The 115343-nt window shown below is 37.1% G+C and carries 111 protein-coding genes and 1 pseudogene (2 of these 112 cut by a window edge); 82 read left to right on the forward strand and 30 right to left on the reverse strand.

Annotated features, from left to right (window positions below; genetic code table 11):
* From MKY46_RS06845 to MKY46_RS06855, 3 genes are all read left to right on the forward strand, one after another.
* A protein-coding gene (locus MKY46_RS06845; protein ID WP_036127110.1) for a FecCD family ABC transporter permease crosses the window boundary here: on the forward strand, window positions 1-486 show its 3' portion. 483 nt of this gene lie to the left of the window's left edge; only the last 486 of its 969 coding nucleotides appear in the window; the start codon falls outside the window, past its left edge; its stop codon occupies window positions 484-486.
* Between the two features lie 15 nt (window positions 487-501).
* Window positions 502-1272, forward strand: coding sequence for an ABC transporter ATP-binding protein (locus tag MKY46_RS06850; RefSeq protein ID WP_036127108.1), 771 nt, complete (start codon window positions 502-504; stop codon window positions 1270-1272).
* 380 nt (window positions 1273-1652) lie between these two features.
* Window positions 1653-4757, forward strand: a complete 3105-nt coding sequence (locus tag MKY46_RS06855) for an NEAT domain-containing protein (protein ID WP_036127106.1) — start codon at window positions 1653-1655, stop codon at window positions 4755-4757.
* A gap of 582 nt (window positions 4758-5339) precedes the next feature.
* Here MKY46_RS06855 and MKY46_RS06860 read toward each other — a convergent pair.
* Window positions 5340-5666: an antibiotic biosynthesis monooxygenase gene (locus tag MKY46_RS06860; RefSeq protein ID WP_036127104.1), complete on the reverse strand. Its 327-nt coding sequence runs from the start codon at window positions 5664-5666 to the stop codon at window positions 5340-5342.
* A 221-nt stretch (window positions 5667-5887) separates the two neighbouring features.
* Between MKY46_RS06860 and MKY46_RS06865 the strand changes: the two genes are divergently transcribed.
* The 7 genes from MKY46_RS06865 (at window position 5888) to MKY46_RS06895 (ending at window position 14760) form a co-directional block, all read left to right on the forward strand.
* The gene (locus MKY46_RS06865) at window positions 5888-6859 is read left to right on the forward strand and encodes an ABC transporter substrate-binding protein (protein WP_036127102.1); all 972 of its coding nucleotides are present in this window, start codon (window positions 5888-5890) and stop codon (window positions 6857-6859) included.
* A gap of 21 nt (window positions 6860-6880) precedes the next feature.
* Entirely contained in the window at window positions 6881-7909 is a 1029-nt protein-coding gene (locus MKY46_RS06870; RefSeq protein ID WP_036127100.1) for a FecCD family ABC transporter permease, read from the forward strand.
* A complete protein-coding gene (locus tag MKY46_RS06875) occupies window positions 7896-8684 on the forward strand; it encodes an ABC transporter ATP-binding protein (protein ID WP_036127098.1) in 789 nt (262 codons plus the stop codon). Before MKY46_RS06870 ends, MKY46_RS06875 begins: the two co-directional genes overlap by 14 nt.
* Before the next feature lie 118 nt (window positions 8685-8802).
* Window positions 8803-9708, forward strand: a complete 906-nt coding sequence (locus MKY46_RS06880; RefSeq protein ID WP_036127096.1) for a ferrochelatase — start codon at window positions 8803-8805, stop codon at window positions 9706-9708.
* Window positions 9709-10692: 984 nt separating this feature from the next.
* A complete protein-coding gene (locus MKY46_RS06885; RefSeq protein ID WP_036127095.1) occupies window positions 10693-13179 on the forward strand; it encodes an S-layer homology domain-containing protein in 2487 nt (828 codons plus the stop codon).
* A 235-nt stretch (window positions 13180-13414) separates the two neighbouring features.
* The gene (locus MKY46_RS06890; RefSeq protein WP_340833790.1) at window positions 13415-13921 is read left to right on the forward strand and encodes a helix-turn-helix domain-containing protein; all 507 of its coding nucleotides are present in this window, start codon (window positions 13415-13417) and stop codon (window positions 13919-13921) included.
* Complete coding sequence (locus tag MKY46_RS06895) at window positions 13918-14760, forward strand: IS3 family transposase (RefSeq protein ID WP_340833791.1); 843 nt, start codon at window positions 13918-13920, stop codon at window positions 14758-14760. Before MKY46_RS06890 ends, MKY46_RS06895 begins: the two co-directional genes overlap by 4 nt.
* Before the next feature lie 158 nt (window positions 14761-14918).
* Here the strand turns inward: MKY46_RS06895 and MKY46_RS06900 are convergent, their stop codons facing one another.
* Both MKY46_RS06900 and MKY46_RS06905 read right to left on the reverse strand, forming a co-directional pair.
* Window positions 14919-16046, reverse strand: coding sequence for an acyltransferase (locus tag MKY46_RS06900; protein WP_036127090.1), 1128 nt, complete (start codon window positions 16044-16046; stop codon window positions 14919-14921).
* A gap of 306 nt (window positions 16047-16352) precedes the next feature.
* Window positions 16353-17345, reverse strand: coding sequence for an NADPH:quinone oxidoreductase family protein (locus MKY46_RS06905; protein WP_036127088.1), 993 nt, complete (start codon window positions 17343-17345; stop codon window positions 16353-16355).
* A 343-nt stretch (window positions 17346-17688) separates the two neighbouring features.
* Here MKY46_RS06905 and MKY46_RS06910 point away from each other — a divergent pair, with 343 nt between their 5' ends.
* From MKY46_RS06910 to MKY46_RS06960, 11 genes are all read left to right on the forward strand, one after another.
* Entirely contained in the window at window positions 17689-18276 is a 588-nt protein-coding gene (locus MKY46_RS06910; RefSeq protein WP_036127086.1) for a TetR/AcrR family transcriptional regulator, read from the forward strand.
* A 374-nt stretch (window positions 18277-18650) separates the two neighbouring features.
* A complete protein-coding gene (rocF, locus tag MKY46_RS06915; RefSeq protein WP_271912690.1) occupies window positions 18651-19556 on the forward strand; it encodes an arginase in 906 nt (301 codons plus the stop codon).
* A 279-nt stretch (window positions 19557-19835) separates the two neighbouring features.
* A complete protein-coding gene (locus MKY46_RS06920; protein ID WP_340833870.1) occupies window positions 19836-21263 on the forward strand; it encodes an amino acid permease in 1428 nt (475 codons plus the stop codon).
* A gap of 200 nt (window positions 21264-21463) precedes the next feature.
* The gene (locus MKY46_RS06925; RefSeq protein ID WP_340833871.1) at window positions 21464-22237 is read left to right on the forward strand and encodes a DUF817 domain-containing protein; all 774 of its coding nucleotides are present in this window, start codon (window positions 21464-21466) and stop codon (window positions 22235-22237) included.
* Between the two features lie 130 nt (window positions 22238-22367).
* Entirely contained in the window at window positions 22368-22946 is a 579-nt protein-coding gene (locus MKY46_RS06930; protein ID WP_058843356.1) for a pyridoxamine 5'-phosphate oxidase family protein, read from the forward strand.
* 192 nt (window positions 22947-23138) lie between these two features.
* Complete coding sequence (vanR, locus tag MKY46_RS06935) at window positions 23139-23831, forward strand: VanR-ABDEGLN family response regulator transcription factor (RefSeq protein WP_197412989.1); 693 nt, start codon at window positions 23139-23141, stop codon at window positions 23829-23831.
* A gap of 22 nt (window positions 23832-23853) precedes the next feature.
* On the forward strand, window positions 23854-24948 hold the full coding sequence (locus MKY46_RS06940; RefSeq protein WP_340835641.1) for a sensor histidine kinase: 1095 nt from the start codon (window positions 23854-23856) through the stop codon (window positions 24946-24948).
* An 88-nt stretch (window positions 24949-25036) separates the two neighbouring features.
* Window positions 25037-25954, forward strand: coding sequence for a D-alanyl-D-alanine carboxypeptidase family protein (locus MKY46_RS06945; protein WP_058843359.1), 918 nt, complete (start codon window positions 25037-25039; stop codon window positions 25952-25954).
* Window positions 25955-26043: 89 nt separating this feature from the next.
* Window positions 26044-26439 carry a VOC family protein gene (locus tag MKY46_RS06950; protein ID WP_036127069.1) on the forward strand — a complete coding sequence of 132 codons (396 nt, stop codon included), beginning with the start codon at window positions 26044-26046 and terminating at the stop codon, window positions 26437-26439.
* Between the two features lie 365 nt (window positions 26440-26804).
* On the forward strand, window positions 26805-27938 hold the full coding sequence (locus MKY46_RS06955; RefSeq protein ID WP_340833872.1) for a CamS family sex pheromone protein: 1134 nt from the start codon (window positions 26805-26807) through the stop codon (window positions 27936-27938).
* Window positions 27939-28149: 211 nt separating this feature from the next.
* The gene (locus MKY46_RS06960; RefSeq protein WP_369802718.1) at window positions 28150-29436 is read left to right on the forward strand and encodes an NtaA/DmoA family FMN-dependent monooxygenase; all 1287 of its coding nucleotides are present in this window, start codon (window positions 28150-28152) and stop codon (window positions 29434-29436) included.
* 427 nt (window positions 29437-29863) lie between these two features.
* Here MKY46_RS06960 and MKY46_RS06965 read toward each other — a convergent pair whose 3' ends face one another.
* From MKY46_RS06965 to MKY46_RS06975, 3 genes are all read right to left on the reverse strand, one after another.
* Window positions 29864-30790, reverse strand: coding sequence for a TIGR03943 family putative permease subunit (locus MKY46_RS06965; RefSeq protein WP_036127048.1), 927 nt, complete (start codon window positions 30788-30790; stop codon window positions 29864-29866).
* 11 nt (window positions 30791-30801) lie between these two features.
* Window positions 30802-31800, reverse strand: coding sequence for a permease (locus MKY46_RS06970; protein WP_340833873.1), 999 nt, complete (start codon window positions 31798-31800; stop codon window positions 30802-30804).
* 120 nt (window positions 31801-31920) lie between these two features.
* Window positions 31921-33120 (reverse strand): helix-turn-helix domain-containing protein, encoded by a 1200-nt coding sequence (locus MKY46_RS06975; RefSeq protein ID WP_036127045.1) that lies wholly within the window; start codon window positions 33118-33120, stop codon window positions 31921-31923.
* A 165-nt stretch (window positions 33121-33285) separates the two neighbouring features.
* Here MKY46_RS06975 and MKY46_RS06980 point away from each other — a divergent pair, with 165 nt between their 5' ends.
* Window positions 33286-34044, forward strand: coding sequence for an SDR family NAD(P)-dependent oxidoreductase (locus tag MKY46_RS06980; RefSeq protein ID WP_036127043.1), 759 nt, complete (start codon window positions 33286-33288; stop codon window positions 34042-34044).
* Between the two features lie 588 nt (window positions 34045-34632).
* On the opposite strand, the gene MKY46_RS06985 is transcribed toward MKY46_RS06980, so the two are convergent.
* The 6 genes from MKY46_RS06985 to MKY46_RS07010 all read right to left on the reverse strand — a co-directional run bounded on the left by MKY46_RS06985 (window position 34633) and on the right by MKY46_RS07010 (window position 40673).
* Window positions 34633-36294, reverse strand: a complete 1662-nt coding sequence (locus MKY46_RS06985) for a methyl-accepting chemotaxis protein (RefSeq protein WP_036117349.1) — start codon at window positions 36292-36294, stop codon at window positions 34633-34635.
* Complete coding sequence (locus MKY46_RS06990) at window positions 36291-37277, reverse strand: BMP family lipoprotein (RefSeq protein WP_036117351.1); 987 nt, start codon at window positions 37275-37277, stop codon at window positions 36291-36293. Before MKY46_RS06990 ends, MKY46_RS06985 begins: the two co-directional genes overlap by 4 nt.
* A 790-nt stretch (window positions 37278-38067) precedes the next feature.
* A complete protein-coding gene (locus tag MKY46_RS06995) occupies window positions 38068-39336 on the reverse strand; it encodes a PTS ascorbate transporter subunit IIC (RefSeq protein WP_036127027.1) in 1269 nt (422 codons plus the stop codon).
* A gap of 33 nt (window positions 39337-39369) precedes the next feature.
* Entirely contained in the window at window positions 39370-39633 is a 264-nt protein-coding gene (locus MKY46_RS07000) for a PTS sugar transporter subunit IIB (RefSeq protein ID WP_036127024.1), read from the reverse strand.
* The gene (locus MKY46_RS07005; RefSeq protein WP_036127023.1) at window positions 39630-40088 is read right to left on the reverse strand and encodes a PTS sugar transporter subunit IIA; all 459 of its coding nucleotides are present in this window, start codon (window positions 40086-40088) and stop codon (window positions 39630-39632) included. The genes MKY46_RS07000 and MKY46_RS07005 overlap by 4 nt, the downstream gene beginning before the upstream one ends.
* A 387-nt stretch (window positions 40089-40475) precedes the next feature.
* On the reverse strand, window positions 40476-40673 hold the full coding sequence (locus MKY46_RS07010; protein WP_051891740.1) for a hypothetical protein: 198 nt from the start codon (window positions 40671-40673) through the stop codon (window positions 40476-40478).
* Between the two features lie 155 nt (window positions 40674-40828).
* On the opposite strand from MKY46_RS07010, the gene MKY46_RS07015 reads away from it, so the two are divergent.
* The 6 genes from MKY46_RS07015 to MKY46_RS07040 all read left to right on the forward strand — a co-directional run bounded on the left by MKY46_RS07015 (window position 40829) and on the right by MKY46_RS07040 (window position 45891).
* Complete coding sequence (locus tag MKY46_RS07015; RefSeq protein ID WP_340833875.1) at window positions 40829-42025, forward strand: hypothetical protein; 1197 nt, start codon at window positions 40829-40831, stop codon at window positions 42023-42025.
* A gap of 276 nt (window positions 42026-42301) precedes the next feature.
* Window positions 42302-42436: a hypothetical protein gene (locus MKY46_RS07020; protein WP_255358802.1), complete on the forward strand. Its 135-nt coding sequence runs from the start codon at window positions 42302-42304 to the stop codon at window positions 42434-42436.
* 191 nt (window positions 42437-42627) lie between these two features.
* Window positions 42628-43926 (forward strand): M48 family metallopeptidase, encoded by a 1299-nt coding sequence (locus tag MKY46_RS07025; RefSeq protein WP_340835642.1) that lies wholly within the window; start codon window positions 42628-42630, stop codon window positions 43924-43926.
* Window positions 43927-44013: 87 nt separating this feature from the next.
* Window positions 44014-44829: a YitT family protein gene (locus MKY46_RS07030; RefSeq protein WP_340833876.1), complete on the forward strand. Its 816-nt coding sequence runs from the start codon at window positions 44014-44016 to the stop codon at window positions 44827-44829.
* An 86-nt stretch (window positions 44830-44915) separates the two neighbouring features.
* The gene (locus tag MKY46_RS07035) at window positions 44916-45290 is read left to right on the forward strand and encodes an MmcQ/YjbR family DNA-binding protein (RefSeq protein WP_101966343.1); all 375 of its coding nucleotides are present in this window, start codon (window positions 44916-44918) and stop codon (window positions 45288-45290) included.
* A 58-nt stretch (window positions 45291-45348) separates the two neighbouring features.
* Window positions 45349-45891: a hypothetical protein gene (locus tag MKY46_RS07040; RefSeq protein WP_340833877.1), complete on the forward strand. Its 543-nt coding sequence runs from the start codon at window positions 45349-45351 to the stop codon at window positions 45889-45891.
* Window positions 45892-45956: 65 nt separating this feature from the next.
* Here MKY46_RS07040 and MKY46_RS07045 read toward each other — a convergent pair whose 3' ends face one another.
* From MKY46_RS07045 to MKY46_RS07070, 6 genes are all read right to left on the reverse strand, one after another.
* Entirely contained in the window at window positions 45957-46301 is a 345-nt protein-coding gene (locus MKY46_RS07045) for a GIY-YIG nuclease family protein (protein WP_340833878.1), read from the reverse strand.
* A gap of 17 nt (window positions 46302-46318) precedes the next feature.
* Entirely contained in the window at window positions 46319-47074 is a 756-nt protein-coding gene (locus MKY46_RS07050; RefSeq protein WP_340833879.1) for a DUF2087 domain-containing protein, read from the reverse strand.
* Between the two features lie 134 nt (window positions 47075-47208).
* Window positions 47209-48084 (reverse strand): ABC transporter permease, encoded by an 876-nt coding sequence (locus MKY46_RS07055; protein WP_340833880.1) that lies wholly within the window; start codon window positions 48082-48084, stop codon window positions 47209-47211.
* Window positions 48084-49004: an ABC transporter ATP-binding protein gene (locus MKY46_RS07060; protein ID WP_271912709.1), complete on the reverse strand. Its 921-nt coding sequence runs from the start codon at window positions 49002-49004 to the stop codon at window positions 48084-48086. Before MKY46_RS07060 ends, MKY46_RS07055 begins: the two co-directional genes overlap by 1 nt.
* 5 nt (window positions 49005-49009) lie before the next feature.
* Entirely contained in the window at window positions 49010-49414 is a 405-nt protein-coding gene (locus MKY46_RS07065) for a DUF3021 domain-containing protein (protein ID WP_340833881.1), read from the reverse strand.
* Window position 49415: 1 nt separating this feature from the next.
* Window positions 49416-49865: a LytTR family DNA-binding domain-containing protein gene (locus MKY46_RS07070; RefSeq protein ID WP_340833882.1), complete on the reverse strand. Its 450-nt coding sequence runs from the start codon at window positions 49863-49865 to the stop codon at window positions 49416-49418.
* 200 nt (window positions 49866-50065) lie between these two features.
* Between MKY46_RS07070 and MKY46_RS07075 the strand changes: the two genes are divergently transcribed.
* A complete protein-coding gene (locus MKY46_RS07075) occupies window positions 50066-51094 on the forward strand; it encodes an AbrB family transcriptional regulator (RefSeq protein ID WP_340833883.1) in 1029 nt (342 codons plus the stop codon).
* A gap of 39 nt (window positions 51095-51133) precedes the next feature.
* Here MKY46_RS07075 and MKY46_RS07080 read toward each other — a convergent pair whose 3' ends face one another.
* Window positions 51134-52828, reverse strand: coding sequence for a methyl-accepting chemotaxis protein (locus MKY46_RS07080; RefSeq protein ID WP_340833884.1), 1695 nt, complete (start codon window positions 52826-52828; stop codon window positions 51134-51136).
* Window positions 52829-53058: 230 nt separating this feature from the next.
* Between MKY46_RS07080 and MKY46_RS07085 the strand changes: the two genes are divergently transcribed.
* The 3 genes from MKY46_RS07085 (at window position 53059) to MKY46_RS07095 (ending at window position 55887) form a co-directional block, all read left to right on the forward strand.
* Window positions 53059-53199: an RAxF-45 family protein gene (locus MKY46_RS07085; protein WP_004232534.1), complete on the forward strand. Its 141-nt coding sequence runs from the start codon at window positions 53059-53061 to the stop codon at window positions 53197-53199.
* 104 nt (window positions 53200-53303) lie between these two features.
* Window positions 53304-55103 carry a ribosomal protection-like ABC-F family protein gene (gene abc-f / locus MKY46_RS07090; RefSeq protein ID WP_058844277.1) on the forward strand — a complete coding sequence of 600 codons (1800 nt, stop codon included), beginning with the start codon at window positions 53304-53306 and terminating at the stop codon, window positions 55101-55103.
* Window positions 55096-55887, forward strand: coding sequence for a GNAT family N-acetyltransferase (locus MKY46_RS07095; RefSeq protein ID WP_058844278.1), 792 nt, complete (start codon window positions 55096-55098; stop codon window positions 55885-55887). Before abc-f ends, MKY46_RS07095 begins: the two co-directional genes overlap by 8 nt.
* Before the next feature lie 61 nt (window positions 55888-55948).
* Here the strand turns inward: MKY46_RS07095 and MKY46_RS07100 are convergent, their stop codons facing one another.
* On the reverse strand, window positions 55949-57511 hold the full coding sequence (locus MKY46_RS07100) for a bifunctional metallophosphatase/5'-nucleotidase (protein ID WP_058844279.1): 1563 nt from the start codon (window positions 57509-57511) through the stop codon (window positions 55949-55951).
* A gap of 182 nt (window positions 57512-57693) precedes the next feature.
* Between MKY46_RS07100 and MKY46_RS07105 the strand changes: the two genes are divergently transcribed.
* From MKY46_RS07105 to MKY46_RS07125, 5 genes are all read left to right on the forward strand, one after another.
* The gene (locus tag MKY46_RS07105) at window positions 57694-58767 is read left to right on the forward strand and encodes a phosphate/phosphite/phosphonate ABC transporter substrate-binding protein (protein WP_340833885.1); all 1074 of its coding nucleotides are present in this window, start codon (window positions 57694-57696) and stop codon (window positions 58765-58767) included.
* 110 nt (window positions 58768-58877) lie between these two features.
* On the forward strand, window positions 58878-59681 hold the full coding sequence (gene phnC / locus MKY46_RS07110) for a phosphonate ABC transporter ATP-binding protein (RefSeq protein ID WP_058844280.1): 804 nt from the start codon (window positions 58878-58880) through the stop codon (window positions 59679-59681).
* Window positions 59638-60453: a phosphonate ABC transporter, permease protein PhnE gene (phnE, locus tag MKY46_RS07115; protein WP_340833886.1), complete on the forward strand. Its 816-nt coding sequence runs from the start codon at window positions 59638-59640 to the stop codon at window positions 60451-60453. The genes phnC and phnE (MKY46_RS07115) overlap by 44 nt, the downstream gene beginning before the upstream one ends.
* A gap of 10 nt (window positions 60454-60463) precedes the next feature.
* Window positions 60464-61270, forward strand: coding sequence for a phosphonate ABC transporter, permease protein PhnE (phnE, locus tag MKY46_RS07120; protein ID WP_330493519.1), 807 nt, complete (start codon window positions 60464-60466; stop codon window positions 61268-61270).
* A 172-nt stretch (window positions 61271-61442) separates the two neighbouring features.
* Window positions 61443-62177, forward strand: a complete 735-nt coding sequence (locus MKY46_RS07125; RefSeq protein WP_036126981.1) for a hypothetical protein — start codon at window positions 61443-61445, stop codon at window positions 62175-62177.
* A gap of 162 nt (window positions 62178-62339) precedes the next feature.
* Here MKY46_RS07125 and MKY46_RS07130 read toward each other — a convergent pair whose 3' ends face one another.
* Window positions 62340-62711 carry a hypothetical protein gene (locus MKY46_RS07130; protein ID WP_330493520.1) on the reverse strand — a complete coding sequence of 124 codons (372 nt, stop codon included), beginning with the start codon at window positions 62709-62711 and terminating at the stop codon, window positions 62340-62342.
* Between the two features lie 109 nt (window positions 62712-62820).
* The gene (locus tag MKY46_RS07135; RefSeq protein WP_058844283.1) at window positions 62821-63048 is read right to left on the reverse strand and encodes a hypothetical protein; all 228 of its coding nucleotides are present in this window, start codon (window positions 63046-63048) and stop codon (window positions 62821-62823) included.
* Window positions 63049-63259: 211 nt separating this feature from the next.
* On the opposite strand from MKY46_RS07135, the gene MKY46_RS07140 reads away from it, so the two are divergent.
* Both MKY46_RS07140 and MKY46_RS07145 read left to right on the forward strand, forming a co-directional pair.
* On the forward strand, window positions 63260-63790 hold the full coding sequence (locus MKY46_RS07140; RefSeq protein WP_082673732.1) for a hypothetical protein: 531 nt from the start codon (window positions 63260-63262) through the stop codon (window positions 63788-63790).
* A 15-nt stretch (window positions 63791-63805) separates the two neighbouring features.
* On the forward strand, window positions 63806-65359 hold the full coding sequence (locus MKY46_RS07145; protein ID WP_058844285.1) for a flotillin family protein: 1554 nt from the start codon (window positions 63806-63808) through the stop codon (window positions 65357-65359).
* A 501-nt stretch (window positions 65360-65860) separates the two neighbouring features.
* Here MKY46_RS07145 and MKY46_RS07150 read toward each other — a convergent pair.
* Window positions 65861-66742: a tyrosine-type recombinase/integrase gene (locus MKY46_RS07150; protein WP_271912728.1), complete on the reverse strand. Its 882-nt coding sequence runs from the start codon at window positions 66740-66742 to the stop codon at window positions 65861-65863.
* Between the two features lie 262 nt (window positions 66743-67004).
* On the opposite strand from MKY46_RS07150, the gene MKY46_RS07155 reads away from it, so the two are divergent.
* Window positions 67005-69776 (forward strand): S-layer homology domain-containing protein, encoded by a 2772-nt coding sequence (locus tag MKY46_RS07155; RefSeq protein ID WP_330493521.1) that lies wholly within the window; start codon window positions 67005-67007, stop codon window positions 69774-69776.
* A gap of 610 nt (window positions 69777-70386) precedes the next feature.
* Here the strand turns inward: MKY46_RS07155 and MKY46_RS07160 are convergent.
* Window positions 70387-70932: a GNAT family N-acetyltransferase gene (locus MKY46_RS07160; RefSeq protein ID WP_340833887.1), complete on the reverse strand. Its 546-nt coding sequence runs from the start codon at window positions 70930-70932 to the stop codon at window positions 70387-70389.
* Window positions 70933-70948: 16 nt separating this feature from the next.
* Complete coding sequence (locus tag MKY46_RS07165; RefSeq protein ID WP_036126881.1) at window positions 70949-71773, reverse strand: methyl-accepting chemotaxis protein; 825 nt, start codon at window positions 71771-71773, stop codon at window positions 70949-70951.
* Window positions 71774-72073: 300 nt separating this feature from the next.
* Here MKY46_RS07165 and MKY46_RS07170 point away from each other — a divergent pair, with 300 nt between their 5' ends.
* Complete coding sequence (locus MKY46_RS07170; protein ID WP_058844232.1) at window positions 72074-73279, forward strand: MFS transporter; 1206 nt, start codon at window positions 72074-72076, stop codon at window positions 73277-73279.
* 24 nt (window positions 73280-73303) lie between these two features.
* Window positions 73304-74032: a sulfite exporter TauE/SafE family protein gene (locus MKY46_RS07175; protein WP_058844233.1), complete on the forward strand. Its 729-nt coding sequence runs from the start codon at window positions 73304-73306 to the stop codon at window positions 74030-74032.
* A 179-nt stretch (window positions 74033-74211) separates the two neighbouring features.
* Here the strand turns inward: MKY46_RS07175 and MKY46_RS07180 are convergent, their stop codons facing one another.
* From MKY46_RS07180 to MKY46_RS07190, 3 genes are all read right to left on the reverse strand, one after another.
* Window positions 74212-74994, reverse strand: a complete 783-nt coding sequence (locus tag MKY46_RS07180) for an enoyl-ACP reductase FabI (RefSeq protein WP_082673729.1) — start codon at window positions 74992-74994, stop codon at window positions 74212-74214.
* A gap of 165 nt (window positions 74995-75159) precedes the next feature.
* Window positions 75160-75753, reverse strand: a complete 594-nt coding sequence (locus MKY46_RS07185) for a hypothetical protein (protein ID WP_058844234.1) — start codon at window positions 75751-75753, stop codon at window positions 75160-75162.
* 128 nt (window positions 75754-75881) lie between these two features.
* The gene (locus MKY46_RS07190; RefSeq protein WP_004232564.1) at window positions 75882-76130 is read right to left on the reverse strand and encodes a ferredoxin; all 249 of its coding nucleotides are present in this window, start codon (window positions 76128-76130) and stop codon (window positions 75882-75884) included.
* 106 nt (window positions 76131-76236) lie between these two features.
* Between MKY46_RS07190 and MKY46_RS07195 the strand changes: the two genes are divergently transcribed.
* The 7 genes from MKY46_RS07195 to MKY46_RS07225 all read left to right on the forward strand — a co-directional run bounded on the left by MKY46_RS07195 (window position 76237) and on the right by MKY46_RS07225 (window position 83673).
* Window positions 76237-77268, forward strand: coding sequence for a helix-turn-helix domain-containing protein (locus MKY46_RS07195; protein ID WP_058844235.1), 1032 nt, complete (start codon window positions 76237-76239; stop codon window positions 77266-77268).
* A complete protein-coding gene (locus MKY46_RS07200) occupies window positions 77269-78711 on the forward strand; it encodes a RecQ family ATP-dependent DNA helicase (protein WP_058844236.1) in 1443 nt (480 codons plus the stop codon). It abuts the gene before it with no gap.
* Between the two features lie 86 nt (window positions 78712-78797).
* Window positions 78798-79514 (forward strand): LysM peptidoglycan-binding domain-containing protein, encoded by a 717-nt coding sequence (locus MKY46_RS07205; protein WP_036126804.1) that lies wholly within the window; start codon window positions 78798-78800, stop codon window positions 79512-79514.
* A 144-nt stretch (window positions 79515-79658) separates the two neighbouring features.
* On the forward strand, window positions 79659-80414 hold the full coding sequence (locus tag MKY46_RS07210) for a metallophosphoesterase (RefSeq protein WP_036126801.1): 756 nt from the start codon (window positions 79659-79661) through the stop codon (window positions 80412-80414).
* Window positions 80415-80527: 113 nt separating this feature from the next.
* Complete coding sequence (locus MKY46_RS07215; protein WP_036126799.1) at window positions 80528-81493, forward strand: YpdA family putative bacillithiol disulfide reductase; 966 nt, start codon at window positions 80528-80530, stop codon at window positions 81491-81493.
* Between the two features lie 58 nt (window positions 81494-81551).
* On the forward strand, window positions 81552-82112 hold the full coding sequence (locus MKY46_RS07220; protein WP_058844237.1) for a glycerol-3-phosphate acyltransferase: 561 nt from the start codon (window positions 81552-81554) through the stop codon (window positions 82110-82112).
* A 4-nt stretch (window positions 82113-82116) separates the two neighbouring features.
* Window positions 82117-83673, forward strand: coding sequence for an aminotransferase class V-fold PLP-dependent enzyme (locus MKY46_RS07225; RefSeq protein ID WP_058844238.1), 1557 nt, complete (start codon window positions 82117-82119; stop codon window positions 83671-83673).
* A 13-nt stretch (window positions 83674-83686) separates the two neighbouring features.
* On the opposite strand, the gene MKY46_RS07230 is transcribed toward MKY46_RS07225, so the two are convergent.
* Entirely contained in the window at window positions 83687-84655 is a 969-nt protein-coding gene (locus tag MKY46_RS07230) for an asparaginase (RefSeq protein ID WP_101966335.1), read from the reverse strand.
* A gap of 85 nt (window positions 84656-84740) precedes the next feature.
* Between MKY46_RS07230 and prsW the strand changes: the two genes are divergently transcribed.
* The 25 genes from prsW (at window position 84741) to MKY46_RS07355 (ending at window position 106799) form a co-directional block, all read left to right on the forward strand.
* Entirely contained in the window at window positions 84741-85415 is a 675-nt protein-coding gene (prsW, locus tag MKY46_RS07235; protein WP_036126792.1) for a glutamic-type intramembrane protease PrsW, read from the forward strand.
* Window positions 85416-85512: 97 nt separating this feature from the next.
* Window positions 85513-86322 (forward strand): spore cortex-lytic enzyme, encoded by an 810-nt coding sequence (gene sleB, locus MKY46_RS07240; protein WP_036126789.1) that lies wholly within the window; start codon window positions 85513-85515, stop codon window positions 86320-86322.
* A gap of 15 nt (window positions 86323-86337) precedes the next feature.
* Complete coding sequence (locus MKY46_RS07245) at window positions 86338-87621, forward strand: PepSY1/2 domain-containing protein (RefSeq protein WP_036126787.1); 1284 nt, start codon at window positions 86338-86340, stop codon at window positions 87619-87621.
* Window positions 87622-87707: 86 nt separating this feature from the next.
* Window positions 87708-88367, forward strand: coding sequence for a flagellar brake protein (locus tag MKY46_RS07250; protein ID WP_058844239.1), 660 nt, complete (start codon window positions 87708-87710; stop codon window positions 88365-88367).
* 96 nt (window positions 88368-88463) lie between these two features.
* Entirely contained in the window at window positions 88464-89138 is a 675-nt protein-coding gene (cmk, locus tag MKY46_RS07255; RefSeq protein ID WP_036126782.1) for a (d)CMP kinase, read from the forward strand.
* A gap of 102 nt (window positions 89139-89240) precedes the next feature.
* Complete coding sequence (rpsA, locus tag MKY46_RS07260) at window positions 89241-90377, forward strand: 30S ribosomal protein S1 (protein WP_058844241.1); 1137 nt, start codon at window positions 89241-89243, stop codon at window positions 90375-90377.
* A 127-nt stretch (window positions 90378-90504) separates the two neighbouring features.
* Window positions 90505-90717, forward strand: coding sequence for a hypothetical protein (locus MKY46_RS07265; protein WP_058844242.1), 213 nt, complete (start codon window positions 90505-90507; stop codon window positions 90715-90717).
* A gap of 390 nt (window positions 90718-91107) precedes the next feature.
* Window positions 91108-92418, forward strand: coding sequence for a ribosome biogenesis GTPase Der (gene der, locus MKY46_RS07270; protein ID WP_036126778.1), 1311 nt, complete (start codon window positions 91108-91110; stop codon window positions 92416-92418).
* A 108-nt stretch (window positions 92419-92526) separates the two neighbouring features.
* The gene (locus tag MKY46_RS07275) at window positions 92527-93543 is read left to right on the forward strand and encodes an NAD(P)H-dependent glycerol-3-phosphate dehydrogenase (protein ID WP_058844243.1); all 1017 of its coding nucleotides are present in this window, start codon (window positions 92527-92529) and stop codon (window positions 93541-93543) included.
* Between the two features lie 224 nt (window positions 93544-93767).
* Window positions 93768-93980 (forward strand): DUF2768 domain-containing protein, encoded by a 213-nt coding sequence (locus tag MKY46_RS07280; RefSeq protein ID WP_008180416.1) that lies wholly within the window; start codon window positions 93768-93770, stop codon window positions 93978-93980.
* 24 nt (window positions 93981-94004) lie between these two features.
* A complete protein-coding gene (locus MKY46_RS07285; protein ID WP_058844244.1) occupies window positions 94005-94787 on the forward strand; it encodes a hypothetical protein in 783 nt (260 codons plus the stop codon).
* A 93-nt stretch (window positions 94788-94880) separates the two neighbouring features.
* Window positions 94881-96359, forward strand: a complete 1479-nt coding sequence (gene spoIVA, locus MKY46_RS07290; protein WP_036126772.1) for a stage IV sporulation protein A — start codon at window positions 94881-94883, stop codon at window positions 96357-96359.
* Window positions 96360-96558: 199 nt separating this feature from the next.
* Window positions 96559-96831 carry an HU family DNA-binding protein gene (locus tag MKY46_RS07295; RefSeq protein ID WP_004232618.1) on the forward strand — a complete coding sequence of 91 codons (273 nt, stop codon included), beginning with the start codon at window positions 96559-96561 and terminating at the stop codon, window positions 96829-96831.
* Window positions 96832-97054: 223 nt separating this feature from the next.
* Complete coding sequence (folE, locus tag MKY46_RS07300) at window positions 97055-97624, forward strand: GTP cyclohydrolase I FolE (RefSeq protein ID WP_036126769.1); 570 nt, start codon at window positions 97055-97057, stop codon at window positions 97622-97624.
* A 62-nt stretch (window positions 97625-97686) separates the two neighbouring features.
* Window positions 97687-97905, forward strand: coding sequence for a trp RNA-binding attenuation protein MtrB (gene mtrB / locus MKY46_RS07305; RefSeq protein WP_004232621.1), 219 nt, complete (start codon window positions 97687-97689; stop codon window positions 97903-97905).
* Window positions 97906-98165: 260 nt separating this feature from the next.
* Window positions 98166-98933 carry a heptaprenyl diphosphate synthase component 1 gene (locus MKY46_RS07310; protein WP_036126766.1) on the forward strand — a complete coding sequence of 256 codons (768 nt, stop codon included), beginning with the start codon at window positions 98166-98168 and terminating at the stop codon, window positions 98931-98933.
* A 15-nt stretch (window positions 98934-98948) separates the two neighbouring features.
* The gene (locus MKY46_RS07315; protein WP_036126763.1) at window positions 98949-99653 is read left to right on the forward strand and encodes a demethylmenaquinone methyltransferase; all 705 of its coding nucleotides are present in this window, start codon (window positions 98949-98951) and stop codon (window positions 99651-99653) included.
* 19 nt (window positions 99654-99672) lie between these two features.
* Window positions 99673-100647 (forward strand): heptaprenyl diphosphate synthase component II, encoded by a 975-nt coding sequence (gene hepT, locus MKY46_RS07320; RefSeq protein ID WP_036126761.1) that lies wholly within the window; start codon window positions 99673-99675, stop codon window positions 100645-100647.
* Between the two features lie 86 nt (window positions 100648-100733).
* Window positions 100734-101150: a nucleoside-diphosphate kinase gene (gene ndk, locus MKY46_RS07325; RefSeq protein ID WP_004232627.1), complete on the forward strand. Its 417-nt coding sequence runs from the start codon at window positions 100734-100736 to the stop codon at window positions 101148-101150.
* 115 nt (window positions 101151-101265) lie between these two features.
* On the forward strand, window positions 101266-102153 hold the full coding sequence (locus tag MKY46_RS07330; protein WP_230593742.1) for a tyrosine-type recombinase/integrase: 888 nt from the start codon (window positions 101266-101268) through the stop codon (window positions 102151-102153).
* A gap of 86 nt (window positions 102154-102239) precedes the next feature.
* On the forward strand, window positions 102240-102413 hold the full coding sequence (locus MKY46_RS07335; protein WP_155273168.1) for a hypothetical protein: 174 nt from the start codon (window positions 102240-102242) through the stop codon (window positions 102411-102413).
* Window positions 102414-102529: 116 nt separating this feature from the next.
* The gene (locus tag MKY46_RS07340) at window positions 102530-102697 is read left to right on the forward strand and encodes a hypothetical protein (RefSeq protein WP_155273169.1); all 168 of its coding nucleotides are present in this window, start codon (window positions 102530-102532) and stop codon (window positions 102695-102697) included.
* A gap of 239 nt (window positions 102698-102936) precedes the next feature.
* Window positions 102937-105141, forward strand: a complete 2205-nt coding sequence (locus tag MKY46_RS07345; RefSeq protein WP_051891563.1) for an nSTAND3 domain-containing NTPase — start codon at window positions 102937-102939, stop codon at window positions 105139-105141.
* A gap of 362 nt (window positions 105142-105503) precedes the next feature.
* Complete coding sequence (locus MKY46_RS07350) at window positions 105504-106085, forward strand: tyrosine-type recombinase/integrase (protein WP_340833889.1); 582 nt, start codon at window positions 105504-105506, stop codon at window positions 106083-106085.
* Between the two features lie 60 nt (window positions 106086-106145).
* Window positions 106146-106799 (forward strand): hypothetical protein, encoded by a 654-nt coding sequence (locus MKY46_RS07355; protein WP_036117249.1) that lies wholly within the window; start codon window positions 106146-106148, stop codon window positions 106797-106799.
* Window positions 106800-107381: 582 nt separating this feature from the next.
* Here the strand turns inward: MKY46_RS07355 and MKY46_RS07360 are convergent.
* Complete coding sequence (locus MKY46_RS07360) at window positions 107382-108047, reverse strand: hypothetical protein (protein ID WP_036117251.1); 666 nt, start codon at window positions 108045-108047, stop codon at window positions 107382-107384.
* Window positions 108048-108609: 562 nt separating this feature from the next.
* Here MKY46_RS07360 and MKY46_RS07365 point away from each other — a divergent pair.
* The 8 genes and pseudogenes from MKY46_RS07365 to MKY46_RS07400 all read left to right on the forward strand — a co-directional run.
* On the forward strand, window positions 108610-109035 hold the full coding sequence (locus MKY46_RS07365; RefSeq protein WP_036126546.1) for an IS3 family transposase: 426 nt from the start codon (window positions 108610-108612) through the stop codon (window positions 109033-109035).
* A complete protein-coding gene (locus MKY46_RS07370) occupies window positions 108978-109940 on the forward strand; it encodes an IS3 family transposase (protein ID WP_230593935.1) in 963 nt (320 codons plus the stop codon). The genes MKY46_RS07365 and MKY46_RS07370 overlap by 58 nt, the downstream gene beginning before the upstream one ends.
* A gap of 311 nt (window positions 109941-110251) precedes the next feature.
* Window positions 110252-110377: pseudogene (locus MKY46_RS07375) on the forward strand (nucleoside-diphosphate kinase); the annotation flags it as partial.
* 237 nt (window positions 110378-110614) lie between these two features.
* Window positions 110615-111763 (forward strand): thiolase family protein, encoded by a 1149-nt coding sequence (locus MKY46_RS07380; protein ID WP_036123230.1) that lies wholly within the window; start codon window positions 110615-110617, stop codon window positions 111761-111763.
* A 14-nt stretch (window positions 111764-111777) separates the two neighbouring features.
* Window positions 111778-112545, forward strand: coding sequence for a 3-hydroxyacyl-CoA dehydrogenase (locus MKY46_RS07385; protein WP_036123227.1), 768 nt, complete (start codon window positions 111778-111780; stop codon window positions 112543-112545).
* An 88-nt stretch (window positions 112546-112633) separates the two neighbouring features.
* Window positions 112634-114259: a long-chain fatty acid--CoA ligase gene (locus MKY46_RS07390; protein ID WP_036123224.1), complete on the forward strand. Its 1626-nt coding sequence runs from the start codon at window positions 112634-112636 to the stop codon at window positions 114257-114259.
* A gap of 191 nt (window positions 114260-114450) precedes the next feature.
* On the forward strand, window positions 114451-114681 hold the full coding sequence (locus tag MKY46_RS07395) for a hypothetical protein (protein WP_016994411.1): 231 nt from the start codon (window positions 114451-114453) through the stop codon (window positions 114679-114681).
* Between the two features lie 84 nt (window positions 114682-114765).
* Window positions 114766-115343, forward strand: partial view of a CheR family methyltransferase gene (locus MKY46_RS07400; protein WP_036123217.1) — the 5' portion only. 196 nt of this gene lie beyond the right edge of the window; 578 of the gene's 774 nt are visible here — the first part of the coding sequence; the start codon lies at window positions 114766-114768; its stop codon lies beyond the right edge, outside the window.

A 115343-nucleotide genomic window follows, 5' to 3' on the forward strand; every position in this document is an offset into this window, starting at 1 on the left:
ACGCTATGTAGCTATATGAATGTGATGGTTGGCGGTGTAGGTGGCTCTAATTTATCGATGCGAACTTGGAGTGATGTACGTTTAATTTCATTTTACGGTTTGATTGGTTTACTAGCTGCTCTTCTAATAGCCTCTTGGTGCAATTTATTGGCTTTACAAGATAAAACGGCCAAGAGTCTAGGCTTTAATGTAACACGTGCACGACTATTTATTGCAGCGATAGCGGTATTACTAGCGGCTATTTCAACTGCTACAGCTGGTGTTATTGCATTTGTCGGTTTATTAGTACCGCATATTTCAAGAAGGTTAGTAGGATCAGATCATAAATGGTTAATACCATTCTCGGCATTAGCTGGTGCCCTGCTAATTTTGACTGCCGATACATTAGGTAGAATATTAGTTGCGCCACTGGAAATACCAGCATCCACAATCATGGCGATAATCGGTGGACCATTTTTAATCTTCTTAATTCGAAAAGATAAATAAAGAGAGGTGAGTGTATTGAACGTTTCTCAAATTAAACTATCTTATGATCAGAAGCAAAATCATTTAGATGGGGTTACGACAACTATTGAAAAGGGAAAAATCACGACGATTATTGGCCCGAATGGTTGTGGAAAAACAACATTATTAAGTGTTATTTCACGTAATAATATGCCGCAACAAGGATCAGTAACGTTAGAACAGAAGGATATAATGACATACAAGGCCAAGGAATTTGCGAAAAAACTAGCCATTGTTTATCAGCAAAATTCAGTGCCGCAAGATATCACGATTGAAAAACTAGTTGCTTATGGACGGGTACCCCATCAACAATTAATGAAAAGAAATGTTGAAGAAGATGAGGCGGCAGTCAATTGGGCACTGGCAGCAACAAATTTAACACAGAAACGTACATGTAAATTGGATGCATTATCGGGTGGTGAACGTCAACGTGTTTGGATTGCCATGGCACTTGCTCAAAAATCATCCATTCTTTGTTTAGATGAGCCAACAACATATTTAGATATTTTTTATCAAATAGAATTAATGGAGTTAGTGAAGAAATTGAACAAAGAACATGCTCTAACAATTGTGATGGTGTTGCATGATATTAATCAAGCAATAAAATATAGCGATCATATTATTTTGATGAAAGACGGTAAAATATTATGCGAAGGTGCACCTATAGAAACCGTAACAGCAGAACGGATGAAAGAAGTGTATGGTGTAGAAGTGATTATTCAAACGCAAGAAAGTGTTGGTACATATATGATTCCATTAAGCATTTAGGAAAATTATATGAGGCAGATTAGCAGCTTCTTAGAGTTAATGAAGGTAAATTTTTAATCCTTTTAAATTTACAGTAAATATTTCAATGACAGTATGTTATTTAGCATTATTTACACAAAATAAAATAACAAAACATATTTTAACTTTCTTGACAATAATAGTTTGTGAGTTATAATTGGTGAGAATGAGAATCATAATCAATTAAAAAGGTAGATTTACTCACTAACATCCATGTAATTAATAGATGTTTTTCTTTTAATTTTAATTGAGAATGGTAATCATTTGGGTTTGTGGTAGTACTAGTTAAATTGTTTATACAAAAGGAGGTAATAACGCTTAGGATAGGTTGAAATAATTAAAAAACTCAGGAGGTTAGAATATTGAAGAAATTTTTACAATATGTAGCAATGATAGTGTTGATGTTAGGTGCAGTATTACCGAGCTTGGGAATGGAAGTAAAGGCGGAAGAGAATACCGGATCTAGCTGCGTAGTTGACTATTCGGCAAATATCAAAATGCTCAACGAACAGCAAACAGCAGATTCAATGATGAATAGCTATGTTCAAAAGGAAGCTACTGTTCAACAAAAAGATGGTCAATTTACAGTAGACATTACTGTGCCACAAGCATATACAGCGTGGTACCAGGATTTTAAAGTAGAATCTGGCGGAGAATTAAAAAAAGCTATTGAAAAAACAACAGACACTAATGGTAACGATATTTACACATTCGTAGTCGATCAATATGAGCAAACAATAAAGGCATGGGTTGATGTTTATATTCCAATGCTATCGTATGATCATGACTATATAGTGTATTTAAAAATTGCTGATGTTACGGAAGTTAATCGTGTATGTGATGAAGCAACAGAACAACCAGAAGATAACAAAGATGAAATTATTACAAAAAACGTTCCTTTTACATTTTTAACAAATAATAAAACATATGATACGTATTTTAAAAGTTATATTAATTATGCTGATTTAGCGACAATTGGTGAAGAAAAATATGCCTATATTAAACTAACAGGTCACACATATGCATTTACGACACTAAAAGTAGGCAGTGAAAACGGAGAAGACGTAAAAATCGTAAGCTCTGAAGGAGAAGGCAATTCATTAGTACGTGTTATAAAGGTAAAATTAGATGCTGATTTAAAGGCTACAGTGATTATGTCAGGTGACAAGTATCCAGCAACACCGTTTACGTTTGATTTTGCACCGATAAAAGAACAAATTGTATATTTACCTGAGCATTTCAACTCGAACAATCAAGTAATTGAGTTTGGACTGACACCTGTTAGCTCTGGTGCACCTGCTCATACAATAATCGCATCCCTTTTAGGACAAGCATATGCTACAAAAACAGCAGACAATAAAATTGCTGTAACAATTAATTTAGTTGTAAATGGTACAACGAAGGGCTTTTCTGTAAAACAAGGAAATAAAATGATTGCAGAATGGACAGCAGGGGACACGAAAAATGTCATTAAATTTACAGTAGATTCATTAGAAAATTTAGCATTCACGTCAACAACTGAGCGAAATGGGAATGCATCCACAATGAGTACGACAGTTGAAAAAGTACTATTAACGGGTGAGATTGCTAAGCAAGAGGAGAATAGTTCGGAAGGAAATACCAACGGCAGTGAATCAGGTTCTGGGGAGAACAATAATAATTCAAATACCGGTGGCAATAACAATTCTAACACTGAAAACAATGAACAATCAACTAATGGGCTGTATACAGTGAACTTTACGTTCTTAAATGAATCAGGTACGGGTAGCTCTATTATGAACACATATGTTGATAATCAAGCATATGTAGTGAAAAATGGCTCTTCCTATCAAGTTCAATTAACACTAAAAAATAGTTCATGGATTACTGGATTTACAGTGAATGGTGCAACACCTAGTACAATTAGCGATACAAATGATGTACGAGTAGTGCAATTTACAGTATCGAATTTAGCTACTCTTCAAAATGCGTGGGTAAAAGTCGATATTGCGGATCTTAACTATCATCATGACTATAATATTCTATTAAAATTTGAAGAAGCGTCACTTTCAAAGATTAATGATAGTACAACATTCCCAAGTACAGGTGGTTCAACTAATAGTGGTTCAACAAATGGTAGTTCAACTAATAGCGGAACAAATACAAGTACTACAGGGAACTTTAGTCAAGAGGGAGTAGTTAAATTTGAATTTGCAAACAATACAAAAGAGATAGCTGTCTTCCTACAAAAAGCAAAAACAGTATTTGAAAATAACAAATATAAAGTTATGCTTTCATTAAATATTGAAAATAACTTACAAAATTTTATTGTCAAACAAAACGGTAAAGAAATTGCAAAATGGTCGAATAAAGTAGCTTCATTAGTACCGATTGCAACTGCAAAAACAACAACACTTTCATTTGAAATTGCTACACTAGATAATCTTGTTTTTGAAGCAATAACGGCGGATAAGACGATTTCCACAAATGTATCAGCAACGACAACAAAGACAAATGAAAAGAATACTCGTCAGTCCATTACGTATAAAATGGTGGCTGATCCAAACGGTAATATGGCTGATTTTATTACAAACTATTTAGCACCATACTTCACGAAAGCTGAATTAGTAACACTTGACGGTAAACGTTATATTGAAATGACACTAATTGGTAAAGCTTATGGTTTTGAAACACTTGCTTATATTGATGAAAATGGTAAGCAACAAAAAATCGAAGTGATAAGTTCTACAGGCGAAAAAATGGATCAAGTACGTGTTGTACGTTTACCATTAATTCAAGATCGCAATGGCGTAACGAAAATATTTGTAGATTCAGGTAGTTTAGGTTATGGGGCGTACACATTATTCTTTACGTTTGATGTGCCAGCTTTAGAGGAAGAAACAACAAACTCTAATAATACAGAGAAAACGGATAATATTAAAAATCCTTTTACAGATATTGGTAATATATTCAGCAAAGATGAAATTTTAGCTTTATACGCTGCTGGAATTTCAACAGGTACAACAGCTACAACATTTAGTCCAAATAAAAATATAACTCGTGCACAATTTGCAGTAATGGTCGCTCGAGCTTTAAATATTCAATCTGCTAAAGCAACCGCGTTTAAAGATGTTAAAGGTCAGTGGTTTGAAAATGAAGTACAAGCACTTGCAGAGGTAGGTATTGTAACAGGTGTAAATGCCACAACATTTAACCCAACAGCAAATATTACACGTCAGCAAGCAGCGGCAATGATTTTACGCATGCTTGAATATAAAGGCTATAAAGTAACGGTTGATAAAAATGCCTTATCCTACAAAGATGCTAATCAAGTAGTTGACTACTCAAAGCAAGCCGTATCGGAATTACAGGCACTAGACATTATGACAGGGTCTAATGGCTATTTAAATCCAGAAAGTAATTTAACACGTGCTCAAATGGCGAAGGTTTTAAAACGATCACTAGAATTAGTCAATTTAATTGATTAATAATTAAAGCAAGATACTATTACTATCCCATAAACTCCTCTAACAGTTGGATGAGGTGACTATATCATGTGCTTCTATGAGGTTTTCAGCTTGAGCTATTGCCGAAGGGGGTCGCCTCATCCAATAAAAAAATGCAATTCAAGTAGAAATTGAATTGCATTTTTTAAACATTTATACATCCGATTTTTTTTGTTTGCCTAAAACAAGCGTTTACTTTTCTAGGCTAATCTTATAGTGAAGACATGCGAATGTTAAGGGAAGCGTTCTAAACATAAAATTTGGCCAATATTAACTGCAAAAGTAGAAATACGGTGATTTATTTTGAAAATAGTTCATAAAAACTGTTGTCTTAGAAGAGGGATCCACAATAAATTATTGTGGAGGTTTTATAAAATAATTTAAAAAACGTTCTTAAACGATGCGAGTTTGAAATGCCAGGCTGTAAACTCGATGAAAAACGTCTAAGAACGTATAGTTATTATTCTTGTATTTTTACTGATATGTGTAATGTTAATCTTACAGATGGAAGAGGGAGCTGGCACATCTTTATCCTTTTAAGAAATCCTTGTACAGAAATTGCTGCTACTTTACTAAAGTTGCAGCAATTTCTGAAATAACAACCCGGTTACCCATTATTGGGGAAGACTCATTGTTTTCTTTGTTACCAATCTCTTCACGACGGTGTAAATTTTTAAAGTCATCTGATTCGCGCCATGCTTTGAATTGCTCGACTGTATCCCAGAACATCATAACGTTCATTTCATCGTGATCTTCTGGTTCAGAGCAAACGTTCACTTCAACTTTATTAAACCCTTCCCAGTTCAATAAATTTTTATCAGATATAAATAATGGTGCCATTTTATGAGCAAAACCTTTTTTTACTAAAAAACGGTTAGTTACTGTAATCATCTATTATATTGACCCCTTTATGACATTTTTAATTGATATTGATTTTCATTATCAATTAAAACATACATTAATTGGCTATGCAATAAAAAATTTTAAAAAATAACATTAAAAACGTTTGTTGACAATTATTTTTATTTCAAATAGAATCATAAACAACTGTATGAGAATGATTATCAATTTCAATTTGGTTTTTTTAAATAAAGAAAGGGTTGGTAGTTACCATGAAGAAGTTTAAATTTCTATTAGTAGGTGCGTTAGCATTAGTATTAACAGCATGTGGAGAGGAAAGTAAACCAGCAGATGTGGGTGCTTCAACAGATAAAATAGAAATGGAACAACAAGTTGAAACAGGGGGGGCGGTAACATTAATAGATGACCTTGGAAATAAGCATGAATTTGAAGCAATACCGAGTTCAGTTGCTACATTAAATCCAGGAATGATGAATATTTTGCTTGCATTAGGTGCAAACGTTACTGGTCGACCAACGATTACATCCAATATGAAGGCAGAAGTAAAAGCTATTCAAGAGATAGGTAACCCACATGAACCATCATTTGAGCAAATTGCTGCATTGAATGCGGAAATACTTATTGTGCCACTTAGCTTCCAGCAGTTCGCTAAAACGGTAGAAGCTACAGGTACGAAAATTGTGTACTCAAATATGAATTCAGTAGATGATATAAAAAAGACGATTACAAAATATGGAGCATTATTTAATAACACAGCAAAAGCGGAGAAGTTAGTTGGACAAATTGATGAGGAAATTGCAAAAGGCTCAACAAAATCAACGTTAGATGCTCTCATTGTTTACGGTGCACCAGGTACATATTTAGCCGCGCTTGATAATTCACTATACGGAGATATTTTAAATAAGGCAGGTGGTAAAAATATAGCAGCTGATTTACCAGCGACAGATAAGTTTCCAACATACGCAACATTAAGTGTTGAGAAAATTGTTGAACGTAACCCAAAAATAATTATGCTAATTACGCACGCCAATCCAGCAACAGTAAAAGAAGGTTTTGAAAAACAATTGAAAGAAAATGCAGCGTGGAAAAACTTAGATGCAGTAAAGAATAAACAGATTATTATTTTACCAGCAGAATTGTTTGATAATCCTGGTACACAAGTTGTAGAAGCTATTGACTATATGCGCGGGCTTTTAAAGACAGCTGAAGAAGCAGTTAAATAATTTTATTGTGGGGAAATAACGATGATAGCAGAAGCGGAAAAATATGCACACCCACTTGCTAAAAAACGAAAAATAGCGCTAATTGTGTTACCTATACTATTAATCATTGTGAGTATTGGCAGCCTTATGATAGGACAAGTTTCGTTTTCAGTAAGTGAAGTGTTTAATGGAATTTTTAGTTCAGAAGATACTATGGCACGACGAATTGTTTGGGAAATCCGAATGCCCCGTATACTAACGGGTATGATTATTGGTGTTTGCTTGGCTATTGCGGGTTCGATTTTACAAGGAGTCATGCAAAATCCATTAGCCGATCCAGGAGTTATTGGAATTACTTCTGGCGCTGGAATGATGGCTGTAGCGGTTATGGTTGTATTTCCTGGCTATATTATTTACTTACCTATAGCAGCTTTTTTAGGTGCTTTTGTAGCGGCAATGATTGTGTATTCATTATCAGTGAAAAAAGGTGGCACATCCCCAATGCGAATTATTTTAGTTGGGGTAGCCATCAATGCACTTTGTGGTGCAGGAACAAATGCATTAATGATTCTTTATAGCGATCGTGTACAATCTGTATTGCCGTGGTTGTCAGGCGGTTTAACGGGTGTTGGTTGGATGCAATTAGAGATGATTGTCTACTATGTCCTTGTAGCTATTATATTATCAATTTATGCGATTAAACATATTCGTATAATGCGTCTAGGCGATGAAATGGCAAGTCTTTTAGGACACAATGTTGAACGCAGTCGATTCTTTTTAATTGTATTAAGTACGTTACTAGCAGGAATTGCAGTAAGTGTTGCTGGTTTAATTGGTTTTGTAGGTTTGGTAGTACCACATATTTTACGATTAATTATCGGTGGAGATCATAAGTATTTAATACCTACTTCAGCATTGGCTGGTGGCTTACTTGTTGTTTTCGCAGATACAATTGCGAGAACTGTATTTGATCCTATTGAATTTCCTGTTGGCATTTTACTAGCATTTATCGGAGGGCCATATTTCCTGTATTTAATTCATAGAAAGGGGAATTCCATTGCTACGAACTGAGCATATCAATTACCAACATGAGTTCACCAACTTCCAGTTAGATGATATTTCCTTGACAATCAATGAAGGAGAAGTTGTTAGTTTAATAGGACCAAATGGCTCGGGAAAATCAACTTTATTACGTGTAATTTCACGTCTTTTAAAGCCGAATAGTGGGGCAGTATATTTAGATGAGCGGAATATTCATGAAATGAAGTCTAAAGAAGTGGCTAAAACATTAACGATGCTCCCACAAATGAATAATCATCAATTAGATTTAACGGTGCGTGAGTTAGTTGAATTTGGGCGTCATCCGCATAGTGGAGGGAAAACGTCGCTGTCAAAAGAGGATATAAAAATTGTCGATTGGGCAATTGATGTAACTGGATTGAATCACATGCAAAATCGGGTACTACCTTCGATGTCTGGAGGAGAACGCCAACGTGCTTGGATTGCAATGACTGTAGCACAGCATCCCAAAGTTTTGCTATTAGATGAACCAACAACATATCTAGATATTGCTCATCAATTAGAAGTGATGGAGCTTGTAAAAGAGTTAAATCATAAATACAATATGACCGTTATCATGGTGTTGCATGATATTAACCAAGCTGCACAAAATAGCAAACGTCTAATTGTACTAAAAAATGGGAAAATTCATTATGATGATTCACCTCATTGTGTAATATGTAAAGAAATGTTTCAATCCATTTTTGAAATTGATGCTGAAATTTATATGCAGCATGGAAATCCTGTCTTTACCCCAGTAAAATTGTGTTCAAGTTCTTGTAAATGAACGTATTTTTTCTATGGTCACAAGATGCTTCTGTTAGAAATAGTAATTTGAAATTTATGAAGCATCTGTAGCACATATAAAATTAACTTATTCCATTGAAGTAAAGGAGTTTATAAAAATGATTGGTATAATTTATTACGCTTATGGCGCACCAAAATCTTTAGACGATGTTACACCTTATTTTTCACATATTATGAATGGTAAAACGCCACCACCTCATGTGATTGAAAATATTACAGCGCAATTTAAAAAATTAGGTGGTGTTGATCCGTTAGCAGCCAATACGAGCCGTATTGCTAAAGGGCTGGAACATGCTTTACAGCAACGCTTAGCCCAGCCTGTAAAAGTATATAATGCTTACAAACATACAGAACCTTACATTCCAGATGTTGTTAACACGATGCTTGAAGATGGTATCTCAACTTTTATTACGCTACCTGTAAATCCGATTATGTCTTCAGGTGCTGCTGCGTTTCATGATGAAGTAAGTGCATTGCTAGCTTCTCATGATGTTACTATTATAAGTGGTCAAAATTGGCATTTAAATACAGAATTACTTGCTGTTTATAAAGATCGTGTTCATCGTGCCTATGAATGGATTTCCACTGAAAAACGAACGCACACTCATGTTTTATATACCGTGCATAGTCAGCCAATTAATCCTGAACGTAATGAACTGTATGTACGCCAATTCTCCGAATTAGCAGAGGCCATCTCAAAAGCTGCTCAAATTGATAACTGGCATATTACCTATCGAAGTGGTCATGGCAAAGGTGACTGGCTTGCTCCAGATGTAAAGGAAAAGATTAAAACATTACATGCAGAAGGTGCTCAAGGTTTTATCACATGTGAACTCCTTTCACTTTCTGCGGATATTGAATCCTATTTTGAAATCGGAAGTGAATGTCAAAAAATTTGTGAAGAACTTCAAGTTGATTTTGCCCAAGCGGAATTTCCAGGTGACAGCTACGATACCATTCAAGCATTAGCTACCATTGTTGAATCATTTATTCTGGCACAATAACAAAGGCTCAATCATATACATCATCGAAGCGCTCCCACGGATGTAGTGGTTTAGCCAAGGCGACAACATACCTTAGTTTAATGGAGTTTCTTGTATTATAACGCTAAATTTTATGACTATGATGTAACTGACGATCAACTAAAAGACGCTTTAAATCCACCGTCTGAAGCAGCAAAATATTAGTGAAGATGAAGTTACTCACTGGAGCAAAATTGCTGGTCGTCAAACTGCTTTAAAGGATGAACATTGTGTAATAGTCGTTCGCCCTGTCATTATAAATAAGAAGATATAGCCATCTGATACCGATATTGAATTGGTGTCAGATGGCTTTATTGTTTTAAAATTAGAAAAGCAGCAGATACAGTTTAAGCACACTTCTATTACTGTTCCTTGCTCCGTTTTTAAATAATATTGCTAAAAAATGCGAGATAGTTAGTTGATGATAGAAAATAGCTTTTAAATATTTTTGTGAATAAAGTTTAGGGGACTGGGGTTAATATTCATTTAATCGATTTAGACAAAATAATTTTAGCAATCAACTAATTATTAACCTAGAATTTAACACTGATAGAGCTTTAATTTTGTTCAGCTATTATATTAAGAAAGTAATAAAACAAATGTAAATGAAAAAGAACTGATTACATATAATCCCTTTAAGTAGGTGAACTTTATGCCTATTCTATCTATTTTTCTATATTATAGAAATTTTCTATGAAAAGATTACCTATATAACCAATCTAGTAGTAAAATTACCTTATTTTTAGCGTTTATTTATTGGTAATCTAGTTATATTATTGTCTTGTAAAGCAAATTACAGTTTGATTGGGATATTTAATCTTGGTAAATTTAGAAGTTTGCTTTCCCTATAATTGGTTGTAATTATTATTTGCGAGAACAATTTATACATATTTTAACAATTGAATAGCGCGATAATATTGTTCTCACAGAATAATATAATTTATTAGAATTCTGGAGGAATATACTATGAAGAAACAAAACAAAGGTCGTAAATTTTTCGCAACTACTGCAACAGCAGCACTTGTAGCATCAGCAATCGTACCAGTAGCATCGGCTGCCGAATTTAATGATGCAGATAGCATTTCATCTTGGGCAAAAGAAGCTGTACAATTTTTAACTGACAAAGGCTACATCCAAGGTGATGAAAAAGGGAACTTCAACCCAGCTGGTACGCTTACTCGTGCAGAAGCTGCTGAAATTTTATCAAAAGCTTTAGATTTAAAAGCTACAGGAACAGAAGATTTTTCAGATGTTGATGAAAATGACTGGTTCTATAATGCAGTACTTGCAACTTCACCAGAATTATTTGATGGTATGGGTAATGGCAGATTTGAACCTAAAGCTCAATTAACAAGAGAACAAGCTGCGAAAGTTATCGTACAAGGCTACCAATTAACAGGTAAAGCAGACCTTAGCCAATTCGCAGATGCTTCGAAAGCTTCTAAATGGGCTGTATCTTACTTAGAAACGGCTGTTGACAACGGCGTAATCAATGGTAAAGGTTCATTATTAGCACCACAAGATAAAATCAGCCGTGAAGAATTCGCTACTATGGTAAAACGTACAATTGATGCAACTGTGAAAGAGGTAACACCAGCTGTAGCATCTGTAAAAGGGTTAAATGCAAAAGAGCTTGAAGTAAAATTCAACACAGCTGTTGATGCAAAAGATGCGGCAATCACAACGAAGTATGCTATTGAAGGCGTAGCTATCACAAGTGCAGTAGTGGCTGAAGACGGCATGTCTGTTACTTTAACGACTGATAAGGAGTTAAAATTAACTAACGGAAAAGTGACTGTAAAACCAGTCAAAACAAAAGCAGATGCTAAAGTTTTAACTGAAGAATTTAACAATTTATTAACTTTTGCAGATACAACACCTGTTAGTGTGAATACTGTAGAAGCAAAAGGTACTACAGCAGTGATCACTTTCGATGAGCTTGTACAAAATGAAGGAACAGTAAGCTTAAATGGTACTGAACTGTCAAAAGATCGCTATACTTTATCTGGTAAAAAATTAACAATTACTGGATTGACAGCTGAGCAAACTTATAAAGTAGATATTGTTGGTGCCACTGATTTCGCGAATAATATCGCGAATCCTATCGCTGTGAACTTCACAGTTGCTAAAGCAGATGTAGATAATTCAAAACCAACTGTTTCAACAGCTGTAAACGGTACAGAAATTACGTTTGATTTCTCAGAAGAATTAATGAAACAAAAATTTGTTGTAGATGCTGATGCTTCAGTTGAAGGGTATGCGAAAGTAACTGTAGGATCAACTGTTTTCTACTTAAAAGATGCTGATTTGAAAGATGTAGCTGATAAAACTGTATTCACGATTGATGCGAAAGCAGTGTTAGGTTCATCAACATTTATTAATACAAATATTAAAGTAGAAGGACAAAAAGATGTAGCTGGAAATGCTGGAGACGCATTTGAGTTCAATGCTATTCTAACTAAAGATACAACGCCTGCTACACTTGTCTCTGCTTCTACAAAAATGTTAGTAGCTGATGATGTGAAGGTAACTACAGATGTAGATGCTTTATACCTTACTTTTAGTGAGCCTGTCAAAGTAGATGGTATTTTAACAATTAAAACTCAGAACGGTATTGCTTACACTGCTGGAAAAGAAATAGCGGTAAAAGACGTTAAAGGTACTGGTTACGATGTAGATGGTAATGGCAAAATTGAGGGTGCAGAGAAAAACACAGTTAAAGTTGACATTGATTTAGATAGCAATTCAACATACACATTTGAATTATCTGCTGGAGCAGTGAAAGATTTATCTAAAAACGTGACTGCAGAGACGATTACATTTAATGTTACAACTGGAACGTTCGAAGCTACACCTGAAACGCCTACAGATTCATTAGTATTTGGAGCTACACCAGTTGTTGTAACAAATAACAATGTATTCACTGTTGAATATGCTACAGATGTGACTGCTACAGCAACAAATGCTGCTAACTACACACTTGGCGGAAAAGAGCTACCTGCTGGAACTCAACTTCAATTTGTAGATGGTACTAAAAAAGTACGATTCACTTTACCTGAAGGTTCTATTACTGCTAATGGTAATTATGTACTTGAAGCTAAAAATGTAGTTGACACAAAAGGAAATACACTTAAAAATGGGAAAGCTACAACTCAAGTAACACTGAAAGAAAATATTGTCCCTGTAGCTTCTCAAGTAACAGTAGTAGATAATAAAACATTTATCGTAGACTTCTCTGAAAGTATTGTAAATGAAGCTACACCAACAGGTTTAACAGTGAAAATTGCTGGCTCTACTGTGAAAATTACTGCTGCTGTTGTAGAAAACGGTAAACTTAAAGTGACAACTAAAGATCAATATGCTTTAACAGATAGCATTGTAGTAGAATTCAAATCAACTAACTTAGCTGATGTGAATAACAATAAAGTAAAAGACGGTTCTATTTCAAAATAATTCAACCTGTCAATTATAAGAAGCCCTGTAGAGACATCTCTACAGGGCTTCATGTTGTTGAAATAAGATCATGTCAATAGCAGAAAAAGACTTTTTGGCAAGGTGAGGGGTTGATTTCCGTTTCACCAGCGTCCTTTCCAGGGGGCGTCGCTTCACTCACTGCGCGTTCGCTTCAGGGTCTCTGAACTGCACCCAAAATATTGGACTTAAAAATCTACTATAGGGGGTGCAGTTAGTGATTTCTGATGAACAAAAGTTAGCCGCAGTTCTAGCTTACTTTGAAGAAAAAGAAAGTACGTATCAGATTGCCAATCGATTACAGAGGGATCGACAGTACGTTCGATTATGGATTGAATTATATCGCTATCATGGCATCGAAGGAATTATTCGTCCTCAAGGGTTCACGAATTACGAAGATTCTTTTAAAATAAAAGTAATTCAACATCTGATAGAGACGGGCGATTCGCTCCTTCAGACTGCTGCGAAGTTTAATATTCCTTCTCGTGAAACCATTCGGAGATGGAAAAAACAATGGATGTCCAAGGCTGATAAGGTACTCTATCAAATAGAAAAGGAGTGCCAATCGATGCCAAAAAAACAACCACCTTCGTCTGACTTAAACGAAAAAACAATGGAAGAGTTAAAAGCGGAAATTGACTATTTACGTATGGAAAACGCCTATTTAAAAAAGTTGAAAGCCTTAGTTCAAGAAAAGGAAGCATTCAAACCGAAGAAAAAGTGAGAGCTGTGTATGAGCTAAGGCTGGAATTTCCACTTCAAGCTCTATTCAAAGTCGCGAAACTTAAGAAAAGTACGTATTATTATCATCTTCAAAAATGGGTAAAACCAGATAAATATCAGGCGATCAAAGAACGAATCCAGACAATTTTTCATCACCATAAGGGGCGTTATGGCTATCGTCGTATTTGGCTTGCCCTCCGAAATGAAGGGATTTTAATCAACCACAAAGCTGTCCAACGATTGATGCAAGAATTGGGCTTAAAAGGGACGGTACGCCCTAAAAAATACCGTTCGTATAAAGGGACAGTCGGCTATGTCGCAGAAAATGTCATCCAACGTGATTTTGAAGCTACTGCACCCAATCAGAAATGGGTAACTGATGTAACGGAGTTTAAAATAAACGGTCAAAAAATCTATGTATCGGCTGTATTAGATTTATTCAATCGAGAAATCGTTGGATATGAGGTATCAAAATCACCTAATTTTGAGTTAGTCCAACAGTCTTTTAAAATGGCGTTTACGTATACACAGCTATCAGAAAAGAGTGACTTAATCATCCATTCTGATCAAGGATGGTTATATCAAATACCACGTTTTAAAGCGTTATTGGCAACGTACGAAATCAAGCAGAGTATGTCACGGAAAGGAAATTGTTTAGATAATGCCGTGATCGAAAGCTTTTTTGGTATTCTGAAATCAGAATTTCTGTACACGACTACGTTTAAAAACTATGTAGAATTGACAAAAGCATTAGCAGATTATATTTACTATTACAATCATGAGCGGATTAAAAGAAAACTCAACGGAAAAAGTCCCGTTGAGTATCGAAAAGCTTCGTAAAAAAGTTTATATTTTTGGGGTCAGATCACTCGCCCACAGGAAAGCAAGTAGCCTGCAACGGAAATTCATTTTCACGTTTCACAAAAATTCTATAGATCGTTTTGTTTTTCAAAATTTTAGTTTTACGATAGGAATATTCCCTTGTTCATCTATGAATTTTATTTATAAGGGAACTTTTGCGGAATAGGCCCAAAAGCAATCCAATGGTATTTGAAAAATTTGCCCATTAACAGCACAATCATCCATGTAATAAATAGAGCAAAGATAAAGCCACCAGCACTCCATAAGTGATAGAGGACACTATTGCCGCCAGTACTAATTTGTCTGTAAAGGAAAAGGAAAAATGGATGCAATAGATAGACGCCAAATGATACTACTCCTAAGTTTATGAAACCGTTGACCCATGTATGGTTCCATTTATTATAGATCCAATAAGAAAGCTGTAATAAGACGATACAGGCTGTTAAAGATTGTAGCTGAAAAACTAGTTCAAATACGGTGCTGTTCACTAAATAGGTTTGTGACGAAAAAACATAGTAATATAAATAAACATTATAGATAGTAGATAATAGCCCTACACACCATATAAAAAGGAGGGGGATAGGAAAATTTCCTTTTTTTAATTGAAGCCATCCTTTATATTTTTCAAAATAAATACCTAAAAATGCACCAGCTAAAAAATAGCAAATATAAGAGAAGGAAATACTCCCTCTATAGGGGTACTGCCAAAACTCTGCATTTAATAGAATAAAGGCCCATTGAAGAACGAAGCCAATCCAAATTAGATGAGGAGATAGGGCTGGCTTTTTCTTTAAAACATATAAGAATAAAGGGAATATAAGATAGAACTGTACAATAATAAAAATATAATACAAATGAGTGTACGCTTTTCCTATTAATAGTTTTTCGAGAAATTCAACACTAAATAAAGCATGCCATGTGGATACTAAATCATGTGTCACATAAAATTGCATGGCTATATAATAAAAAATAGAAAAAAAGAGATAAGGGATGAGTATTTGTGTCACTCTTTTTTTATAAAAACGAATGATAAGCTCTTTCGTTAGTTCTTTTTGTATATAGTTGTAAAATAAAACGAATCCGCTTAAGAAAATAAAAACAGGTACAGCGAATTTGGGAAAAATATTGAGAAATACATATAGTGGATAAAATTTTGACTCACTAGATAATGCTGTAACAGGTGTACTAGTAGAATGGATGAGGAGTACAGCAAGAATGGCTAATGCACGTGTAATATTTAATTCATTGATATGTGCTCGCTTCATATGATCATCTCCAAAAGTTGATTATAGTTTTCAGTTCCCAAAATGCTGCCTACATACTCTATGGGTATGCTCGTTAATGATAAATTAGACAAACATTATCGTCTGAATTTGTCTAAAGTGAGCAAGTGGGTCGTTCATGAATTACTATAAATGGCCATTATGTCAGGGAGATGTCAGCCATAAAAAAAGCTACCACGCTTTATATGCGTAGTAGCCTTTGTATCATTGATGAAGACTATCAATATTTTCTGGGAAATAAAAAGGGGAATGAGTATATCAAACCTTTTTAAATTTAAATCGAATAACTTATAAAGTAACAAGAATTCTTCCTCTTGCTTGGCCTTTTAGTAAAAGAGGTAAAACATTTGGAAGTTGCTGTAGTGTGACCTCTTGCTGAATGAAATTGTCAAGGTTTGCTGGTTTAAAATCTGTCGCTAGGCGCTGCCAGATGTTCAAGCGAATATCCATTGGACAATAAACAGAATCAATTCCAAGTAAATTTACCCCTCTTAAAATGAAGGGGAAGACACTTGTAGGAAGCTTTGTGCCTGCAGTTAAACCACTAATCGCAACAGCACCTCCGTATTGAATTTGACTTAATAAAGAGGCGAGTGGCTCTCCGCCAACAGAATCAACAGCAGCCGCCCATTTTTGTTTACCTAATGCTCTAATCTTCCCATCATAAACTTCTTCCCGACTAACGATTGAAGTAGCCCCAAGAGTATTTAAATAGTCCTGTTCAGCTTTTTTTCCTGTGCTTGCTTCTACTTGATAACCAAGTGTTGAAAGAATAGAGACCGCAAAACTACCGACACCACCTGTTGCGCCAGTAACAAGAATTTTTCCTTTTTCAGGGTTAATGCCATTGTCCTCTAATTTTTTGATAGACAATGCAGCAGTAAATCCTGCAGTACCAATTACCATTGCTTCCTTGAGCGAAAGCCCTTTTGGAAGTGGCACAATCCATTTAGCAGGGATACGAGCATATTCACTAAAACCACCAAAATGGGAGACCCCTATTTCATAGCTAGTCGCAATGACCTCATCACCTTCGTTAAAGCGAGGGTCTTCAGAGGAAACAACGACTCCAGCTAAATCAATACCAGGTACAAAAGGATAAGAAGTGACGATTTTACCATCAGGAATAGAAGCAAGACTATCTTTATAATTAATGCTTGAATAACAAATCTTAATTAATACCTCACCTTGTGGTAGGTCTGCTAAAGTCAATTCATTTACTTTAACTGTAAACTCTTCCTCTTGATTGACAACTAACGCTTTAAAACTTCCTATTGTCATAGTAAACATCCCCTTATCATTTAATTCCAATAAACAGTAACAAAATTATTCTGACCGGTCAATATAAAATTGGCGTTTACCTATTCTTCCTGTATAATAGCTTTAACTTGATTCAGCATATGTTTTTGTATCAAAAGCAAAGTGTTATATACAGAAATCCCTCTCATTTATAATGGGAGATAGCCGTTGAATCCTCATAAAGCCGCCAGCGGATGTCACAGTTTTTAGAAATGAGCTTTCGAGCAAAATCAAAAAAATCTGGATGCATTGTTTCTTCGCGTACAAGCGAAGCGTCAGCGGCAATTACACTAAGGCGTAATTGATTAAATCACCGGAGGCATCTATGAAAAAGAAAGAGGAAGAACGTAAAAAACAAATTATGAAAGCAGCCTTTAATGCTGTTTCAAAGTTAGGTTATGATAAAGTTACACTACAAGACATAGCCGATCATGCCAATGTTTCAAAAGGGGTAGTTCACTACTACTTTACAAGTAAACAAAATATATTATTGGCATTACTGGAATCCACTACGAGCAAAATCTATAGTGTTGAAATACAAGAAATAGGCAAATATCAAACAGCTATAGAAAAGCTTCAAGCCTACTTAAACGCTGTTTTTGTGTCACCCCAAGATAATAAAAAGTTTTACAGAGTCTATTTAGATTTTTTAGCCAAGGCAAACGGCAATGAGGATTATAAAAGAATCAACTTAAAATTTTATGAGAATTGCTGGGGAATTGGTCAAGAAATTATTGAATTAGGAAAAAGGGAAGGTGTGTTTAGCCCAAACATTGATTCCTTAGCCTCTGCAAAAATGATGAGAGCAATGATTGATGGTTCGTTAATACAATGGTTAACTTGTGATTTAGAAGAACAACATAAATTTTATAAAGAAACCTGTTTGAATAGTATTGTGAAATTATTAAAATAAGGATAATAAAGCCTAATTACTATTGTAGTAAGGCTTTTTTTATGTAGAAAAAAAGGGGTTAATTTGAATAAATTGTAAATTATTTATCAATATATTATCTTTTTTGCTAAAATTACCATCTTAATTTTCAAAAAAAACAATGGAAATAGAATATTTTTAATATTCATTTTGGTAGTTTATGTAAAATAATCGCTTAAAATAGGAAAAAATTGTTTTAATATTCACTGAAATAGCGTTTATGCAATCGTTTATACAAGCAAATATCTATGTTTTCAATAATTTAAACTGTATAAAAATTTAAAATAATGTCGAGTTGAGTCAGTATATCATTTTCTTTATACTGTGAAAGTAATTATTGGAGAGGAGAAATGATCATGAATAAAGAAGTGACAATTATTGGGGTACCCATGGATTTAGGCCAAACTAGAAGAGGGGTAGACATGGGACCAAGTGCTATTAGATATGCAGGGGTAACGGAACGACTTGAGGGCCTTGGTTATTCCATACATGACGAAGGGGATTTAACCATTGACATCGAACAGGAAGATAAAGAAATAGAAGGAAAGACAAACTTAAAAAATTTAAAAACGGTCACAGAAAGTAATGAAAAACTAGGTCAGAAAGTAGATCATGAAATTTCCTTAAAACGTTTTCCTTTAGTTTTAGGTGGAGATCATAGTATTGCGATTGGCACATTAGCAGGTGTCTCAAAGAATTATGAGAATTTAGGTGTCATTTGGTATGATGCACACGGTGATCTAAACACAGGTGAGACATCTCCTTCAGGAAATATTCACGGTATGTCTTTAGCTGTAAGTTTAGGTCTTGGCCATCCTGCACTAACGAATATCGGAGGCTATGCGCCAAAAGTTAAGCCTGAAAATGTTGTGATTATTGGTGCTCGTGATTTAGATCCAGGTGAGAAAAAGCTTATTAAAGAAATTGGTATTAAAGTGTATACGATGCATGAAATCGATCGTTTAGGGATGACAACTGTAATGTCACAAACAATTGATTATTTAAAGGAGCGTACAGACGGTGTTCATTTATCTTTGGATTTAGATGGACTTGATCCAAACGATGCGCCAGGTGTAGGAACCCCAGTTGCAGGTGGTATTAGTTACCGTGAGAGCCATTTAGCGATGGAAATGCTGTCAGAAGCAAATATCATTACTTCTGCAGAGTTTGTTGAGACAAATCCAGTATTAGATCAATATAATAAAACGGCAATTGCTGCTGTAGCTTTAATCAGCTCTCTATTTGGTGATACATTACTGTAAACAAAGGATAGTGACATCATTTCTCTCGTAAAGGAAGAACTTTTCTTAGACTATAAGGTCGCCACAACCAAATATAAGAAAGTAGCTCTCCCTAAATAAAGTTTACTATAGAAAAAGCAAATGCTCTAGCACATCAATAGCCTTTATTTTGTCAGAAAATTGACAGTTTATAAAATATATTAACTTGAACATCTATCAATTATTTAAATTTCAAATAGTTATCTGTCGTGCACGAAAAAAAGAAAGTGCTTACAAGATAATTAGTGTAAGGAGTTTTTTATGGCAGCAGAACAATATGAATTGAAAAGAAGTATGAAAGCTAGACACTTATTTATGATTTCTCTCGGAGGATGTATTGGAACTGGTTTTTTTCTTGGCTCAGGGTACACCATTAATCAAGCGGGGCCAACCGGTGCCATTCTAGCTTATTTAGTAGGCGGAGCAGTAATGTATTTAACAATGCTATGCTTGGGTGAATTATCTGTTGCTATGCCAGTATCTGGTTCATTCCAAACATATACGACGAAGTTTATCGGTCCTGCCACTGGTTTTGCTGTTGGCTGGCTGTACTGGCTAGGCTGGGCAGTAACTGTTGCACTCGAATTTTTAGGTGCTGGACAACTTATGCAAAGGTGGTTTCCTGATTCTCCAGTATGGATGTGGTGCCTAATATTTGCTGCACTGCTCTTTGTCTTGAATGGTTTATCTGCAAAAGCCTTTGGCGAAGCAGAATTTGTCTTCTCAAGCATTAAAATTTTGGCCATCCTGATGTTCCTTGCGGTTGGGGGAGCAGCTATGTTTGGGCTGATCGATATGAAAAATGGAACAGATTCCCCATTTCTTACTCATTTTTATGAGGGTGGTCTTTTTCCAAATGGTTTAACAGCACTGCTCATTACCATGATTACCGTGAATTTTTCATTTCAAGGTACAGAATTAATCGGTATTGCTGCTGGAGAGAGTGAAAATCCCGAAAAAACAATCCCTAAATCTATTAAACAAACCGTGTGGCGTACGCTGTTCTTCTTTGTGTTATCTGTCTTTGTATTGGCAGCTATGATTCCTATGGATAAAGCGGGTGTTGTTGAAAGTCCATTTGTTGTTGTATTAGATAGTATAGGGATTCCGTATGCAGCAGATATTATGAATTTTGTTATTCTAACAGCTTTATTATCGGTCGCTAACTCGGGTTTATATGCTGCAACACGTATGCTGTTTTCTCTTTCCGTTGAAAAGATGGCAAGTCCATTGTTAGGGAAGGTGAATAGAAGAGGAATTCCAATGAATGCATTATTGATTACCCTTGCTGTTGCTGGTTTGTCATTATTGTCAAGCGTATTTGCCGCTAATACCGTATTTGTGTGGCTTTTATCCCTAGCAGGTTTAGGTGCACAAATTGGGTGGATTGCAATTACTGCTTCTCAAATTGCATTTAGACGCTCCTATTTACGCCAAGGAGGAAAAGTGGAGGATTTAAAATTCAAAGCACCATTCTATCCGGTTATTCCTATTTTAGGATTATTGGCAAACTGCATCGTTATGGCAAGCTTGGCTTTTGATCCCGCTCAACGATTAGCCCTTTACTGTGGTGGAGCTTTCTTCATTGGCTGTTATATTATTTATTATTTAAAAGTGAAAAAAGTTACAAATTTAGTAATAAACCAACAAGAAGTCCAGTTAAAATTAGATCAAAAAATGTATCTTTAAGTAATAAGAGTAGCTGTATTATGTGGCTACTCTTTTCTTTATTAATAAAGAACAACAAAGACGAAACTACCAAAGAATAGTTCCAAAATAAAACGAAAAAATTTATCGTTTTTCGATAAAAAAATATTGAAATAGGATAATTTATCGTTTATTCTTCATACAAGAATAAATTTAGTTTTGAGCTAATCTGAGGTGGATTCATGTTAAAAAATTTTGTTAAAGATTTAGGAATCTTTACGTATCAACAATCGTTATCCTGTATTTTTCCTGTTGTAATATTTTTTACACTTGCATTTTCTAGAGCTGTTCCAATACCAGGTGTAGCAAGATACGATTTCATTCTAGTCATCTGTCTATTGACGCAATACTTGATGTATAGATTTGGATTAGAAACAAAGGATGAAATAAAAGTCATCTGTCTGTTTCATATTATTGGACTTGTGCTAGAACTGTATAAAGTGAATTTTAATTCTTGGTCTTATCCTGAAGAGGCATGGTCAAAAGTAGGAGGTGTGCCATTATATAGTGGATTTATGTATGCTAGTGTGGCGAGTTATATTTGCCAAGCCTGGCGTAGATTCGATTTGAAAATCGTGAGTTGGCCAAAAAGTTATGTAGCCATTCCACTAGGAGCCATGATTTACTTCAATTTCTTCACCCATCATTTTATTTATGATTTTAGATGGCTGTTAATGGCATTACTTTTTGTGGTGTTTTATCGAACAATGGTCAAATTTAAGGTGCGAAATAAAATCTATCAAATGCCCATCGTTGCGTCTTTCTTTTTGATTGGCTTTTTCATTTGGATTGCTGAAAATATCGCTACTTTCTTTGGGGCATGGTCATATCCTAATCAAGAGGTAGCATGGTCGATTGTGCATTTTGGCAAAATAAGCTCTTGGTTTTTACTTGTAGTCATTAGCATTCTGATTGTTGCACAGCTTAAATTATTTTATCGAGATGCAGGTGAATAAATAAAGTGCATAACTAACTTTCATTTCAATATTTGAAAGTTGTACCCATCCCTTTTCATAAAACTGTCCCTTTTTTAGAGGGCAATCCTGCTGTAGACTCCTCTTTAGTAGAGGATAGGGGGATAAAAAGATGAAAACAGACATTCGAATGCTGCAAAGAGCTTGTACAGATGAAAAACAAATTCAACCATTTTTAAAAGACGCACAAACCGCTTTTCTTGGTTTAGTGGATCAACATACACCATATGTTCTGCCACTAAATTATGTCTTCAAAGATGGGAGTTTTTATTTCCACGGTGCCAATGAAGGCAGGAAAATAGACATCCTAACAGCCAACCCAAATGCATGTATTTCTATATGCGAGAATTATGGAACAATGGTAGATCCCATTCCTGCTAACACGGATACAGCTTATATGAGTGTCATCGCAAATGGTTTGGTGGAAATTGTCACAGATTTAGATGAGGCTACTGTGGCAATGCAGGCAATGCTTGATAAATATGTCCCAGGTTATTATCACGCCCCTTTGTCGAAAACACATATCGAAAAGTATCAATCATCACTCGGGAGTAAGACGCTTGTTCTGAAAGTAAGGCCAACCAATTTAACCGTAAAAGAGCATAAATTAAATGAACAAATGCACTATTATTCAGGCAGAGTGGTAACACAGGATTTGAATCGGAAATCTACTACTGTGGCGACCAATTGAACAAATTAAATATCGAATAACGATAAGGCTTGGGATTCAATATGGAAAGTAGAGTTGGAAAGAGGTTTTTTCCATCTCTACTTTTTTATTGCGCTTTAAATAACCTATTCTTATTAATAGATATAGCTATTCGTAAGTGCTATAATGCCTGTGAAAAATCATTGGAAATTGTGTAAGTAGAAGGAGAGGACAATTCATTTGAATATTTTAGTTGTTGACGATGAAAAAGAAATTGCAGATTTAATTGAGTTATATTTAAAAAATGAAAACTACCATGTATTTAAGTACTATACAGCTCAAGAGGCTCTGGCGTGTATTATGCGGGAAAATGTGGATTTAGCTGTTCTCGATATTATGATGCCAGAGATAGATGGCTTTACCATTTTACAAAAAATCCGAGAAACATTTAATTTTCCAGTGATTATGCTTACGGCAAAGGAAGAAGAGATTGATAAAATAAATGGATTTTCTTTAGGAGCAGATGATTATATAACAAAGCCATTTCGTCCATTGGAATTGGTTGCTCGTGTCAAGGCACAAATAAGAAGATTTACATTGTACAACCAAGGTTCGAAGCAAACAGAAGATATCATTGATTTCGCTGGTTTGATGATCAATCAGAACACACGGCAGGTCTTTTTAAATGAAAGACAGGTATCCCTAACCCCTACGGAATTCGCAATTCTATGGTATTTGTGTACAAATCGAGGGAAGGTCATTAGTTCAGAGCAATTATTTCAAGAAATTTGGGGGGACAAGTATTTTAACAGCAATAATACCGTAATGGTTCATATACGACATTTAAGGGAAAAAATGAAAGATTCTGCGGAAAACCCAAAATTTATTAAAACTGTTTGGGGAGTGGGGTATACCATTGAAAAATGAGTTTGGCGGATTGAAGAGGAAGATGATTTTACAAATCGTTTTTATTCTTATTATAGCAATCATAATAGGTTTTATAATCAACTTTGCATTCATTGATGGTGTTTTACAAGCTCCCTTTGCAGATGCTTTTATAGCCTTTTGCGAAAATGTCTTGCAGCTCGATTACTTTGCTGCACAAAATGCCTACAATGTGTTATTTCAACAAAATAAACCTCTTTGGCTTACTATAGGATTTATCCTATTATTGTTGATCATTTTTTATATTGCCCTCTCTCGTTTTACTCGTTATTTTCATCAAATTAGTAACAGTATCACTATGCTTGCAGATGAGTCAGAGAAGGAAATTCATCTTCCGACAGAGCTCGATTTTTTAGAGAAGAAATTAAATGATGTGAAATATAAATTAGAAAAGCGTGCAAGGGATGCACAAGAAGCAGAACAACGTAAAAATGATCTGGTTGTTTATTTAGCTCATGATATAAAAACACCCTTAACATCTATCATTGGTTACTTAAGCCTTTTAGATGAGGCAAGGGATATGCCTGTTGAGCAAAAAGAAAAATATGTAACGATTACATTAGAGAAATCCTATAGACTAGAACAATTAATCAATGAGTTTTTTGAAATCACAAGATTTAATTTACAATCCATCGTTTTAGAGAAAGACCTTATTCCTCTTAACTATATGTTAATGCAAGTAGCCGATGAGTTTTACCCATTGTTAGCACCAAAGGGTCAAAAAGCCATCGTCAATATAGATGGAGAGATGACTATCTATGCAGACAGAAATAAATTAGCAAGGGTATTTAATAATATTTTAAAAAATGCAATTGCCTATAGTGAACCCAATAGTACAATCGAAATTAGTGCACAAAATGAAAACAATCAAACGTTTATTTCATTTAAGAATACAGGGAAGACCATACCGCCTGAAAAATTAAAGATGATATTCGAAAAGTTTTACCGTTTAGATAGTGCAAGGTCTACACAAACGGGTAGTGCTGGACTTGGTTTAGCCATTTCAAATGAAATTGTGCAAGCCCATGGAGGGACAATTACAGCTACTTCTCATCACAATCAAACCGTGTTCATAGTTATGATTCCAGCCAATTCTTAAGAAACCTTAAGAATTCACTAATAGTTAATTAAAAATAAGCTCCTTTTTTTATGGTTCAATAAAAGCATAAAGAGAAGGAGTTGTTTTTATGTTCACAAGAAAAGGTATTGTAAGTATATTGTTCCTGTTCATGATCGTATTTGTTTATTTGATATTGAAAGAAACACCTGTAACATTACGTCAGGAGATGGTTGATTCACCAAAAGTAATATCGACGATGAGTAGCGATATGCTCAATATCGATTTATATAGTTCTAATGCCATTTTAGTGAATTTAGATGAAAATCAAGTACTATTAGATAAAAATAGTGAGGAAGTCATTTATCCTGCATCTTTGACGAAAATGATGACTGTTTTAGTCGCGATTGAGCAAATTCCAAGCTTACAAGATGAAATCGTTTTACCTAAAAACATCTTTAATGATTTATACGAGGAAAATGCTTCAGTGGCAGGTTTTCTTCCGAATGAGAGGTTGACGATAGAGGATTTATTGTATGGTTCCATGCTGCCATCAGGTGCAGAGGCATCCATTGGTTTAGCTGAATATGCTGCTGGTTCAGAACGGAAATTTGTAAAGCTTATGAATGATAAGGCGCAGCAACTGGGAATGAAAAATACTCATTTTATGAATACAACAGGACTGCATCATCCAGATCATTATACAACTGTGAAAGATATGTCACTACTCTTACAATATGCCTTAACAAATGATGAGTTTCGAAATGTTTATACAGCAGAAAGATATTCTATTAAGTCAACGAACCTTCATCCGGAGGGTATTACATTTACTAATCGAATGTTTCAGCATATGACATCAAGTGTATTGCCAGGAGGGAAAATCCTAGGTGGCAAGACGGGTTATACAGAGGATGCAGGATTATGTTTAGCAAGTTTAGCAACTGTTAATGGACAAGAATATGTGTTAGTGACAGTAGGAGCTGAAGGAGGTCCTCGGACGGAGCAATATAACATTACGGATGCATTTTCTGTGTATAGTCAATTGTAAAACTGGTGACTATTTTCTATATGTTTTAATTTTCAATCTTTTTGAAAATGCTATATAGTGAATATATTCATCTTGAAGGAGAGGGTACTATGGGAAGATTAGTTCATTTTGAAATCCATGTAAATGATATGGAGCGGGCAAAGCATTTTTATGGGAAAGTATTTGGCTGGTCATTTCAAGACTGGAGTGACTATGCAGGCATGCCGTACTTTGGAGCAGTGACAGGTGAGGAAGATGAACTTGGTATTAATGGTGCGTTAATGCAACGACAAGGTCCACCACCAGAAGTCAATCAAGCGTTGAATGGCTTTGCTTGTACCATGGGTGTCGAAAGTTACGATGGAACAGAAGCCAAAATTCTTGAAAATGGTGGCAAAGTAGCTATATCGAAACATGCTTTACCTGGGATGGCATGGCAAGGCTATTATATCGATACAGAAGGCAATATTTTTGGCATTCACCAACCCGATAAAAATGCAAAGTAGCATTCGCTCCATAGTTGAGGGGTAATGCTCAAAAATGGGGAAGCCGCTTCAGTTGGAGGCTGCGCTGGGAAAGTGAGGAAGTTGCTTAGAAAAGATTGGTCTTGGCTCATTGGAAGAGCGACCTCCTTATAAACATGAAGAAACCACTCCAAAGCTAGAAGACTGCACCTGATCAAAAATAAACTTTTCTCACAACCATCTACAATAGTAAAGACCTATGTTCATTTTTTCTTGAACATAGGTTTTTTTTGATCTCACTATAGAATGGTGATATTTGTAAATATATGATGTTTTGTTTTGTAAAATTTGGTATGGTTAAATTATGGAAATATTAAATATCTACATATGATCAAGGAGTATTTGTGATGAAAAAGAGAAAGTGTTTATTTAGTTTAATCGCATCCATAGGGTTATTAGCATCTTGTAGTAGTGGTGAGGTTGAGCCTGATACGACGAATGAAAAAATGTATATTTCATCTATTCAAAAAAAGGAAGCCTATGAAATTCAACAGCCTGCAAAAAGTAATATTGCGCGAGGCTTAATGGTTAACAATATGAATAATGCGTTAAATATAAATGAAATAGAGAGGGGGCTCATGGATTTATCTGTGAATCATTTTGCAACTGAAAAGTATTATTTGCAGGAAGGTCAATATTTGGATGAGCAAATGATTAAGCAATGGTTAGCTAGAAAAACAGAGGAAGGTATTGGCTTGAATCCAGCCATTGAAACTAGAACTGGTGATGTTTTAGAGGATGAGAAAAAGTATCCGCTAATTCTCTCTCATGTAGTAGAACATAATTTTATTCATAAGGAAAGTAACAAGCTAGAGGGAATGTCGATTGCGATATCGTTAAATGAATTTTATGATATACGTGTATCGGATGACAAAGGGTTAATTTACACAGGACAAGTGAAAGTAGATCAAAATGATGATGATAGCAATGATGTGAAAAATTACGGCAAAAAAATAGCTGGCAAGATCATTCAGGATATAAGAAACAATAAAAAGATACCGGAAGTCCCTATTTATTTAACTTTATATCAGGAATCCAATATAAATGATATTATTCCTGGCTTATTTTTAGCTGAAACCTTTATTGCAAAAGGAGAAAATACTATAGCAAAGTGGTCTGAGATTGATAAAAAGTATTACTCATTTCCATCAGAGGCATTATATAGCTTAGATCAAAATATGTATAATAAATTATTAATTTTTAAAGAAGATATTCAAGCAGGGTTTAAGCATTTAAACCCTAAAATTATAGGGAGACTTCGCTATGAAGAGGGCAAATTAACAGATATTAAAATGGAAGTACACGCGCCGCTAATCAATGATACGGAATTAGTAGGCTTGTTACAACTGATTAGTACAAATTTAAATACGATTTTATTTGAGTACATCCCTATTACCGTTCGGATCATTGATCAGAAGAAGGATGTGGGAATTGTTCTATGGGAACCGACAGAAAAACAAATTTTCGCAAATCCTATCTAACTATCATGTAAAAAGTCGTCGCAACTCAAATGAGAGACTCATGATTTTCCATGGGGCATAGTAAACGAAAAGTAATAAATAGCAATCAAAATAACAGGTCCTTATTCATTAGGTACCTGTCTTTTTTTGTATGTAAAGGATTTGGTTGCAATATTTAAAAAGTAAGCCTATTATGAAAATGATAATCATTTTCAATTAAAGAGAGGAGAATATAACAATGAGAAGACATCTTATTATTGGCATGCATATAGCTGTACATGGTAATCATGGTAAGAAGGGTGCATTACTTGATGAACATATTGCATTTGCACAGCGTGCTGAGGAAGCTAAATTAGATTTTTTATTTAAGGCAGATTATTTAGTAGCACATCCAGAATTAATGGCTAAAACAAAAGGAACGGTTGGCTTAGATCCTAGCTTTTTAATGGCAACGGTGGCACGAGAAACTAAGCAGATTGGTTTAGTGACTACCATCTCGACATCCTTTATACCACCATATTTGATTGCACGTCAATTGCAATCGTTGAATTGGATTAGTGAGGGACGAGTAGGCTGGAATATCGTCACTTCCATTGATGGGGCCAATAATTTCAGTAATGAACCTATGGCTTCATCAGAGGAGAGGTATGCTAAAGCCTCAGAATGTATAGAGGTCGTGAAACAGCTATGGCATAGTCATCCCTATGAAGTATTGGAAACAAATGGTGATTTAGAGAAAATAAATGAGCTTGTCAAGCCGATTGAGCATGAGGGTGAGTTTTTCCATATTAATGGCCCTTTAAATCTACCTATGCATCCAGCAGGAGATATACCATTCTTCCAAGCAGGTGCATCGGATGTAGGTCGTCAATTTGCGGCTACTGTTTCCAATGCGATTTTTGCAGCGACACCTGCTATGGAGGTGGGTGTTGAAATGCGTAATGACTTGCGTAAACGCGCGGTTGAGGTTGGTCGTTCAGCCGATGATATTCGGTTATTACCAGGGCTCTATTTCTTTATAGGCGATACATATGAGGAAGCACTCGAAATGTACCGTCAAGCACATGCACATTTAACACTTGAGCGTCGCTATAGTGCTCTAGAATCAGTGATAGGCATGGATATTCGTCATTTGGCACTGCAAGATCAGATAACGGCTGATATGCTGCCGCCAAAAGATCAAAAAGTACGTAGTAAAACACATGCCGATTTGGTGCGTCGTTATATTATCGACAATGAACCAACTGTTGAGGTATTGCTTGCACGTCCAGAAGTAATTGGCTCAGCTCACCTTGTGGCAATCGGCACACCACAGGACATTGTCAATCAAATCATTACTTTTTATGAGGAGGGTGCATTGGATGGCTTTATTGCTGTACCAGGTGGACCTCCGAAATCTTTAGATTTATTCTTTAGTGATGTGATCCCTATGCTAGTAGAGCGGGGGCTATTCCGTGCTGAATATGAAGGGAGCACATTACGTTCCCATTTAGGTCTAGATGTACTATTACCCAATTAATAGATGAAAAAGGTGATGTCAACGGCAGAAACAGTCATTTTGAAAGGCGAGGGGTTGATTTCTGTTCCGCCAGCGTCCTTTCCAGGGGCGTCCGATAAGCCGCTGCTCCAATCCACCATGTGGTAAAAGGATAGACTCTTATTTTCGATGTGGAGAAGTGATGAGTGACAACACCAGTAGTGAATACCTTCACTTTATTTGAAAAACTTTGCTAACAAGAAATATTTTTATAGAGTGGAAGGCTACTTGACTCCCGTAGGATAGCAAGACAGGCGAGCCTCTAAACGGAGCGGCTCGGCGCTCGCCCACAGGAAAGCAAGTAGCCTGCAACGGAAATCCTTTTTCACCTTTCACAAAAATTCTATGGATCGTTTTGTTTTTCAACACTATGAAAGGGCAAAGATATAAACTTTGCCCTTTCATGTTGCTAGAAACTCATTCGAATATTTATGGGGTAAAGATATGGTGATTCAGGCTGTTCAATTGTTACCCAATCATCAATATGAATAACGGGTAGGCTTGCACCCTCATAAGTTGTTTGACCGATTGTACCGATTACCTCAATCCATGTATCCTCTTTGATAGTTGGAACCTCAGGAAATTCTGTCAAAAAGCCTACGATACTTGCATCAGCAACACAATGGGTAATAAGGAATCTGGAAACCACTAGTTGCTTTTCTGTAAAGCTATCTTCTTTCAAAACGAAGCCTTTTAACTGGATTTGCTTCCCTAAATAGTTTGCTAGATGTTGATGCATGTCCTCGTAATAAATCGTATAATCCTCATCTGTCATTTTCAGCATAGTTTGTTGAGATAGCTGTTGCTTTAATTGTTCATATTGCTTTTTTGTCATTTCCTGCTTTTCTTCCATTAGTTTAGGGTCAGGATCATGCTCGTCATAGATATTTTCATCAATCGTTTCATTTGAAGTGAGGTAATCCTCAATTTTGGATGGTTGACTTTGCTGAGTGAGAAAGAAGGCCCCACCCTTTTTATCAGCGATTGCAGCATCTAAAATTTTGGCAGGCACGAAGAAGCCCGTCAAAATCGGTGTCATAATAATAAGATAGGCTAGCCATTTTTTGCGTGTAAAGACTGAATGACCATGGTCATGATGTGAACAGCAAGCATGTCCACTGTCGTCGCAATGATGGGTCGTCTGGGTAAATGATATGACTCTTGTTAGCTGAACAAGAAACAGTATAAAAAATAAAATGGCAGCTGTTTGGCTAAGGCTTTCATATTTGGGGTTAATGAATTTTGTTAGTTCCCCGGTCCAATGCAGGCTCGCAATCATAGCTGAGAAAGCAAGTAGAATAAGGGCTCTTAGCGCTTGCTGAACGTGAAATTTCATGGTTTTCCCCCTTAGAGATACGGTGAAAGAATCCATATACTAATATAGACAATGATAGCCACTAAGGCGGCTAACCAGAAGACAAATTTGAAGCGAAATACGCTCATTAACATAATGGTATTTTTCAAGTCAATCATGGGACCAAAAACAAGAAATGCAAGAATGGATGGGGTTGAGAAAGTAGCACTAAAGGATGCCCCAATAAAGGCATCTGCCTCCGAGCAAAGTGAAAGAATAAAGGCTAAGCCCATCATGACCAAAATAGAGGAGGATACGCCATCTCCAATTTCTACGAGTGTTTTGGTAGATACATAGGTTTGGACAAAAGCAGCTAAAAATGCCCCAATAATTAAGTATTTGCCCATATCAAAAAATTCATCAATGGCATGTTTGAACATATTGAATAGTTTTGTGACAAAGGATATTGGTTGGTTAGCTGTTGCCAATGAATGAGGTTGTAAGGAGCTTTTAAATTGTGAACCTTTAAAAAACAAGCTAATGAGTAATGCTACGACAATAGCGATAACAAAACCTAGCAGCATTCGTAAGCTGGCTATTTTCAAATCATTTCCAAATGCCATATAGGTAGAGAGAATAACGATTGGATTAATGAGTGGGCCAGTTAACATAAAGCCTATAGCTGCATGAATCGGTACACCTTTGGCAATCAATCTTCTCACAATAGGCACGATTCCACATTCGCAGGCTGGAAATAATGCACCTACAAGACAGCTCATGACAACGGCCATTACCGCATTTTGAGGAATCCACCTTTGAATATGTTCCTCTGTGATAAAAATCTGAATAAAGCCCGCAATGTTGATACCAATTAACACAAACGGTAATGCCTCAATTAAAATACTTAAAAAAATAGTATGCAGACTGAGTAAAGAGGAACTTAAATCACTTAATGCTGAGATATTGAATAACAGGAATGGTAGCAAGCTTACTAATAGCATGAAGATGAACCAAAAATTCAATACATATCTTGAAAGATGGAGACGTTCCACATGTACCTCCTTAAAGTGTAATGATTACGTTTTAAAATATGCAAGTGGTACTGCAAGTATGACTTTTACTATGTAAAAAGAAAGTAAAAGCTGGTCACGAACATTCTTTTACTTTCTTTATTATTGATGGACATCCTTATTTCTATATTGCTTAGGGGTGATACCTGTAAATTTCTTGAAAACTTTAATAAAATAGCTTTGATCTGTGAAATTAAGTAATGAACCAATGTCTAAAATGGGGTAGCTTGTATAGGTTAATAGCTTTTTTGCCTCTTCAATCCTTTGTTGCTGAATATATTCACTAAAGGAAATCCCTACTTCCTTTTTAAACAAGGAAGAAAGATAATTGGGGCTTAAGTGGCAAATTGCTGAAAGTTGATTGAGTGTTATTTCACTATATAGTTGATTTTCGATCGAATGGATGCAGGTTGTAATGGGTGCTGAATATTTGTTTTGCTTAGCTTGTGACACACGACGTGTAAAATCATAAATAGCTTCCTCCATTAACGAAAGAATGTCGATTAAGCTGCTTTGATCCTCAAGTTTTTGAATGTAAAAATCACTTAATGTAAAGGCTGTTTCTTCATTTAATCCACCTTCAATAGCAGCACGACAAATTAGTGCAATTCCTGTAATCATCAAATATTGTACACTTCTTAAATGATTGTGCTTTGAAAGCACTCCAAGTTGTGCTTGTCCGACAATGGAATAGTTCAAGACTTCGTTTAATTTCTCCATCCGCCCATTTTTCACATTGTCTAACAATATTTTTTCATAGTAAAGATTTGTATGCACACTATCTTTTCTTCTTGCATAGGAAAGTTCAAGCGCAGTATGTCCCTCATGACGAATAAGGGGCTTTAACGCGTGGTTGTGGTGAATCACAGCTGTTTTAGATATTTTTTTTTGGTAGATTGAATAATAAACAAATAAACTGATGGCTAAGCATTGCTGATAATGGAGAGTAGGAAACAAATCAGGCTCATGATAAATAGTTGATTTTATAGTGTCTTCTATTACTGGTGAAAGGGACGGCCCAACTACAAGCGCCCCTAAATATTGATTGTCTACTGTTAAGTTAATATAAAAATAATTGCATTCAGCTATAGAGAAAAAAATAGGATAGCTATTTGAAGCCGTATGATATGGGTATGTTTTTAGCTGTTCCTTTAGAGAAATATAGGATGGATTACTGGTATATTCTGCTGATGAATATTCAAAAACTACTTCTCCCGCTACATTAATATAAGAGACAGGGAGATGATGTATTTCAGAAATTAGTTGACTTATATATTGAAGATCGATAGTGGATATTTTCACGTTTCTGCACCTCCGTTCATAATGATACTATCAAAATGAAAGCAGTTTCAATTTTTATTGTATAGACAATGAGAAAGTACTATTTTGTGTAAAATAATACAATAAAAAAGAGAGAAGTAGCAATAAAATAGACAATGACTTCAAAATGTTAGGGAGGAATAGAAGATGGATCTTTTGAATAAAATTGCAGTTGTAACAGGTGCTGGAAGCGGTATTGGAAGAGCCAGCAGTTTGAAGCTTGCTAGCAATGGTGCAAAAGTGGTAGTCGTTGATTTCAACAAAGCAACAGGGGAAGAGACATTAAGCTTGATTAAAAAGCAAGGTGGAGAAGGTATCTTCGTTCAGGCAGATGTTTCGAGAAACGAAGATGTTCAAAAATATGTAAATGTTGCTGTTGATACTTATGGACGCATTGATATATTTTTCAATAATGCAGGAGTTATTCAAAAAATTTCTCCATTAACAGAGATTGAGGATGTAGAGTATGAACGTATTATGGCTATCAATGTGAAAGGTGTATTCCTTGGCTTAAAATATGTTTTAAAGGTAATGGAAGAACAAGGTAGCGGCTCTATTATTAATACGGCTTCAACAGCTGGAATTCGTAGTGAGCATAGTATGGCTGTTTACTCTGCAAGTAAGCATGCAGTAGTAGGTTTAACAAAAGCAGCTTCTTTAGAGTATGTAAAAAAGGGGATTCGAATCAACGGAATTTGTCCAGGAGGCGTAGAGACAGCATTAACAAACAGTGTAACAACTATGTTTGAAACAGGTGGCTATATTCCAGAAGAAATTCCAAATATGAGAATGGGACGCTATGCAAAACCAGAGGAACTGGCTGAAATGGTTGTTTTCCTAGCATCAGACAAAGCAAGCTATATGACAGGCTCAATCGTGGTAGTTGATGGCGGCTTAACTTTATAATAAAAAGAGGAAATCCAGTGAACATTATTCACTGGATTTCATGTTGTTGAAAAAAGGTAATGTCAACGGCATAATAAGCAATTTTGTAAGGCGAGGGGTTGATTTCCGTTCCGCCAGCGTCCTTTCCAGGGGGCGTCCGATGAGCCAGCTTCACTCACTGCGTTCGCTCCAGGGTCTCCTCTGTGACACTGGCTCCACTCCAATCAACCATTCTGCAAAAGTGTCTTTTCCTGAACAAAATAGCCCATTATTTATATTATAAGAGAGGATAGCCTCTTATTTTCAATGTGGAGAAGTGATGTGTGACAACACCCCTCCATAAAGAGTAGTAAAGACCTTTGCTAAAAAAGGCAATATTTTTGTAGGTTGGAGTGGAAGGCTACTTGCCCCCCGTGGGATAGCGAGACAGGCGAGCCTCTAAACGGAGCGGTAGCAGAGGAAGCGGCTCGGCGCTCGCCCACAGGAAAGCAAGTAGCCTGCAACGGAAATCCTTTTTCACCTTTCACATAAATTCTATGGATGGTTTTGTTTTTCAACACTAAGAAATCCAGTGAACATTCATTCACTGGATTTTGTTTGGCAAAGATATTATAAGGTGAATTTTTTCAGCTCATGCATCAATGTATCTGTCATACCTTGCAGATCGTCAATTTTAGCGCTAATTTTTTGGAAGGCAAGTAACTGATCCTGTGTCGAAGCTGAAATCTCTTCTGTACCTGCTGCTGTTTCTTCTGTAATGGCTGAAATATTTTCTATCGTACTATTCACTTGCTGGCTCATTTCATTCGTTTGAACCATTTCCTTTGTAAGGCTTTGTAAATCATGATGAATGTCTGCGATATGTGTCGCAATGACAGCAAATGATTGTTCCGTTTCTACCATTGAATGGGACTGTTCATTTGAAAGCTGATAACCTCGCTCAGCCGTAGTAAGAATATGTGAGATGCCATCCTGTATATGTGTGACCATAGAAGTAATTAAATTCGTTGCATTCTCCGTTTCAGAAGAAAGCTTTTTCACTTCCTCTGCGACAATGGCAAACCCCTTACCGGCTTCTCCAGCACGGGCAGCCTCAATGGCAGCGTTTAAAGCTAATAGATTTGTTTGGCTAGCAATAGTGTGGACAGCATTGGCCGCTCCTTCAATTTCTGAAGTGAATTGCGAAAATTGCGTAACAGCCTCTTTAATATCAAGTGATGTCGTCGAAATATCTTTTGCAATGGTTGATTGTTTTTCTAATGAATACTGACCATTTTGAACAGCCTCTAATGCCTGTTTACCATTGTTAGCGGATTGCTCACTTGTTTGCATAACCCCCTTAAATTGGTCGGTCATATTATTCATAAGGATGGCCACAGATTGAATATCTTCTGACATCGTATAGCTACCTTTTGCTAATTCGTCAGTAGAAGTGGCGATTTGATTACTGCTTTCATGAATATTTCTCATATGGCTTGTCACATCTTGTGTGAATACGTTAACATCCTTACCGATATGATCGATGGATTGTACAGTACTTTTCAAATTATTCATCATCTGTGAAAAGCTTTCCGATAGTTGATCAATCTCGTATCGACTGTTTGGTTGATAGGAGAGTGTAGAGGTATCTATAGTTAAATCTCCTGTAGCTGCCCCCTGTGCACACTCTACAATCTGATTAATCGGTTTGGTAATTCTTTTTGCTGCCACATAGGAATAAATAATCGTTGCCAAAATTAATAGCACACTGCCGATGATTGTAGTGGTTGTAATAAAACCAATTTTTTGCTTTGTCACTTGTATCATCTCTTGATACCATTCGTTCGTTTCTTTTTTGAGCAAATGCATATCGTTTAAAATACCTTTAATTCGGATAGATTGCTTTTTTATTTCAGAGCGGTTGTTTTCTTGAAAGCCGCTTTCTGTAGCTTTTTCTAGGTCATCAAATTTATCAGAAATTTTGTCGATAATCTGTTGATGGTCAGGTATTCTTGTGAGAGCAGCCAATGCTTCTAAATTGCTTTTTGTTTCTTGTAAAATAGCAAGTGCTTCATTTTTATTCGCTTCACTATCTAAATAGGTATAATTATTTAATGATTGGCTGGCCACAACCAAACTTTGCTCCAGCTCTTTCACTGCAAGCAAAAGTTTCGTGTCATCCTGTGCGGTTGTTTGGATATTAAATGTTTGAATGATAATAAAGCCAATCATAGCCATAGCCAGTACGATTGGGATGAGTGTATTCATAAATAATTTTTTACGTAATGTCACTGGCCATTCCCCTTTTCTGCAGTAACTTTTATCTTGCCCGAGATAATGGCTTCTTGTGCCTTTTCAATGGCAGCCTGTTGCTCTGATGTTAGTTGAATGACACGAATATCAGCTAGTCCCACACCTTGATCTGCTAGCCCTAATGCAAACGATTTTTGGGTAATTTTTCCGTCCTCTACTAATGTTTTAGCAAGTTGATAGACAGCAAGATCAACATTTTTTAGCATGGATGTGACAACCGTCTTTTCGGCAACAAAAAATTGATCGATATCAACACCCGCTGCATAAATCCCCATTTCCTCGGCCTTTTTAATGGCGCCGAAACCAGTAAAGCCAGCTGCATGATAAATAAAATCAACGTTATTTTTTATATATTGATCTGCTATTGTTGCACCAGCCTGCGTGTCATCAAAGGTACCCGCATATTCGCTCATAATGTCAATAGTTGGTTGTACATAACGAGCTCCTTCGATAAAGCCATTTTCAAAGTGATGAATAACAGGGGCATCTGCACCACCAATAAAGCCAATTTTCCCTGTCTTGCTTGTCATAGCAGCAACCATACCAACTAAAAAACTGCCTTCTTGTTCTTTAAAGGTAATCGAAATAATGTTGTCAACATCAGATTGCCCATCAATCAATATGAATTGTTGGTCGGGATATTGTTTCGCAGTTTTCTCTAGTGCTTCCTGTACAGAGAAACCAAGACCAATGATGATATCATATTTTTCTGCTACAAGCTCGTTCAGCTTGTCCTCATAATTACCATCAGGAGCCTCTTTGTAATCAAACAAAATGCCAAGCTCATCTCGAGCCTTTTCGAGCCCTTTAAAAGCTGAATCATTAAATGATTCATCGCCTAGTCCCGCGTCTGATAGTAAAACGCCTATCTTATATCCTTCAGTTGATGTCTCTGTCTGTGCGGATGAACAGCCTGTTAGCAATAGACCCATCAAAAGAAAAGTAATCATCAATTTCTTCAAAATGTTTGTACCTCCTGTTGTTTATAGCCTATATATCGGCAAAATGTGAATTTTTTTAGTCTGATGTCAGACTACAATGAAAATAAATTTTTATGTAGAGCATAAGAATAAATAGTCATTTCTATATACATAATAAGTTAATATTATAAACCTAGATGACTAATTAAGTAATATATTTATGAAGGTTTCTACAGCAAGCTCTGTATGCCTAATCAATAATAAAGCCTAACGCAGATAGCGTTAGGCTTTCATGTTGTTGAAAAAAGGTAATGTCAACGGCATAATAAGCAATTTTGCAAGGCGAGGGGTTGATTTCCGTTCCGCCAGCGTCCTTTCCAGGGGGCGTCCGATGAGCCGCTTCACTCACTGCGTTCGCTCCAGGGTCTCCTCTGTGACGCTAAATCCCCTAGGAGTGACGCTGGTTCCACTCCAATCAACCATTCTGCAAAAGTGTCTTTTCCTGAACAAAATAGCCCATTATTTATATTATAAGAGAGGATAGCCTCTTACTTTCAATTTGGAGAAGTGATGTGTGACAACACCCCTCCACAAAAGAGTAGTGAATACCTTCACTTTTTTATGGATTGGAGTGGAAGGCTACTTGACTCCCGTGGGAATAGCGAGACGGGCGAGCCCCTGCACGGAGGAAGCGGCTCGGCGCTCGCCCACAGGAAAGCAAGTAGCCTGCAACGGAAATCCTTTTTCACCTTTCACATAAATTCTATGGATGGTTTTGTTTTTCAACACTATGAAAGCCTAACGCAGATAGCGTTAGGCTTTACTATATGTTCTAAACAGCTCCGAATAATTTTAATAGATTAATAATAATAATGCCGATAACACCGAAATCTGAATCGCCAAAGGTTGTGCCTTCATAGCCGATGTCGCCCATAAAGATTAGGAGTATGGCTGGAATAAAGCTAATTAATAGACCATTAGCAAAGGCCCCAGACATGGCACCGATTCTGCCGCCTGTAGCATTGCCAAAGACGCCAGCTGCAGCTCCCGTGAAGAAATGGGGAACGAGGCCAGGAACAATCACTTTTAAACCAATGAAGGGGAGGATAAACATAGAGACAAGTCCTGCTAAAAAACTAAAGATGAAACCAATGATGACAGCGTTTGGTGCAAAGGGGAAAATAGTTGGGCAATCTAGTGCTGGTTTTGTGTTTGGGACAAGCTTATCAGCAATTCCTTTAAAGGCTGGAATAATTTCAGCAATTAACATACGGACACCCGCCAAAATAATATAGACACCTGCAGCGAATGTGATCGCTTGCATAATAGCGAAAATAATAAAATTAGAGCCAGCTGATAATTGTGCCTCAATATAGGAGGGGCCTGCGAAAAGGGCAACAATGACAAAGAATACGCTCATTGTTAAAGAAATAGCGACAGAGGTATCTCGTAAAAAGCCTAATGATTTTGGAACCTGTATGTCCTCAGTTGATTTCGTTTTATTACCAAAGAGCTTACCAATTTTTGCAGAAACATAGTAGCCAACACTGCCGAAGTGACCTACAGCAAAATCATCACTACCTGTTATTTGCCGAACAGTGGGTTGTAAAATGGCAGGGAACACTACCATACAAAGACCAAGAATGATAGACCCTACGATAATAAGAGGTGTACCACTCATTCCACCAACTGACAATGAAGCCGCGATTAAACAAGCCATAAATAATGTATGATGCCCAGTTAAAAAGATATACTTTAATGGCGTAAATCGCGCAAATAATAGATTCATTATCATACCAAATACCATTATCAATGCTGTAGCTGTACCAAAATTAGTCTGAGCAGCTGCCACGATGGCCTCGTTGTTGGGAATGACTCCCTGTACTTGAAAGGCATGATCAAACATTTTACTAAAATGGTCTAACGAGCCAATCAAGACAGTGGCACCAGCACCAAGAATGACAAAGCCCATAATTGTTTTGAATGTACCTGAAAGAACAGTGGAGCTAGATTTTTTTTGAATGAGTAAACCAATAAAAGCGAATAGGCCGACTAGTATAGCTGGTGTTCCTAAAATGTCATGCATGATAACATCCAACATATCAACACCTCATCCTATCCAAATTTTCCGTACTTAAAGCAAAGGTTCTAGTTTTCCTTTTATTTCCACAATACTCATCATATTGACGATGCTCACAATGGTTCCATTGTCTTTCGCTAATTCATTCACAATGTCTGCTGCCCCTAAATAAATATCTGCTTTCTCCGCCTTTGCAGATGCTAAGTCTGTATGGGTTACCTCAGCATTTTTACCCAATGCCTCTAATGCCTTTTTTACATTCCATTCTAAAATCAAGCTACTACCTAAACCATTTCCACACACGACTAAAATTTTCATCCTGGTGACTCCTTTGTCGTATATTGTTTGATTTTTTCACAAATCATGTCTGCATGCTGACAGGCAATCAGGCCTTCAATCTGGTCAGGGTCTTGTAACACTGCTGCCAAATCAGCTAACGCCTGTAGATGTGACGTATTGTCGATGGCAGCTAGCACAATTAGTAAGTAAACAGGCTGATTAGGGCTAAAAAAAACAGGCTGCTGTAACCGGAGCAAACTCATGGCAAGCTCATAAACACCATCAGATGGCCGTGCATGGGGAATGGCCACTTTTGGTGTAATGACGATGTAGGAGCCATATTGCTCAATAGATTGAATCATGGCTTCGACATAGCGTTGCTCAATTTTATTTTGCTGTACTAATGGTCTTGCAGCTAAATGAATCGCTTCTTGCCACGAATGGACAAAGTTTGCAAGCTGTATACAATCCTTTGTCAGAAGCCTAGTTAGCAAGGACAACCCTCCTTTCTTAAAAATATCCTCCCATTTCATGTTATTACGACTACCTGTGGAATTATGTCATAACAGGGGATATTTTTAATTGCTTTGCTACATCGTAAACCGACGTTTTGACAAATTCATCAAGGGTATGATCTAGATAGAAAAGCCATGTTTGTTTCAAAGATCAGCATTTTTTATGGTGCTCACAGAATCCAGCTCAATCGTATAAGTAGAAGGCTGGAAAGAGTCCATCCACTTCTCAATGAAGTGATTAGTGGAGCTAGAAGAGGTATGCAATAAAAGCTTATTTTTAAGAATATCTTCTTTGGTTCTGTCCTATTTAGTCGCTAGTTTGTGTGAAGGGCTAAATGCCAAAACAAGTGCATCTTCCCCAATTGTTTAATAATGCAGGAAGGGATTTTCCTGTTGGGTCTCTATGATAAGCACGAAATCTAATTCTTGAAGTGCTCCTTTTTTTTCAATTTCAGGTGCTGTTGTTACGTCTAATGAAATGCGGATATCTGGATAAGCTGTTGAAACTTGATGAATTAAATCTGGCATAAAAATATGGGTAGGTAAGCAGTTGCCCCAAAACATATCGTGATATACGCCTTCTCCTGCCAACGAAAGGTGTTTTGATTTTATTTGTCCCTTCAGTACGAAGACAGCTATATCGAGAAGAGATCTATTTTTATGTTACTATTTTTGAATAGTGAAGAGTGATTTTATGGTAATTAAGAGGAGGATATAATATGGTGCAAACAGTTATTTTAGAAGGATTTGAAAATCGTCAACTTATTACGACACAATCAAAAGTAGAGCCATATAATATGTATATTATGAGTAGAGATATAAGTGAAAGTTGGAGCTATTTAACTGGTTATTATGAAGGTATTGTTCGCTATAATTATCAACTTAATCAAGTTGATCAATTGCTAATTCCGAATGGATTTCAGTTATCAAGTAATTCTTTTTATAATGAATATTTTTATTGCAGCAGATTGATGTGGGAAGGAAAAACTGCAAATTTAATATTAAACCAAATTGATTGCAAAAACCTAATTTTAAAAGATTCAATAACATTAAAAATAGAGGATAATAGTTCCAATCCTGAGAATTCTTCTTTATCTGAAACAGAGCTGTATGGCTTGGGAGAAAGATATTTAGTTGTATGTGTACCACAGATAGAATCGCAAAAATTTACTAGGCACTCAAATTGTATTCTCGTAGATTTTTTAGAAAATAAGTATTACTCAATACCTGAAAAAATAGGACAGGATGATACCTTTTTAAATGTTAATAACATAAAAGTAATTGATAAAAAAAATAAAAAATTCGTTTATTTTACAACTGGCTCATTATCCTACAGTAATAAAAAAAATGCATGGAATCATAGGGAAAAGGAAAATTCAAATTTTACTGAGAGCATTGTAATCATTGACTATAATTTATTTATAGAACAAATAAAAAATGATTTGCCAATTTCAGAGACTTGTATAGTAGGTCAATGTGATAATAGTGAAAGCTTTGTATTGGAAAATAATAAAAACGAATGTGTTTATTGGTATAAACATAATCTTAGAGATGAAACATATATTTTGAAAATGTTTAATCCATTCAGTGAAAATTATCTAGAAAAAATTATTGATGGGAAGTATGATGTCATCTATTTCTTTAATGATGATTTATATGGAGTAAAAGAAAACGAACATACACAAGTATTATATGATGCCAGTAATAATAAGGAGTTATATACAATAGGAAATTCAAGTTATTTCTATTATGGAAACAAAGAATGGGTTGTTTTCTTTAAAACTCCAACTAATAGTTTTAATATGAAATGGATTGTTCATGATTTAATTCATAACAAAGAAGTTGCTTCAATGGAAAGCCCTCATCCAACAGTAGATTATATTAAAGAAAATAATACGATTATATTTATAAAATAATTGCCTCTCCTCTTTTTGCTTGGGGTATGGTAGCAGGGAGTACGAAGGGAGCCTATCATACTTTTGTCTCTTACGATACGGTTGATGCGAGTGTTGCCCAAAAATTGATTCTCGAAAATTCGGCAAAGAAATTGTAAATTGGCATTCAGAAGCATGGTATAAAAATACGTTAGCTCAGGTAGTAGAATATGGATCTGCTAATGCCATAACTTATAAAGAAGCTTTCTAGGGCAAGAAGCAGATATTGAGGTGTGGCAGTACAAAGGAGACATTATGGTGGAGCTTTCTACAAAAGCAGATAATGCCAACCAAGCGGCTGTTATCGAAAAGCAATGGTATGAGCAGCTATTATCTGCAGGCTACTTAAGTATAGATCAGCGTGGAAAAACCGCATTTGTCATGAATAAATAAGTAAGAACATAATAAATTCGCAGCATTTTGAAACAATGAGAAAGATTTTGTATGCTCATTGATAGAATTGAGGCGAATTTTTCCTTTGTGAACAGAGATATTAAAAAAGTAGGTCTATGTTGTTCTAACTTTGATATTTTGGCTTACACTTACTATAGGACGAACTTTGGATGATATGAGGGGGAATTAACATAGCTAAGAAAATGGGCATTGTTACGCTGCTATTATTCGGTGTTTACGTGCTTTGTATGTACTGGTATATATTCCATAGCGGCGGAGGAAAAATACCTAGCGCCTTACAAGGAACGGTGGCAGATCCAGTAATGTTTATGTCTGGTAAGGAACTTTTTTTAAGTGGTGAATATTCAAAAATACGGAATTTTTTATTCTTTGTAGCGACTCCTTTGGAATGGCTTATTTACTTTTTGATTTTATTATTGGGCATCTCCCGTTATTTTGAAAAAGTGACGACCTCCCAAACGAAGTGGAAGCTATTGCAAAATGCAGGCTACCTATTCCTGCTATCCCTATTGCTCTATATTGTTTTATTCCCGCTTGATTATTATCGCTATTACCTCAGCAAAAGCTATGGCATCAGTACGCAAGCATTTGCGTCTTGGATGAAAGATGGTGTTATTGATTTCTGGGTGAACTTTGGGATGAGCTTCATCATTGTGACGGTTATTTATTGGCTCATTAAAAAGAGCGAGAAACGGTGGTGGCTTTACGCTTGGCTATTAACCATCCCCTTTACAATCTTTGTGATGTTCATCCAGCCAGTTGTCATTGATCCTTTGTACAATGATTTTTATCCGTTAAAAAATAAAGAGCTGGAAACGAAGATACTCTCAATTGCTGAGCAGGCGAGTATACCAGCAGAGCATGTTTATGAGGTCAATATGGCACAAAAGACCAACTCCTTAAATGCTTATGTGACAGGGATTGGTAGCAATTCGAGAATTGTACTGTGGGATACCACATTAAATAGACTGACGGACAATGAAATTTTATTTATCATGGCACATGAGATGGGCCATTATGTAGAAAAGCATATTTATTTTGGCATTGCAGGTTATTTATTGCTTACGTTGGTGGGGTTATGGTTTACAGCGAAGGTTATGCGACGTTTGGTTGGACGCTATGGACAGGTACTGAAAATCAATAAAGTTGGCAACATTAGCTCATATCCATTATTTTTGCTCATTACCTCTATATTGTTATTTGCCTCTAATCCAGTGTCGAACTTCATCTCAAGATATCAGGAGACAAGAGCAGATCAGTATGCAATTAACCTCATGAATGATCGCGAAGCGGCCGTAACAGCTTTTCAAAAACTAACGATTTCAGGATTAAGTGAGGTCAACCCTCCGCTTCTTGTTAAATGGTTCCGCTATACACATCCGCCGATGCTAGAGCGTATTTACAAGGTGGCCGATACAGGTGATCACAAACAGACTGCCCCTTTAAAGGAAGAACAGAAGAAAAAGTAGGAATATAGGTTTTTCATCGGCAGAAATTGGGTAATCTATGAGAAAGATATATCAAAATTTGGTCGTTGATTGATAGGGGATATCGTTATGCGTAATGTGATTATAATTACTCTTTCTTCCATTTTAGTGGCCTTTACCTATAATTATTTATTAATTCCCCATGAAATCTTGAGTGGTGGATTGAGTGGTATCGCCATCATGCTTGGCATTATTACCCCTTGGAATACAGGGGTATTAAATTTACTGCTTAATTTGCCTTTACTGATTTTAGGTGTGATGAAGCTTGGTAAGCGATTTATCAGCTATACGATTCTTTCTGTAGCCGTTTTGTCCGTGAGTTTATATGTTATTCCAATTCACAAGGCAACACAAGATCCTATCCTTGCATCCCTATTTGGAGGAGTTATTGTAGGCTTTGCGATGGGTATGATTTTTCGTGCAGCAGGCTCCTCTGGGGGCTTTGATATTATTGCCATGCTACTAAGTCGTAAACGAGATTTTCCACTCGGTACATTAATTGCTGCTATGAATGGTGTTGTAGTGGCAGCTTCTGGCTTTGTCTTTAGCTGGGACGCGGCATTATTAACGCTTGTTTCCATTTATGCAACGGGAAAAGTGGTAGATACGATTCATACAAGCCATATTAAATTAACGTTGATGATTATTACGAGTAAAGGGGAAGAAGTCAAGCAGCAGCTGTTGCAAAAACTTCATCGTGGTGTAACGATTATCGATGCGAAGGGAGCTTACTCTGGTGAAGGACGAAAAGTGTTAATCACTGTCATTACGCGTTATCAACTCGCGGATGTAAAAAGTACGATTAAGGAAACCGATCCAAAGTCGTTTGTGAATATCCTACAGACAACAGAGGTTATGGGCATGTTTGATCGAAGTACGAACTAAATAAGGCTAGTCCCTACACACGTTTTAGGTTATACTAACCATAATCGAACGTGTGTTTTATTTTGTGTCGAAAGGGGAAGAAATAGATGGAAAAAGAAATGATTCATGCTCATTGTCTACAACTACAGGGAACGATTTATGACTATAAGGAGGAATGGCAAGCAGACCGCTATCATATTGGTGGGAAAATGTATGCCATGATTGGGGGAAATGCTACAGGTAAGCCTGTATTAACGTTAAAATGCGAGCCTGCACGAGCAGAGGAATTACGAGAATCCTTTGTCAGTATTATACCTGGCTACTATATGAATAAAACGCATTGGAACTCCATTTATATGGATGCTGAAGATGTCCCGATGGATTTGGTAGAAAAGCTTATCCAACATTCCTATGAGCTTGTTTTCAGTAAATTAACGAAAAAAGCACAGCAGGAAATTCAGTTGTTAGAAGTGACAAAATAAACAAAGAAAGTTAAACTGTCTCAACCCAACTGAAAATGCTATAGGGTGGAGAAAATAGATGAGAAAATTATTGTTATTAGCAATAGTCACTTTAAGTGCCTTATTATTGTTAGGAGGCTATCGTTTAACTGCATTAAGCGCTGCAAAAGCCAATTTTTTTATGACACCTGAGTATAAGAATGTTGAAAAGATTCAAGAAGGACACGATATTTTTTATTTGTTTAAGCGTAATAAAAAAGAAATCTATCAAACTGTTTTGGTACAAAAAAACGCATTTCTATATAAAAGGGTTTATGCTACGGGTATCTCCTCCACGAATGATTCATTAGAGACAATAGGAGGCATGAGCTATCATTTGCATCATGAAGGAACTTTGTTTGTTGTATTATCTCATGATGAAAATGTTTCCTATATAACAATTAACTCAAAGAAAGGAATTATCAAAAAATCCATTGAACATAGTAAACTAGTTTCGTTTTATATACCTTATGCGCAGCAAATTGATTTATTGGAAGCTGTTGCTTATGATAAGAACGATCGCCCCATCTATTATTATGGCTATGATGATGATAATTTAAGATGGAATCGTGTGGATGAATAAAAAATAGCTGAGGACACAGTTAAATTTTCATTTGCTTGTTTACTCAGCTAACTATTGGATAAATACTAAGAATTATAACCGCGCTCACCATAAGGTATTAGCGTGTTAAGCCATTTTTGCTCTAGCTTTTCAAGCTCTTTTTTAGCATCGAAATAGCCCTCTTCCTTCTTCTTTAAATATTCAACGATTTTCACCTCAAAAGCATCTTGACCAAATGAATTGTAATCTGCTTGAAGCTCCTTATTCGTATGTGTATTGGTTTTAAGCATAAACTGAAAACCATTTAAACGTTTTAAATTATTAAAGCTCCCCACAAACACTTTCCCAGTTTCTGTATTAGTCATCGTAAAAACGCCCGCTTCAATTTTCATGTCCTTATACATCTCTTTTAACTCTTTTTTATGATCCATTTCAAAAACCTGCTTTCTTATTTTTTAACCCAGTAAGCACTACCGTCAGCTTTGCGGTCCAAAAAACCGTATTCAATTAAGTAGCGACGTATATGAACGTAGTCTTCATACATCGGTTTGATGATTTCATTTAATTCTTTTTCTGTATATTGTTTTTCTTTGTCAAAAAGCATTGTAATGGCACGAAGTACTACAATTTTTTGTTTTTCACGCTTAGGAAAACGAACTAGCTCCTTACCAACACCATGTGGAAATAATTTCGCCAATAATTGCTGTTCTTCTGAGAGAGTGACATTATAGCGATCGTCAACCATTGTAGCTGTTTTATGAATAGACACAAATGGTTCCTCCTTCCGATCTTGTTCCTTCAATAATTCCATCATGACCAACAATGTTTTCGCTTGGCGTTCCTTTTCCTTTAAAGCAAAACGATGGTGGCGAATGGTCGTGGCACTACCAATCTCTAATTCCTCTTTTATTTCCTGATCTGATCTACCTTCATAAAATAAGCGTAAAATATGGCTTTGATGTTCTGTTAAGCCTGTCATTTTTTTATTGAGACCGTTTAAATAGTGAAAAACAGATTGATGTGTCATTGTCATATGCTGCTGCATCATTTTTTCGGCTTCGTACAATAAGCCTTCATAAGGATAAATAATCCCTTTCTCTACTTTTTCACCGCATAGAAGGCAGGTAAAATGTGTTCCCTCATTGGTATAACCCTTTTTGAGATCATCGATAGGAGCTTGCCAAAATAGTTCATTTACATCCATAGGGGAGTCCTCCGTAAATACAAACGATATTTATTTTTGTTTATTAATTTATATTTAAAATAACAAATTGTTTGTTTGAATGCAATAAAAAACACATCGTTTCCTAAACGATGTGTAAATCTGTTGGCTAAAATTTATTTATATTTTCTTTTAAATAACATCATAGATGCTAGCGCAAGTATGACGATTGTACAAACGATAATGATGAGGCTAGTCGAAGTATTGAGTATTTTTCCATGAAGCTCATAGACAATGCCATAATTGATTTTATAGTCTTCCACATAGGAAGCAGGCACACCTTCAAAAACATCGCCAATAGAGCTATCCATAAATGCATTGCGTAACAGTAATGTTGTATGACTAATGGGGAAATACATGATTAAATTTTGAGCAAAGCCTGGTAGAGCACCAAGAGGTACATAGACACCACATAAAAAGCCGAGTACTGTTCCGACGATTGTGCCGAGTGTTGAAAAAGCGTTTTGCGTGGACACAAATAATGACAGAAATAAATTAAAGACACTTGCTAGCAGGACAGATAAAAACAAAATGCCGAGTACATGAACAAAATCCCCAAAGCTTAGGAGCTTACCACCTGTTGCTACAAGAAAGATTTCACAGCCGATGAGTGCGATAAAGGAAAAAATACTGCCGATGATAAACGCATTGATGACATAGCTTAGCTGAATCGTTGAACGGGAAAGGGGCGCTGTTAAAAAATCTGCTTGTGCTTTTGACTCCTGATCCTTAACGGCAATGCCATATGCACCGAGTGTAGTAGAAACAGCAATCATGGACAGTAATCCTGCTACAAGCCATTCATTGACCATCGTAATTAATTCTGGTGTTGCTTCTGTTAGTCGTTCAATGGCATCTACCTGCATTTTTTGGAGAAAGACAGCGTACAGCACAATGACAATAATGACTGACAGTAGGGAGAAGAATACCTGCGTTTTATCTCTTCTAAATACTTTATTATTCCGCTGAACTAGACTAATTAATGCTTCCACTACGCGATCTCCTCCTCTGCCATAATATGAAGAAAGACATCATCCATCGATCCTTTAATGACCTCAAAGGAAGCAATGAGTTTCTCTGCTTGTTTTAATAGGGTCAGCGCATGTAGGGTAGAGGATAAACGAATAGTATATATCCCTTGTTTCTCTGTATAAGAGAGCGCATTTTCCTCTAGCCACCTTACACCTTTCAATGGATTGTGAAAAACGAGAGCCATTGAATCATAGGCATATTTTGTTTTCAGCGCATCGGGTGTACCCTGCGCGACAATTGTCCCTTGCTTTAAGACAAGGACTTGATGGGCTACTGCTGCTTCCTCCATATAATGAGTTGTTAAAAAAACGGTCATATTAGTTTCCTGTTGAAGCTGCTTGATAGCCTGCCAAACGAATTGTCGTGTTTGTGGATCTAAACCCGTTGTAGGCTCATCTAGAAATAAAATACTAGGGCGATGAATAAGTGCACGAGCGATATCTGCTCGTCTTTTTTGTCCACCAGATAATGTTCCGTATTTTTGCTTTTCAATATCATCTAAATGCAAATAGGTGGAGACAAATTGGTAGTTTTCTGTGAGCTGTGTTTTTGATAAACCATATGTTTGACCACGATGCAGGATATTTTCGCGCACAGTTAATCGTTCATCTAATATACTTTGCTGGAAAACGACACCGATGGACTTGCGAATATCCCCATTATCATTGCTTGCGTCAAGAGTGAAACCATTAATGGTTACTTGACCGCTTGATTTTTTTAATAATGTACAAAGTATTTCAATGGTAGTAGATTTACCAGCACCATTTGCCCCTAAAAAAGCAAATAGAGTGCCTTGTTCAACTGTAAAAGAAATGCCTTTGACAGCTTGCTGTTCGCCATAGTGTTTACATAAATTCTCAACTTCTATTGCAATGGTCATCTTTGTTAATCCTTTCTTTTTTGAATTTCTCGATTCATTTTTTCAATATCCCTTATTTGAAAAACATATATAATACACCAAACAATGGAATAAATGATGGCTTCCGATAGCAGCACATATGTCACACCTGAATGCTCAAACCAATTCCCGAAATAGCCTGCCGTTAATACACATGCTGTGACAGCGATTAAATGTAAAAGTAGCTGAACCGTAAAAGGTATTGGCTCGATATCAAAAATGGCGGAAAATAGTCCAATCGCAATACCAAGAAGGGTAGCAATGATAATCTCCTCCAGTAATTCTGCTCCTGACATAACCGCATTGTTTGAAAGGACGCTTAATGTGACTAAGATGTAAGAAGAGCTAAGGGAAATGAGTAGTCCAATAATCATCATGCGTAAATACTTCATGCTATAGATCCCTCCCAATACCTAAATGTCGCTTTAATTCTTTTAAGTATTTTCGACTGACATGAATGGCTACTTCATTTTCGAGTAATAGTTGTGTAGTGCCGATTTTGCCCATTTGAATAGAGGCGATTTTATGGATATTGACAAGTGTAGATTTGCTCACGCGTACAAAATCTTTGGCTAGCTGTGCCTCTAGCTCATATAATTTTCGCTTTGACTCAAACTCTTGCTCATCCGTTTGCAAAAATACTTTGGCACCCTCCGCGTAAATGGAATAAATATCAGAAATTTTTAATAGATGAATTTCTTGTTGGAAATACCCGTCTAGCATCGTCGTTTGGGATGCTTGAAGCTGCTTCATCAATCTTTCAATTTGCTCATTATATTCCTTGGCATGAATATGAACCTCTGTTTCTTCAAGTTCATGATGGATGGTTAAATGAATTTTCATAGGAGGCCTCCTTTTAAAACACTGAATCAGGTATTACTAATGTAGCATAGAAAATTTTAACAAGGATAAAATCTTCGATAAGAGGTTTTATTTTATAGATAACGGGTTCTTTTTAAGCGATACAGTTCACAAGTCGGCCCGGTAGAAAAAAAGATGCTTAAACGTCATAATAGGCTTATCGAGTTGAAGGGGTTGCTACCATGTTTGTTTTTGATAAGCATATGTTCATCACATTATGCATTGGTTTAATAGGTGCTGTGATTTTTCAATTTTTACATATACCGATGCCTTGGTTGCTAGGTGCGATTACAGCGGTGCTCATCGTGCAGCTGTCAACCAACGTGCAATTGAAATGGCATCATTCTTTTCGTAATATTGGTTTAATCGTAGCGGGGTACTCCATTGGCTATGCTTTTACACCAGAGGCTGTTCAGGATATTAAGCTTTTTTTAGGGAGCATGGTCATTTTAAATATATTATTTATTTTGCTATTTTTCGCTGTTAGTTTTCTTGTAGCAAAGCGCACCGATTTGGATTTTGCGACTGCCTTGACGTGCTGTGTCCCTGGTGGCATGTCACAGGTTGTGGCATTTGCTGAAGAACAAGAGGAGATGGATATGGTAGTTATTACGTTCTTTCAAATCCTTCGTGTCCTTTTAATCGTCGGCTTTGTTCCTTTAATGGTAGCAGGCGCTGGTAGTAGCAGTTCTATGATTGATGGAATGTATACATGGAATCTTGTTGGTATACTTATGGTATGTGGTGTAGCAGGGTGGCTAGCTCAAAAGTTAAAAATTCCAACAGGCTATATGCTTGGACCAGTGTTTTTACTAATGGGTATTAATATGGCAGGGGTAGAGGTACCCAAGCTACCATTATCATTACTGCATATTGCTCAACTCATGCTAGGAATTTATATCGGCTTATTGTTGAAAAAAGAGGATCTCCATTTATCGAAGAAGCATATTTTTTATGCGTTTGTCTCAGCAGGTATTTTTATAGGAGCAGCTTATGGTCTAACATTTGTGATGACAGTGTTGTACAGTCTCGACTTTAGGACAGGCTTTTTAAGCATTGTACCTGGGGGACTTGATCAAATGGGAATTATCGCCGCTTCTGTACATGCAAACGTGGCAATCGTGACGGCTTTTCAGCTATTCCGTGTACTAGTGGTCTCGATCTTCCTTGTGCCCGTGGTAAAAATGTTTGTGAAAAAAGTGAAAACATGAGGGGATAGTAGTACACTAAACCCTCATGTTTTCTTTTATTTAATATTTAAATTGATGAATCAAATCCTGTAATGTTTCAGCGTTTCTCGTTAGCTGTGACGCAGCATCATTAATATCATCCATTGATAATAGATTGGTTTCCGCAATCTGAGTAACGACTTTTGATTGCTCACGAGCATCTATGGCAATTTCGGCCATAATTTGTGTGGAAGCATTGGCTTGTTCAATTCTTGCATATAACTCCTCTGCAATTCCTGAAACCTCTTGAATCTTATTCGTTACAAGCGACACTTTGGTTGTAATTTCTTCAAAGGCTTTACTTGTCGTGTGAACCACCTCGGCACTTGTTGTGGCTTCTTGCTTACTTTGCTGCATGTGAACGCGGGCTTCCTTAGAAAGCTGTTGCATAGTATGGATTGTGTCTGTAATTTCTGCTGCAGAAGTTTTGGATTGTTCAGCAAGTTTACGAACCTCTTCTGCAACGACAGCAAAGCCTTTGCCATGTTCACCAGCGCGTGCTGCTTCAATGGATGCATTGAGTGCTAGTAAATTCGTTTGCTCAGCAATCGCATGAATAACTTCCACAATTTCATCAATTTTATTAGCATGTGTGTCAAGGGCTGCAATGGAATTAGCACTTTCTTGAACAGCCTCTGACATCCTGCGCATTTGAAGCTGCATATCTTGTGCCGCTTCTTCTCCATGTTTAGCTGTATCCCAAGCCTCGGATGCATAGGAGGATACTTCACCATTTGTTTCCGTAACGAGCTGAATCCCTCCAGCAATATCTTGCATTGCTTCAGCATTCTCATGAGCACTATGCTTTTGTGTACTCGCACCACTCGCTAATTCTTGCATATTAGCTGTTAATTTTTCTGTCGTTGCCGTAGTTGATCCCGCAGTGGCAGACAATTCCAAAGAGGATGCGGATACCTGATTGGCTGTTTCATCTACTTGTTGCATCATGCTTCGTAAGGTGGTAAGCATGGCATTAAAGGATTTTGCGACTTGGCCAATTTCATCTTGCGAGTTCACCACAATTTGCTGAGTTAAATCGCCTTTCCCAGCTGAAATGGTTTCTAGCTGGTGATTTAATTGTTTCAAAGGTTTGACAATACCTCGTACGAAGAGCATGCCTGCAAGCACAGCAATGATAGCAGAAATCACAGCTATAATGCCCGTTTTTAGCAACATTTTTTGAGCTACTACATCAATGTCAGAAGAAGGTACGCCAGCGAAAATCATGCCAATAATTTCTCCATTTTTAGTTTTTATGGGCTTATATTTTGTAAAGTAGGGTTTGCCCACAACTTCAGCTGTACCAGAATATATTTTCCCTTTTGTTAAAACTGTGTCCGCTACTTTTGGATCGACAGTTGTGCCAATAGCACGTTGACCGTCAATGACAATATTTGTGTTAATACGTGTTTCTCCAGAAAAAATCGTAATCGCAGCCTGTGATAATTCTCCTAATGTATCAATAAGAGCTGTTTCCTTTGCGATGTTGACGTTTCCTTTGTACAGTTCCCCGTTTTTTATTTGCCAATCACCTGGGTGTGTTTGATCAAGATTATGTATACTTACATCTAAAATTTGATTGAGCCTTGTTTGGTACTCATTTTCTAAAGTTTTTTTCATTTCGCTTGTATTCATGAGACCGATGGCAATTAGCACAAACCCAATGATAACTACAATTAATAAGCTCATTTTACTTTGCATTCCTAGCTTTTTCATTAAATGTCCCTCCACATTTTTAGCTACATCATAAAACATGCATGAAAAACCATTACCAATAACCTAAATATTGAAATTAATTGGTAAATAATTTCTATTTTATATTAGTATATAACTAGAATGTCTATTTGTATATTTATAAAATTTAATGATTAGTGAATTTTTTCCTTTCCAAATAATCTGACTAATGTTATGATACCTATAACTATTATGAACGGAGGTGAAAAGGAATGAATAAAAACGCTACGAAAACATGTGTAAAAGTGGATACAGCTATGTATTTTGCACGTGTGATTACTTTCGATTTTGCGAACAACGGGATAGGTCTGTCCATTTTTAAGCAAAATCAAATAACAAACGTAGCGAATTAACCATTCTTTTTCACACATTTATATGAGAAGAAGACTGCTTGTTAAGGAGCAGTCTTTTTTGTGTTCTAAAGATGTTTTCGCACGTTTCATTGGAGGAAAAAACGATGCAAATGAAAGCTGAACAACTACAAAAAATTATGGGTGGCAATATAGTATTCGAAAATTTACAGCTAGAGGTAAATAGTGGCGAACATGTGGCGATTGTCGGTGTGAACGGCAGTGGTAAAACGACTCTCCTACAGCTACTTGCAGGTGTAGAAATACCTGAAAAGGGGCGAATTATTAAAAGTAAGGAAGCGACGATTGGCTATTTACATCAAATTCCCCACTATCCACAACATGCTGTGAAAGAAGTGCTGGAGGAGGCACTTTCGGATATTTATGCAATGAAAGCAAGAATGACAGCACTTGAGCAAGAAATGCAGTCAACGGTAACGGATAAAATATTATTGCAATACGGGCAAGTGCAGGAGCAGTTTATGTTGCTGGGGGGCTATGAAGTAGACACCCAGTTAGCCATGATCGCAAATGGACTAGGTATTACGGATATGCTAGAACAGCCATTTCACAGTTTAAGTGGCGGAGAAAAAACAAAGGTAATGCTTGGGCAAATTTTATTGAAAAAGCCTTCTATTTTGTTATTAGATGAACCAACGAACCATCTTGATATGCAGGCAATTGAGTGGCTTGAAAACTATGTACGAAACTTTGAGGGCATTGTCATTGTCGTCTCTCATGACCGGCATTTTATGAATCAAGTAGCGCAAAAGATTATCGAAATTGAGGATGGAGAGGCTTTTACGTATAACGGCGATTATGATGCTTTTATAGCACAAAAAGAAGCAAAGGTTGAACAACAGTTTGCAAATTATGAGGAGCAACAAAAGAAAATTAAAAAAATGCAAGAAACGATTAAACGTTTAAAGCAGTGGGCGAATGAAGCGAACCCGCCAAATGCGTCTATGCATAGACGTGCTAAGAGTATGGAAAAAGCACTGGCACGTATCGAGCGAGTAAAGAAGCCAATCACCAAAAAGAAAATGAATTTAGCGCTAACAATGGCTGAGCGTAGTGGCAAAGAGGTAGTGCTATTAGAAGGGGTTCATCATGGATATGATAAACCTTTATTGAAGGACAGCAACCTCGCTGTTTATTTTGGGGAAAGGTTGGCGATTGTTGGGAACAACGGTAGTGGAAAGTCAACGTTATTAAAAATGTTGCTAGGGGAAATCATTCCGAAGCGTGGAATCTGTTATGTTGGTAGCAATGTGAAATTTGGCTATCTCTCACAGCAATTTGAACATCAAAATCCTTCTATCCGATTAATTGATGCCTTTCGTGAAAATGTTGCAGTGTCAGAGGCTGAAGCCCGGCATATTCTCGCACGATTTTTATTCTATGGCTATGATGTCTTTAAAAAAGTGAAGGACTTAAGTGGTGGAGAAAAAATGCGTCTACGTTTGGCACAACTAATGCATGAGGATATTAATGTACTAATCCTAGATGAACCGACCAACCATTTAGATATTGAAGCAAGAGAAGTTTTGGAAGAGACACTAGAATCCTTTGAAGGCACAATCATCGGTGTGTCCCATGACCGCTATTTCTTACAGAAAATTTTCGCGAAAACAGCATGGATAGATAATCAAACAATTCAGGTTTTTGAGGGAGATTATGAGTGGGCTAAACAAAAAAGACAGGAATTCACAAAGAAAACGATTGAAAAACAACCAGCAAATAAAACACAGCCACCTAAAAAAGAACTACTGATTGAACAACAAATTGAAAAATTAGAGATAAAACTACAACAACCATCGCTTGCTAAAGAACAACGGCAGAAGCTTGAAATACAATTAGAACATTTATATGAAAGATGGTTAGAGGGGGGCGCAGAGCATGTTTAATTTAGAACGCATTATGCAGCTAGATATAGAGTATGTGAAGAGTTTCAGTGAAGTGGAGATTTGTAAGGAGGGGGTCTTATTTTACAATCAGTCTATTCCAACCTATTATGATGCAAATCATGCACAGATTTGGAGAAAGATTGAACAGCCAGATGCGTTTTTACAAGCTATCAAAGCGTTTTATCAATCAAAATCTCTGATTCCACGGATTTATTTATATAATCTTGAAGAAAATCAGTTATGTATGAAAGCATTAGAATCACATGGCTTTCAATATGAGCATTTTGTCAACGAAATTCAGTACTGGAACGGTGAATATGCGATACTTCCACCTAATCCTGCCATTCAAATTGAGCGTGTAACGGATGCAAATATGGAGGAAGCATTAGCAGTAGAAATGAGCATTGCTGCATTTGGAGAGCCTTCATTAATAAAAAAGGCATTTGAGCAAACCTATCATTCGTCACATTTTACGTATTATCTATTAAGACTAGATGGGGTGGCGTGCTGCTCGGCAAATATTTTTGTGTCAGGAAATCAAGGAAGGATCGAAAGTGTTGCAACAACTGAAAACTATCGTGGTCGAGGTTTAATCGGCTATATGCTGCAACATATCCAACAGCAATCAGTAAAACAGGCATTAGAGCATCTTTGGATATTACCGATTAGTGAGCAGGTTGCCAACGTCTATGACAAGGCAAATTTTAAATCGGTGGGCTCCATTGCATCAATTCATGCGTTTACTGAGGGGAAGAGCATTCAAGACATTCGCCAACAGGCTTAAATAGATACACATAAAGATTGCCAAATTCCTGTAGTGCTTACAAGGAATTTGGCATTTTTATTTAGAACTGTACTTGCCAATTTTGATTACAAGTTACTTTGATGAAGGGATGCTTTAAAATATAATCAGCCATTATTTCGGTCATATCAATTTGTATTTCTTTTACAATGGGGCAATTTCTTAAAAAGTCAAAATTCCCTGCTCCTGTAGCACGATAGCTGCTCATTACAACATCAAATTCCGCATCCATTTGGATAGCCTTGTCATTGTACAAAAGTTTCGTCACACGTTCACCAATCGGTTTGGATATGTCAAAGATGTATTCAATACCCTCCCACATATCATAATTATAGGGCTGTGCCTTAGGATAAAGAAATGGCTCTGCCACTTTTAATTGTCCTGCCTCGACCGTAAAATAACTAGCAGATTGTTCAAGTGCGAGTAAGATGTCCTGTCCTGATAGACGAAGTACCTTTAATGTATTGGCATAGATGTAGTTTGTAACAATATCACGCATGGTGACAGCTTGCTTTAAGCCACCTCGTTCATCATGGAAAAGAGCCGTACAAGAAATAGAAGTTCCGGATGTCGCCATTTGAATGCGATTGATAAACTCTATATAAGGATGCTCTTGAATGCGTGCTAGAAACGGATCTTTGATTTGTAAATCTCCTTGGATCACACCAATCGTTTCATCTAACCAGGCTTCGGTTTTTTCAAATGTAGGAGAGATAAGCTGACAAACAGCTGCATTAGGTATTGTACTTTCAGCGCTATAAATAAGAGATGGTGTATGAGAAATCGTTTGGATCGTATGCTGGTCATCCATCTCGATTTCGAGTTGAATGCTACCGAGACAAACTCCTTTAGTACCAGGTTGAACAACGGATTTTCCCATAACAGTTGTGCAAATCTCACGATGTTGATGACCAGAAATAATAATGTCGACTTCATCAATTTCTGCGCACATGCGGTACCCTTGATTTTCACCATCCTCTGCTTCAAGCAATTCTCCCGTTTCAAGATTTCGCTCAAATCCCCCGTGATAGCAAAGAATGAGAATATCAATTTGTTCATTAGCACGAATCCATTTTGCCCAGTAGCTAGCACTCGAAAAGGCATCCTCAAAGTGAAGACCTTGGATATGGAGCGGTTCTTCCCATTTTGTTACAAAATGCGTGGTCACACCTAAAATAGCCAATCGAACACCATCTACTTCTTTTAGTATATAAGGCTTCGTAAATGGCTTGCCATCCTCTGTCACGATATTTGCTCCTAGCCATGGAAAATTGGATTGGCTCCTAATAGATTGTAACGTCTCTTGACCATAATTAAATTCGTGATTGCCGAATACCATGGCATCATATTGAAGCTCATTGGCAACTTGAATCAATGGATTCGGTTCTTGTGTTTGGAATTTCTGGTGATAAAAAGTCATGGGACTTCCCTGAATAAAGTCACCATTATCAATTAAGAGGGTAGGCATTTCAAGCCGTTTTTCCTCGATGATGGTTGCTAGCTTTGCTAAGCCAATTGCTTCATTATGATTGTTTCGGAAAGTAGTTGGCATAATATAGCCGTGAATATCGCTAGTTGCCAGTATTTGTATGGTTTTTATCGTCATAACTGATCCTCCGATTAGTAGTATATCCACAGTATATAAAGTAATAGCCAGGAAAATAGCGTATTTACAATATCAAAATACTATTTTACGAATTAGATACATAGATTTACTCGCTTTTAACACTAGGAAAATATTTACTGTATATACTGAGGAAGCATTTCAAAAATGGGGAGGATAACACTTTGAAGAAATTACTACTTTTAACGTTAACGTGCACGCTTTCTGTGTTCTTAATGGCATGTGGAAATGAAGTTACTAGTACATCAAGTGCTGATAAAACTGTAGAGACGTCTACTGAGGCAAGTGGCAATGAATCAGTAGAAAAATTAACGATTGGCTTTGTGCCTTCACGTAATCCAGATGAAATTATTACAGCAACAGAACCTTTAAAGGGGTTGCTGAAGGACGAGCTCGCAAAATTAGGCTTTGATGTAGGTGAGATCGATATTACAGTAGGAACAAATTTTGAAGCAGTGGGTGAAGCCTTATCTGCAGGTACGACCGATATTGGCTTAATTCCTGGGGGAACTTATGTGCTCTATGATGATGGTGCAGAAGTCATTTTAACAGCTACACGTGCAGGCTTAAATAATGACTCTGATCATCCAATTGATTGGAATAAAAACAAGCCAACTGCTCCGACAACAACACAGGCCACTTCTTATAGAGCCATTTTGGTGGCAGGGCCATCTGAAAAAGGGAAAGCATTAGCAGCGAAAGTCAATAACGGTGAAAAATTAACGTTTGAAGATTTAAATGATGCTACTTGGAACGTCATGTCCTCTTCTTCACCAGCGGGCTATATTTATCCAACATTATGGTTACATGAGAATTTTGATAAAACAATTCCTGATTTAACGAAGGTTGTTCAGGCGGATTCTTATGGGAGTGCCTTTGCCCGTTTAGCAGCAGGTCAAACGGATGTTTTGGTCACATATGCAGATGCACGTCGCGATTATGAAGAAAGCTGGCAAGGCGAATTTGCCCGCTCTGCTTCCATTTGGGAGGAGACAGATTTGATTGGTGTTATGCCCGCTATTTATAATGACACGATTAGTGTGAGTAAAAACTCAAAGGTTATGACAGCAGAGTTGAAAGAGGCAGTTCAACAGGCATTCATAAATATTGGCAACACTGACAAAGGGAAAGAAGTGATTGCTATATATAGCCATGAAGGCTATCAGGCTGCAAAGGATAGTGACTATGACAATGAGCGTAAAGCACAGAAATTAGTGCAAAATCTAGGTTCGAACTAAAGTCAGTCTTGAAGGTGAAGAATCTGTGGCTTGCGGTTATCCCGCAGAAAGCAGATTCTTCTTTCATTCATTCATTCGGTGAGATTCTTTTTTAGAAATGGAGCGGTACAATGATTGAGTTTAAGGAAGTAGAAAAACGTTATCCAAATGGTTATCTTGCCTTACAGCAAATTAATCTTCAAATTGAGCAAGGTGAATTTGTGGCTATCATCGGTTTATCGGGTGCAGGAAAATCAACACTGTTGCGCTGTATTAATAAAATGCATGATATTACGGGGGGAACATTGCATGTTAATGATGTGAATGTGCACCGACTCAAGGGCAAGGGTATTCGCCATCTACGCCGTAATATTGGCATGATTTTTCAATCTTTTAACCTTGTTACTCGTGTATCAGTTTTGCAAAATGTGTTGGTTTCCTTTGTACCGACTATGCCTGCCTGGCGAAAAATTTTAGGCATTTTTACGAAAGAGGAAAAGCGTAAAGCATTAATGGCACTTGATCAGGTTGGCATTTTAGATAAGGCCTATGTACGTGTCGATCAGTTATCGGGTGGACAGCAACAGCGTGTTGCCTTAGCTCGTACGCTTGCTCAAAATCCTCAAATCATTTTAGCTGACGAGCCTGTTGCATCGTTAGACCCTGTAACAGCAAAGCAAGTTATGGAGGATTTTAAACGGATTAACCAAGAGCTAAGCATGACCATTTTGATTAACATTCATCATGTTGATTTGGCATTAGCTTACGCAACACGTGTTATTGGTGTACGTGGCGGTGAAATTGTCTTTGATGGACAAGCCGATGAAATCAACGAGGAAACGCTTGCGTTCATCTATCACAATACGAATCAGGAAAGAGGCGTAACGAACCATGCAATGGAAGCTGCTATCACCGAAAAAAATAGTATTGCCTAATGGCAAAGAAGTGCTGGAAAAACGGTCGTTCATGCCAATCGTGTGGCTTATTCTATTCGTATTAACTGTGCTTGCCATTCGTATTACAGGCTTTAGCTTAGAAATTTTAGTGAACCGAATTCAACAATTTTTTGTCATCCTACAACAGATGATTCCACCGAATTGGGCCTACTTATCAAAGCTATGGCAGCCGCTCTTCGATACGATTAAAATGTCGTTATTTGGCTCTATTGCGGGGGCTATATGTGCCTTACCAATAGCCGTTCTCTCAGCGACCAATATAACCAAGCTTAGAGGAATTGCGCTGGTAAGTAAGTTTATTTTAAGCCTACTTCGAACTTTACCGACACTGATTATTGCACTTATTGCGACATTTATTTTTGGGCTTGGAACGATGGCTGGCACAGTAGCCATTTTCCTATTTACCATTGCATATGTTGGAAAGCTATTATATGAGCAAATAGAAAACGCTAATATGGAAGCCTACGAGGCCATGCAGTCGATGGGGCTAACGACCATTCAAGCCTTTCGTTTTGCCATCCTGCCACAAATCCTTCCTAACTACTTGTCGACATCATTGTTTTGCTTTGAAGGGAATGTTCGTTATGCGTCTATTTTAGGATACGTCGGTGCAGGGGGAATCGGCCTGCTGCTCAATGAAAGTTTGGGCTGGAGAAGCTACGAGAATGTGGGCATGATTCTTTTAATGCTTGTTGGTACTGTTTTTATCATTGAAACATCGAGCGAATATTTCCGTAAAAAATTAATGTAGAGGTGATGTTATGAATGCAATCGAAAAACAATTACAGTTACAACCAAATCGACGCATGACATACACCATGATAATTGTGATCGTTTGTCTTTTATTTATTTGGTCTATAACAACGATTCATTTTGAGAATATATCAGTGAATGGGATAAAAATCGTTAAAAATATATTTGTAGGATTGCTGAATCCCGATTGGTCATTATTAGTCAATACGACAACAGCAGGTGTACCTTATTTATTAATCGAAACGATGGCCATAGCATTTCTTGGAACCATTGTCGGCGCATTGCTAGCCATCCCTTTAGCCTTTTTGTCGGCTTCTAACATTGTGCCAAAGCCTATTGCTTTTGTTGTCCGTTTACTGTTAATAATCATTCGTACGATTCCTGCCATTGTCTATGGTCTTATGTTCATCAGAGTAACAGGCCCTGGTCCATTTGCTGGTGTACTGACGATGTCATTAACTTCTATCGGAATGCTGTCAAAGCTCTATGTTGATGTTATTGAGGACTTAGATAAAAGTATTCTAGAGTCAATGGAGGCGATTGGTTGTACGTTGCTGGAAAAAATACGTTACGGTATTTGGCCACAACTAACAGCATTATTTTTATCCATTGTGATCTATCGTTTTGATATGAATTTACGAGATGCAACCGTACTCGGCTTAGTTGGAGCAGGTGGAATCGGTGCGCCATTAATTTTTGCGATGAACGCATATAAATGGTCTGAGGTAGGGTCCATTTTATTGGGACTTGTCCTGCTTATTTTACTCGTGGAGTATGTTTCGAATCGCATACGTACGAAGCTTGTCAAAGGGTAAGTATGAATTGATGAAAACTAGTAAAATCCTGAATAGTATCGACTATTCAGGGTTTTTCATTTATTGTTAAAAAGAAGGATTTTCAATTATTAAAAGTTTTTTACTTGAAAAAATGTCGTATTCGATTTATTGTCTTTAGAGATACTTGTTTAATGGACTTGGAGGATATAAAATGCACGGAATTTATATACGCTATAATGTCTCAGAAGAAACCCAAGCAGCACAATGGCCCAAAAAAATGGATGCATTTGCGTATGTTCAACGAGGAAAACCACAACAAGACAATGTTAGCTTGCTGTCAAAAGAAGAGCTGAAAAACCATGCCATTCGCTATATTAAAAGCTTAAAAGACAATGCAAGTGTACATTTAGTAGAGCAACGCAACGGCGAAATTGAACATTTTGATCGACGTTATATGGAATCATTAAAGTTAAAAGAAAGCATCGATTCACAACTTATTAATCTAGAAGAAATTCGTTTATTATTACAATTAATGAATGTCTTGAATTTATCGCATGCATTTGGAGAAAATGCTGGAAAGCTATTGCGTCAAATTACCCCTTATGCAAAAGATGTGGAGCATCCAACATTCCAAACAACACGTGTTGAGCGCCATTTCTATTCGGAATTAATTGAACAAATTGAAATGGTCTATGCCCGAATTATGCGTCAACACAACCCATCAACGACTGAAATGCAGCAATCAGAAAAGCTCTGGACAACAGTCTGTGAGCAAGCAATAGAAAAGGTAGAAGCCCGCATTGAACGTTTATCTTCTATCAAATTAAAGCATGAGAAAAATTTACTAGAGTTTAATCACTTAAAACAGCAAAATATCGAGGCGAAGGAACGCTTAGATCTAGCTGTGAATGAACTGGATGAAATTTTAAATGTCCTAGAATCATAAGAAAAGCATGTCTACCGATTGGAGTGCCAGTCGATAGACATGCTTTTTATGCTGTAGACGGATAGAAACGCCAAAGTGACGGATAGAACCTTTGATATGAAGGATAGAAATGAGAAAATGATGGATTAAGCCATAGAAGTGACGGATAGCACCACTCTTGCTTTACTTTTCCTCATTTTGATCGCGTTTGGTTTGGCGTGAAATACGCAGTAAATCAAGTACAAGCAATACGACAATGATATAGAAAAGAGGGCTAGTAAACGATAAACCGATTTGCGACTGGCCACCAAGCAATGTTAAAACAATCCATAAACCAACTGTATACAGCGTCAAACCAATATAGGCTTTTTTGGACAATTTTTTATATCTACCTTTATCGATAGCTAGCTGTATGATAACTAACACGACTAATAGAAGAAGAATGATTTTTTTAGTTAAGACTGTTGCAATCGTTGTGTCAGGGAAAAAATCATTCACGAATAATAATGTGAAAAATACTAGAATTAAAAAATTTAAGATCGTTGAAAGTTTCATGCCATATCTCCTTAGTTGCCAAAATTCTTTTCTATTGTAACATGGTTCAGTTAGAGAGAAATGAAATTATGATATATTGAAGCGAAAATTATGTATGGGGTAGGAAATATTAATTTTTATTGAAAGAATCATGATATCTTTTTAGCATTGTCGCAAATTGCTCACGTGTTAAGAAATTTTGAGGATGAGTGCCATCTGTAATACCTTTATTTCTTAACCACTCCCACGCAGCATTATGCATGTTTGAGGCTTTTCGAGCAGGGACAATAGCTTGCTTTGTTTTTAAAGCCTCCTCAAGCTCTTTTATTTTACTGAGTAATTCTGTATATTGTGACATTGTTAGTTCTCCTTTATTAGCTAAGATAGTATTTTGGACAACTTTAAGAGCTCTTAAAAAATTGTCCATGCAGGCGATTCTTACTTTTACTGCCCTGAATTTAAAGAAACTGGTGACTTGCTCCATTTTTGTTTGAAAAATGCGAAAAATTTCGAAACTTTTCCAGGGGTATATCCGTATAGTAGGTAATATGATGAAAGGGGTGAGCAACTTGACGCTATTTGGCTATTCACTCGAACAAATCTTTTTGGTTGTTTTGATTTTTGCTGGTCTTGCCACAATACTCGTTATGTTTTTTGGTGATGCTGTCGAAGGTATTGGTGAAGGACTGCCCATTTTTAATCCGAGTGTCATTCTATCTTTCATTACGTTGATGTCAGCAGCAGGATTTATTTTAGAAAAACTAGCCTGGTTCTCTAGCGTTTGGAACATTATTGCTGCATGTATCATCGGCGTTATTTTAAGTACTTTGTTTTATTTATTCGTCCTTGTTCCGCTGCGATCAGCTGATGTTTCATTGGCTTATACGGAGGAATCACTAGGGGGGCAATTGGGAAAAGTCATTGTACCAATTCCTGTAAATGGTTTTGGTGAGGTTGTTATCGAAACGACAAGTGGTATGATTTCGAAACGGGCAACAGGCTATGATAATGAAGCCATTGACTATGATGAGACCGTGCTTGTTGTAGATGTGAAGGATGGTACACTTTTTGTCAGAACGTATGAGAAAAAATTTGTATAAAGGAGAGATCTATCTATGTCAACCGATATTTTAATTGTTTTAGGAATTGTAGCGTTTGTATTAATCGCCCTAGTCGGCTTATATGTGACAAAGTATCGTACGGCGGGTCCTGATGAAGCACTGATTGTGACAGGTAGCTATCTCGGCTCAAAAAATGTACATAAAGATGAGTCGGGGAATCGCATTAAAATAATTCGTGGGGGCGGTACATTTGTATTCCCTATTTTCCAGCAAGCACAGCCATTAAGTTTACTATCTAGTAAACTAGAGGTAACAACGCCTGAAGTTTATACAGAACAAGGTGTACCTGTTATGGCTGATGGTACAGCCATTATTAAAATTGGCGGCTCCATTTCTGAAATTGCAACAGCAGCAGAGCAGTTTTTAGGAAAGCAAAAAACGGAGCGTGAAGCGGAAGCACGCGAGGTTTTAGAAGGCCATTTACGTTCAATTTTAGGCTCCATGACGGTGGAGGAGATTTACAAAAACCGTGATAAATTCTCACAGGAAGTTCAACGTGTTGCTTCTCAGGATTTAGCTAAGATGGGTCTTGTGATCGTATCCTTCACGATCAAAGATGTACGAGATAAAAATGGCTATTTAGATTCACTTGGTAAACCAAGAATTGCACAGGTAAAACGAGATGCAGATATTGCGACGGCAGATGCAGAGAAAGAAACGCGTATCAAACGTGCAGAAGCCTCTAAGGAAGCACAAAAGGCAGAGCTAGAACGTGCGACAGAAATTGCGGAAGCGGAAAAGGAAAATCAATTAAAGGTAGCTGAGTTCCGTCGTGAGCAGGATATTGCAAAAGCCCGTGCTGACCAAGCCTATGAGCTTGAAACAGCTCGTGCTAAGCAGGAAGTTACGGAGCAAGAAATGCAAATTCGCATTATTGAGCGTCAAAAGCAAATTGAATTAGAAGAAAAAGAGATTTTACGTCGTGAGAAGCAATATGACTCTGAAGTGAAGAAAAAGGCTGATGCGGATCGTTATGCAGTGGAACAAAATGCCGCTGCCGAAAAAATGCGAGAGCTTGCGCAGGCTGATGCGGAAAAATATCGGATTGAATCGTTAGCGAAAGCAGAGGCGGAGAAAATTCGTTTGGATGGTCTTGCTAAAGCAGATGCCGAAAGAGCGCAAGGTGAGACAGAAGCAGATATTATTCGACTACGAGGTCTTGCAGAAGCTGAGGCTAAACGTAAAATTGCCGAAGCCTTTGAATACTATGGTCAAGCAGCTGTGCTGGATATGGTAGTGCGTATGATGCCAGAATATGCAAAAGAGCTTGCGAGTCCTCTTGGTAATATCGATAAAATTACAGTGGTCGATACTGGTGGTGGCGAAGGCAGTGGAGCAAATAAGGTTACGTCTTATGCAACTAATTTAATGTCTACACTACAAGAAACATTAAAAGAAACTTCTGGTATCGATGTGAAGGAACTGATCGAAAGCTATGCTGGTAAGCACACTTTGCGTCCAGAATTAGAGCAAATTGCCCTAGGTTTGGAAAAAAAGCAAGCACCTGTTGAAGCAGTAGAAACAAAAGAAACTGTAGAACAATCCTAATAAAAATATATTTACCCAAAGAAAAATGGCATTTCCAATTGTGATAGGTTCCCTATTAGGTAGACAGATTAAAAAATAAAATCTGTTTATCTAATGGGGATTTTTTTATGACAAAATATTCTTTCACTGAAGAAACAGTTAGCCATTATATCATTCTAGCAGGAGGAGCATTACACATTAAATGAAGTAGCAAAAAATTTAGATGTACACCAAGATACAAAAAAGATTGGCAAAATAATGATCTTTATTTTGAAGAAGGGGTCTGAGCAATTAAACCAATAGAAACCTACTCTAAAGAAATAACATTGAGACAAATATTTCGTTTTACAACAATGAATGCTACCAAGAAAATTTAATAGAATTTAAGGATCAACACTCATAAAGAATTTTTTATTTTCACTGTCTACTTGACTGGGAGCACCACACCCACATTTTTATGCAAAAAAGCCCAATCCTTTCAAATTGCGCTAATTACGTTTCATATTTAGTTTTACATAGTTGTCACATTATTTTTTTCTGAGGAAACCCGTAATTTTTTTGCCAGTTCGGGATGATTTTCAGCTTTGCCAACTGCTTTTGTTTCGTTTCGGCACTGGTTTTCAAATAACGTCTTGTGGTGTCAATGCTTTTATGTCCTAAAATATCCGCTAAATCCGACAGTGGATTGCCGCAGTCTAAAAAGCTTCGGGCGAAGTAGTGCCGCAGATTATGGGGGAAAACCATTGCTGGATCAACTCCGCATTGCTCTGCTACTTCTTTCATTGCACGTGCAATATAGGAACGGCTAATAGGGCTGCCTTTACTGCCCGTAAAAACAATACCGCTTTTCACATTTTTTTCCTTGCAATATAAGGATAAATGACCTTGTAAATCCTTATGTATGACAATCGTGCGTACAGTTCCTTTATTGTTAATAAGAACCTTACCGCTCTTGATAGCCTCAACGGTGATAAACTGCAGTTCCCCTATGCGTATTCCTGTGTAGGCAAGCGTTAGCATAATCATCGCAGTTTTCGTCTTTTTATTCGTGAAGGCGCTTTCAATCAACTTGTCAAATTCCTTTTGGGTAAGCTCATGTTGAGCGGTGGTCTGTTCTTGAATTCTCAGAGCCTTTAGGGTGAGATCATCCATCTCCATAAATTTTAAAAATTTGTTGACCGCCGCAATGCTGCGGTTGACGCTTGAAGGTTTCAGCCTTATTTCCATTGATTTTTTATACTCTATTAAATATTCCTTTTGCAGTTTCCCATCTTTTCCCTCTAAAAAATCAATCAATTTCAAAATATCTTTTTGATAGCTTCTGATACTATTTTTTGCGTATTCATTGTATGTTAAATGTTTAATGAATTTAGGCAAACCACCCTTTAGCTTGTTTAATAACATAAAAATAATATACTCCTTTTTGACTTTGACAAGAGTATATCAGCAAGTATTACAATTTACAACATAGTTGCGATAAATATAATTATCGCAACTCAAATAAAAAGATATGTAGGCAAAGGAACTGGTTCGGCTGGGGGGGAGAAGCATATTAACACATACTTATGCGATCTTTTTGTTAACAGAATACATCACAAAAGTAATACTAATCCAAATTTAAAGTTGTCCAGAAGGAAGTTAGTAACAAATTGGAGGTAATTAAAAAATGAATTATTTTAAAAGAATAACGGGTACTGTAAAAGGAATAGCCAATAAGCGAATGATTTCACTGCTGTTATTTCTGACAATGTTTTTTTCACTCATGCCACAGTTTATGTTGTCGGCAAATGCGGATAGCGAAGTTACCCTGTTTGTATCACCCAGTACAGTTTCCAACGATACTGCTCCTAGAGCGGATGGCGCAACCTATGCCACGCTGCAGGGAGCGATAAATGCAGCCCAGAACAATGATACGATTGCTGTAACAGAAGATATAACGATGTCAACGACAATTTCAATTATGAAAGATATTACGCTAATAGCTAGTGGAGGAAATTCCAAAATTACATTGGGTATTAATGCTAGTTTTTGGGTCCAGAATGGCTTTGATTTGACTTTGGGTGGAGGCTCGGATACTGAAGTACTTACGCTTACGGGTTCTCAGAGAACACTTATATCTGTTGCAAATGGCAATATTGTAGTAAACAACGGAGCAAAGCTTTTAGCAACTGGCACTGGGAATATGGTACTGGATTTATACGATCCGAAGGCGTCCGGAAAAATAACTGGCGGACATTTGGAATCTTCCGGATCAATCGCCATTTCGATGACGAATGGTGCTACACTGGAGGAAATCAGTGGCGGAACTATCATTGGTAAAATGCACTCGTTATATATGTATGACGAAGGTACAAAAGTCAATCTAATTTCGGGTGGCACTTTCAAAAATTTGGCTGCTGCTCCAGATAGGTGGGCAAATGTTCAGGTGGACGGTAAGGCACAAATTGGTGAGATTTCCAACGGTGATTTTTTTGCGGAACATGAGATTTCCGCTCTTCGCCTAATTCGAGGTGGAAAAATTGGGGAAATCAGCGGTGGGAGATTTATTTGTGCGTATACTGGACTTACTACTAATAAAGAAGGAAGAGGAGTTGACATTGTAGCATTGGACTATCCGTCAGGTATCGATGAAATATCAGGCGGAACTTTCGACGGAGAGATAGGTGTTCTGCTGATCGAGGCCGGCGCTTATATTAACACGATAAGCGGAGGAACTTTTTCAGGTGGACAATCTGGCCTCCAAAATGATATTGGCGGTACTATTGGTACCATTAACAATGCCGTTATCACTTCAACGAACATTGGTCTTCTGAATGTTGGCACGATTAATGAAATCGGCAGTGGCACAGAAATCACTGGAGATTCTCTTGCCCTTTGGAACTATGCGTCGAATAATCCAAATGCTATTATCAAGCTCATCAGTGGGGGCAAATTTACCACCGTTAGCGCATCTGGGGAAGCTTTTCTAAACGAAACCACAGTAAACTTGATTTCAGGCGGCATTTTCACTGGTGGGTTCTATGCAATCAATTCAACTACATCAAGCAGCACTTCTCCTGCAAAAATCGGCACTATATCGGGAGGCGTTTTTTACGCCCAAACAACAGGTGGTGCAAGCCTTGTAGCTATCAAACTAGCCAATCCGTTAATTTTGGAGCCTGCTTTAATTACTAATAAGGGGGTAGCGCGTTTTTGGGGAAACGGAGGCAGTATTTTTAATGATGAATCCCTTGTAATCTACCCAGCAGGTTATCATATGAGTACTGCTACTGAAGCGGTAAGCAGTATTGCAGGTGTAGAATTTAAATATTTGACAAAGTCACTTTATACGGTAACCTTTAATTCCAACGGTGGTTCTGTAGTGGCAGAAAAAACGGATATACCCCTAGGTAGCCTTATAACCGAGCCAACGTTACCGACCAAAAGTGGCTATACATTCAGCGGTTGGTATAAAGAAGATTCCCTAACCAATGCATGGGACTTTGCTATAGATACTGTTACCGACAACATTACGTTATACGCAAAATGGATAAGTAAAGGTGGTAGTGGTAGCGGTAATGGCAGTGGCAGTGGCGATGGCAGTGGTACACCTACGGCAACATTACTAGTTCAAGGCATAGACAAGCAAACCGGGGAAATTATTTATAGTAAAAGTTCAAGTATTACAGTTGGCAGCACAGAAACTATAAACGCCCCGGCTATTGAGAGTTATCAATTGGATGCAGGCAGTAAAAGGACGGAAACGATAACGATCAAATCAGGTGAAAACAAGGTTGTATTCTACTATAACAAGAACACAGTCGCTATCCCTGAGCTTGAAACCGGTGAGCATATCAAGTATATCAATGGCTACCCTGACGGCAGCGTAAAGCCAGAAAGCTCAATCACAAGAGCGGAAGCAGCAGCAATATTTTTCAGACTGATAAAAGACGAAAATAAGAATACGGCTGTAAGTGGAAAGTTCAGCGATGTCGGTGGCGGCACATGGTATGAACAGTCGGTCAATTACCTTGCAAGTCAAGGTATACTGAAAGGGTATGGGGATGGCACGTTCAAACCTAGACAGACAATCACAAGAGCGGAATTTGCAGCCATAGCCTCAAGATTTGATAACCTGTTAACAAGCGAAAACACTTCGTTCAATGATGTGCCAATCAATCATTGGGCGGCAGAGTATATTGACAGCGCGTATACTAAGGGTTGGATTAATGGCTATCCTGACGGCAGCTTTAGACCAGCAAGTTCAATCACCCGCGCGGAAGTTGTGAAAATTGTAAACACCATGTTAAACCGCAAAATCGAACTTAACGATATTCCATCGGACGCGCCGCAATACAAGGATTTAAATAAAACACATTGGGCATATTGCCACATCATAGAAGCGTCTACAGAGCATACCTACACACGTAAGGAAAACGGCTATGAGCTGTGGAAATAGTAAAGTAATTATTTTCTATTATTTTACTCTGCATGTTTCGATCTATGTGCCGAAAGAAAAAACAAAATCAGCGGAGGAGACCTTAAATTTGATATAATGATCGTTCTTCCGTTGAATTGTTAAAAGCATAGATAAATAAACTGGTGATAGGTATGCAACAAGAGTTCGATTAGGGGAAATTGATCTGGCTGATTCTCATATTCGAAAGTGAACTGCGCCGAATTGTTAGATCCACTCTAACAATTAGAGGTGCAGTTTTTCTATGGATAAATTTACTGCTGAGGAAAAATTAGGAGCCGTTTTACGCTATTTAAACGGCAAAGAAGGTTATAGAGAAATGGGGGAAATTATCATCTGCTGATAATACCCTATTGAATCGTTTCTTCTGCATTAAAATCTGAAACGTTCTATATAGACAATTGAAAGCGTACTATGACGGCAATCGTCAAACAAACTGTCAAAGACTATATAAATTTTGATAATGATATCCGAATACAAGCGACACTAAACAACCAGTCGCCGATTTAGTACCGACAACTGATTGGATAATGCTTTTTGATCCCTGTCTTATATTGGGGCAGTCTCAAATTGATTCATCAGGACGCTACTTTTATTTTTGTTGCTGCCATTCACTTACAAGCATGCCGTATACAACATGATCCACATAATGGTCATAGAGCCATTCTGCTGAGCGAATCGTACCTTCTTTTATTAGGCCAAGTCGTTCGGGTATTGCACGGCTTTTGTGATTGGTTTCAGCAACACGAATTTCCACTTTATGCAGCTGCAATGTTTCAAAGGCATATTGTAAGAGAGCTTTTACCGTTTTTGTCATAATGCCATGTCCCTGAGCACCTTCACTTAGCCAATAGCCGATCGTACCAATGTTATTATTCGGATTAATGGCATTAAAGCCAGCTATGCCGACGATTTCATGGTTAAAAAGAATAACGAGGGAGAGACTACTTTTTGATTCATGTCCTTTAATACAGCCCCCAATATAAGCTTTCGTGTCTGCCACTTCCTTCGTGTAATCCAACCATGGTAGCCATTCTTTTAGATACTCTCTAGAGGCATCTGTTAAGGCAAAAACCTTTTCTGCATCCTCCAAGGTGATTGTACGTAAAGATAGATCTTGGTCAAGGGTTATTTGCATCTTGTGCACCTCCCAATTATTTTAATGCATCGTGCATAAAGCCCTTCATTTCGCGGCTTAGTACAGTCAGCTCTTCAATGATTTCGCTAAAATCCTGTACAAGCTGTGCTTGCTCATTCGTTGCATCATTGATTTGTCCCATATTTTGCTTTAAGTTTTCAAGATTTCTATTAATATTACGTAAGGAAGATTCTATATTTTCGGTAGCACTAGATGTCTCAAAGGACAATTTTCGAACTTCCTGTGCCACAATATTAAAGCCAGCACCATGCTGTCCAGCGCGAGCAGCCTCTATGGATGCATTTAAACCAAGTAAATTGGTTTGGCGGGAAATGCTTTTGATTAAATCCGTTACGGCATTGGTTTTTTCTGAATCTTCTAGGGCATGCTGTGCCTGCTTATTTATTTCCTCACTAGTAGCCGCTAATTCCTCTGAATGGGAAGCGATTGTGTGGACTTTATCTTGTAGGCTATTGACGATATTATCCATAGTACTCATATAATCTTCGAGTTTAAGCTCATTATCTATTGGTAGGCCAAATGCTAAGGCACCTACTACTTGACCATTTTCACGAATGGGGAATGAAAAAGCATTGATTGCTACGCCGTAAACATCCTTTGGTATAACCACATCTGCATTTTGTCCGTTAAAGGCAATGTAAACATTTTGGTCATTAGCATTTACTTTTTGTCCATCATGATAGCCTGAATCTACACGTTTCCCCGCTAAATACTTGATGACTGTTTCACTATCCTTTTCAATAACAGCTACAATGGCTTCTTGCTTTAATGCAAGGTGAATATAAGGTGCTGCAAGGGCTAAAGCTTCAATAATTTTCATAAAAATTCCTCCAAGTCTAGTCAATGAAAAATGGTTGTGTCATCTGTATTCATTGTGACAATGGTTCTAGATGATTACCTTTACTGTAGCATAATATTTGCCAAGTCAAAATAGTAAATTCCTTTTTATAAATAGCTTTTAAAAAGAGAGTTGGCGTGTTTTGAATGTCAATTAAAATTTGCTTTTTCCGGGTGAAAATGGTGATGAATTTGTCTATTATTTGACGGAGGGATCGTGTGTTTTACGAAATATTGTATTAGAATAATAGTAGTATGTTGAAGAGCTGAAGGAGAGAGAGTCATGGAATATATACAAAAAGGCACGAGAGCGTTTCATAAAGCAAACTGGGCCTTATTTTTGGCAGGCTTTATTACTTTTGCAAATCTCTATATAACGCAGCCATTACTACCGACATTTGCAGATGTGTTTCACGTCTCGCCAGCTGTAGCAAGTTTATCTCTTTCTGTCACTACCTTTGCCTTAGCAGTGAGTTTAATTATTGTTAGTTCTTTATCTGAGGCATGGGGAAGAAAATCATTGATGACGATTTCTATTTTTGCAGCCTCTGTATTGACAGTGGCACTAGCTTTTTCACCTAACTTTGAAATAATTTTAGGATTGCGTGTGCTACAAGGCATCGTTTTTGCAGGTTTACCGGCAATTGCCATGGCTTATTTGGGGGAGGAAATGGAACCAGCAAGCTTAGGTGTTGCCATGGGCTTATACATTAGTGGTAATTCTGTGGGAGGGCTTAGTGGACGAGTCATTATCGGGACATTAACGGACCATTATAACTGGCATATAGGGATGATGGTGCTAGGAGGAATTAGCCTTTTTGTCAGTGTGTTGTTTGTCTGGATGCTGCCAAGCTCCAAGCATTTTAGCCCACGTCCTTTACAATTAAAAGCATTAACTAAAACGCTGTTGCAACATCTGAAGGACCCTTCTATGTTGTGTCTATATGGTATAGGATTTGTTCTAATGGGAAGCTTTGTCACACTTTATAACTATATTGGCTTTCAATTAATGGCCCCTCCCTATAATTTGAGCGCGACCATTGTAGGCTGGATATTTGTCATATACCTAGTAGGGACATTTAGTTCAGCATGGTTTGGTAGCCTAGCCGATCGTTACGGACGCCAACAAATGTTATTACTAGCCATTGCCATTATGTTGGCAGGAGCCATAGTAACACTTAATGGGCTCCTTACTTTAAAAATTATCGGCATTACGGTGTTTACCTTTGGCTTTTTTGCAGCTCATTCTATCGCGAGTGGCTGGGTGAGTAGACGGGCAACACATGATAAAGCGCAAGCATCATCCCTTTATTTATTTTTTTATTATGTTGGTTCGAGTGTTGGCGGGACAGTAGGTGGTGTTTTTTGGATGAAGTATGGCTGGGTAGGTGTGATCGCCATGATTGCTCTATTTTTACTAATTGCTTGCGTGTTATCTTTCTTATTGAAGGAATTGATTGCTAAGCAACATGCTATAACCACTCTATAGTACTAAATGATGTGAGGTGTCGTTTTGCAGGAATTACTTTTGTACTTTTTTATTATACTAACAGCTTCCATTTTGCAAACAAGTACGGGGTTTGGTTTTTCTATCATGGCCACCCCTTTTTTACTGTTGCTTTTTTCTCCGCAAGAGGCAATGCAAATAAATATCGTACTGTCCCTTGTTATTTCATGTTCTCTCATTTGGAAGGTGAGGCATGATATTGATGTCGCTTTGCTGAAGAAGATAATAATTGGTAGTGTTGTGGGCGCTCCTTTTGGCAGTATTTTATTTGCCTTAGTCGATGTCACGACATTTAAACTTATTATCGCCATCCTCTTAATAGGTCTTACGTTTCTCTTGATGAAAAATCTCTCCATTCAACAAACAAGTGGTAGAGATTATGGCGTTGGTTTAATCTCAGGAATGTTTACAACAAGTATTGGTATGGCAGGGCCGCCATTGTTGCTGTATTTTGCGAGCACCCATCGAAATAAGGAAACCATTAGAGCTATTTCACTAGCCTATTATATTTTTATCTATCTTATTAGTTTACTATCTCAAGTCACTGTTGAGGGCACAAGTAAACTGGTTTGGATTTATAGTTTGTATGCCTTGCCTATTGTTTTCATCGGCCTTATTTTAGGACAAATCTTGTTTACTAGGCTCAATCAAAAGCTATTTAAATCATTAATTTATCTTCTTTTAATAGCAGCAGGTATAATTTTATTGATACAAACTATATGGACGATGCTATAAAAAAGAATGGAAGAGAATATTTATCTTCCATTCTCATAGTGTTGAGAAACAAAACCATCCATAGCATTTTTGTGAAAGGTGAAAAAGGATTTCCGTTGGAGGCTACTTGCTTTCCTGTGGGCGAGCGCTGAGCTACTTCCTACGCTACCGCTCAGAGGCTTGCCTGTCTCGCTATATAGTTAACCCATAATATTGTAGCCAGCGTCGATGTAAATTGTTTCACCAGTTACACCACGTGATAGGTGAGATAGCATAACAATCGTCATATCGGCTACTTCGTCTTGTTGAACATTCCGTTTTAATGGAGCTGTTTCTTCAATTTTGTGTAAAATGGTATTAAAAGAAGGTACACCTTTTGCAGCAAGTGTACGAATAGCTCCAGCTGAAATGGCATTGACACGAATATTATTCTGACCAATATCAGCAGCAAGATAGCGCATGGAAGCCTCTAATGCAGCTTTTGCTACACCCATAACATTATAGCCATCAAGCACACGTTCAGCCCCTAAGTAACTCATCGTGACAATAGAGCCACCTTCTGTCATATACGGATGAGCCGCTTTTGCTGTTGAAATAAGTGAATAAGCACTTGTATCTTGTGCAAATGCATAGCCTTCACGAGTTGTTTCAAGGAAGCGGTTGTGTAAGTCTTCGGCGTGGGCAAAAGCTACTGAATGCACAATACCATGAATAACGCCAACCTTTGAGCCGATTTCATCGAAAGCCGCTTTTGTACTGTCATCACTATTTACATCGCATTGCACGATGAGTGAATCAGAATGGCCAATTGTGTCTAATTGCTTTTGTAATTTCTTTAATGAGCGTTCTTGTCGATAGGTGAAAATAACATTTGCACCTACGTCAAATAAGCGTTTCGCAATGCCCCAAGCAATACTACGATCATTTGCTACACCCATAACTACAATGTTTTTATCTTTTAATTGTAATAAATTATCCATCATTATAAAGAACTCCTTTGCGAGATAATATCTGTTATTAGTACCAACTACTAAAATCTTATCATACATAAAATATCGTTGCAATAACAAGATGAAAAGAGAAGTCGTTTCATAAGCAAAAAAAATTCATCTCTTTCTTATGAGAGACGAATTAAAGGTAGTCCTATTTTATTTGTTACCATGCTGTTCATACAGATATACTGCTCGATTAACAGCACTGCTGACGGTGATTCTAAAGCTATTTTGTGAGCGAATGACTTGAGCTAGTATTTTGATTGCTCTTGTTTGATCTCGGTGGAATGTAGCATTGTCTGTTTGAAAATCATCCTCTAAATGAGCGAGAAAATATGGTTTTAGGTGTTGAGGGAGTAATAAATCAGCTTCAGAGCTTTTTTCAAGCGTATTGTACACCCACAGGTCTATTGCATTTGCTAATTGGAAAGCGACAAAATACTGTAAATCATCATTCTCAAATCCCTTTGTTTTTTGAATTATTTGAATCTTTTTGAGCTCGTCTATTAAAAATGTATTGATGGAATAGTTAATTGCTTTAGAAGGATTGAGAATGAGTTCATCGTTGAACTGAGATTTTAAGAAAACCCAGTTATTTAACACGATGGCCCATGAATCTAGTGTATTCAAACATTTAGCACAAACATCTGGAAAAACTGGTTGCCATTTAGCAGCAAGATTTTTAAATAAATTCATATGGTCTTGATTAATAAGAAATAAACTATGTTCAACTTGTAGCTGCTTAAACATTATCATTCCTCCAATAGATTGGTATGTATAGCAATAGACCATATGATTATCTCTTGATGCAAATATTTAATACACATAAGAAGGCACCCAAAGTAGGATGCCTTTTAGGGTATACATTTACTTGAAGACTATTCGAATTTTAATGAATCGCCATCGAAAGTTTCGTCGGCTACTTTGATGGAGTCTGTTGGACAACCTTCAAAAGCATCTTGCATATCTTCTAATAGATCTTCTGGTACTTCAGCAGTTCCCATGTTATCATCTAAAATAACGAAGGCAATCCCTTCATCATCATAATCATAAATGTCTGGCGCTGCGGCTCCACATGCGCCACAGGCGATGCATGTATCTTTATCAACTATTGTGTATTTAGCCATTTTTTTCTCTCCTTTAACGATGTTCCTACAAAGCTTCATACTCATTTTAAAGATGTTTATCTTACATTTCAACTTAAATACTATTAAATTGGAGGAATTTGCGTCAATGTTTCATCAAATTTTATTGCAAATCTTTCAAAAACTCCATAAGGAGCGGACAATTTCGGCAGCCTATCATGTCCTAAGAGGAAAGCGTTCAGGCCAGACAATTCAAGATATTGGTCTTTTTCAGTTGCATCCATATTTTGGTCTGTTGCCGAAACTACCTCGTGCCACATTTGACGAGGCGGTTACCTTATTTATGCAATATAGTTGGTTAAACGTGCAGGAATCCGGTCATTTTTACATGGAAAAGCTAGGATTGCAGCGTGCACAGCAAACACCGACCTTTTTCTTTGATGGTTGGCATTATCGAGGGAATGAGCATGTTTTTTATGCAAGGCTTTCTCTCCTTGTCCAAAGCTTGTCACATCAAACTGCAACAGTTCGTTCTTTTTCACCAATCAGTAGGGATCCAGTAATTCAAGCATGGGTGCGCTCTTTTTTACAGGAGCATCATTACAAGGAGGGTCATTTGCAGCAACAATTAGTGGTAGAATGCACAAATGTACTCCAAACGATCCCTGTTTCAGATGCCAACAAACAGCTTGTTCTTTACCGCCTCAGTGGTTATCGATTACCAGGCTGGACTTGGCAACAGCTTGCATTTGAACGGAAGGAGAACGTGTTAGATAGTCAATTAGCATTTATAGAAACACTACATATATTATTAAATGAAGTGCAACAAAAATTAAATGATTACCCACTGCTTGGTCGAGTGGCTGAAGGGTTAAAAGTGACAATTTTATTAACTGATTCTGCCCAGCAAACAGCACAGTTATATGAGCAAGGCTATTCAATGGAGGAAATTGTACAAAAGCGAAAATTAAAACAAAGTACAATTGAGGATCATTTTGTAGAATTAGCCATGTATGAACCGAACTTTTCTATTGGACCATTCGTCTCATATGAAGAAGCACAAAAAGTTTGGCAGGTATCCAAGCAATATCAAACAAAAAAATTGAAAATATTACATGGAGCATTAGAGGACATGAGTTATTTTCAATTAAGGCTTGTCCTTGCGAAAGGAGAAGTTTAAATGGAACTTGAACAATTATTGCACAAGCATTTTGGTTATTCATCATTTCGACCAGGGCAGAAAGAAGTCATTGAAGCTTTGCTGCAAGAGCAAGACGTTATTGCCTTATTGCCGACAGGAATGGGGAAATCACTCTGCTACCAGCTTCCAGCCTATATATTAGAAAAGCCTGTCTTAATTGTGTCACCATTGCTTTCATTAATGCAGGATCAGGTAGAAGAGCTGAAGCGTTTTGGAGAAAAGAGAGTGATCGCTTTAAATTCTTTTTTATCCCAAACAGAAAAACGCTATGTACTACATTATCTAGAGCAGTATCGGTTTATCTTTACCTCACCAGAAATGTTATTACAGCAGCAGGTACAAGAGAAATTAGCGCAAATGAAGCTTGGCTTAATCGTAGTGGATGAAGCGCACTGTATATCACAATGGGGCTTTGATTTTCGACCGGATTATTTACGAATTGGTGAATGGTTTTCGAGGGGAAATCGCCCGCCAATATTGGCGCTATCCGCCACAGCAACGGATAAGGTCGTTCGAGATATACGTGAGACCCTATCACTCAAGGCGCCATTTGAATTTATGTATAATGTTGACCGTGCAAATATTCATTTAGGTCGTATAGTAGTAGAGGATAAGGCTGATAAAGCTAGGTGGCTCATGCAGCATATTAAAGAAACAGCAGGGCCAGGTATTTTGTATGTATCTTCACGCAAACGTGCGCAGCAATATAGTGAAGCCCTTTTACAAGCAGGTATTCGCACCGCAGCATACCATGCAGGCTATGGAGCAGAAGACCGTCAGTTTATTCAGCAGCAGTTTATAGATGGTGAACTGGATTGGATAGTCGCCACGAATGCTTTTGGTATGGGCATCAATAAACTTAATATACGTCAGGTTATACATGAATCGATGCCTGCCAACATAGCGAATTATATGCAGGAAATAGGTCGTGCAGGGCGTGATGGTCAGTCTGCACTTGCCATTTTGCTGTATAGTGAAGGGGATGAAGAGCTAGCGAAATTTGTTGTGACAGGTGATTTGCCGACACCACACCATGTTGATCGCTATCAGGAGCTGCTTTCCCAGCAAATACAGCCAACACAGATGCTGAAAAATGGTGAGCTGAGCGAGACAGCTTTTCGTGTGCTGGATTATTGGGTGCAACAAGAATCTAGTGAACAAGTGAAGGCTCGATTAAATCATTTAGCCCTAGAGAAATACAGTGCGGTGAACGAAATGCTAAAAATCATTCAGACAAAAGACTGTATTCGTGAACATTTAGTCGGGTATTTTGGGCAAAAATTGCAGAAAAAGCCGGAAAACTGTTGTGAAAATTGTGGAATCCATTATGATGAAATCAAGAAAACACGCTTACAAGAAGATAAGAAAATTGAAATGGTTTCGTGGGAAAGTCGATTGCAGCAACTTTTAATGGGTATTTAGACTAAAACTGACGGTCATTTACTTTTTTCGTAAAATTCGTCATAATAGACATGATAGAAAGCGTAGTAAGGTTGGGGGAAAGGCGAATGAATAAAGAAGATTATCGCGATAAAATAGAAGAACATCGTCAATCATTTGAAGATGAACAAAATGAACAGCAATCCTTATCAAGAGTTTCCAGAATGAATAAAAATGGCAATAAAAATAAAAAGCCAAAAAATACAAGACGGAAAACACCGTTAATGACGATTTTGTTTGTTATTTTTATCCTAATTCCATTAACAATTCTTATTTATTTTTGGAAATTTTATGAGCCAGGAAAAACGATTGAACAAGCTGAAAAAGATACAGCAGAACAGGTCGTCGAATTAGATCCTTCCGAGTCATCTGCATCTGATAAAGAGAAAGATAAAGGTAAGGGACAAGACGATCAAGGAGATAAAAAAGCACAGGAGCAATCTCAAAAAGATGCAGACAAATTAGCAGCTGAACAAAAGGCTGCGGAAGAAGCGAAAAAAGCTGAAGAAGCAAAAAAAGCTGAGGAAGCGAAAAAAGCCGAAGAAGCTAGAATAGCACAACAACAGGCAGAGGCAGCAAGAAAAGCAGAAGAGGCGAAAAAAGCCGAAGAAGCGAAACAAAATGCTAAAGCCACTACACATACTGTCAAAGCGAATGAGAACTTATACCGAATCGCATTGAATCATTATGGCGATGGTAGTGAGGCGACATTAGCTAAAATTCGTGCTTTCAATGGTATGTCTTCAAATACGGTCAGGGTTGGGCAAGTAATTAGGCTACCTTAATAAGATTTTTTAATGGTTATATAGTTTTTCTAGTATAAAATAACAGACAAACGTTCACACCAAAACGTACGTCTGATTTAGCGAAAAGGCGATTCTTCTTAAGAAATGAATCGCCTTTTTGCTGTCGTAAGGAGAAGTGAGGAAATGCTATATATAGGGCTATTTCTTTTAGTTGTCATCGCCTTTCTACTTTATATGTGGAAGGTAGCGCATGAAAATAATGTATTACATCACCAGCTTTCATTACACGGTGAACAGGAACAGGTACGATTATTTTTTATTTCAGATGTACATTTACGTAAAATAAATAAAAAAATGATTGCACAATTAGAGGGACATTTTGATGCTGTGATTATTGGTGGTGACTTTGCAGATAGCCGCACACCTATTGAACGGATTCATGAAAATTTGACTTTATTAAAGTCTATCGCACCAATCTATTTTGTGTGGGGCAATAATGACAGAGAAATTGGAGAAGAAAGGCTAAAGGACATTTTACAGGCCTATCAGGTTCAAATCATTGTCAATGATGCTGTGCTACTTCCTGTAAAAAATCGTTTTTGGTTAAGTGCAATTGAAGATACAACAGTGAAAGAATATAGCTTTGAAAAGGCCTTTGAAAAGGTAGGAGAGCAGGATTTAGTTGTTTTCATTGCACATAACCCAGGTGTTTTTGCCAAAGTTCGAGCAAAGTTCCGAGCAGATTTAATGATGGGGGGACATTTACATGGGGGGCAGATTCGATTCGGTCCTTATGGTGTTCATCCCAACGGTTCCTATCGACAGCGTGATGGTGTCATGACCTTAGTAAGTAATGGCTATGGCACGACATTAGTGCCTTTTCGACTTGGCGCAAAACCTCAATGTCATATTATTGACATTGATATTTCGAGTAAATAACCAACCAATTCTTGTGAGAAGGCGTATAATAAAAAGGTATCGTCTATTCTATAATTATGTGAAAGCATGAAGCAGCAACTAATGCTGTTCAAATTCGATTGGAGTGTCAAGAAATGCAGCAAGCAGATGCAATTATTGTTGGAGGTGGCCCATGTGGCTTAGCAGCAGCAATAGCTTTGCAAAATATTGGATTACAACCTATTGTGATCGAAAAGGGCAATATCGTGAATGCCATCTATCACTATCCTACACATCAAACTTTTTTCAGTACAAGTGAACGTTTAGCTATTGGTGACGTACCTTTTATTATTGAAGGCCGTAAACCAAAACGAAACCAAGCACTTGTTTACTATCGAGAGGTTGTCCGCTTGAAAAATATACAAGTAAATCGCTTTGAAAAAGTGCAAAGTGTTGTGAAAAATAACGATGTGTTCACTGTCACATCTGATAAAGATACGTATGAAACGCCGTATGTAGTAATTGCAACGGGCTATTACGATCACCCGAATTATATAAATATTAAGGGTGAACAGTTACCCAAAGTATTCCATTACTTTAAAGAGGGACATGAATTTTTTGATACGGATGTACTTGTTATTGGTGGCAAAAATTCAGCTATAGATGCTGCGTTGGAATTAAATAAAGCAGGCGCTCGTGTAACAGTTGTCTATCGTGGTAGTGAATATTCTTCAAGCATTAAACCGTGGGTCTTACCTGAATTTGAAGGGGTAGTCAAAACGGGAGAAGTTGATATGCGTTTTAATACGAATGTGCTAGAAATTCGTGAGCATGAAGTGGTTTTAGAAGTAGCTGGGCAAGAGCAAGTAGTAAAAAATGATTTCGTTTTTGCTATGACTGGCTACCATCCAGATCACACTTTTGTCAAAGCGATGGGCGTTGAGATTGATGAAGAAACAGGGCGTCCTTTTGTTACGCCAGAAACGATGGAAACTAATGTCGAGGGCTTATTCATTGCGGGAGTTATTGCAGCAGGGAATAATGCCAATGAAATTTTTATCGAAAATGGGCGTTTCCATGGTGAATGTATTGCTCGAATTATTGAGCAAAGAAAAAAATAATGACCGAGGCTGTATAGGCATCTAGCTTATACAGCCTTTTTAGTAAGGAGGAATCACATTGATTGGGTTGTACTGGGCCCTTAGCTATTTAATGGGAAACTTCATGACAGCTTATTTCGTTGGTAAGGTGTATGGTGTCAATTTGCAGGCAGAGCGTAGTAAAAACTTGGGCGCACGTAATGCGGGAAGTGTTATTGGAAAAGCGGCTTTTGTTTGGACTTTTCTTGGTGATGCACTGAAAGGAGTACTAGTCGTTTGGTTAGGGTATTTGTGGCAATTAGAAGAATGGGTCATGATTGGTGGAGCTGCATGGGTGATAGCCGGACATTTATTTCCTATCTGGTTGAAATTTAATGGCGGAAAAGGTGTGGCTACTTTTATCGGTGTTGGAATCGCCTTATCACCGAGCCTATTTTTATGGATGATTATTGGTACCATGCTTTCACTTGTCTTTACACGAAGTTTGACACTTAGTATGGTTGGAGGCTTTATTTTCTATATAGGAGCTATTATTCAGGCGGGGAAATTAGAGCCATATGGACTGCTCATTATAGCAATCATGTGCATGCTCATCAAGCATATGTCTAATATTCAGGAATCGTTAAAAAGGAGGAAGTGAAGAGATGTATTGGTGTAAAATTGCCCAAACAAATGCCGAGTTTGAGGCTATCGCTCGATTGAATTATGAAACATTTGTTGAAGAGATTCCACAGCATGAAGCGAATTCGACAAGAATAAAAGTTGATCGATTTCATCAGGAGAATACATATGTCGTTGTGTATAAGGAAACAGAATTAATTGGAATGGTCGCGTTTAGAGATCAACGACCGTTCTCGATTGATGAAAAAATTGGCGAGATTGAGGGATATTTACCTAAAGAAAATTGTGTGAAACCTTGCGAAATTCGATTACTTTCAGTGAAAAAGGGTTATCGAACGGGGCGGGTACTATTGAAACTTACACAAGCTTTAACTACCTTTGCCTACGAAAAAGGCTATACAGCAGCAGTAATTTCAGGGACAACAAGAGAAGAAAAGCTGTATAAGCAGATGGGCTTTAAACAATTTGCACCAGCTGTAGGAGCAAAAGATGCAATATTTTTACCGATGGTGCTAACAAGACATGAATTTGAACAATCATTACAACATAGACTAGCGACGGAACAGTTTACATTTTATCCAGGACCTGTGAAGCAATTGGAGATGAGTAATTATTCAGATTTATCGCACCGATCGTTACCATTTTATGCACTTTATGAACGAGTGCAAAAAAAGCTACTGCATTTATCGAATGCCAATTATATTGGTGTAATCGTTGGTACGGGGACATTGGCAAATGATGTGATGCTGGCCCAATTAAAGGCGCAACAATTAGGGAAAGGGCTTATTTTAACAAATGGTGAATTTGGCGAACGTTTACGGAAGCAGGCTACTCGCTGGTCATTATCGTTTGATGTAGTGGAGAAAGACTGGGGGACAGCGTTTGATGGAGATGAGGTGGCGTCACTGCTTGAAACGGGGGCTTATCAGTGGATGCTAGCAGTGCAGGGTGAGACTTCCACAGGGACTTGTAATGATTTAGAGCATTTGAGTGAGCTAGCTAGGCAATACCATGTAAAGCTATGTATAGATAGTATCAGTACGTTTGGTGCCATGCCATTTTCTTTACAAGACTGTTATTTGGCTACAGCAGTGAGTGGCAAAGCCATCGGTGCGTTAAGCGGGCTAGCATTTGTGTTTTCACAATCCCTTGTACCACCAGCTGCTACATTACCTGCTTATCTTGATTTAGCAAATTATCAGCAAGGTGCCATACCATTTACACTACCTGCAATGTTATTGGGTAATGTTGAGGTGGCATTACAAGCCTATCCAGCACGCTATGAGCAGCTACAGCAACGCTTTCAGGCACTGCTGCAGCTTCCCATCATGCAATATCAATACCGAACAGTCCACTATCCAATGCTTGTAACTGTTCGATTGCCAAGTACTTATTCTAACCTACCCATTGATCTAGCATTAAATGGGCTATTGGTTCATGGTGAAAGTCATTATTTACAACAAAGGGGATTCATTCAATTTTCCGTAATACAACCAGATTTCGACGAAGCCTTAGCTCGTCTTCGTGAAATATTGTACTACTATGAACAAGTGATAGCGGCAGAGCAAAGTACCAGCTAAAAATATATTGCCTTTACAGGAAAAAGTCCTTTAAGTTAATAGGCGTGCCTGTAGTGTTTAGACCTATTAACAATTTTAAGCGTGCCTTTTGGCCATTAATACCTGTGGCGAAAATTGCACCTAAGTCTTCCAGCATTTTCCCTCCACCAATGTAGCCATAAACACCCTCTGCAATCCCATTGAAGCAGCGGGATACGAGCACTACTGGAATGTCTCGCTGTAAAAGGCTTTCAATTCCTTTTACTACAGATGGAGGGACATTCCCTTGACCTAGTCCTTCCAGTACGACGCCATCATATTTGCATGCAAGCACGATATCTAGTAAATCTTCCTCCATTCCAGCATACACTTTTAACATCGCCACGCGCTTGGATAAATTGTTAACATCTACATATTGTCGACGAATGGGTGCATGATGGAATAGGATACGTGATTTTGTAATTAATCCAATCGGCCCATACTGTGGAGATTGGAAAGTATTCACTGAGCTCGTGCTTGTTTTAGTTGTGTTAACAGCAAGATGAACCTCATCATTCATGACAACAAGTACCCCTTTATTACGTGCTTCTTCATCGACGGCTACTCGGACTGCTTCCACTAAATTATAAATGCCATCTGCCCCTAGTTCGTTAGAAGAGCGCATGGCACCTGTCAGTACAATGGGGATGTCTAAGTTCGTTGTTAGCTCTAAGAAATAGGCAGTTTCTTCTAAAGTATCCGTACCATGTGTGATGACAACACCATCGATTGGCTGTGCTGTCATTTGCTCCATAATCACGTTGCGCAATTGTAGCATTTCCTTCGGTGTGATATGTGGAGAAGGAAGGTTAAAAGCTTCTATTTCGATGATGTTTGCAAGTGAAGCTAGTTTATTACTTTCCTTCATAAGGGGATTTTCTTCATTCGGCATGACTGCTCCTTCAGCACTCATAGCCATGGAGATTGTGCCGCCAGTATGAATTAATAAAATTGTTTTTTTCATAAAAAATAAAATCTCCTTTTAAAAAGTTTTTTTGTCATTACATGGTATAATAATAGCAGTCTAATTGTTGAAAGGAGCCGGCATCATGATCATTTTATTATCTGCTGCCATTGCTCCCGGTCTAGCGCTTTTTAGTTATTTCTATTTGCGCAATCAGATGGCTACGGAGCCAAGAAGAACTTTACTACAAACGTTTTTATACGGTGCATTCTTAACGTTCCCAATCATGTTTTTACAGTATGTATTAACAGAGGAAGGGGTTTTTCGATATCTTTATCTTCAAGACGTTCTTTTTTCTAGTGTCATTGAAGAGTTTTTTAAATGGTTTGTGCTATTAATTGCAATCTATAATCATGTAGAATTTGATGACCCATACGATGGTATATTATATGGTGCCAGCATATCACTTGGTTTTGCTACGATTGAAAATGTTCTCTATTTACTGTCCTTTGGCTTGGACACGGCATTCATGCGAGCCTTATTACCAGTATCGAGCCATGCATTGTTTGGTGTCGTAATGGGCTATTATTATGGACGGGCTAAGTTTTCAAAGCTTGTTAAGACGAAAGAAATGATTGCTATGGCGCTCTGTGCACCAGTTGTACTTCACATTCTATACAATACAATATTATCATTCAAAGGTCACTGGGTTTATTTAATGATACCTTTTATGTTGTTTTTATGGTGGTTTGGCTTGCGCAAAGTAAAACTTGCTCATTACCATCTGGTACAACATCTCCATATGCAAAAGAAAATTTAAAGCGTAGAAATCGTCAAAGATTTCTACGCTTTATTTCTGTTTTAGCATGTATAAATTACTCCTTTTGTTTCAAGCTATAAAAAAAGGAGTGATAAAAGTGCGTTTAGTAAGCATACTTTTTGCTTTGATATTAGGAATTAGTATAATTGCGATTCCTCAAAATGATGCCAATGCATTTAGCGATCAGCAAATTACTCGTGGTGCCTATGGAGATGATGTTATTGAATTACAGGCTAGGCTACAATACTTAGGTTTTTATAAGAGTAAAATTGATGGCAAATTTGGCTATAACACATACTGGGCTTTGCGTAATTTCCAAGAGAATTATGGTTTGCCAGTAGACGGAATTGCCGGCACTAAGACAAAAAAAGCATTAGCAGGCAATTCTGATTATGATGAAAAATGGGTTAAGGCACAATTGAATGCAGGAAATCAATTTACTTACTATGGTGGTAAGCCACTTGATCAACAAGTGAAAAAAGGCACTGGCGGTGGTAATAGCAGTGGAAGTAGCAATAAGAATGGTACACAGACACAGGTTCCACCAAAATATACGGAACGAGATTTACAATTAATAGCCAATGCCGTTTATGGAGAAGCTAGGGGAGAACCTTATGAGGGGCAAGTAGCAGTAGCGGCCGTTATTTTGAACCGCTTGGAAAGCCCAGATTTCCCGAATACTATTTCAGGTATTATCTTCCAACCGTTAGCGTTTACAGCAGTAGCAGATGGTCAAATTTGGCTAGAACCAAATGAACGTGCAAAAGAAGCTGTTATTGATGCTATGAACGGCTGGGACCCATCTGAAAATGCATTGTATTATTTCAATCCTAAAACAGCAACAAGTAAATGGATTTGGTCACGCCCACAAATTAAACAAATAGGAGAGCATATTTTCTGTTCATAGGAAGGAGGAACATAGATGAAAACTTGGCTCGTGGTCTTAACAATCGCTGTCATTGGATTAGGAGCATATAGTATTAATTTACATGGAGATAAAGAAGATTTACAACGTACCGTGCTCGCACAGTATACAGATAAGTTAACAGATGCTTCTGAAAAACTGTCCCATCTTCAGCGTTCAGTATCGCAATCCCTCTTGTTTCAAGACGAGCAGGCGATTCACAATGAGCTAGACTCAGTTTGGCGTTTAAGCTCAGAAGTTCGTTCTTCTATTGCAAATATTCCTATTGGACAAGAATTATCGAATCAATGGATGAATTACTTAGGGCGACTTGGCGATGAAGCTAAAAGAACAGCCAAAACAGGTGATTATGATGCTTGGCGTGAAAAGATGCCACAGGTGTCAACCAATTTACAGTCTCTTTCTGATGAATGGACAGCTGCAACCGTTGATTTTTATAAGCATGATGGAAAAATGGATATTTGGCTACAGCAAGTAGATAATAAAAATCCAAATACACAATTTGATACTGTGAAAGATACGTTAAAAGGCTACGGTGAAAAGGATTTCCCATTAACTTTATCTGAATCTGATTGGCAGAAAAAAATTGAGTTAAAGGCATTGCAGGATGCCGTTATTACCGAAAAAGAAGCACTAGAAAAAGTGAAATATTTATTCCCAGTCATTAAAGATGCTACATTCACTGTCACAAAAAGTAGTGATACAGCACCATATCCTTTCTATCATATCCAATTCCACCAAGGGATACGTCTAGGGTATGTTGATTTAACAGAAAAGGGTGGCCATTTATTATCCTATTTAGTAGAACGACCTGTTGATGAAGCTAAGCTATCACAAGAAGAAGTTCTTAAAAAGGCACAAGATTATGTTAAGAAATTAGGCATGAAGGATGTAGCCTATGTGGAATCACGTGAAAACCACCAAGCATGGCATGTGACATTTGCCCGTGTAAATCCAGGCGATAATGCGTTAATTTATGCTGACGGTGTGCAATTAAAATTAGCGAAAGATACAGGTGAGCTATTAGGTGCTAATGCGATGGAATATATTCAAGAAGAGAATATCAAACCGCAAACCGCTAAGCCTATTGATTGGAAAACGTTCTTCCAGGACGATATTCAAGTACAAGAAGTAAAAAATATTTATACAGACAATGGACAATTTGAACAACGTCTTTGCTATGAGGTCATTGCATTACGTGACGGAAATACACAAGAAACATTCCGAATCGTTATTGATGCGGAAAATCACAACGTATTAAAAGTAGAATATCTCACTTAGTAATAAGAAAATACTACCAATTTTTATAGCCAAAATAAACATCTCATGAGATAATTAAACTATAATTTTCGTACGGGGAGATGCTCATGGAAATAAAAATTGGTACACAATTACAACTTGAACCTACTTATACCGAGCGTGTGGAGAAATTCCAATGTAAAGTGGTAGAGCAGCAAGACAATATTCTTTATATCGACTATCCAGTTAATACGGCAACGAAGAAAACGGCGTTTTTAATAGATGGCTCAGAATTTAGAGCGACTTTTCGAACCGAAGATAAACATTCCTTTGCTTTTAAAACAGAGGTCATTGGTCGTAAAGCAGGTAATATACCGATGATTATGTTGCATTGTCCAAAGCCGGAGGAATTTATAAAAATTCAACGACGAGAATATGTCCGAGTGGAAACACCAGTGGATGTAGCGGTCCAATTCAAGGATCATAAATATCAACTTGTGTCAGCAGATATTAGCGCAGGAGGCTTGGCAATCATCTTGAAGGGAACAGTAGCTTTCAAAGATGATGATGAGGTAAAATTAACGATCGCATTGCCGTTTACTAATGGAGAAGTCAAATACGTTATTACAGAAGCTACCGTCGTGCGCATTTTTGAAAAAGAGGGTAAACGCATTGCGACAATCCAGCTAACGGATACAGATGACGTCGACCAACAGCATATTGTGCGTTTTTGCTTTGAGCGTCAATTAGTCAATCGTCGTAAGGAATTGAATCCATTTAATGTTTAATGTTCATGATGAATATTTTTATTTAGCCCTCTCCTAGCAGAGGGCTTTTTTTAGGTTATATGGTACAATAAAAAGCGATAGAAAGTAGGGAAGAATATGAAAAAAAACATTCAAATTGCGATAGACGGACCGGCTGGTGCTGGTAAAAGTACAATCGCGAAAATTGTTGCAGAAGCACTTGGATTTACTTATATTGACACAGGTGCAATGTATCGAGCAGTTACGTATAAAGCGATGCAACAAAACATACATTTAAATGATGAAGCAAAATTAGCAGAGATGCTAGCGGCTAGCACAATCGAATTGAAACCATCCCAACAAGGACAGCTAGTCTTTTTAGATGGTCACGATGTGACAGCGGAAATACGCTCAAATGAAGTCACTTCATCCGTTTCTCAAGTTGCTGCCCATGCGAAAGTTCGTGAGCTATTGGTTGCGCAACAGCAAAAGCTGGCAGCTAATGGTGGAGTGGTCATGGATGGTCGTGATATTGCGACACATGTATTAAAACATGCAGAGCTCAAGATTTTTATGTCTGCAACAGTAGAAGAACGTGCTAGACGTCGATTGATTGATAATCAAAAAAGAGGAATTGACTCCTCTCTTGAAAAACTTCAAGAAGAAATTGCGCTCCGTGATAAAAAAGATAGTGAGCGTGAAGCATCGCCACTGATTCAAGCGGAAGATGCCCTATTTTTAGATACGACAGCATTATCCATTGATGATGCAGCACAAGCTATTTTAAAATTAGCAGAAGAAAAAATGCTATAAATCCTAAAATTTCAGACATTTTTAGAATTTAAAGGATTTATTTTTGTCTTTGTCTTCAATATCGAATAAAATAGTAAGGGAAGATGCGAAGGAGGGTTACATATGTCTGAAGAAATGAACTATGCAGAACAAACGTTTAACGAAGGTGATATCGTCAAAGGTATTGCAGCGCAAGTTGATGAAAAGGCAGTATCTGTGTCAATTCCAGGTGCACCGTTTGATGGAATTGTACCGATTAGTGAATTATCAAGCTTACACATTGAGAAAGCTTCTGATGTCATCTCTGTAGGGGATGAATTAGAGTTGATGATTACAAAGGTTGAAGAAGAGAACTTTGTCTTATCAAAACGTAAAGTTGATGCTTTAAAAGCATGGGATACACTTGAGCAGCAATTTGCCGCAGAGGAAATTTTCGAAGCGGAAGTAAAGGATATTGTTAAAGGTGGTCTTGTCGTAGATTTAGGTGTACGTGGCTTTGTACCAGCATCCCTTGTAGAAGACTACTTTGTTGATGATTTTGAAGGCTATAAAGGCAAAACATTAAGCTTCAAAATTGTTGAGCTGGATAAGGACAAAAATCGCCTTATCTTATCACACCGTGCAGTAGTAGAAGCGGAAAAAGCTTCTCAAAAGAAAAATGTCATCAATCAAATTAAAGCTGGCGAGGTATTAGATGGTAAAGTACAGCGTTTAGCATCATTTGGCGCATTTATCGACCTTGGCGGTATTGATGGCCTTGTACACATTTCACAAGTGTCACATGAGCATGTGAATGATGTGAGCGAGGTTTTAGCTGAAGGACAAGACGTTAAAGTAAAAGTTCTGTCAGTGGACCCAGAAAATGAACGTATTTCATTATCCATCAAAGAAACGATGCCAGGACCTTGGTCAAGTATCGAAGAGCGTGCAGCGAAAGGCACTATTTTAGATGGTCGAGTGAAGCGTCTTACTTCATTTGGTGCATTTGTGGAAGTATTCCCAGGTGTGGAAGGCTTAGTGCATATTTCACAAATCGCACATAAGCATATTAACACGCCACATGAAGCGTTAAAAGAGGGACAAGAAGTACAAGTAAAAGTGCTTGATGTCAATGCTGAAGAAGGCCGCTTAGCGCTAAGCATTAAAGAATTACTAGAAAATCCCGAAGCAGAAGAAGTGATCGACTATGAATTACCTGAAGAAAACACAGGTTTCTCATTTGGCGATGTGATTGGCGATCAACTAAAAAACTTTAAATAATAATGTATGGAGCGAGGATGCATAAAGGTATCCTCGCTTTTTTATGTTGACGATGCAGATAGAATCTTCAGGTTGCGGGATAGTATTTTGAAAGCGGTGGAAAGAATTCTTAGATTGAGGGATAGAATTGAAAAAGCGTTGGATAGAACTTTCAGATCGAGGGATAGAATTGAAAAAGCAGTGGATAGAACCCTCAAATCGAAGGCTAACTCATAAAGAGGCGGATAAAAACTTCAAATGGAAGGATAGAACAGAAAAAGTGTTGGATAGAATCTTTAAATGGAAGGATAGAACAGAAAAAGCGGTGGATAGAACCCTCGAATCAAAGGCTAGCACATAAAGTGGTGGATAAAAACTTCAGATAGAAGGATAGAACTTATAAAGAGGTGGATAGAATCTTTAAATGGAAGGATAGAACAGAAAAAGCGATGGATAGAACCCTCGAATCGAGGGCTAGCACATAAAGCGATGGATAGAATCCTTAAATCGAAGGATAGAACAGAAAAAGCGATGGATAGAACCCTCGAATCAAAGGCTAATGCTTAAAGCGTAGGATAGAATCTTCAAATCGCAAGATAAAACTCAAAAATCAGAGGATAGAATCAAATAAAATTCATCAAACGTCTCGTTATTGCCATACATAGCGTTCTACATTATGGATATGATATGATATAATGGCATTTTTCGTGTATAATAGCGAAAGACAAGAAGTTGGAAGGATGAAGTACAGATGACGAAACCAGTAGTAGCCATCGTAGGTCGTCCGAACGTAGGTAAGTCGACGATTTTTAATCGTATCGTTGGAGAGCGTGTTTCGATTGTGGAGGATATCCCAGGCGTAACGCGTGATCGTATTTATAGTTCGGCAGAGTGGTTAACACACGATTTTAATATTATTGATACAGGTGGGATTGAAATTGGAGACGAGCCGTTTTTAGAGCAAATTCGTCAACAAGCTGAAATCGCCATTGATGAAGCGGACGTTATTATTTTTATGACTAATGGTCGTGAAGGGGTAACGGCAGCAGATGAGCAAGTTGCTAAAATTTTATACAAAACAAAAAAACCAGTCGTATTAGCAGTCAATAAAATTGATAATCCTGATATGCGTGAAATGATTTATGATTTTTATGCACTTGGCTTCGGAGAGCCTTGGCCGATTTCTGGTTCGCATGGCTTAGGTTTAGGGGATTTATTAGACGAATGTGCAAAGCATTTCCCGAAAGAAGATGAAGAACAATATGGAGATGATGTGATTAAATTCTCTTTAATTGGTCGTCCGAATGTTGGGAAATCTTCATTAGTAAATGCTTTCTTAGGGCAAGAACGCGTTATCGTTAGTAATATTGCGGGGACAACACGTGATGCTATTGATACGCCATATGAGTATGACGATCAGGAATATGTCATTATTGATACAGCCGGCATGCGTAAAAAAGGGAAAATCTATGAAACCACTGAGAAATACTCGGTTTTACGTGCGCTACGTGCCATTGAACGCTCAGACGTTGTTTTAGTGGTAATGAATGCAGAAGAGGGTATTCAGGAGCAGGATAAAAAAATTGCAGGCTATGCACATGAGGCTGGAAAAGCTGTTGTGATCGTAGTGAATAAATGGGATGCCATTGAAAAAGACGAAAAAACGATGAATGTCTTTACACAGCAAATTCGTGAGCATTTCCTATTTTTAGATTATGCCCCGATTATTTTTGTATCGGCTAATACAAAGCAGCGTGTGCATCAAATTTTACCGATTATTCAACGTGTAAGTGAAAATCATGCGATGCGTATTCAATCTTCTATCTTAAATGAAGTGATTGAGGATTCCGTGGCACGTAATCCCGCGCCGACGGATAAAGGTCGTCGTTTACGTATTTACTATGCTACTCAGGTTGCGATTAAGCCACCGACATTTGTTGTGTTCGTGAATGAGCCTGAGCTGATGCATTTCTCATACGAACGTTTCTTAGAAAATCGAATTCGTGAAACATTTGACTTTGAAGGAACGCCAATTCGTTTAATTACACGTGCTCGTGCTTAAGGTACTAGCTATACACATACAATACGCCAACCCGACATATTTGTTGGGTGGCGTCTTTTTACAAGAACAGAAATTATTATAGACAACCCAACAAAGGGAGGATTTTTTATGGAAAAAGTTTGTGTGTTAGGGGCAGGCTCATGGGGTACTGCACTGGCGATGGTACTAGCGGAAAATGGACATGATACGCTTGTATGGACACATAGAGCTAATCAGGCAGAAGAAATCAACCATCTGCATACGAATAAAAAATATTTACCAGAGACCGTTCTGCCTGCAAATTTACATGCGACGAGTGATATAGCAATGGCAGCTACGCATGCAGAGACTATTGTTGTGGCTGTTCCTACGAAAGCTATTCGAGAAGTTTGTGAGAAATTAACGGCTAAACTAGCTAGAAAAGTGTTATTTGTCCATGTTTCTAAAGGGATTGAGCCAGATTCATTAAAACGAATTTCTGAAATTTTAGCGGAAAGTTTGCCAGCTGAAAATGTGGAAGAAATTGTCGTTCTTTCCGGACCAAGTCATGCCGAGGAAGTTGTGCTGCACCACCCGACAACGGTTACTGCTGCTTGTGCTAACATAGACGCTGCTGAAAAAGTTCAGGATTTATTTATGAATCAATTTTTCCGTGTTTACACAAACGATGATGTGATCGGTGTAGAAATTGGTGGGGCACTGAAAAATGTCATTGCATTAGCTGCAGGTATTACAGATGGCTTGAATTATGGTGATAACGCGAAAGCAGCACTTATTACACGAGGACTTGCGGAGATTACACGTTTAGGTGTAAAAATGGGCGGTAATCCATTTACCTTCTCAGGGCTTACAGGCATGGGAGATTTAATTGTAACCTGTACAAGCGTTCACTCCCGAAACTGGCGAGCTGGGAATATGCTAGGGCAAGGGATGAAGCTACAAGAAGTGTTAGATCAAATGGGCATGGTTGTAGAAGGTGTACGTACCACAAAGGCAGCCTATCAATTAGCAGAAAAGTATGGTGTGGCTATGCCGATTTCCACAGAGCTTTATAGTGTTCTATTTAATGATGTTGAACCGAAAGTGGCGGTTGACGCATTAATGATGCGTATGAAAAAACGAGAAATAGATGATATGAAGCATTAATATTAATTTTTTGATTAAATCTGTCATAAAACGGACATAAATAAGGTGTCTCAACGAATCTGTTGAGACGCCTTATTGTGTGCTATTAGTTGAATAGTGCAAGCACTGTAAAAGAGTTGTCCATTTCTTGATAGTTATGGGACAACTATTTCTTTTTAGCGAAGGCACATAGTATAATATACTTTGATTGTTTCTTGACATTGAACGAAAGGTGGTTATTTGAAATGGGCCCGTTAGCTCATATGCCTGCACTGGATGTAATGTGGGTGTCGTTTTATTGTATAGGCTTTATGATAATATCAGTCGGCTTAATTTATTTAGCTCGGAATAAGATTTCAAATGTATTTTTACGAACAATCGTAAATTTATGTGCATACATACTGTTTGGACTTGGCACATTTTTAATGGTACTAATAGTTGCCACATGGCCAGCATAAAAAATTAATGAGGTGTTCAGTAACATGAAAAAACTAAGTGCTTTTCTGTTGGTATTTGCAACTGCCATACTGTTAGTAGGGTGTGCGTACCCAGAAGACGAAAAAAGGGCAAAGGTCACGCCTGATGTCGACCAGCTAGCTGCAGTTCAACGTGCCGTGAATGAATACCGCGAAGCAACTGGTGGGCTAGTACCAATTAAAAATAGTGAACTTGATACAGACATTTATATCAAATACTTAATCGACTTTGAAAAGCTTATGCCGAAGTATTTGACGACAATTCCTGGTAATGCCTATGAAAAAGGCGGTATATATCAATATATTATTTGGGATCCTGAAGATCAAGCGACGGTCAAATTAGTAGATTTAAATGCGGCTGAGCGTATACGTGAAATAGGTATTCGTAAACTATCTACACAGTATTTGCCAATCAAAGGTTCAATGTCCGATAATGTTTATCAAATTAATTATAAAGATTTGGGCTATAAAACAGATGTGACAGTGAAAAGTCCTTATTCTGGCGTCGAATTACCGCTCTTTATGACAGGTGACGGTGAATTGCATGTGGATTATTCTGTGGATTTAGGACAACTTTTAAAAGAAGACAAGCCTGATGTCAAACCTGGTGATGATATTCGTCAGTTACTTGTCGACAAATATCCTGTAGTGCCTGCTTATTCTGTTCCCTATACAGTGGATGATAATGGTGAGCCAATTTATGATATGGAAACGTATAGTGTAGATGTCCAAAAGGCGAAAGAACGACAAAAACAAGAGGCAGAAGCCGCTGAGAAAAAAGAAGAATAAGAAACAAAGCTCCTTACATTTGTGAGGGGCTTTTTCATATTTGTCTACAAGCTTGCATATAGTGAAAAAGCGTAGATAAAGGAGGCAGAAACCTTGAGTGAAGCAGTATTTAGAGAAATTGCAGAGCGCACAAATGGCGATGTTTATATTGGTGTTGTCGGTCCAGTACGTGTAGGTAAATCAACATTTGTAAAAAAGGTAATGGAATCAGTCGTGTTACCAAATATTGTGGATGAAACAGAAAGAATGCGAGCACAAGATGAGTTGCCACAAAGTTCTCCGGGGCCTGTCATTATGACTGCTGAGCCGAAGTTTGTGCCTGCTCAAGCAACCCGTATTGTGGTCGGCGAAGATGAGATGCCATTCCAAATTCGTTTAGCAGATTGTGTTGGTTATATTATTGATGGGACAAAGGGCTATGAAGATGAAAACGGTCCTAAATATGTTCATACGCCTTGGCATACAGAGCCAATTCCATTTCAGGAAGCCGCTAAAATTGGCACAGATAAGGTGATTCGTGACCATGCGAATATCGGTATTGTTGTTACGACTGATGGTACCGTTAACGGAATCAGTCGCCGTGCCGCAGAGAAGGCAGAAGAGGAAATTGTTGAACAGTTAAAAGAAATCGGCAAGCCTTTTGTCATCCTTCTGAATTGCCAAATGCCAGCGAGAGAGGAAACGGTTCAGCTTCGCAATGAATTGTTTGAACGTTACAATGTGCCTGTTATTGCCATGGCGATTGACCAAATGAGGGAAACGGATATTCAATATATTTTACAAGAGGCGTTATTTGAGTTTCCTATCCGTACAATTGAGGTGGAAAAACCAGATTGGCTGGACGTTTTAGATGCTACACACCCATTAAATGTTGCCTTGATTGATTCCATGGAGGAAGTACTCTCTTCTGTAATGAAAATTCGGGATGTGCAACAGGCGTCAGATGCCTTTAAAGCCATTGATTTTATCGATCAAAGTGAAGTCGTTCATGTAGATGCTGGTGTGGGAACGGCGGTAATTCGTGTATCCCTACAGGGCGAATTGTACAAATCGGTTTGTAATGAATGGCTAGAAGAGCCGATTGAAACGAAAAAGGATTGGCTGCTCTTTATTAAAGAGGCGGCAGAGGCAAAAGAAGCCCAAAAACGCTTCAAAAGTGCGATTCATGATGCTGATACGTCAGGTTATGGTGTGACATTGCCGATGATGCAAGAATTTGAGCCAACAGCACCAGAGCTCATTAAGCAAAATAATTTCTTTGGTGTACGAATGAAAGCAAAGGCGCCATCTTACCATATTATCCGTGTAGATATGGAATCTGAGTTTGCACCGTTAATCGGTTCGGAATTCCATAGTCAGCAACTGCTAAAAGATTTAAATCATGCTTATTTACATGATCGTGATGCATTATGGAATACACAGCTTTTTGGAACGCCACTACACGAAGTATTAAAAGAAGGAATACGCTACAAAATGGATGCAGTTCCATCTACTGCTAAAAAACGTATGCGTCAAACGATTGAACGTATGGTCAACGAAGGTGATCGAGGTTTAGTGACATTTATTTTATAGTGATAAAAATCAAAAAAAAGTACGAAAAATAGATGAAGGGCTTTTCGTTTTTATGCGAAAAGTCCTTTTATTTTTGTTTTTTGGGTGAAAAACTGATTTTTTGGTTATAATCATGTATGAATACAGTTGCGTAGCGGTTTTCTATGTGTTACTCTTTTTACAGAATTGGTTCATGACCCTTTGAGAGGAGGTGAATGGTGTGAATAAAACAGAATTAGTAAACTCTGTTGCTGAAGCTGCAGGTCTTTCTAAAAAAGACGCTTCTAAAGCAGTTGAAGCTGTATTTGATACAATTCAAGATGCTCTTGCAAAGGGTGACAAAGTACAATTAATTGGTTTTGGTAACTTTGAAGTACGTGAACGTGCGGCTCGTAAAGGTCGTAACCCACAAACTGGTAAAGAAATCGAAATCGCTGCTAGCAAGGTGCCTGCTTTCAAACCAGGTAAAGCGCTTAAAGACGCGGTAAAATAATACACGTCTAGTAGTTACATAGAGCAGTCTTCATGTTAACGAACATGAAGGCTGCTCTTTTTGTTAACGTTAAAATTCATTTTACATAACATTAATACGGGAATTTGCTGAGCTAGAAATGAATTTCTAATGAATCAGGTAAGTCATTTTGCGCTTCCCTTTTGGATATGCTACGATGCATAGGGAAATGTGTAATGTTTTGATACGCAGGAGGTTTTTTCGAATGTCGAATATTGATTTATTAAAAATAGAAGAAGCAGTAAAAATGATTTTAGAGGCGGTAGGTGAAGACGTAAATCGCGAAGGTTTATTGGATACACCAAAACGTGTAGCAAAAATGTATGCTGAGATGTTTAGCGGCTTGCATGAGGATGCAAAAGATTATTTTAAAACGGTGTTTCATGAGGATCATGAAGAATTAGTGCTTGTCAAAGATATTCCTTTTTATTCGATGTGTGAGCATCATCTAGTACCTTTCTATGGCAAAGCACATGTCGCATACATACCAAATGACGGCGTTGTAGCTGGCCTTAGTAAACTTGGACGAGCAGTGGAAACGATTGCCCGCAGACCGCAATTGCAAGAGCGTATTACCTCTTCAGTAGCGGAAACAATTATGGAGATGCTTGCACCAAAAGGCGTTTATGTGGTCATTGAGGCTGAGCATATGTGCATGACAATGCGAGGACTAAAAAAACCGGGTTCCAAAACGGTAACATCTGTTGCTCGTGGTATTTACGAAGAAGATGAAGTGAAACGAAGAGAAGTACTGTCATTTATTCAAATGTCTTAAATTGCATGTCTAATTATGTTATGATGTACTAAGAATTTGTCGGATTTAAGGAGTGTACAAAGATGTCACAAGATTATATTGTTATTCAAGCAGAAGAAGATGGTGTCCATGTCATTGGTTTAACTCGTGGAACAGATACTAAATTCCATCATTCAGAAAAGCTAGATGCCGGCGAAGTAATGATTGCTCAATTTACAGAACACACATCTGCCATGAAAATACGTGGTAAAGCACAAATTCATACAGCACATGGTGTGATCAATAGCGAAGCAAAAAAATAATAAAGAGTTCTTTCGATAGGTTTTGCCCTGTTTTAAGTATGACAGGCACATAGAAAAACAATCATTGTGAAAAACTGAGTAAGAGGTTTCTGGGCAGTTAGTATTCCCGCATCAAATAATGGGAATGCTTTACTGCCTGTCCTATGAAGAAAGCAAATTTTTTTTATTCCACATCGTTGCATATGCTATAATGACTCAGTAAGCAAGCGTTAGGTCTTAGATAGGACTAGCGTATCTGAAAGTGAAATGGAGTAAGGTCTATGAATGCAACATACATTCAAAATTCAATTGCACAGTTAAAAACAGAGATTTTCATGGATGTTCGTCATAGAACTTTGCAAAAATACACAGGAGTTCCTGTGATAGATGAAAATCAATTGTTTTATTTGTTAATCCCTTTTTTGAATGGTGAAGAGTGGCAACAAGAGCAACAAGAGGCTGCAATTACTGTTGGCATTGTATACGCAGCATTAGCGGCTCACGATCATATAAAAGAAATAGATGCAACATCAAAAGAACAGCAGCTTACCGTTTTAGCTGGAGATTTTTATAGTGGTCGTTATTATGAAATATTAGCGATGTCAGGAAATGTCGCATTGATCCGAAATTTGTCACAAGGTATAGTGGCTCGTTGTGAACACCAGATTAAAGTTTATGAAGCAGAGCAACGAACAATCGAGCAATGGTATGCGTCGTTGTGTAATATTGAAGCGGGATTAATTGCTCAATTTTTCGGTCTTTATTCTTTCAGTGACTATATACCGCTTATAGAAAAAAGCTTATTAATCTTGCGTTTAGAAAGAGAATGGGCGGCTTATCAGCGTGGGCAAATGTCTTTAATGGGTAAGGCACTTGAAGCAAGTGTCAGACAAAATGGCGCAACCTTTAATAGCGTCATCCAGGAAAAAATTGTGCATTTAAAAACAGAGCTATCACAGATCATCAATCATTCAACTTTTTTACAAAGTGATATCAAACAAGCTTTACATGCACACGTAGAGGCATCCATTGCTTCTACTAACGGATAAGAGAGGTTTTTCAAAATGGCTAAAACGAAAGAAGAACACGTTCACGAAGTATTTGAGAGTATTTCGGACAACTACGACAAAATGAATGGTGTAATTAGTTTCCAGATGCATGTTGGCTGGCGTAACGATACGATGAAGCATATGGCTGTAAAACCTGGAACAAAAGCGCTGGATGTATGCTGTGGCACGGCAGACTGGACAATCGCTTTGGCAGAAGCAGTAGGTGAAAGTGGAGAAGTTAAAGGTCTCGACTTTAGTCAAAACATGCTGAAAGTTGGCGAACAAAAGGTGCAGTCATACCCGCAAATAGAACTAATTCATGGAAACGCGATGGAGTTACCTTTTCCAGATGATACGTTTGATTATGTGACGATTGGCTTTGGTCTTCGCAATGTACCTGATTATTTACAAGTCTTGAAGGAAATGCATCGTGTCGTAAAACCAGGTGGTATGGTGGTATGTTTAGAAACATCTCAATCTGAAATTCCTGGTTATCGTCAACTGTTCCGTTTTTATTTTAAATATATAATGCCGATATTTGGTAAAATATTTGCGAAAAGCTATAAGGAATATTCTTGGCTTCAGGAATCTGCGAATGATTTCCCAGGTATGAAGAAGTTAGCGGCATTGTTTGAGCAGGCAGGATTAGAAAAAGTAACGTACAAAGCATACAGTGGCGGGGCTGCGGCAATGCATATGGGCTTTAAAAAGGTACGTTAATGGGGGAAGGTTTTCACACGTGGAAAAGATGAAGTTAAAACTACTCTATTCCGATTTGAAATCAGATATCGATATCATTGAACGAGAGTTAGAAAAAGCGGTGGACTCGTCTTCATATTTGATCAACGATGCTTCTCTCCATTTATTACAAGCTGGTGGCAAACGGATACGACCAATTTTTGTGTTACTAGGTGCAAAATTTGGCGATTATGACATTGAGAAGATGAAGGATGTAGCAGTGCCTTTAGAACTCATTCATATGGCATCACTTGTGCATGATGATGTCATTGATGATTCCAATATGCGAAGAGGACGCCCGACTGTCAAATCACAATGGAATAACAGAGTAGCAATGTACACGGGCGATTTTATTTTTGCACGTGCACTAGAATATATTACAAAGCTGGAAGACCCGCTTGTTCATCAAATTTTAGCCCGTACCATGGTAGAGATTTGTAACGGTGAAGTCATTCAAATTGAAGATAAATTTAGATTAGATCAAGGCTTAAAAGATTATTTTAGAAGAATCAAACGCAAAACAGCATTACTTATTTCCTCAAGCTGTGAGCTAGGGGCTGTAGCGGCAGGTGTTGATGCTAAAACAGTGCGACATTTAAAACGCTTCGGCTACTTTGTAGGCATGAGCTTCCAAATTATCGATGATGTGTTAGATATCATGGCAACAGATAAGGAGCTAGGGAAGCCTGCAGGTAGTGATTTATTGCAGGGCAATATTACATTACCGATTCTATTGCTGAAAGATGAGCCAGAGATGCAGCCATACTTAGTCAAAGTATTTGCAGGCACATTAACAGAACCGGAACGTCAAAATATGTTGCAATATGTGCGTAAATCTCATGCAATTGAGCAAGCTAATCGTATGAGTGATAAATATTTGAAAAAGGCCTTACAGGAAATTGATGCTTTACCAAAACATCCCGTAAAGAAAAAACTGCGTGATGTAGCATTGTTCATGGGTAAGCGCAAATTCTAGCTTTTTGTTGTATAAAGGCTCATTTTTTGTTAATATTTATCGGTAGGTGTAAAACCTGTTAGACGAATTTAAGGAGTGTTTTAAACATGGCAATTGAACAAACTTTTTTAATGGTTAAGCCTGACGGCGTTGAACGTCAAGTAATTGGAGACATCGTTGACCGTTTCGAACGTCGCGGTTTTGTAATGAAAGGTGCTAAATTAATGGTAATTCCTAAAGAATTAGCAGAAAAGCACTATGCTGAGCATGCTGAGCGTCCATTCTTTGGTGAATTAGTTGATTTCATCACTTCTGGTCCTGTATTCGCTATGGTATGGGAAGGCGAGAACGTAATCAAGCTTGCTCGTACAATGATGGGTGCAACTAAACCTGAAGAATCTAACCCAGGTACAATCCGTGGTGACTACGCAACAACTGTTTCTCACAACATCATCCACGGTTCAGACTCTCTTGCATCTGCAGAGCGTGAAATTGGCTTATTCTTCGGTGAAGATTTAGTTTAATTTCGAATAGATTAAGCGTAGCGAAAATAACTACGAATAGAACTCAATAAAAAAATCATCTATTTTTCCGATGTAACTTTTACCTTCTAACAAAAAATGTTAGGGGGTTTTTTATTTGTCAAAATCATTTAATAAAGTTAATACAAACATTGATTTAAACTTATTGACTATCAAAACTGAAAAAGAACCAAAGAAAGAAATGGTGACAAAAATCAATAACTCAATAGTTAAAATGGATACGTTTGATGAATTGGACACCAGAAATATAACAATTAAACACGCCATACAAATTTTAAATCAACAATGGCGACTAAACGGATTAAGACCAAGGACAATTGATAGTTACAACTATAATTTTAAGCGATTTGTTGAAGTTACTAAAGTTGAATATCTCCATGAAATCAACAATGAAAAAATTTATCAATATTTATCAAGTTTCAAAAATGCAAAGGACACATCTCTACATGGTCGTTTAAAGCAAATTAAAGCCGTTTTAAGCAAGTGTCACGATAATGGTTGGTATAACTCGAAGTTTTGGACAAACATCAAAATAAAAGTAAATACAAGCGTTAAGGAAGCTACTACGGAAAGTGAACTGGCACTCTTGTTATCACTTTTGGATAAATCAACGTACTCGGGATTACGTGATAGTATAGCGATTTTACTTTTATACAAAACAGGTATTCGAATTAAAACATTGGGAGCTCTAAGAGAACAGAATATTGATTTTGAAAATATGCTTTTGAAGTTACAGGGAGAGATAATGAAATCGCATAGACCATTGGTTCTCCCTTTAGATGATGAAATGTGTACTTTATTAAGAGAGCTAATTTCAATAAATGATGATGTTAGGAAAGAACATAGAGAAAAGAATGATTATATTTTTCTTTCAAACATAGGCGTACCAATGAAGAAGCCCATTAAGAAGAATGGCAAATCGAAGCGTGTACAACAATGCTTTGGTGTGATTAAAGGCGAGTTGGAGGGATGTTATAGAAAATAAAGTAGAGCAAGGTCATACGAATGGCAATGTGGTCAATTTAAAGGATTTAATGGGATAAGCATAATTAAATATGAAGGAGCTATTTTATGAAAAACGATAAAAGTAAAGTTATTCAAGTAGATTTTGCGAATAAAGGTCAAGAACAGGAAGAGGGCATTTTTATTGAGGAATTCAATGAATTGCTTGGGGTGAGCAGCAATGAGATTGATTTAGAAGGTTTTTCATGTGACTATGAGGCGTTTATAGAGCGTGGTTTTTAGGTATCTTTAGCAGCGTATTATCAAAATGTAGCGGAAGAAAAAGTGGCATTAGAAAAAATTTTTTATTTGCACAAATTGCACTTGAAAGAGCCGTAGAGATAGAAGGTTTTATTGTCTTGGTATTTAAAGAATGTGAAATTGATGAGGGGATTTTTACTGATGAGGTAGAAGGTATTTGTACAGTAGAAGAAATTAAGGAATATTTTAATAAAGCAATTTTTAATAGTTTAAGTGAAGAGCGGCAAAAATATTTAAGAAGCATCTTTGAAGATACAGGGGAATAGGGAAAGTGAATGGAATGAATAAAGTTCCATTCGCTTTTTGTTTTATATAACAATTGTAGTAAAATGGGGATAAGATTAATAGGTGGGTGTATTTTTTTGAAATTTTCTTATTCCTTAGACATAATTCAATTGTTTTTAGATATTATCAGCTTTTAGACTTTATAAGATTCAGAAATAAAGTTTTTTTATAGAAATGCCAGAATTGTACATGATATGCAAATTTAAAGGGTGAATATAGAATGAGTGAATATGATTTTTTAGTCCTTTCTTCAGATGAATTTGAGTTGTTTTGTAAGGATATATTAGAAATTGAATTAGGTATCAAATTAGAAAACTTTAAGACAGGAAAAGATGGTGGTATTGACTTAAGGCACGCACCTTCAGACGATGATGTTTTAATAGTCCAATGTAAAAGGTATAAAGATTATGCTAGTTTAATTAGTACATTAAAAAAGGAAGTAGCGAAAGTAAAAAAATTAAATCCAGATAGATATATATTAACAACGTCAGTTCCTTTAAATCCAAATGAAAAGGATTCTATAAAAAAATTATTTGAGGGATTTATTAAAAGCACTGGAGATATATATGGTAAAGATGAATTACAAACAATTTTAAAAAATCATCATAGTATTGAACGTAAACATTATAAATTATGGTTAGCTAGTACGAATGTATTAAGTACTATTTTACATAGTGATGTTTTTAATCGTTCAAAATTTACTGAGGAACAAATAAAGGAAAAAGTTAGTTTATATGTTCTGAATGAAAGCTTTGATATAGCATTAAAACATTTAGAAAAAAATAAGGTGATTGTATTATCTGGTGGACCAGGTGTCGGTAAAACGACACTTGCAGATATGTTATATTTGGAATATTCAGCGCAAGGTTATGAATTTATTGAAATATCAGATGATATTAATGAGGGAGAGCAATTATATAATCCTGAAATGAAACAAGTATTTTACTATGATGATTTTTTAGGAAGAAATTTTTTGAACGATAAATTATCAAAAAATGAAGATAGAAGGATTATTAATTTTATAACTAAAATTATGAAATCTAAGGATAAAATTTTTATTATGACCACTAGGGAATATATATTAAATCAGGCAAGAATTAATTACGAAGTACTTGATGATCAAAAAATAGACATTAATAAATTTATTTTAAATGTGGAAAATTATACGATAAATGTAAGAGCTAAAATTCTTTATAATCATTTATATTTCTCCAATTTACCAGAGGAATTTATTGAAATTATAGTGAAAGAAAGAACATATAAGAAGATAATAGAACATTCTAATTATAGTCCTCGTTTAATTAGCAGAATGACTAGCGAATTGAATTATAATGACATTGTTATTAAAGATTATCCTGAGATGTTTATCAGAGAAATGGATTATCCTTATCATACTTGGGGGCATATATTCGAAAACCAAATAAACAATTATTCAAGATGGATTTTGAAGTTGTTGATGATTATGGGAGATAGAGGTGTACTTTTAACCAATTTAGAGAATAACTTTAATGCATTAAACTTATATCTTGGTAGACCCTTTGAAAGTATAGCCCTTAAACAAGGAATAAAGGAGTTAGAAAAATCTTTTATTCGAATTGATGAAGAGTTGCTTTTTGGTACAGAGTTAATTAGATTTTTAAATCCATCAATTGTAGACTTTTTAATTCAATATAATAGTGATAACAGGTCAGATATTATTACACTATGGGAATCAACCAAATTTTTCCACCCCATGTTTGAAATATTTTCGTTTTCAAATGTTCAAGGAAAGCTTTTAATTCCTAAAGATTTAAAAAAAGAATATATAGATATGATGATTAAAAGATTAGACGAGTTTGAAGACTGCCAAAGTGTATCTGGAAAAATTAAAGCTATTAATAAATTGGATAAATTTGTTGATTTTGGAGTAGGGATAGCTAAAGAAGTATTGATAAAAGCTTACGATGATTATAGTGTTCATAATTCAAGAGCATTTGTTGACCTATTAATTAAATATAAAGATATCCTCACTCAAGAGTTGGATATTATGGAAACACTAACAATTTTGATTGATTATACAGGAGATTATGATGAAGTTGTAAATCTTATTAAATTGTATGATTTTTATCAAGAAGAATTAAAAGAAGTCTTTGGTGAGGTTGATAAGCAAAGGGTGTTGGAAAATTTAGTTGATGATATAAATTCTAATTTAGAAGACCATTATGATTTCGAAGAAGTAGTTGATGTAGTAGAAAAATTTGGTGAGATATTTGATGTAAGTGTGGTTATGGAAGTAAGCGTAATCTGCGAATTATATGATGAAATTTTACAAGCATCTGAAAGTGAGCCTGATTATGATTATGAACATCAGAGAGCTTATAATAAAAATTTAAGTAATGAAGATGACTATGTAGATGATTTATTTGAGAGTTTAATTTATGAATAACTATCAAAACAGATGTGAGGGGCTTGTTGTTTGTTCCTGTTATCCATCTAATAGTTTATAGTAACCTAGAGACATTTGTGTATACCTCAATAATTTCTTATTTATTGATTACGTCATAAGTAGAACGAGTTTTCAGACACTCCATAAAAACAATTGTAAAAATCTCTGTGAATATCATAGAGGTTTTTTGTTTGTACAAATTATTTATTGATGAGATGAAGTATTGTAATTGAATGTATGCTTTTTGGAATTAGCATACATACGAAATGTTGATATGAAGCCATTCTTATATTGATACTCCATTGAATGTATGGTAATATTAAAATGTTTAAAATAGCATACATAATAGAGGTGGTAAAATAATGGCTAATTTGAATGAAAAGAAAGGCATGTTAATTGATGTACAACCCATAAAAAATAAACGAGAAATTAATGAATTAATCGAAGCGTTAGGAATGTCACAAAATGGATTACGTGACCAGCTATTATTTAAATTAGGTGTTTCAACAGGGTTGCGCTGTGGCGACTTAGTGGCTTTGAAAGTGGAACAAGTGAAAGGCAAATCTTCATTCAAGATTCGTGAAGGTAAAACGAAGAAGGAAAGAACTGTTTATTTAAACAACTTAATGGCTGATATTGCAGATTATATTGAAACACTGCCAGCCAATGCTATTTATTTGTTCCCTAGTCGCAAAGGTGGTAGCCCTATCACTACGACACAGGCTTATCGTATTATTGCTAAAGCTGGCGATATGATAGGCAACCATTCAATCGGCACACATACAATGCGGAAAACGTTCGGCTACACGTACTATCAAGCAACTAAAGATGTAGCAACGTTGATGGAGATATTTAATCACTCCTCACAAAAGACTACATTGCGTTATATTGGTATTACAGAAGAAGCGATTGAAAACAGTATTAAGAGCATTTCATTCTTTTAATAAAGTTATTACTTTGATGAATTGGTTTAAAAAATTTGATAGTAGGAGAAAAATTAAGATATGAAAAAAGAAACAGAAGAATTTGAGTGGTATTATTATATTATTTTTGCATTAGTATTAATCTTTTTATTTTCAGCGTTTACAACACCTTTTGAAAGACTTGTATTAAGTGTTTGGATATATTGTTTAATATATACTGGGGTGTTAAAAGTATTAAAATTTTTTTTAAAAGAACGTACATTATTTATACGCATATTTGAAAATACATTTGGTTTACCAGTTAAATTATTAAAAGTTCTTTTTTATTCATTTGTTGTTTTTATGCAGATTACCGTCTTTTTGGTAGTTACTTTTGGATTATTGCCTTCTGTAATAATGGCAAATGTTTCAGAGAAGTATTATTTAGGGGCTTTATATTTAGGGGTATTATTAAGTGTAGTATTATTTGCTTATTTTGGGGAAGTTATTTGGAAATTTATTAAAAAGTATTATGGTAATAATAGTGAAAGTAAGCTAATAAAACAGTCAAAAAACATAGCAATCATGTACATAGTTATGATAAGTGTTTATATTATTTATAATTTTGTAGAATTTTCTAAACTTAATATCTCTAACTTTATAGAGCCGACTACATTTTTAGTTTTAAAAGAAGTGTTAGTAACATTTATTGCTATAGATGGTTTAAGACAATTATTTAAGAAAATAGAAAAGTAGTATTTTAATTTTTATGGACTTTCTTCTTATTTAATATATGTTTTTTTATTTGCCAAACCAAAAATTAATGTTGCATAAGAAATTATTTTATTTGATAATCAATGAACCAAGTTCGTAAATATTCAATATTCCACTGAAATATAAGAATTTCTAATCTTTAATTGAAGGCATTTTAAGTCATGTTAAAGGTAGTGTCAGAAAGAAGGATTCAGTTCGGATTTTACCGTTATTGCATCTATAACGCAACTTTTTATATGTAATCGAAAAAAAGGGAAATAAAAACGATTCTCGATAATGTAGTAGGCGAAGAACTTAATATTATCAAGGATATAGCGATTTTTCTTGATAATAAACATATGACCTGCTACGATTGGGCGGGAATAATGGAATAAATTTAAATGACCCTCTGCCCATGGTGGTTAAGGGTTGTTCTTATAAAAAAGGTGTTTTGAGGCGATAATGAAAGGTATTCTCTTTGAATATTATTTTTTGATAATATTTTTATATTTGAATTATACTTTAGTTGCAATTCGCGAAAATCGAACTTATCCGTCTAATTAGCGAGCTTGCAAATAGAGTTTTTTATTGATTGTTAGAAATATATGTCCTCTCAATATTAACTCCAATGTCATACTTCTTGTCCGGTGTAGATATAGTTAGTGTATTAGCACCTTCATTAATCCACTGGTATACATTTTTATTACAGTTAACAATTATTGTTCCTACGTGGTTTGATTTACTCTCTATTCTTAATCCAGGATAAACCAACTTGATTTTATTTAATTCAATTGTACTAAGGCTTGCCGGTTTCAAAGTTCTACCTTGCAATAATTTCTCTTTAAGTCTTTTAGGATTCATCATATAGTGATATTGAATACTCGATTTTCCCTCCTCAATTAAATCACTTTTCAATTTATCATCAACAAAAAAGGTAGGTTTAAGTCGTACGCCATTAAATAATATATCCGTAATACTGATTGCAGCATGACTTTTATTGGTGATATTTAGTGAAATCACTAGGATATATAATCCTAATTCTGTATTCCACAAGTCGGACGATTGCTCACTGTTTATCAAAACTCTATTTTCATAATCACCTGAAAGGAAATCACTTTCAATCTCAGTCTGTACAATATTTAATTTTGTATTATTCTTTCTTGAAGCAGTAATTGAATTAATTAAACTTATTATAGATATTATTATAGCTATTGCTGACATAGTAAGTGTGATATAGTCTTTTTCTGTCATAATGTTTTCCTCCTCAAATACTAACGATTCATAGTAATTATACCACTCTTATAATGTTGTGCTAAGTATTTCCAAAAACATGAAATTACAAATTATATATTTAAAGAACAGTGGTATATAGAATTACGAAGGTGGTTGTATGTTTCCGATTATTTTTTGTGAAAAGATATTAATAGTGTAATAATTATCATTGTGTTAAAAGGAGCGAAATGATTTTTCGTCCCAACATGTGATTTATTAAAATATAACGCGTACTCTATATCCTATCTCATATTTTCATCACTATGAATCCTGTGATTATTTCATTAAAAAAGAAACTACAATGGAAATGTCTTTTTTAAGAGATATCATTTTTTATAGTACAGCTTTGATAAACCTTTAAAATTAGTGATTCTGATTAATATTCCGAACCCATAAAGTAGAGTGGGAATGATATTTGTTGAATTTTTAAAGGGAATCTTAATATATAAAATGTACCCTATAAGATAGACACTTTCCAAAAGGTCATCTTATAGGGTATTTTTATTTATAATGAAGAAAAAAACGAGCGGTGGTAAATAGTATGACTAAAAATTTTTTTTCGGAACAACAACAGGCACAATTAAAATTAAATCCATACGTCAAATCAGTAAGCGCGAAAGCCATTACTTATACAGATGAATTTAAAGAATTTTTTATTGATGAATACGATAAAGGAAAATATCCAAGTGAAATTTTCCTTGAGGCGGGTTTTGACATTGAAGCCCTTGGTCCAGCGCGTATTCGGAGAGCTTCGAATCGTTGGCGCACAGCTTATAAAGAGCATGGGCTAACAGGTTTAGAAGATGCTAGAAAACATGCTTCAGGTCGCCCTTTAGAACGCGTATTAAGTATAGAAGAAAAATACGCCCGCTTAGAAGCGAAGATGAAATTGTTAGAAGCAGAAAACGAATTTTTAAAAAAGCTAGATCAACTCGAAAGGCAGCTGATAAGGAAGAAATCAAAATAAGTACTACACAAAAATTTGAGTTAATCCATCAAATTATTGAAAAATATCAATTAAAACGAATGGTACGATATCTTTGTGAAATGGCACATGTTTCACGCTCAGGCTACTATCGCTATTTTAGAGTAGAAGCTGTCTTAACTCGTCAAAAACAGAATGAAGAAGATGAAGTGGTGAAAGAAGTCATTTTAAAGGCCTTTCATTTCCGAGGACGAAAGAAAGGCGCACGTCAAATAAAAATGACACTAGAAAACCAATATGAAATTACGTACAACCTTAAGCGTATCCGTCGCATTATGAAAAAGTTTAATATTATCTGTCCCATTCGAAAAGCGAATCCAGCGCGTCGTATGGCAAAAGCAACGAAGGAACATCGTATATGCCCTAACAATTTACACCGCAACTTCAAGCAAGGTGTGGCAGGAAAAGTATTACTAACCGACATCACATATTTAATATATGGAGGCGGTAAACGTGCTTATTTATCAACGATAAAAGACGCCGAAACAAATGAAATTTTAGCTTATGAAGTATCTTCTACATTGAGTATAGAAATTGCGCTCAATACCTTACATAAATTGAAGAAACATCGCCATTTAAGGGAAGATGCCTTTATCCATTCGGATCAAGGTTTCCATTATACGAATCCAAAATTTCGAGCCTTAGTGAAGAAAATTGGCTTAGGACAGTCCATGTCACGTCGAGGAAACTGTTGGGATAATGCGCCACAAGAATCATTCTTTGGGCATTTTAAAGATGAAACAACTATTAGAGCATGTGAAACGTTAGAAGAAGTAAAGAAAGAAATTAAGAGTTATATGATTTACTACAATCATTATCGAGGGCAATGGAATTTAAAAAAGCTGCCGCCTGTAAAATACAGACAGCAGCTTCAAGAAGTTGCCTAACCTTTTTCAAAATGTCCTTTACAAAGGGTACACTTTAATAAGGGAGTATCTTTTTATTTTGCAACCCTTAGATATATACTAGTATTCAGAAGGTCTTTGAACCAAGTTCGTAAATATGTAATACTCCCTAGTGGAGAAAACGTAAAATAAGCGCATAATGTTATAAAACTTGCTAAATTATCTATAAGTAATGTATATTTACTATTTATAGAAGGTAAAAGTTTGGTTATAATTTAGTTATTTTCGTTTATTTTGGAGAACCCATGATATTAGTGATTTCAGAGACAATAGTTATAGACTATTTTCTTGGTAGTAACCCAGGTACAATCCGTGGTGACTACGCAACAACTGTTTCTCACAACATCATCCACGGTTCAGACTCTCTTGCTTCTGCAGAGCGCGAAATCGGCTTATTCTTCGGTGAAGATTTAGTTTAATTTGCGAATAGATTAGGCAATCTCAATTTACTTGGGATTGCTTTTTTTATTGCCTAAAAAGTAAGGATAGATAGTATGGCAATAGGGGAATTATCTATTTCTAGATAGATATAGAATTGTTAAAAGCTTTGTCCTCCTGTACAATTAAAGATGTAATATTCTGATAATTAAGTTAGGAATAGATTGATAGGCCTGTCAATAAACTGTGAGGGATGACAAGGAAAAGGGGTTATGGATATGAGAGAAGTGGTAATCGTAGCAGCTGTGCGAACTGCTGTAGGGCGTAGTAAGGGAGCATTAAGTCAAGTTCGAGCGGATGATTTAGCGGCAGATGTGTTACAGGAGGCTGTAAGGCGAGCAGGGATTGGCAAGGAACAAGTGGATGATGTCATATTAGGCTGTGTAACGCAAACAGCTGAACAAGGGGGGAATATTGCACGGACAGCTTTATTGATGGCTGGCTTTCCAGATAGTGTGCCAGGGGTAACCATTGATCGTCAATGTGGCTCTAGCCAACAGGCCGTCCATTTTGCAGCACAGGCCATTCTAGCGGGAGATATGGATATTGTCATTGCTGGTGGCGTGGAAAGTATGTCAAGGGTACAGATGGGCTCAAATATGCAAAATGCACATGCTGGCAAACGCTTACAGGAGAATTATGATATTATCCATCAAGGATTATCAGCGGAGAAAATCGCCTCACAATGGTCTTTATCAAAAGAACAGCTCAATAGCTATGCTTATCAAAGCCATCAACGAGCAATCGCAGCCATTGAAGCAGGTCATTTCAAAGATGAAATACTACCTATTCGAGTTCCACAGGAGGATGGATCAGTGACAACATTTACTGTTGATGAAGGTCCTCGTGCAGAAACAACTGTCGATATTTTAAATGGGCTAAAAACTGTTTTTCAAGAGGATGGCGTTATTACTGCTGGCAATGCAAGTCAGATGAGTGATGGGGCATCAGCGGTAGTGGTGATGTCCTTGGATAAAGCCCAGGAACTTGGTATTCAGCCACTTGCTAAAATTGTGGCAAGAGTGGTCGTAGGCTCTGATCCAACATTAATGTTAACAGGGCCAATCGAAGCTACGAGAAAAGCGCTAGAACGATCAGGTCTCAACATAGAGGATATCGACACATATGAGGTAAATGAAGCCTTTGCACCAGTACCGCTCGCATGGCTACAGGACATGGGTGGAGATCCGAAGAAGCTCAATCCTGATGGGGGAGCGATTGCATTAGGGCATCCATTAGGGGCAACTGGTACAAAATTGTTAACGACTATGTTATATCGCATGGAGCGAGAAAATTATCGTTACGGCTTACTGGCAATCTGTGAGGGAATGGGGATGGCAAATGCCACGATCATCGAAAAAATGTAAGGGGGATATGTTTGATGAAACATCATGAAGTGGTAGCGGTAGTAACGGGTGGTGCTTCAGGTTTAGGGGAGGCAACTGTCCGTCACCTTGTTGAACGAGGTGGCAAAGCGGTTGTTTTTGATGTCAATGATGAACGTGGACAAGCTCTAGTAGAGGAATTAGGGCAAAATGTCATCTATGCACGAGTGGATGTTACGAAGGAGGAGGACGTGGCAACAGGTCTTGAGCAGGCCATTGCAGCATTTGGCAAGATTAATGTAGCGGTGAATTGTGCTGGCATTGCTGATGCGAGTAAAGTGATTTCGAAGCGAGGCGTACATGCCCTTGCTTTATTTGAAAAAGTGATCACTGTTAATTTAATTGGTACATTTAATGTCATCCGTCTAGTCGCGGAGAAAATGCAGCACAATGAGTCGAATGAGGATGGGCAGAGAGGTGTTATTATTAATACTGCGTCTGTGGCTGCATTTGATGGTCAAATTGGACAAGCAGCTTATAGTGCGTCAAAGGGTGGAGTGGCAGCGATGACATTGCCAATTGCACGAGAACTTGCGGAGATCGGTGTACGTGTGATGACCATCGCGCCAGGTTTAATTGAAACACCGATGTTTGCTTCGTTACCTGAGCCTGCAAGAACAGCTCTTGCTCAAATGACACCATTCCCTAAGCGGCTTGGAAAACCTTCGGAGTATGCCCTTTTAGTTGAAAGTATTATCCATAATGGTTTGTTAAATGGTGAGGTCATTCGTCTGGATGGTGCGATCCGTATGCAGCCTAAGTAACAACAACAATATTTAATTTTTGAAGTGGTTTGTCGCAGCTAGTAGTCTTGGTCGTTTCAAAATTTGATGTATGAAGGGACGCGGTATAATGCATATGATGGACACACCTTTATTATTAACAAGTTTTTTGAATCGCGCAGAACGATTTTTTCATTCGAAGAAAATTTATTCTAGAACAAGTGCGACAACTATTCATGAGTTTACGTATAAAGAATATGTTAAACGAACGCGCCGATTAGCGGATGCACTTACCAAGCTTGGAATGGAGCGAGGTATGAAGGTAGGCACATTTGCTTGGAATCACCATCGACATTTGGAAGCCTATTTTGCAGTCCCATGTGCAGGAGCAGTACTGCATATGATTAATATTCGGTTAGCACCTGAGCACATTGCTTATGTCATCAATCATGCAGAGGATGAAATATTACTAATTGATGATAATCTAGTACCACTTATTGCACCAATCTTGTCACAGCTGAAAACGGTAAAACATTTTATCATTATGGGAGATGCTGTTGCAGTCGAATCTATCCCCATCCCAAATGCTCTTTCTTATGAGGCTTTGCTCGCTGAGGCCAATGAACATTTCGTATTCCCAGAAGATTTAGATGAAAATACACCTGCTGGCATGTGCTATACAAGTGCAACGACAGGCATGCCCAAGGGAGTTGTTTATACTCATCGTAGCATCGTTCTGCATAGTTTAACGGCTGGCCTTGCTGATAGTATTGCTATTTGTGAATCGGATGTAGTGTTACCAGTTGTCCCAATGTTCCATGCTAATGCATGGGGATTACCTTTTGCCAGTGTCGCATTTGGTGCTACACAGGTCTTACCAGGTCCGATGTTTACACCACAGCTTTTACTTGAGTTATTTGACGTATATAAAGTAACGTTGACGGCAGGAGTACCTACGATATGGCTAGGGGTTTTACAGGAGCAACGTCAAAATCCGCGTGATTTATCATCGATGCGATTAATTGTTTGTGGGGGATCTGCCTCACCAATTGGCCTAATTCGAGGCTTTGAACAAGAACTCAATATCCCTTACATGACAGGCTATGGTATGACCGAGACATCACCGCTCGTAAGTCTCTCCACCTATTTAACCCATATGCAAGACTACACAGCTGATGAGAAAATGCATGTTCGAATTACGCAAGGTATGACCATGCCTCTAATTGAAACACGGGTAGTCAATGAACATGGTGAAGTGCCATGGGATGGCAAAACGATGGGAGAACTAACGATTCGAGGTCCGTGGATTGCTAATGAGTACTATCATGATGAGCGCACAGATGAAGCCTTTAAAGATGGTTGGCTCTATACAGGCGACATCGCGGTGATGACAGCAGATGGCTATATAAAAATTACCGATCGTACAAAGGATTTAATTAAGAGTGGTGGCGAATGGATTTCTTCTGTAGAGCTTGAAAATGCATTGATGTCCCATCCAAAAGTATTTGAGGCTGCTGTTATTGCTATTCCGCATGAAAAATGGTTGGAGCGACCATTAGCATGTGTGGTAGCGAAGCCTGAATTTAAAGAATCGATTACCAAGGCAGAGCTACTAGAGAGTTTACAGCAGCAATTCCATAAAACGTGGATTCCTGATGATATCGTCTTCATTGAAGAGGTACCGAAAACGTCAGTAGGTAAATTCCTAAAGGCCAAATTACGAGAAGATTTAAAGGCGTATCGCGTACAAGTTTAATACAATGGTTAGCATGAAGGTAGTGAAAAACTACCTTCATTTTTTGTGCGAAATTTATTATATATCAGTGCATCTGAACAACTACTGACTAATGCAAAAAATATTGTATTAGAAGAAGATAAATTCCTGAAAAATGAAACTATTTTTTCCATTTTGCCGTATAATCTTAGTAACGAAAGGATGTGGATGGATTGTCAATTGCCATTGTAGCGATTATTGGAGGCGTCATTATTTCATTAGCTGGGATTTTTACAGACGCTCGCACAAGACAACAAAAAATTAAACTGAAGGCTGTTGAGAAAGAAGTAGAGTTAGAAAAGCTTAGATTGGAAACGTATACGATAGAAACAGAAAAAATGCGCCTAGAATTAGAACAGTCGAAAGTGTTACTATTAGAAGAAAAACAAAATGCAAGCAAGTAGATTGGCTTACCCAAGAAAGACTATTTCAGGATTGGGACTTTTCCGCTATAATGGAAATACGACGCTAGAGGGGAAGATGACCATATGTCTGATTATGAACAATTTATAGAAGGTATTAAGCGCAAAACAGGAATAGATTTAGCGTTATATAAAGAAGCGCAAATGAAAAGACGATTAACCTCTCTTTATGAGAAAAAGGGCTATCGTAATTTTGTAGACTTTCTAAAGGCACTTGAACAAGATCGTGATTTAATGAATGAATTTTTAGATCGTATGACGATTAATGTTTCTGAATTTTATCGCAATGGAAAGCGTTGGGAAGTATTACAAAAGAAAATCTTGCCGAAGCTATTACAAACAAATAAGCGTTTAAAAATTTGGAGTGCTGCTTGTTCAACAGGAGAAGAGCCATATTCTTTAGTAATGGTATTATCTCAATTGGTGCCTTTATCTCAAATTCAAATTATTGCTACTGATTTAGATGAGAATGTCATACAAAAAGCGAAATTAGGTGTTTATCCTGAACGTTCTTTAGCAGAGGTGCCAAGTGACATTAAAGCAAAGTATTTTGAACAAGAGGGCTCCTACTATCGAGTGAAGGATGAAATTAAGCGTTGTGTAACCTTTAAGAAACATAATTTACTGAATGATTCCTACGACAG

The organism is Lysinibacillus sp. FSL M8-0355, assembly GCF_038008985.1.
GTDB classification, from domain to species: Bacteria; Bacillota; Bacilli; order Bacillales_A; family Planococcaceae; genus Lysinibacillus; species Lysinibacillus fusiformis_D.

Bases quoted from the DNA above. Each gene is read 5' to 3' on its own strand.
- MKY46_RS06860 (WP_036127104.1), bottom strand. From the start codon at position 5,666: ATGATTACAGTAACTAACCGTTTTTTAGTAAAAAAAGGTTTTGCTCAT.
- MKY46_RS06865 (WP_036127102.1), top strand. From the start codon at position 5,888: ATGAAGAAGTTTAAATTTCTATTAGTAGGTGCGTTAGCATTAGTATTA.
- MKY46_RS06870 (WP_036127100.1), top strand. From the start codon at position 6,881: ATGATAGCAGAAGCGGAAAAATATGCACACCCACTTGCTAAAAAACGA.
- MKY46_RS06880 (WP_036127096.1), top strand. From the start codon at position 8,803: ATGATTGGTATAATTTATTACGCTTATGGCGCACCAAAATCTTTAGAC.
- MKY46_RS06885 (WP_036127095.1), top strand. From the start codon at position 10,693: ATGAAGAAACAAAACAAAGGTCGTAAATTTTTCGCAACTACTGCAACA.
- MKY46_RS06900 (WP_036127090.1), bottom strand. From the start codon at position 16,046: ATGAAGCGAGCACATATCAATGAATTAAATATTACACGTGCATTAGCC.
- MKY46_RS06905 (WP_036127088.1), bottom strand. From the start codon at position 17,345: ATGACAATAGGAAGTTTTAAAGCGTTAGTTGTCAATCAAGAGGAAGAG.
- MKY46_RS06910 (WP_036127086.1), top strand. From the start codon at position 17,689: ATGAAAAAGAAAGAGGAAGAACGTAAAAAACAAATTATGAAAGCAGCC.
- rocF (WP_271912690.1), top strand. From the start codon at position 18,651: ATGAATAAAGAAGTGACAATTATTGGGGTACCCATGGATTTAGGCCAA.
- MKY46_RS06920 (WP_340833870.1), top strand. From the start codon at position 19,836: ATGGCAGCAGAACAATATGAATTGAAAAGAAGTATGAAAGCTAGACAC.
- MKY46_RS06925 (WP_340833871.1), top strand. From the start codon at position 21,464: ATGTTAAAAAATTTTGTTAAAGATTTAGGAATCTTTACGTATCAACAA.
- MKY46_RS06930 (WP_058843356.1), top strand. From the start codon at position 22,368: ATGAAAACAGACATTCGAATGCTGCAAAGAGCTTGTACAGATGAAAAA.
- MKY46_RS06940 (WP_340835641.1), top strand. From the start codon at position 23,854: ATGATTTTACAAATCGTTTTTATTCTTATTATAGCAATCATAATAGGT.
- MKY46_RS06945 (WP_058843359.1), top strand. From the start codon at position 25,037: ATGTTCACAAGAAAAGGTATTGTAAGTATATTGTTCCTGTTCATGATC.
- MKY46_RS06950 (WP_036127069.1), top strand. From the start codon at position 26,044: ATGGGAAGATTAGTTCATTTTGAAATCCATGTAAATGATATGGAGCGG.
- MKY46_RS06955 (WP_340833872.1), top strand. From the start codon at position 26,805: ATGAAAAAGAGAAAGTGTTTATTTAGTTTAATCGCATCCATAGGGTTA.
- MKY46_RS06965 (WP_036127048.1), bottom strand. From the start codon at position 30,790: ATGAAATTTCACGTTCAGCAAGCGCTAAGAGCCCTTATTCTACTTGCT.
- MKY46_RS06980 (WP_036127043.1), top strand. From the start codon at position 33,286: ATGGATCTTTTGAATAAAATTGCAGTTGTAACAGGTGCTGGAAGCGGT.
- MKY46_RS06995 (WP_036127027.1), bottom strand. From the start codon at position 39,336: ATGTTGGATGTTATCATGCATGACATTTTAGGAACACCAGCTATACTA.
- MKY46_RS07000 (WP_036127024.1), bottom strand. From the start codon at position 39,633: ATGAAAATTTTAGTCGTGTGTGGAAATGGTTTAGGTAGTAGCTTGATT.
- MKY46_RS07010 (WP_051891740.1), bottom strand. From the start codon at position 40,673: ATGTTTTGGGGCAACTGCTTACCTACCCATATTTTTATGCCAGATTTA.
- MKY46_RS07015 (WP_340833875.1), top strand. From the start codon at position 40,829: ATGGTGCAAACAGTTATTTTAGAAGGATTTGAAAATCGTCAACTTATT.
- MKY46_RS07030 (WP_340833876.1), top strand. From the start codon at position 44,014: ATGCGTAATGTGATTATAATTACTCTTTCTTCCATTTTAGTGGCCTTT.
- MKY46_RS07035 (WP_101966343.1), top strand. From the start codon at position 44,916: ATGGAAAAAGAAATGATTCATGCTCATTGTCTACAACTACAGGGAACG.
- MKY46_RS07040 (WP_340833877.1), top strand. From the start codon at position 45,349: ATGAGAAAATTATTGTTATTAGCAATAGTCACTTTAAGTGCCTTATTA.
- MKY46_RS07045 (WP_340833878.1), bottom strand. From the start codon at position 46,301: ATGGATCATAAAAAAGAGTTAAAAGAGATGTATAAGGACATGAAAATT.
- MKY46_RS07050 (WP_340833879.1), bottom strand. From the start codon at position 47,074: ATGGATGTAAATGAACTATTTTGGCAAGCTCCTATCGATGATCTCAAA.
- MKY46_RS07060 (WP_271912709.1), bottom strand. From the start codon at position 49,004: ATGACCATTGCAATAGAAGTTGAGAATTTATGTAAACACTATGGCGAA.
- MKY46_RS07065 (WP_340833881.1), bottom strand. From the start codon at position 49,414: ATGAAGTATTTACGCATGATGATTATTGGACTACTCATTTCCCTTAGC.
- MKY46_RS07070 (WP_340833882.1), bottom strand. From the start codon at position 49,865: ATGAAAATTCATTTAACCATCCATCATGAACTTGAAGAAACAGAGGTT.
- MKY46_RS07075 (WP_340833883.1), top strand. From the start codon at position 50,066: ATGTTTGTTTTTGATAAGCATATGTTCATCACATTATGCATTGGTTTA.
- MKY46_RS07080 (WP_340833884.1), bottom strand. From the start codon at position 52,828: ATGAAAAAGCTAGGAATGCAAAGTAAAATGAGCTTATTAATTGTAGTT.
- MKY46_RS07085 (WP_004232534.1), top strand. From the start codon at position 53,059: ATGAATAAAAACGCTACGAAAACATGTGTAAAAGTGGATACAGCTATG.
- abc-f (WP_058844277.1), top strand. From the start codon at position 53,304: ATGCAAATGAAAGCTGAACAACTACAAAAAATTATGGGTGGCAATATA.
- MKY46_RS07095 (WP_058844278.1), top strand. From the start codon at position 55,096: ATGTTTAATTTAGAACGCATTATGCAGCTAGATATAGAGTATGTGAAG.
- MKY46_RS07100 (WP_058844279.1), bottom strand. From the start codon at position 57,511: ATGACGATAAAAACCATACAAATACTGGCAACTAGCGATATTCACGGC.
- phnC (WP_058844280.1), top strand. From the start codon at position 58,878: ATGATTGAGTTTAAGGAAGTAGAAAAACGTTATCCAAATGGTTATCTT.
- phnE (WP_340833886.1), top strand. From the start codon at position 59,638: ATGCAATGGAAGCTGCTATCACCGAAAAAAATAGTATTGCCTAATGGC.
- phnE (WP_330493519.1), top strand. From the start codon at position 60,464: ATGAATGCAATCGAAAAACAATTACAGTTACAACCAAATCGACGCATG.
- MKY46_RS07125 (WP_036126981.1), top strand. From the start codon at position 61,443: ATGCACGGAATTTATATACGCTATAATGTCTCAGAAGAAACCCAAGCA.
- MKY46_RS07130 (WP_330493520.1), bottom strand. From the start codon at position 62,711: ATGAAACTTTCAACGATCTTAAATTTTTTAATTCTAGTATTTTTCACA.
- MKY46_RS07135 (WP_058844283.1), bottom strand. From the start codon at position 63,048: ATGTCACAATATACAGAATTACTCAGTAAAATAAAAGAGCTTGAGGAG.
- MKY46_RS07145 (WP_058844285.1), top strand. From the start codon at position 63,806: ATGTCAACCGATATTTTAATTGTTTTAGGAATTGTAGCGTTTGTATTA.
- MKY46_RS07150 (WP_271912728.1), bottom strand. From the start codon at position 66,742: ATGTTATTAAACAAGCTAAAGGGTGGTTTGCCTAAATTCATTAAACAT.
- MKY46_RS07155 (WP_330493521.1), top strand. From the start codon at position 67,005: ATGAATTATTTTAAAAGAATAACGGGTACTGTAAAAGGAATAGCCAAT.
- MKY46_RS07160 (WP_340833887.1), bottom strand. From the start codon at position 70,932: ATGCAAATAACCCTTGACCAAGATCTATCTTTACGTACAATCACCTTG.
- MKY46_RS07165 (WP_036126881.1), bottom strand. From the start codon at position 71,773: ATGAAAATTATTGAAGCTTTAGCCCTTGCAGCACCTTATATTCACCTT.
- MKY46_RS07170 (WP_058844232.1), top strand. From the start codon at position 72,074: ATGGAATATATACAAAAAGGCACGAGAGCGTTTCATAAAGCAAACTGG.
- MKY46_RS07180 (WP_082673729.1), bottom strand. From the start codon at position 74,994: ATGATGGATAATTTATTACAATTAAAAGATAAAAACATTGTAGTTATG.
- MKY46_RS07185 (WP_058844234.1), bottom strand. From the start codon at position 75,753: ATGTTTAAGCAGCTACAAGTTGAACATAGTTTATTTCTTATTAATCAA.
- MKY46_RS07190 (WP_004232564.1), bottom strand. From the start codon at position 76,130: ATGGCTAAATACACAATAGTTGATAAAGATACATGCATCGCCTGTGGC.
- MKY46_RS07195 (WP_058844235.1), top strand. From the start codon at position 76,237: ATGTTTCATCAAATTTTATTGCAAATCTTTCAAAAACTCCATAAGGAG.
- MKY46_RS07200 (WP_058844236.1), top strand. From the start codon at position 77,269: ATGGAACTTGAACAATTATTGCACAAGCATTTTGGTTATTCATCATTT.
- MKY46_RS07205 (WP_036126804.1), top strand. From the start codon at position 78,798: ATGAATAAAGAAGATTATCGCGATAAAATAGAAGAACATCGTCAATCA.
- MKY46_RS07210 (WP_036126801.1), top strand. From the start codon at position 79,659: ATGCTATATATAGGGCTATTTCTTTTAGTTGTCATCGCCTTTCTACTT.
- MKY46_RS07215 (WP_036126799.1), top strand. From the start codon at position 80,528: ATGCAGCAAGCAGATGCAATTATTGTTGGAGGTGGCCCATGTGGCTTA.
- MKY46_RS07225 (WP_058844238.1), top strand. From the start codon at position 82,117: ATGTATTGGTGTAAAATTGCCCAAACAAATGCCGAGTTTGAGGCTATC.
- MKY46_RS07230 (WP_101966335.1), bottom strand. From the start codon at position 84,655: ATGAAAAAAACAATTTTATTAATTCATACTGGCGGCACAATCTCCATG.
- prsW (WP_036126792.1), top strand. From the start codon at position 84,741: ATGATCATTTTATTATCTGCTGCCATTGCTCCCGGTCTAGCGCTTTTT.
- MKY46_RS07245 (WP_036126787.1), top strand. From the start codon at position 86,338: ATGAAAACTTGGCTCGTGGTCTTAACAATCGCTGTCATTGGATTAGGA.
- MKY46_RS07250 (WP_058844239.1), top strand. From the start codon at position 87,708: ATGGAAATAAAAATTGGTACACAATTACAACTTGAACCTACTTATACC.
- cmk (WP_036126782.1), top strand. From the start codon at position 88,464: ATGAAAAAAAACATTCAAATTGCGATAGACGGACCGGCTGGTGCTGGT.
- rpsA (WP_058844241.1), top strand. From the start codon at position 89,241: ATGTCTGAAGAAATGAACTATGCAGAACAAACGTTTAACGAAGGTGAT.
- der (WP_036126778.1), top strand. From the start codon at position 91,108: ATGACGAAACCAGTAGTAGCCATCGTAGGTCGTCCGAACGTAGGTAAG.
- MKY46_RS07275 (WP_058844243.1), top strand. From the start codon at position 92,527: ATGGAAAAAGTTTGTGTGTTAGGGGCAGGCTCATGGGGTACTGCACTG.
- MKY46_RS07280 (WP_008180416.1), top strand. From the start codon at position 93,768: ATGGGCCCGTTAGCTCATATGCCTGCACTGGATGTAATGTGGGTGTCG.
- MKY46_RS07285 (WP_058844244.1), top strand. From the start codon at position 94,005: ATGAAAAAACTAAGTGCTTTTCTGTTGGTATTTGCAACTGCCATACTG.
- folE (WP_036126769.1), top strand. From the start codon at position 97,055: ATGTCGAATATTGATTTATTAAAAATAGAAGAAGCAGTAAAAATGATT.
- mtrB (WP_004232621.1), top strand. From the start codon at position 97,687: ATGTCACAAGATTATATTGTTATTCAAGCAGAAGAAGATGGTGTCCAT.
- MKY46_RS07310 (WP_036126766.1), top strand. From the start codon at position 98,166: ATGAATGCAACATACATTCAAAATTCAATTGCACAGTTAAAAACAGAG.
- MKY46_RS07315 (WP_036126763.1), top strand. From the start codon at position 98,949: ATGGCTAAAACGAAAGAAGAACACGTTCACGAAGTATTTGAGAGTATT.
- ndk (WP_004232627.1), top strand. From the start codon at position 100,734: ATGGCAATTGAACAAACTTTTTTAATGGTTAAGCCTGACGGCGTTGAA.
- MKY46_RS07335 (WP_155273168.1), top strand. From the start codon at position 102,240: ATGAAAAACGATAAAAGTAAAGTTATTCAAGTAGATTTTGCGAATAAA.
- MKY46_RS07345 (WP_051891563.1), top strand. From the start codon at position 102,937: ATGAGTGAATATGATTTTTTAGTCCTTTCTTCAGATGAATTTGAGTTG.
- MKY46_RS07350 (WP_340833889.1), top strand. From the start codon at position 105,504: ATGGCTAATTTGAATGAAAAGAAAGGCATGTTAATTGATGTACAACCC.
- MKY46_RS07355 (WP_036117249.1), top strand. From the start codon at position 106,146: ATGAAAAAAGAAACAGAAGAATTTGAGTGGTATTATTATATTATTTTT.
- MKY46_RS07360 (WP_036117251.1), bottom strand. From the start codon at position 108,047: ATGACAGAAAAAGACTATATCACACTTACTATGTCAGCAATAGCTATA.
- MKY46_RS07365 (WP_036126546.1), top strand. From the start codon at position 108,610: ATGACTAAAAATTTTTTTTCGGAACAACAACAGGCACAATTAAAATTA.
- MKY46_RS07380 (WP_036123230.1), top strand. From the start codon at position 110,615: ATGAGAGAAGTGGTAATCGTAGCAGCTGTGCGAACTGCTGTAGGGCGT.
- MKY46_RS07385 (WP_036123227.1), top strand. From the start codon at position 111,778: ATGAAACATCATGAAGTGGTAGCGGTAGTAACGGGTGGTGCTTCAGGT.
- MKY46_RS07390 (WP_036123224.1), top strand. From the start codon at position 112,634: ATGCATATGATGGACACACCTTTATTATTAACAAGTTTTTTGAATCGC.